Here is a 115,343-nt window from a genome sequence, read left to right as displayed (position 1 = left end):
CAAGCTTGAGCCGTAGATCGAAACGGCTAGAAGAGACGTTACAGGAGAATGTGAGCACGCAGATGACACCACCCTCGTGGGAAATGACGGTATTTAGAGGCGTCCTACTAAAAGAAGCCCTTTATACACGTCAACTTTAATGCGCGAGCGAGAGGAGGTCGCACTATATGAAAGCGAAAAGCTTGGATAAGAAATTTGATTCAGGCGAAGACATTGTAAAATATGTGGACCTGCAAAAGGCCACACGTCCAGGCCAGGAAGCTCGTCGAGTGAATGTAGATTTTCCAGATTGGATGGTTGATTCCTTGGATAAGGAAGCTCGTCGTCTGGGCGTGACTCGGCAGGCCGTCATTAAAGTATGGATTGCGGAGAAGCTGAAAGGGATTTTGCTCCGCAAGGAATAGCAGTATGCAGTGGAACATATTTGAATTCACTATAATCATGATCTTCTATTTTTACCATGAAATTCAAGCATATAACAGATGATTTTCATGGTATTCTCATCTCGAAAAACTTTCTCTGAACATGCTATTCATACGTTCGCTTTGCACTGTCAACGTCCTGTAATAATGCCAACTAATTACATTACCTTTACTTTTGCAACGAGGAAACTACACACAGACAAAACTTTATCTTTTCCCTCTCGCGTATCATACGTTGTGACATTCGATGTGGTGCCAGCGCCCATATCCAACAAAAACGATCCAAAAACATGTCTTGAACATATGCATGCATATCCAATGAACAATTGATCGACAACGTCTCTTGCGGTATGGTTCAGAAAAAGCGAATCTCGCCGCGCAGTGAACATGTCATCACCAATCAACCAGCTCTCATTCACACGTCACCATATCGATACGAACTTCTATGCATATTGAAAAAGGCACCTGCTTAGCGATATTTGCCTATGATATCGGAACCGCCATTGACTTAGATCAAGCCGACCAGCGTATCACGGCTACCAAAAAACGCGATCGACTCAAACGACAACGTTCTGCCCCGCAGTATTTTGATTATCGGCCTCCACCACTCCGCATCAGCGAAGAGGTGGAATCTTTACAAATTGGAGATGCCTTCACACGACCTTCTGTCGATGTCGTTTTATATGACTTTGGTGCCGTTTCTGTTATCTACTCTATTCCCCTTCAGGGCCCTTTTGATGCGCTGCTCCCACTCAGTGAAGCGCTCTACGAAAATGTGCGGCTGCTCGAGGAGTCCAGGCAACGAGTCGATCTTCTCGTCAAGACCATTGCAACCGCCGTTGAAAAACCAAATATTGCATCCTTTGTCGAAGATTACTTGATTTTTCACATCGAGGCGACCCAGCCGACCTTCACCGCAACCAATATCGTCACGACATTGAGTCCAGAGATCGCTCAAATTCTTCGCTGCGAACGCGAGCCATTATCTGACGAAGAAGTGCATGACTCAACCTCATACCACATTGCGTTTGGGAAGAATGACGTTTCTTTCATTGATTGGAATGGCGCCTTGATCTATGGAGAAGAGATGGAGGATGTCTGTGCCGTTCTTGAATTCGCTAACGTCGAACTTCTTGAACGACGATATCTTGACGACCAATTGGATACGGCATTAGATCAAGCCTATGAATCGCTTACAAAATATCAATGGCAACATTTTCGCTGGCCAGGCTCCTTTCATACCGATCTACGTGGAATCGGACAGCTGCAAGTTGATAGTGCCATCCTGTTTGAACGTGTCACCAATGCGTTAAAATTACTTGGTGATCAATATCTAGCTCGCGTCTATCGTCTCACCTCTCAACGGTTCCATTTACAGGGATGGGATGCCGGCATTCATCGAAAACTCGAAACCATTGCCAGTGTGTATGAAAAACTGGCGGATCAGACTGGAAACCGCCGCATGGAGGTCTTGGAATGGATCATTATCATTCTCATCACGGTCTCAATCATCCTCCCGTTTATTCCAGGCTTTCCAGGATATTAGTGTTCGTCGCTCGTGAATCGTCGTTCGTATTTCGTCTTATGAGAAAAGGGAGGAGTGCGAAAGTAAACGCATTTCTCATTCAGATAGTTGGAATGAAACAACACTCTCATAAATTCTAGCCATGCGTGATTGGATTGCTCTTTTCATTAGCTTTGTATCTGGAGGTTGTCTTGCGTGGCTCATTGCGAGTACACGAACGAAAGCCTCGATGACATCTGCCCTCAGCCACGAAGAGCAGCAACGGGCAGCCGCGGAATCACGAATCGAAGAACTGCGTCAACAGCTCACGGCCCTTCACACCGAATGTCATCAGACTCGTGAACGCCTTATGGACAGTGAGGCTACGAAAATTTCGGCCGAGACCAAGTATGAAGAAGCGACTCGTCATCTTGCGCAACAACATTCGCTCCTGGAAGAAACCCAGTCCACACTCTCAAATACCTTTCGATCACTGGCCGCAGAAGCCCTGGCAGGAAATAACACCGGGTTTTTGACATTGGCGGAAGAAAAATTCAAGGCCTTACGAGAGGAGAGTTCCAATGATCTTGAACAGAAAAAAACGTCGATCGATGCCCTGGTTCAACCTCTCACACAACTCCTCGCCACGTATCAACAGGAAACCAAGGAACTTGAGAGTAAGCGGCTTCGGGAACTGAGCACCGTTGGAGAACAATTACGACAGGTTGCCCTCTCACAATCAACGTTACAAGCCGAAACGGCCAAGCTCGTCAACGCCCTCCGCTCTCCACAGATCCGTGGGCGATGGGGCGAGATTGCCCTTCGCAAAACAGCAGAACTGGCCGGCATGTCTGCACACTGCGATTTCGTTGAACAAAAAAACGTCGCAACCGCTACCGGGCATCTTCGCCCTGATATGATTGTCAAACTGCCAGCGCAACGTGAGGTGGTGATCGATTCCAAGGTGCCATGTAGCGCATTTCTTGAATCACTAGAAGCCACGAACGACGACGAGCGCAACCGTGCGCTTTCGCGCCATGCGGCGCACGTGAAACATCATGTCAATCAACTATCTTCGAAAGAATACTGGGACCAGTTTCAGGCCTCTCCAGAATTCGTCGTGCTGTTCATCCCCAACGATTCATTTCTTGCGGCGGCGGCCGAACGGGACCCCTCACTCATTGAATCCGCCATCAGTAAAAATATTGTCATCGCGACGCCAACGACGTTTATCGCGTTACTCAAAGCCATCGCCTATGGGTGGAAGCAGGAACAAATCACGGAAGATGCCGAACGCATTAGTACCCTAGGGCAGGAGCTTTCAGAACGCCTGGGCATCTTAGTGGATCATTTCATGAGAGTTGGCGGGTCTCTAGGAAAGGCGGTCGAAGCCTACAATGCGTCCGTGGCATCCCTAGAAAGCCGCGTGCTGCCTTCGGCACGAAAGTTTCAACAGCTAGGAGCCGGTAGCAAAAAAGACATCGATGATCTCCGCCCCATCGATCATAGTCCTCGCACCTTGGCCTCGACACAACACGAGACAGAGGTTCCAGACCGATACACACCGTAACTGTTTCACTTCTATGAAGGGAGGGTCATGAAGCGTTCTTCGTGTCTCGCAAGAATCCCTCTTGTATTGATACGGAATACGAGATACCCTTCACGAGATACGAACCTCCATGAAAGCCATGCTCCTGACACAAGAAGGTGATGTTTCCAAAGCACCTCTTCGTCTCACGGAACTTCCTGCCCCTCACCCCGGCCCAGGGCAGGTTCGAGTCAAAGTCCAGGTATGTGGAGTGTGCAGGACCGATCTTCATATTGTTGAAGGCGAGTTACCACGTTCTACCCGCCCCATCATTCCCGGTCATGAGACAATTGGCATTGTCGATCAAATTGGCCCACAGGTTCACCACTTGAAAGAGGGAGACAGAGTCGGCATTGCCTGGCTTCAACACACCTGCGGACACTGTGAGTTTTGCCTGAACAACCGGGAAAATCTTTGCGCGCAGACTCTATTCACAGGCTACCACGTCCATGGCGGCTACGCGGAATATGCGTTAGTACCAGAACACTTTGCGTATCCAATTCCGTCTATTTTTAGTGATGAAGAAGCGGCGCCATTACTCTGCGCTGGCATTATTGGCTACCGCGCATTGCGCCGTAGCCACATCAAGCCGGGTCAACGTCTTGGACTCTATGGATTTGGAGCATCCGCCCATATCACCATTCAAATTGCCAGGAACTGGGGATGTTCAGTCTATGTCTGTTCGCTTCGAGAGGAACATCGTGCCCTTGCTCGTCAGCTGGGAGCGGTTTGGGTTGGCGACGCCACAGAAGGCCCTCCAGACACCCTACACGGAGCAATTCTTTTTGCTCCTGCAGGAGAACTCGTGCCTCCGGCCCTTCAAGCGCTCGAAAAAGGTGGAACGCTTGCGTTAGCCGGCATTCATATGAGTGCCATTCCACCACTCGATTACGCACAAGAGCTGTTTCACGAACGCACGCTTCAAAGCGTCACGGCTAACACAAAGCAAGACGGGCTAGACCTGTTTCAGGAAGCTTCCGACATTCCTATTCGTACTCATACTCAATCATTTACATTGGAGGCTGCAAACATAGCCCTTCAAGAGCTTAAGATGGGCACGATTCAAGGAGCGGGAGTCTTGACGCTGGCCTGAGGCAGCGTTATCTTTTCAGCAACTGACGATCAATGGTACAACGTAGAGATATGGTTCAATAGCGAGACACAATGGTAACATCAAGAAGGATGGAGGGGAATCAAATGGGTCATCCACAGTATCAACGTTTCTCAACACCGTTAATCCGTAATCGATCCAACCGCACGGTCAGGCAACTTGACATGCCCTGGATATTGACGGTCAGTTTTGTGAGTTTCATGATACTGTGTTCTTACACCAACGCGCTTGCCGATAACTCCACAATGGCGGTGAAGGAATCGACATTACGCGTGCCATACACAGGTGTCACACCCAACGGTTCGCTCTCATTCCCACTCTATAACGGCGAAGGATTTGCTTATTTCAGCGCTGGCGTTGGCTTGGAAGAACGCAAACTCACCTACCCTTCGTATTCCCTCAAATTGATTCTCGTGCAGGACGGAGGTGCATTTTTATCCAACGTTGCACTCACCGTTCATCAGCTGGATGGACCGGTGTCCTTTGACATCCCAGCGGCTCACGTCGAAGGCCCCTGGGTCTTCATCAATATTCCCGCCGGTACATATTTACTGAAAGCCATGAATTCCAAACAGCAACTTCTTGAAAAACAGGTCGACGTTGTTGATGCTCAACAAAAGGTTCTCTACCTACGCTGGTAAGCCTTACGCATACGAACCAATGCTTTCCTAGTGTGCGGCTGCTCACCGTCGCCCTCAAGCCCTTCCCTTAGCATTATTGAAGCTTTCGAGACAGAGGGGCATGCAGATGCCCCTCGTCTTCACCATCTTGTCTGCATAGGCCAATCTGCTCCCCTTGGTAGATCCCCCTCTTTATTACGTGAAGACAACGCCTACCTAGTCTGCTCATTCATTAGAATTTTTTAATGTGACTCTAATCAGAGACTTAGGTCTCATTGATACGATGCACCCATAAGTTAAGGAGGGAATCATCATTATGATCAATGACACCAACAGAACCAACGTTAACCAGTATTCTTGTTCCCGATGTCAAGGACTTATGGCTCCAGAATCCTGCTTCAATTTGCACTACGATGCAGGAGAGATGGAAATTTTGACCTGGCGTTGCCTGCAATGTGGAGAATTAATCGACCCCGTCATTCTCCAAAATCGCATGAACCCTCTCCCCAATATGGGGAGAAGAAAGCCACGTCCAGCACTGCCGAACGTCCAACGGACATCCAGAGCCACAACGCTGACAAGCTCAGGCAGGTGAGAAATAGCGGTTGAGGAAATGACTGTCGGTAGTCATAACAACCCTGGTGATACAATGCCACATCGCATTCTTATTATTGATGATAACGCCGACATACGATGGATATTATCTGATCTACTGACATCGCACGGGTTTTATTGCGAGCAAGCCCACGATGCCATGACTGCACTCTCGATACTTGACCATTCTCACTTTGACGTTATCTTGACGGACTATCAAATGCCGAATATGAACGGTCTGGAGTTGCTGCAGAAACTTGCAGTATTGCCACATACCTCATCAATACCGGTCATTATGATTACCGCCTTTGGAAAGGAGACACTCGAAGCCGAAGCACGACAGGCCGGAGCCTGCGCCGTGCTTCAAAAACCAATTGATTCACTTGAACTGCTGACGGTTGTTACACGGACAATCGAAAAAACACGACCTCCTCACTCCGACCCTTGTCAGTGTTGCTAGCAAGAAAAAGGAGAGCCGGAACGGCTTCCCTGAGTCGCATCGGGATACCATCCCACCACATTGGTTACCCACGACCATAGACTTAGGCAAACGTTTCCGCCTCTCCCGTTTTAGGACACGGATCATAACATCTCGACTGACGTCCCATCACATATAGCAACAGCTCAAAGGCCGAACAATGGTCAATATGAGAACCAAACTATTCAGACAGAGACGCATCGACAATAATTTCGTACGTACAGTCTTGATCGTACTCTTCCTACTCTTTCCCTTAACAGTTGAAAGCGTATTCTCTGAGTCGATGCTCACATCGACACCGATGAGTGAAGATGAAGCAATTCAGCTAGGCGAAGAGTTTGGACTAATCATTGGAGAAGTTGATGAAGAACTTCGAGCGTACCTCGGACTTGAACGAGCCGAAGGCGTCGTAGTGTTTGAAGTCATCGGAGGAAAACCGGCAGATCTGGCAGGAATCAAAGCACAATCCATCATCAAAGAAATCGACTCCCATGATATTCATACCTTGAAAGAATTTGGCATTGCCCTCAAAACAGCGATGACAACAGAAAATTTCAGCTTAGCCACATATGAGCCGGCTGATCCAACAAACCAAGGCCTCACGGGTGGTGTCCACTTTCACTTTGTCCGCATCAAAAAAACCTAACTCCTGATCATTATACATCTCGCGTTGCCCAGCGAGATGACCTCCCCATCTACGCTCTTTTCTACAGCGAAGTCTTCTCAGATCATCGACAGACTATCCGTTAACCTCTTGTAGAAAAAGAATAATTGCCTAGAGCTCTGCAACACACTACACTATAGCGAATACCAATAAGTATCAGCTGAGGGATATCAACGAACTCCGCGCGATTACTCATTTCAAACGTTCGAAAGTTATTTCAAACGGCTATAGCGTGAAGGGACATTCTTTTTAGAATGAATCTAGTTTCCCATACGACTCTTGGAGGACTGTCATGATCAGAACTCGATTCATCTTCACCCTTTTGTTGTGTCTCATTCCAAATATTTCGTTCGCACAATTTGGTCTATTGGACGGTCTGAAAGAAAAGGCGACCGAACAGTTCGGATCGTTAAGTGACAATACCCTAGACAATGACAAAATAGTATCAGGCCTCAAAGAAGCCTTATCCGTCGGCACGGACAACACCATCAATCTCACAGGAAACCTTGATGGGTATCTCAAGAATGACGCCATTAAAATATTATTACCGAAACAATTACAGTCCATGGATAAAGGGCTGCGCGTCGTCGGCATGGGACCTCAAGTCGATGAATTCGTCGTTGGGATGAATCGTGCTGCCGAAGAAGCCGCGCCACTAGCCAAGCCCATCTTTCAGGATGCCGTCAAAGAAATGTCGGTGAAAGACGGAAAGGCCATCTTAAATGGCGGAGACACTGCAGCAACTGATTACTTCAAAAGCAAGACGAAGGACAAACTCACCGAAGCGTTTACACCAAAAGTTCAAGAAGCCATGGGCAACGTAGGAGTCGCCGCGCAGTACAAAGCGCTTGTCGGGCGCTACACCTCATTGCCATTCGTGAAGGCTGAACAGTTCGACTTAGATCACTACGTGGTAGGAAAAAGCTTGGATGGCTTGTTCTATACACTTGCGCAAGAAGAGCAGAAGATTCGAACTGATCCTGCCGCCCGCGTGACAAGTTTATTAAAAGACGTATTCGGAAAACAGGGAAACTAGACGAGAAAGACCGGCTTTTCTCACATGTACGTGGTTCATGATTCGTACGGGAAGGAGAGTCATAGACTTCATATTCTCCTAGCGCAACACCTTTTACGCCATTCTCAGTATCGTCAAAAGACGATCAGGAAATGCTCAGACACAGTAAGAGTCTACACACCCCATGAAAGACTCTACGAGAATAAACAGATTCAATTGTGTTCAGGGTCAGAAGAATTGGGGTCAACCGGATTAAAGCGTTGCAACCGGTCAACAAGTGGTTGAGCTTCTGGAGTTGACGTTCTGGTTGGTTCGCTGGGAGGGTGGTCCCAGGCAATGTGCGTGATATGATGTTCTTCAAACGTTCGACGAATCACGATGACCATGGCATCAAGCGTCACCTCATCGCTTTCACGAAGATCAAGACGACGATCTTCATTCTTCTCTGGAGGAGGCGTTTCATGAAGCAACGCCCAACACCGGTTAAACAAGGCTTCTCGAACCGGAACCGGAATCGTCAGCGTCTCTAAGTCTGACGTCGACAACGCCAACACCATGAGCACGAACTGTAAGTCGGGCAAGCCGGGGTTTTGAACATCGAGGGTCTGCATTGGAGTATGTTATCGTTGTCCATGAAGTGTTGACAAGAGTGTTCACGATAAAAATTCTTTATGGAACCTCAAGATCTTTCCCATATATTCGAGCGTATCGGGACACATCACGCCAGTAGGCGCCTCGAACTTCAAACTATTCACTCAGCGATTCGGTCCGGGCCGACCGGACTCCATATCAGCTTTGAAAACCTCGATCGTGTCGGCCCTCTACTCAAAGCGCTGCTCAAGATCAGCGGACTCTGGAATAGGGCCGTACGAAATTCACTGCATTACGAAATCATTGAACACCCTGTTCGTCTCCAAAATCTCCCGCCGTCATTTCAAGGCTTCCGCATCCTCCATCTTTCGGATCTTCATCTGGAAGGCATTGCAGACGGAGGTGCGGCACTCCACCGGGCAATCAGCCAGATTGACTATGATCTGTGCGTCATCACCGGAGACTTTCGATTGCTCACCTATGGGGACTATCAACAGACACTCATTTGTCTGGCTCCGCTTGTGAAGCACATTCAATGCACCCATGGCATCATCGGGATTCTTGGAAATCATGACTTTCTCGAAATGGTACCAGGTATAGAATCTCTCGGAGTTCGCATGTTGCTCAACGAAGCCATGCCCATTCAACGCGGCACCGAAACCATTTGGATTGCCGGGGTGGATGATGCCCATTGGTATGAAGTCGCCGATCTTACCAAAGCCCTGCAAGCAGTCCCGAAGCAAGGCCCGATCGTTCGAATTCTCTTGGCGCATTCGCCGGAAATTATTGAGGAGGCGGCCTTAGCCGACATTGACTTGTATCTCTGCGGACATTCACATGGAGGACAAATCTGCATCCCAGGAGGAACGCCCATCATCGTCAATAGTCGATGTGGGCGAGAATATGCGGCTGGATCGTGGAGACACCATCACATGCAAGGGTATACCACTCGAGGAGTCGGAACCTCATTGCTCCCCGTTCGCTTATCTTGCCGGCCGGAGATTGTCGTTCATCGTCTGTTTGCCACGACATGAACGAGTCAGCAGAATGCCGGCAATCCTTAGAATGGTAATTTCAACCCTCGTGGCAGTATAGACTTGGACTTACCTGACGTTAATAAATCTTGCAACAACGTGTTGTTTTGAGTAAGTCGATCGGTTAAGTCCCCACCAACCGCGCCCAAACTTCCAAGCCGTTTTTGTACATTCCGGATAGGTTCCTTTGTTTTCGCCTGAATGGCCACTTGAAGGTCTTGCTGGAAGCGGACGGCCACCTCATTCACCATTTTCCCTGCCGCACGTTGAACAATTTCATCCAAATCAGATTCAAGCGCCACATCATAGTGCTCTATCGTACCAGTCACATTCGCCTTGACCGATAACTGTGAAACATCTGCAATAGCTTTTCGTAACGACTGCGTCAATGGACGAGTGTCCTGCTGAGAACCTGCTGAAATATTCAACCCTGTCAACTGTCCTGATCCTTTAGCATTCAACGCCTGTCCGTTCAGCGAAGCCGTGATTGCGATATCAGCGGCCCCGTCATTCAGCGAAACAGGTAACTGCGCATCCTTCGATAGGACAATATCTTGAAGGTGAAAGTTCTTTGCGACAAATTGCATCTGATCCAAGGCTTGTGCAGGCTGACGGTGATCGAGCGTACCTTCCAGCATGAGAGACCGTACGCCTTTCAATTTTTCCCCGCTGAACGCAAACGTCAGAGGCTGACCAAATGTCGCCTGTTCAGGCGTGATGTTGCGAACCGTACCCGAAAGATCTCCAACATCGAGATTCAATGATACGTTTGCCAGACGAATCAAAAAGGCCACACCCGGTCCATCGGAAGATGCCGGGACCTCAGATTTTTCTGCTCCTTCACCTTGTTCAAGATACGGTTTCAATCGTTCATACCATGCCACTGCCTGCTGCACCCACGATCCAATATGGCTCCCGAGCAATGACTGGCTGAGATTAGCAAGTCCTTGAGGAGAGAGATTATATTTTTTCTGAAGATGCTGAATGTCACGTTGCGGTGCCGCTTTGATCTGCGCCAACCGTGTTTTCAAGAGTGCGATTTTCTCCTCGAATTCTTGTTTGGCATCTTTCACTTGCCGAACATCCGTTTCAATCTCTTTCTTCAGAGATTGGACTTCTTCGACACCGCTAAGAACCCCACCTATTCCACCTTTCGCCGATTTCTTTACCTGCTTGACCCGTTGTTTGTATTTCTTCACCTGTTCTTTGCCTGGCAACTGTTTTAAGCGCTCTTCCCAAATGTCCCGTTCGTGCTGAATATCGCTTTTTAGCGTTTCGATCAGTCTCACCGTTTCTAAATCTTCCTTTTCCAAAATCTCTTTGACGTTGGGAATTTCTAAAGCTGGGAGCGAAAGCGCGAACGCGCTTTCCGCAGGCTCAGAAACTGGAGCATTCCGGATAGCACCCGATGCCGAACGTTCGGTTCCGAACTGCACTCCCTCAACGGCCATTTCTTCGATAATCACCTGACTCCAGAGCAATGGCAAGACATCCAACCCCATGGCCATCCGAGCAATATCCACGGCATTCGACATCGGCTTATCAGGATTCGTGACTTGCAAACGGGTCAGCGTCAATCCAGATGGGAATAGGCTCAAATCGGCTGCGTCAAGTTCGACCTTGGCTCCAACTATCTCTGTTCCCTTGGTTTCAATGATATTCTCAACAAGCGTATCAACAATAAATATCCAAAAGACCGCAAGCACAAGGATAAGCATGCTTACTAGGCCAAAACTCCATTTCACGAGTGTCTTCATCCGTGTATACTCCCAGAGTAAATCAATCCGTAACGGTTGACGCAACGACCATGACTCATCTCAGTATTCGACACAGCACCACATGACATTGATGGGTGCCAAAGAAGAGGAAAAGACTCGTGTACGCAACCGACACAAAGCGTTTCTTTCACGACGTCGTTCCAGACCCACTCCATCAGGATACCTCTCAATTGCGTACCTGTCCAATGTCATGTATGTAGAGAGCAAGCATATAATGGGCAACACGTCCATGCAGCAGGTTTGCACGAAGAGCGACCTGACAGTACAATATGAGAATGCAAGAAGTGCTCAATACTCGATTACGAATTTGTTCGCTTTCTTGTGCCATGCTCATCATGCTGTGCGGGAGTCTTGGGTTCCTCTGTCCCATGATGCTACCAATGGCCGATGCCTCTTCTCTCCCGCATCACGAAATGGATGGAACGGAAGCGTGCATAGACTCCCTGCTCCTGACCTTGGCACAGAACCAACATGAACCGATTCATTCTATTGCACTCGAAACACCCACACCCTGGGGAAGCCTCGCTCTCCACAGAAATATCATCGACACGACTATCACCCAACACCCTCCTCGAAGCGGCCCGCTTCGCTATATCTTTCTCTCAACTCTGCTGATTTGATTCCGTTCGCTCACCCTCAATAACCCATAGCGCCATCTGCGCACTCAAGAAAAACCTGAAGCAGACTGGAGCCTGACGTCGATATCCACATGCGCCCTGGACCATGTGATGAGCCACGAACCATTGCTATGGAGTTACCCTATGCGAATGTACCCGTTCTCTCTCGTGAAATGTGCATGCACCATATTACTCATGTGCGGACATACGGCGTTCGCATACGACGACACGCACGATCACACCGTGACGACGGCTCAGGTCGAGCCATCACCACAACATGCCGTTGCTCAGCATTCAGAGAAGCATTCCTCAGAAAATCCACCAACTTCCATCTTTTCGGACCCCATGAGGAACAGAGACAACCCACTTGGCACCATTCAATCTCCCCGCATTGAGCAAGAGAAAGCGTATTCGCCTCCTCCACCAACGATGGGTTCTCAAATGGGTATAGTGAATACCCTGAACGTGCCGTCACTCGGATACGAGCTGGATGGAGATATCAAAGTCTTTACCCTGATCGCCCAACCCATCCACCATGAGTTTACCGACGGACACCCCATGGACCAATCGATGATTCCGCTCATGAATCAGTTTGTCGGGAACATGCACAACGAGAGACCCCATACCGCACAACATGGCCTCGTATGGGGGTATAACGGATCGATGCCCGGCCCGACGATTGAAGTGACGGAAGGCGATCGAATCCGCGTCATCCTCATCAATGAACTTCCGGAACCCACATCAATTCATTGGCACGGCTTAGAGATACCCAACCATCAAGACGGCGCAGGCGGGGTGACCGAAGCTCCCACTCCGCCTGGAGGCCAACACGTCTACGAATTTACGGTGCATCAGAATGGAACATTCATGTATCACACCGGGTTTAACGTCATGAAACAGGATGCACTTGGACTCGGCGGCCTGTTCGTCGTCCACCCTAAAGACCACACCTCACGACCGGACAAAGAGTTTGCAATCCTCCTACAGGAATGGACATTTGCTCCGGGAAATCCCAATCCCAATATCAGCTCAATGAATTTCAATTGGTTTACATTTAATGGCAAAGCCGCTCCAAGCATTGATTCCCTGAACATTCAGCAAGGAGACCGTATCCGCATTCGCTTCGGTAATCTGAGCATGCAAAGCCATCCCATCCACATTCACGGCTACTCCTGGAAGGTTGTTGGAACAGAAGGCGGCCCGATCCCGCCATCGGCTCAATGGCCTGGGTCGACGATCAACGTGCCACCAGGTACCACCCGTGATGTGGAATTCATCGCGTGGAACCCTGGATCGTGGCGTATGCATTGCCATCGCCTTCATCATGTGATGAATGCCATGGCCGATGCGCCCATGGGCATCATGCCGCATGGAGGCATGTTTACACTCGTTCATGTCACGCCCACAGACCCCGAAGCCGTCTGGCAACATCCAAGTCAACAGAAAAGGGAGAGACCATGAAGTATCCGGCTATCTGCGTGCTCATGAGTGTACTGTTCACCCAGGGCTGCGCCACGGTCGACGTCACACAGGATCAAGAGCGCATCATCAAGGAAAGTCTGTCGCGTACAGGAAGTCCGGTAGCCTGGCAACAAACAGCCGAGGATCATGCCCAGACCAAACACATGATTGATGATTTTCTCAAAAATGGTGTCACGCGCGAAGAAGCCATTCGGATCAGCTTGCTGAATAATCCAAGACTGCAAGCCACTCTGGAATCTTTAGGTATTGCCCGCGCAGATGTGGTGCAAGCCGGTCTCTACACCAACCCGGAACTGGGCACGCTCCTTCGCTTTCCGATAAGCGGCGCGACAGGGACAAACACCGAACTGGACCTGTTTTTTCGAATATCCGATCTCTGGAACGTTCCACTGCGACGCCACATCGCCGAAGTCGATGCACTCCGCATGACACAACTCGTCGTCCAAGAAGTGCTACAGACGGCCGCCGCAGCCCGCGATGCCTTTGACGACATGCTCCTACAAGAAGCCCTCTATCAATTCATGACCCGCAATGTTGAACTCTTTCACACAACAGTCCAAGAATTACAAGTCCGATTTCATGCGGGACTCGTCAATGATCTGGATATTTACCTCGCGGAAAACGTGTTATTCGATGGACAAGTTGAACTCGCAAGCATTCACGCCAAACGAGTGACAGCACGGACTCGACTGATTGAAACACTGGGCTTCGACCCGCTGGCGAATGCACAAATCAAGATACATGGCAACCTGGAACAACTTCCTCTTCGTGCGCTTTCCCCTGAACAGGGATGGGATATTGCCAAACGCCATCGTGTGGATTTACAACTCAATCACCTTCAAATTGAGCAAACCCGTCGGATTCTTGCCCTGCAAAAAGCCAGATTTTTTGGCGACGTTGGCTTTGGAGGTAACTATACGAGAGAGTTGGATCAGGTGCGCAGTGCGGGACCGCTCCTGGTTCTCCAAATCCCCATTTTCAATCAAAATCAAGGGGGAATCGCCCGAGCCGAGTTTCAATTGCGGCAAGCTGAACAACAACTCCAAGCCGCTGAGTTGGCGACCAAACAAGAAATTCAACACCTCTTGGCCGAACTCACATTTCACGAAACCCATGCTCAGCTATTTCGTGATAAAATGCTCGTCGCACAACAGAACGCACTCACTTACGTTGAACGATTTTATAACACCATGCAACTCAACAGCATCTTTCTTATCGAAGCCCGTCGCCGCATATTGGATACCCAGCGGGGATACTTTCAAGCTCTCCGGGCTTACCGACAGACAGAATCCAAACTCCAAGTCGCCTTAGGCGGGCAATTTCCGATGAACACCGATGTTCCATGACGTTCACGAAATTCACCCCCTCACATTGAGACGCCTGGAGATGGCATGCGCGTCACCGTATAATAGACATTGCTCACATGTGTTTGTTCTCCAGCGCAGCGAACGTCCACAACATTCGAAAGGGCAAAACCTCGATACAGAGCTGAATCGGCTCAGAAGAGCAATCTGAATACACCATGAAATTTGAAAAGTATCCCATTTCGGCAACAATCAAACACAACCTTGCTCAGCTCGGGTTTGTGCGAACCACAGACATTCAGTTTAAAGCCATCCCTTCAATCATGGCAGGCGAAGACGTCTTGGCGATTGCCCAGACCGGAACGGGGAAAACGGCAGCCTTCGCCATTCCGATCATCCACCACATCGATCACAGGAAAAGCAATCAACGTTCTCATGGCATTCAATGCCTCGTTATGGTTCCGACGCATGAACTCGCCATGCAGATTGGAGAGGTCTTTACCTCGCTGTCCAAACACACAAAAGTCAAAGCATACGCCATGTATGGCGGTGTGGAACAAGATCCGCAAATTCAAAAACTTCAACACGGCATCGATGTCCTCATCTCCACACCGGGCCGCTTGTTTGATCTGATCCATCAAGGTTACGTTGACCTCAGACGGGTCAACACCCTCGTCCTCGACGAAGCCGATCATATGCTCGATCTCGGCTTCATCGACGATATTCATGCGATCAAACGGAAGCTCACTCAACAACACCAAACCTTATTTTTCTCCGCCACCATCGATAAAGACATTAAAAAACTCGCGTATTCTCAAATCAGACATTCGGCTATCCGTATACAAATTTCACCAGAAAATCGTGTCTCAAAAAATGTCTCACACTATGTCATGTTTGTGGAAATGGATGACAAGCGGTTTTTCTTGGAACGATTTATGGCTGATAACCCTGACAGCCGGATGATTGTATTTGTGAGGACCCGTGTCCGCGCCGAACGGGTCGCCAAAGCCATGGGACGCGTGGGAATCGAAACAGTGACGATCCATGGCGACAAAGATCAACACGATCGTGCCGAGGTCATGAAAGCTTTCAAGGCCGGGGGCAGTCGTGCGTTAATTGCCACCGATGTCAGCGCGCGCGGGATTGACATCCCAGATGTTCATTACGTAATCAACTATGACTTACCGGACAAAGCCGAAAATTATGTCCACCGCGTAGGACGAACTGGTCGCGGTGTGAACAAGGGCACCGCCCTTTCGTTCTGTAGCAAAGAAGAAAAAGAACGGCTTGAAGAAATTCAAGGTTTTCTAGATAAACAGATCGATGTCATCAAAATCGCGAAAGAAGACTATGCCTTCACCATTCAACATCCCAGTGGAGAGGACACGTTAGAAGAGTTACTGGAAACCATGAACGAATGGGAGAAGCATAAAAAGAAGAAGAAAAGAAAATCTAAAAAATGATGATAGATAGGAGTGCAAACCCAGAAGCACCACACTCGCGCACCCGCGTGCTGTCAACAACAGAATGCTAACGACGCAACGTCAAGCCCTTGCTTGTCGCTCGCATCATGAGATAACAAATCGCCTTCATCCTCATCGACATCGTTCTATACACTTGTTTTCTGAAGACTCAGTTTCGATAACCACTTTGTCATCATCTTTGCTAATTCTTGAAAGTTAATAGGTTTCGTTACGTAATCATCCATGCCAGCCGCAAGACATTTTTCCCGATCGCCTTGCATCGCATTGGCGGTCATCGCAATAATTGGAACGTGCTCTCGCGTATCTTGTCGTTCGTGAATCATGTCTCGTGTTTCGTCCTCATACACTTCACGTTTCACGCGTAACGCTTCACATCTTCTAATTACTTTCGTAGCTTCATAGCCATCCATTTCAGGCATCTGACAATCCATCAACACGAGCGTATAGGGCACACGTGATACCGCTTCGACGGCTTCCTGCCCATTCCCGACAACATCTGCCCGATACCCCAAACGCTCCAACATCATGACCGCAAGTTGCTGATTGACTCCATGATCATCTGCCACCAGTATCCGCACCGAACTTCGAAGAACCTCATCATCCGTCACACTTGGCTCTACGATAGGTGCAGACTCGCGCTCCTCTTGTTGATAGCCCATGACCGTTGCGAAACAGTCATACAAAGATTGCATCCGAATGGGTTTCGTCACATAGCCTTCGAAGCCAGCCTCACGAGCTATTACAGAATCAATGCCTTGCCCCAATGCCGTCAACAAAATTAAACGCACAGCACTAAACGATGCATTCGCCTTTATGGTACGCGCCAGTGCTACGCCATCCATCTCTGACATCTTCATTCCGACAATAGCAAGGTCGAATGGCTCCTTCTCCTGTTCAGCCGCATGGAAACATGTCAGAGCCTCCGTGGATGTTGCAGCCGTCACACACGTCATTCCCCATTCTTCGGCATAGCGCGCAAGAAGATCACGATTCGCTCGATGGGCATCCACAATACAGAGACGAAGCCCGCGAAGCTGGTCACACTGCGGCAATACAACCTGTTCAGACTGCTTCTCAAGTTGAATGGTCATCCAAAACGTGCTCCCTTCGTTCGGAACACTCTCAACGCCAATCTTTCCATGCATCTGCTCGACAAGCTGCTTACAAATAGCAAGGCCAAGACCGGTCCCTCCATATTTTCGTGTTGTGGAGCTATCCGCCTGACTGAATGAGGCAAAGAGCTTCGCCGTGGCCTCGGGAGATATACCGATTCCTGTATCCGCCACTTCTACACGCAGAACAACGTATTCAGCTTCCTCTTGAAGAAGCTGAACCTGTACAGAAACTTCTCCATGCTCGGTAAATTTAATCGCATTGCCGATTAAATTCAGTAAAATTTGCCGAAGACGCCCTGGATCGCCTCGAAGGTTCACAGGGACATTCGCAGAAACAAGACCGATGAGTTCCAGATCTTTTTCTGCCGCCTTACTTGCGACTAACTCCAACGTTTCTTCGAGGGACGTGCGTAAGTTGAAATCAATCGTTTCCAGCTCCAGTTTTCCGGCTTCAATCTTTGAAAAATCAAGGATATCATTGATGATCGTTAATAAGGCTTCACCTGACCCCCGAACCGTATCGGCAAGATGATGCTGTTGAGGCGTGAGTGCGGTTTCGAGTAACAATCCGGTCATGCCGATCACGCCGTTCATCGGTGTTCTGATCTCATGACTCATCATCGCAAGGAATTCACTCTTTGCCTTTACCGCAGCTTCCGCACGCTCCTTCGCTTCAAGAAGTTCAAGTTCTGCGCACTTCCGTGTTGTAATATCAATGGAATACACGCGAATCGCATTAAAATCTGGAAGCAAGGTAATTTCTTGCTCATAGATGACATGGTCCATGTAGATCTCTCGACCATATGACGGCTGTCCACTAGTCTTCAATTTTTCAATAATCGCCGGCAAATCATGAATAAGCGGGTGAATCTCTGAGGCATGGCGATGCTCATCATAGATGGTTTGTGCGGCGGGATTCAGGTACCGCACCTGCCCGTCACCATTGACTTCGATGATCGGGTTGGGATTGCTTTCGGGAAATGAAGCCAAACGCCGCAACTCGGTCTCCCCTTCTAATTTCGCCTTCACAGCTTTTTGCGCTTCTTCCCGTACCCTTCTGAGCTCAAGCATTTGGGAATAGATTTTCTGTGACAACACAATCGCAACACAGAGAAAAATGAAGATCCCCGTCCCTCCAAGGATCAGCACTTCATCCCATCTGTTAGCCAAAGACTCTTCAACATGATTAAAAAGACGGTTCACCTCTTTCTGAATAAGGGCATGAATCTCTGCTTGCCGTTGATAGATATCTTCAAATACCAATTCAATTTCGCCTTTGAGCGTCGCACGTTCTTGGAGCAGACGTAGCATATTCACACGGTTATCTGTCTCTACGGCATTCTGATATTTGGTCTCCCATTGATCAGCCACAAGCACATAGGCTTTCAGATCTGCAGACACGGCCTCCAACCCAAGTAATGTGTTTCGAAGCTCGTGATCCTGACTTGCCTGGGATTGGACTCGGAGAAATCCCTGAAGTTTATCGATGGCACCGACTTTCCCATTTTTCAAGTCCTGAATGTCAAAAAGCGAAATCATTTGCCTCCGCACATCCGTCAAATGTTTCTCAATATTCGCTCGAGACACATTCAGCGCGTTCTCCTGGGCTTTTAAGTCCATCCGTGCTTCTTTCACTTGCCCCAGGGCAAAGTGAATCAAGCTGACAGCGTAGAGCCCAAACGCTAAGGCAAGGCTCACCAGGACCCACACCATCAACTGAATACGATATTCATCTTTCAAAAATTTCATAACGTACCGTTTTCTACATGCACACCATGCAACAGTCTATGTCCTATATAGCGCCCGGTCAGCAGAACTGTCGCTACGGCTTGCGGCGCCAATTCACATAGGTTTGTCGATAGCTCAATCATTCATCGTACGTCAGGTGTCAAAGTGTGGCGTCTGGAGGTTGCCAAAAACCAGATAATCCAGAGATGACAGCCACACGACTCCGTCTTGCTTATAGACAACAGCGCACGCTGTCGCTCTGACTGAGGTGATGGCCTATAGAGTCATTCAATAATCATTATCGAACAAAGAGTGTCAAAAATTAAATCTAACTTTTTGAAAGGCAATGGTATTTTCTCTGGCTTTCACCCTATATCGAATACCGCGATTGGTCGCTTCTTGACGATCTGTAACATACCCCTCCATTGGTCCTTATCCAGAAACACAAAAAAGGAAAACGACACACAACAACGAAAAACGAGAAACTTCGGCACCTAATGTTCGGCAATCTCTCGTCAATAGACAAAGACGTCTGACAAGCACACGAAACAATGACAACCGTCTCAATATACTGCCGTCGGTACAACCTGTGTTGTTGCGCTGTGCACATGATGTACATTTGGCTGAAAGTTATTTGGTTTCGCTACAATCGGAAGAAACATTTACAACTCGTGAATTTCACACAAACTTCTTACGATGAGACAGGCCATGGAATGTCTACATGCGACTTCGCACGTGTGATTCATGCCCGCTGTGCAAACGGAAATACGATTACGGGAGTGGAAGTCTTTCGAGCTATGTGGGAAGCCATAGGGTTACGGTGGCATGCACGATTGAGCCGACAAGCAACCATCACTCAATGGCTTCTTCGAGCCTATGCCTGGTTTGCCAAAAATAGATTACGACTGACACGAAGAGCAGAATGAAATATTTTCTCACGAACTCAACATGACGAACGAGAAAAAGAACCCGCCATTACCCCTTCACTTTTTGATAATGACACTTGCTGACTCCGCCTTATCAGGTCGTGCTTTTTCTCTCTCATTCAGTAGCCAATCACGATATTGTCAATGACAACAAACGAATTTCTACCTCTTTGAGAGACCGAAACACCGTAATTTTTTCTTTTTCGAAGACCGACTCATAGTCAATAACTCCCTGCCCACCAATTCCTACTGGACAGATAGGCAGTAGTTGAGCTTCGAGGTCACTCGCTAAGTTTTCCGCATCCTCATTTGATGGACGTATCGTGAGAGAAAATAAAATGAGTGCTGGACGAATAGCTCTGCAATACTCGACTAACTCATTAATCGGCATACGAAGTCCAAGGTAATGCGTTCGACAACCGCGTGACGTACAGAGATACGCGACGGTCAAGGCACCGACTTCGTGCGACTCATTCTGAGGACAGGCCACAACAACTGCAGGGCCATGCTCGTTCACACGCACATGATTCATCGCCGAAAATATTTTCTGTTTCACAAGATTGGACACGTAATGTTCTTGAGCAACACTCATTATTCCTTCGTGCCACAGATCACCAACCCGTTCAAGTAGTGGAAACAAAAATCGATGTAACGCCTCTTCGAACGGGATCACAGCCAATGCCCCATTGAGCTTTCGTTCAAAGACATCAAAGGCATGTTGTTGAACCGCATGGATCAACTCTGAGACGAGCTGCTCAGCTGGCGTTTCCACCTGAATAACTTCTACAGACGCCAATTGGGCACGCTTCAGAAGTTCCTCACGTCCAAGTTCTGCGAGTGAACCTATCGAATCTCCATGATCCACCCGTGACTTCAAATAGCGGAAAAACCTGACATCTTCGTCCGTATACTGACGATATCGATTTTTCCCACGGGTTGGAGTGACCAAGCCGTATCGTTTTTCCCATGCTCGGATGACATGAGGAGTGAGGCCTGTGAGCTTAGAAAATCTGTGAATTCTGTATGCAGGCATTGGTTATTTGTAACACCATGTCTAATGTACGTCAAAAATATGTCACGAAAACTATTGACAAACTATAACTACAATAAATAAGATTTGACATACATTAGACAAACATTAAATACAGAAAGGTCGAACAATGGTTAAACATTCTACATTCACACAGTCTTCCCAAGATTCAGTGAGCGTAGTGGAGACTAACCAACTTTCAACCCATTTTGATCATTGTCATCGATGCGGCAATTTGATGATCCCGCACTATTGCTTCGATGTAGCAAGTGACTCAGGAGAAGTCGTCGTGAACGCACTCAAGTGCTTCGCCTGCGGAGAAGTCATTGACCCAACCATATTACGAAATCGGAGTAAGACCACTTTTGCGAGACAGACCACCCCCGCAAGGCTTCGTCGACCAAGCAAGTCACCACAATTCACTCTTCACCGGAGCGCTTCTCGTGAAATTCTCGGTACATGGTCTGCCAGCGAATAGGCAAATTGAATGTAAGACAGTAAAGCAGGGTTTTCATACTCACCATCACCCAACAAAGGAGTCAGCACCATGACTAAGGTACCTACCTCATTTACCACGACCCTTTTAGCTAGCACCCTATTTCTTGCACCAGTGGGTTCGACATTCGCAGCAGAGCATGAAAACATGGCGAACATTCCACGCAGTGAATTCACGATGGGCAGTCAAGAGCACGGCGATGAGATACCTCACCAAGTCGTTCTCGATTCGTATTATATCGATAAATTTGAAGTCTCCAACAAGGATTACCGGGAATTTCTAAAGTCCAGTGGGCACACGGCGCCAGCCTATTGGGATGACCCTCGGCTCAACAAACCGGAACAGCCAGTCGTGGGAGTGAACTGGTATGACGCCAGCAAATTCTGTGAATGGAAAGGCAAACGTCTGCCGACAGAAGCTGAATGGGAACTTGGAGCGAAAGGCCCACGTGGCAGTCACTATCCGTGGGGACACAAACTCACAAAGGCTAAAGCTAATTATGGGCAGAATGTGGGTAAAACCTCTCCGGTGAATTCTTACCCTGAGGGAGCAAGCGACTACGGGCTTTACAACATGGCAGGAAATGTCTTCGAGTGGGTGTCCGATTGGTACGACCCAAACTACTATGAAGTTAGTCCAGCTATGAACCCCCAGGGGCCTGCAACAGGAATTGACTTCGCTAACCAAGGCGCCGTCAAAGTGTTGAAAGGTGGGTCATGGTTAGCGCCAGCCAGTTCACTCCATACAAGTCACAGATTTTGGAATCAACCAGAAAATAACTCCTACGGTGTGGGATTAGGATTCCGATGCGCCAAGTCCGCCTCCACTGACAGCATGAATGATGTGCAGTATGACTTCATGCATGCGCTCATCAGTATGGGTAAAGAAGAGTGGAAAGACGCCTTACAATCAATCGATAAAGCCCTCGAAGGTGACTCCGAAAACACGGAATATCAACAGACTCGTGAATTGATCATGAAGCAATTAAATAAGTAAGAAGGTGATGCTTGCGTGAGTCCCTCATAACTCACGGCTCTCAACCTGACGCGCTATCGACACACTGAAGGAGTACACATGACACATCTCACTAGACAAAAAAGCCGATTAGGCAAGACAAAAACGTCGTTGATCGTCGCAACAGTTTTTCTCATAAGCTCTGGAACGGCAGCCCTAGCAGACCAACCTCAGACAGACAAAGACATGGCATATATCCCGTTCTCGGCGGTCGTCATGGGCATCGATCAAGATGAATCCAAAAGAGACGCGCAGAAGGGAGAAACGCAAACAATGTACCAAAAACGCGCGAGTATGCCGTGGTCTCGTGAAGCCTTTCACGACGAAGGGCCGGCACATTGGGTCGTCCTGGATTCGTATATGATTGACAAATATGAAGTCTCCAATAAAAAGTTCGAACAATTCATGAAAGATACAGGACACACATCTCCCGCCTATTGGGATGATCCTCGATTGAATAAGCCCGAACAACCAGTCGTGGGAGTGAACTGGTCGGATGCCAACTCTTACTGCAAATGGGAAGGCAAACGACTCCCGACTGAAGCCGAATGGGAGCATGCCGCACGTGGATCAGATGGTAGGATCTACCCCTGGGGCAACAAGTTTGATGAGGCAAAGGCTAATTTTGGGAAAAACCTTAAGGCCACTCTTCCGGTAGATTCGCTCCCTGAAGGCGCGAGTCCTTTTGGACTTCATCACATGGCAGGCAATGTCTTCGAATGGGTCGAGGATTGGTATGATCCTAACTTTTACAAAAAGCTTCCTCACCCTGTGAACACAAAGGGACCATTGAAACCTATTTGGCTTGGAGGAACTGGTACATATGTCGATCGCCTGACGACCGGAGAAAAACGGGTGATTCGCGGCGGATCATGGATTGCAGCCAAATCCAGCATTACCAGCACTCATCGATTCTGGAATAACCCCATGAACAATAGCTATGGGGTCGGGCTCGGATTTCGGTGCGCCAAAGCCGCACCTCAATCCATTGTCAACGACGTTCGTACTCTGACGATTGAAGCTATGAAGAACATCGGCATCGAAAAACATGAAGTGGCGAAAAAAAATCTCGATCAGGCGTTACAGCTAGACCCGACAAATGAGGAGCTCAAACAGATGCGAAGTCTTCTGAATTAATCGTACACCCTCGTTATGGTACACCCAGTGTACGGATGATCCATAGAAGAACAGCAGGAGGCCAGAGCGATGAACATTATGAATAACTCACAACACACATTGCGACACGCATATCGTGGATTTTTCGGTCTTATGGCACTCACAATTGTTTGCTGGACTCCCTATGATTTACGTGCCTCAGAAGGAGGCTATTCTTCGAAAGCAAGCACTGGTGATCCCATCTATGCAGCTGCACAAGCCGTCGACGTTGCGTGGGAGGAGTTTCATCGATCCGCCATCGAGGGGACTCTGGCCTCCCCCACCATCCAGGCCCATATTGAACAACAATTACATGAAGCACGTGGCCTCGTCATGAGGGCCAGACAAGCAGGGAGAAAAGGAGATCTCCTGTCGGTTCAACAAATCACGAATCGAGTCATCGATTTATCGAAGACAATTGTCGCGTCGAGTCGGGAGAGAAAACAATGAAGATATGGTTGAATATGTTTTTCATACTCGGATTCTTCGTTTCCAACGTAAGTCTTCTACCAGCGAAAGAAGCATTCATTGAGAAAGACCCTGTAGAGATGGTCACCATACCGGCTGGGCCATTCATTCATGGAAGCACAGACTCGGAAGGCCGACCCGATGAACGACCACGCAGAAAAATATTTCTCCATGCGTACACACTCGATAAATACGAAGTCACGAACCGTCAGTATCAGAAATTCATTGAAGAAACGCTTCATAAGCCACCATTAAACGTCTACAACGATGAAAAAGATTTTGACATCTCCGGCGTAGAAGAGCTGCCAGTCGTACAAGTCACATGGCATGACGCCGTCGATTATTGTTTCTGGGCGGGGAAACGGCTGCCCACCGAAGCCGAATGGGAAAAGGCGGCCAGAGGGACCGACGGACGGATCTATCCATGGGGAGACTCTACGCATGACACCGTCCCTGCCAATTTTGATGGAGAATGGAGAGGAGTCGAGACTCTTATGAACGCCACATCGCTTCCAGAAGGAGCATCACCATATGGCATCCATCATATGGCAGGGAATGTGAGGGAATGGGTCGAAGATTGGTACACCCCTGACTACTATAAGAACTCGCCGGAGCGAAACCCCAGGGGGCCAGATTCGGGAATATTAAAAGTCATTCGAGGAGGATCCTGGCGTAGCTTCCTTCCTGATCTACGAGTCATGTCGAGAGGGAAAGGCGGATTCGCATTAAAAACTCACGGGATTGGATTCCGGTGCGCCCGAGATGCCAGTCTGAGCAAACACGCAAAAGATCCCGCGGCCAACGTACGAGGCAAGACAGATTAATTCATGAGCTGAGGAGCTGGATATGGGAAAGAAACTTGTGACTCACATTATCACGCTGACCGCTTGTGTATTCTTCATCATGATCCACAGAGCTCTTCCGAATGATACGTCTCACATGTCACGTGACATCAATCCAGAATTAGTTGCCGGATTTATTTACTCGGTTATTGAGGCAGATCGAACACTCTACACTCAACACGTGGTAGAGCGAATGCAAGATACAGGCACGGTCATGGCCACAGAAGGCTGGAAACATAAAAATGCGATACCTCTGCCAGCACAGATGCTCCTCATGTCTGGAAAGCGTACGGAAGATGCCGGTTATGGTCTGAAATACCGACTCGCCAGCTTATGGCCAATCTACGAAAAAAATGGTCCTACATCAGACTTTGAGCGACGGGGACTAGAGGCCATTCAAAAGGCCCCTGATCAACCAGTTACCGGCATCGTGCTTCACGACAAAAAACGTTATTTCAAGGCGATCTATGCAGACAAAGGAGTTTCCAAGGCTTGTATCAATTGTCATAACACCCACATTCTGAGCCCCAAACGTGATCATCGACTTGGTGATGTGATGGGAGGGATCATTATCTCGTTTCCACTAGAGTGACAGAAGTTTCCTGTCACATCGAAGGACGTGGTTCATGCCTGAGGTGCCCGAGAAGGAGGTCCATCACGATGCGTACGGCAATCCTTCAGACTGTTCATTCATCAAACGTGATTGGATTTTTTATCGCCATGATGGTTTTCACTGAGTTCACGCCCACCTTGGCTCAAGCAGAATCAGAGGAGGTCGGACATGTGTCAGGCACTATCACAATGGACGGCTCACCACCTCCCTCGAAGAAATTCAATCTCGCAACATACCCAGACCCGTATTACTGCGGTCGAGTATCAGATGGAAAAGGATGGAGACTTGGACCGAAGGTCCAACTCGGAAATGAACACCGTATGGCAAATGCGATTATCTACATCAAGGACATCGAAACTCCTGCCCCAAGAGAGTCTCGCACCACTACGGTCAAGGCACGAGATTGCCGTTTCACCCCCTACATCGAACGGCTTCGCACTGGCGATCATCTAACATTTCAGAATTGGGATCCCGTTCTTCACAAACTCGAAGTCTTTCAGGCTACAGCACAGGGCGGACGTTTACTCGTTCGTCAAGACCTCAAGCCGCATGGCCATTCTCGCAAAAGTGATTTCCTCCAGACAGGGACGACAGGCCTTCATCAATCGGGTCCAGCCATACAGCACACAGTGAACACACCAGGCGTTCTCTTCATCCGTTGTGAATATCACAGCTACATGCAAGGATGGGCTATAGCCCTATCTCACCCCTACTCCGCCACGTCCAATGCCGAAGGGAAGTTCACCATACCCAACGTACCCCCAGGATCCTACACATTGATCATCTGGCATCCAGTGGGCCAAACAGAGCGACTCGTTCAGATCAGAAAACACGAGACGCGGCATCTCAAACTTGAACTTCAGCCAACACCTTCACCAGTTGAGACCAAACCCGAAGCGAAGCCCAACCCTTTTGGAATAGAGTTGCTTGGGGACTCTCATATTGTTCCTTCTGTCGAACTGCAGCAAGAGGGAGAGTAAGGGATAACATGTATACGCTATCTTGCTTACTTAGTCGGTCGTGTCAGCAGGGAGATACGGGGAAGTTGTATAATAACTTGACCATATCAATAATTCGTTCACCGTTCTTCACTTCGATGAGGAAAAACCCATGAACGTCATCGTGACAGGGGGAACAGGGTTTATCGGTCGCCAAGTCTGCCAGGCATTGATTGAGAAACACCATGCCGTGACGGTGATATCCAGACAGCCTACGCCATCACAAAGACACACAGTCACTCATACAAAGACAGTAAATTGGGATATGCTAGAACAGGCCGTGAATGGCGCTGATGCCATCATCAATCTCGCCGGTGCCCCAATTGCCGACGCACGATGGACGCCTTCACGAAAAGACATACTTCTCAAGAGTCGAATTGAGACGACTCGTCGACTTGTGACAGCCATAGGTCACGCTTCATCAAAACCCAGCCTGTTGATCAATGCGTCAGGAATCGGATTCTATGGTTCTGATGACACTGCGATCATGACCGAAGCGTCACCCAAAGGTGAAGGATTTTTGGCCAATCTCTCTGAGGAATGGGAACTCGAGGCCAATCGTGCTGCACAACATGGAGTACGAGTGATCTGCCTTCGCATGGGCATGGTGCTCGGAACAGAGGGAGGGGCCCTGCGTAAAATGACAACACCTTTCAAATTCTATGTGGGTGGCCCTATTGCTCCAGGCACTCAAAAAATCTCATGGATCGACATTCGTGACCTGACACGGCTATTCATCTGGCTTCTCAAGGAAGAAAAGGTATCCGGACCTATCAATGTGGTCGCTCCAGAATCTGTCTCTATGAATGAATTTTGCAAAACGTTGGGCACGGCCTTACACCGTCCATCGTGGATACCCGTTCCAGCATTTGTCCTTCAATTGTTGCTCGGAGAGCTTTCTGAAATGTTAACCACTGGACAACGGGTTATTCCCCAAAAACTTACACACGAAGGCTTCGACTTCATGTACCCAACTCTGGATCAGTCATTTGCGTCATTATTGGGAGATTCAATGCCAGCACCTGCGGCCAAGTAGGTGAAGGTGAGTCTGGTCATGGGACAACACACGCACACAAGAGGCGACACCGGTTATCCTTTCTTCGAACCGTTTGCACGATATCGTTATTCTTGCGCATTGTTTTTCTGGAAAATCGAACCACTTGAGGAGACGCGATAATGTTGCAACACACGTTAGCCTATCTTCATCTCTTAGCGCTCGCCGTCTTAGTCGGCAAAGTCGTGTTCCTTTCATTTGTCACCGCACCGGTTCTTGCCCGTAATCTTGAACCTGAATCATTTGCTCGTGTTGTCCGGCAATTATTCCCACGATACTACGCACTCGGAATGATCAGCGCTGCAGTAGGATGGGCCACGATCACCGCGTTAGCCGTCCTACGAGGGTTTGGCCCATTCGATGTCGTATCTTCAGGCCTGTGGCTCGGCATTTTAGCCATTGAAAATTATTGCCGCACACCATTGACGCATCAGATCAATGAACTCAGCGATACACTCAAAGTCAATGCCGCACGAGGACTCAACACACCGTTGATGGCCAAACGACGAGACGCACTCCATCGTCTTTCCGTACAATTGAATAGTGCGGTATTGGTCATGGGGCTCTGCCTCATGGGATTTATCTAACCACATTTACGAAAGGGGCACATCATGTTTTTGAAATTTTTCATTATCACGTTTTTCTCACTTTCGTTGTATGGACTGCCGGTTACATCCGCTGACATGGGACATGCACCTGACTCATCCGCCAATCTACCCAACGGCATTATCGGCGTGGCCTTGCATATTTCCGCTCATCGAGTCGGAGATCCAGCCAGCTTATACATTCGGGCTATTCATCCTGAAGGCCCTGCCGCAAGAGCCGGACTGGCACATGGAGACGAAGTTCTTCAAGTTGACGGAACAGTCCTCAGTGGAAAAACCTACCAAGAAGTTGTGGCGATGATTCGCGGGGAAGTGGGAAAATCCGTCACACTCCAAGTCAAAGGTGAGCAAGGCCTTCGAGACGTTTCCATTTCTCGAATTTCAGAGAATACACTCATGGATCACCCCAAAACCTGACGCATGGATTGATGACCACCAGGAATCATCAAACAAGTTGCGAACATGTAAGAATGATGAAAACAACACCTGTCACAATTATGTGGTTTCGGCAAGATTTACGGCTGCAAGACAATCCAGCGTTGCAGGCAGCCCTGCAGAGCAAATTACCGATCGTGTTCGTCTACATCTGGTCAGTGAACAACCACGACAAGTGGACGATGGGAGGAGCAAGTCGATGGTGGCTTCATCAATCCCTGGATGCCTTACAGACACAACTCAACAAGAAAAATCATAACCTGGTGATTCGCCAAGGAGACTGCCTGCCCACCCTGCAGTCGCTCATTCAAGAAACTCATGCGACGAGTGTGTACTGGAATCGCTGCTATGAACCATCCAGAAGAGCGGAAGACCTTCAGATTCGAGAGGCATTGCAGGCGATGCATGTGGCAACACACGAATGTCAAGGATCTCTCTTAATCGACCCAGAACACGTCACCAATAATTCGGGTCGACCCTATCAAGTCTTTACATCATTCTGGAAGCGCTACCTATCAGAAAATATTACACCCACAAAACCCATGTCGATTCCTACAGGCCTCTCAACTAATCCTATACGCCCAAAGTCTATTGCCCTCACACAATTAGGCCTCGAGCCCACCATTGACTGGGCCGACGGTATTCGCTCAACGTGGACGCCTGGAGAAACTGGGGCACACAAACAATTGAAACAATTCATCTCCACACGATGTGTCTCTTATGCACAAGATCATGACCGACCAGATCGAGAGCACACATCGGAACTATCCCCACACTTGCACTTCGGAGAGATCAGCCCGCAGACCGTGTGGACTCGACTCACGAGCAGACTTGTCACTGACCAGAGGAAATCGTTTCACATTGGAACCACAGCCGTGCTTCGACAACTCGTCTGGAGAGACTTTTCATATCATCTCCTCTATCACTATCCGCACACGCCAACGAAACCATTGCGGGAAAAATTTTCAAGGTTCACATGGGATACCAATCCTACCGCATTGCGAAAATGGCAAAAGGGCTTGACCGGCTATCCATTTGTTGATGCCGGCATGCGACAACTTTGGGAAACTGGATGGATGCATAATCGTGTTCGCATGGTCGTCGCCTCATTCCTCACGAAACATCTGCTTCTGCCCTGGCAACGTGGAGCCGAATGGTTTTGGGATACCCTGGTTGATGCCGACCTGGCCAATAATACGATGGGATGGCAATGGGTTGCCGGGTGTGGTGCCGATGCCGCTCCGTACTTCAGAATCTTCAATCCCGTGACACAGGGGCTAAAATTTGATCCGATCGGCGAGTATGTTGGTCGTTGGGTCCCCGAGCTTGCAAAACTCCCGACGCCGTGGATTCACAAACCCTGGGAGGCGCCTCCACTCCTATTAGCAGAGCATGGCATCACACTTGGGAAAACGTATCCCTACCCTATCGTTGACCATCAGAAAGCTCGACAACGTGCCTTGGCCGCTTTTGCCGTACTCAAACATGAGTCGGAGAAGTCAGAGCCAGAACACGCATCACCGATGAGGCAATAGCAGCACTACAGACTCGCAGACGAAAGCCACAATGTTCATGACCACACACATTTAACACGAACAACATGAAATGAACTCTAGCGAAAAAAACGAACGCCATACGTTACCTCGACTTGGAATCAGTCAATGTTTACTGGGCGAACAGGTTCGTTACGATGGAGGACATAAACGCGATCGATTTCTGACGACAACCTTAGCGCCATGCGTCGAATGGATCCCAGTATGTCCCGAGGTTGAAGCGGGCCTTGGAATTCCAAGAGAAGCCATGCGCTTAGTAGGTCCTTCTGATGAGCCAAGACTTGTGACCATCAAGACGAAGAAAGATCACACAATGCTCATGCAGCGCTTTTCGCAAAAAAAGATTCGCGAACTCAGCTCGTTACATCTTGATGGATTCATTTTTAAGAAAAACTCTCCCAGTTGTGGCATTCAACGCGTTCGTTTGTACAACCAGAATGGCATCCCCCATTCGAATGGCGTTGGCCTATTTGCCCAGGCCTTTCACCATGCACTCCCTACCATTCCGATTGAAGATGAAGGACGGTTGCAGGACACCGCAATAAAAGAAAACTTCATCGAACGAGTCTTTTGTTCCCATCGCTGGAACACGCTCATCCAACAAGGTCTCACCAGAGGAGCCATCGTACAGTTTCATACACATCACAAATATTTATTACTTGCCCACAGTCGTCCACATTATCAAGAGCTTGGACATCTCGTGGCTTCGGCCAAATCGTACACGCCCAAAGAATTAGCCCTCGCCTATCGCGCCATTTTTATGGAAGCATTAAAGGTAAAAGCGACAGTCCGGAAGCACGTGAACGTCCTCCAACATCTATTAGGCCATCTCAAAAAACAATTACGTCTTATCGAAAAACAGGAATTACAAGAGGTCATAGATGACTATCACCGACAGTTGACACCACTGACCGTCCCGCTGACGTTGATGAGTCACTACGTTCGCATTTTCGATATCTCGTACTTAGCCGACCAAGTCTATCTTCATCCACACCCGAAGGAGTTGATGCTGAGAAATCATGTCTAGCACAATTCAACATTCACCAGGTTATCGAATTAAAACCGTCGCCGATCTCACAGGACTCAGTACGCATGTGATTCGAAAGTGGGAAGAACGGTACCTCCTCCTGACTCCCCTTCGAGAACCAAACGGATACCGCAGGTACGATGAAGCTGACATTCAATTGCTGTTGTACCTTCAATGGCAAATCAGTAAAGGACAGACAATCGGAGAGTTGGCGCATATAGGTAGAGCACAACTTCGACAGACTATGAATGAAGATCCCATAGACTGTTCGACTCTATCTCCAGAATTTCAGCCCAGTGCCCTCACTATTATTCTGGCCGCTCGTCGCGTCGATCGGTCGACAATCGAGTCAGCTGTTCACACGGTAGTGAATCAACTTGGCCTGCTCGATGCCCTCTATCACATACTGTTTCCGACATTACGAGCAATCGAGGAGTTATGGCATCACGGCCAGCTCTGCATGACGAGTGAACACCTCGTCACACAAACGATTCGCTATCACCTGGCCAATGCACTGCGAAAAACCAGCCATACACACAATCCAACTGCAATCATTGCCTGTGCCCCCCATAATTTCCACGAAATTGGGGCAATGACTGCGGCTCTGCTTCTTCAGAACAACGGCTGGAACTCTGTCTATCTTGGCGTCAATTCAGATATCGATCTCGTACGCTTGGCCTGCGAACGCCGGCAAGGTAAACTAGTCATCCTGTCGACACGACTCGAACAATCAGAAAAAGACATGAGACAACTCATTCAACACATCAAGAAGAAATTATTACCCCTCTGTCCAGCCATTATAGGCGGGCAAGGAGCCATGCAGTTTTGCTCTCTCCTGGAAGAGCATGGCATCATGTATATCGAACACATTCATCAATTACAATCATTGCAACCATTTCATTCTCCACGTCCTCTCACTCAATGACAACGCATGATTACAAAGGAGTCATGACAATGCATACAAAGGAATATGGTGTAATTTTAGTCGGTCATGGGGGAATCCCCAAAGACTACCCAGCTGACCTTGTCTCAAAGTTGAAGCGTTTAGAAGCCCAACGGCGAGCAGCAGGGCAACCCATGTCCCAGGAAGAATATGAGCTTGACACCAAAATTCGCACCTGGCCTCGTACGTCGGAGACTGATCCCTACCAAGCAGGCCTTGAGTCACTTGCCAGCCATATGAAACCCATGCTCAACGGCAGCCAATTTTCAGTGGCCTACAATGAATTCTGTGGGCCAACTCTCTCGGAAGCCGTAGAAGACCTGATTACCAAGGGCGCCACACATATTACGGTTGTCTCGACCATGTTTACTCCAGGTGGCTCACATTCTGAATTTGAAATTCCAGAAGAAATGGAAGAACTCAGAGCCAAACACCCAGGCATCACGTTACGCTATGCCTGGCCGTTTCAACTCAATCACGTGGCTCAAATGCTAACCGACCATATCAGTCAATTCACTTAAAACATGCCAGTCGTCTTCGCGACACTACGCTATGACCATTCACAAATCAACCAACACGAATCCTGCTCAGGCAGACTCCCCCCTCTTGCGATTAGACACGATTCACCACATTGCTGTCGTCGTGCCAAAGATTGACGAGGGAGTGGCGTGGTATACCAAACAGTTTCACTGTACGATTGAATACGTTGACGACACGTGGGCCTTATTGAATTTTGCGAATACCAAACTGGCGTTAGTCCTTCCCGATCAGCATCCCGGGCACTTTGCTGTCACACGTCAGGACGCTGAAATATTTGGAACCCTGACCGAACACCGAGATGGTCTCAAATCGATCTACATACAAGATCTAGCGGGAAACCCACTTGAGATACTGAAAGCTCAAACGGACAAGCCTGTAGATCCTCCAAATACTGACTAGACGACATGACGTTGCCCCACACGAGAAAACCCCTATGCACCAAAATCGGATGTCTGTGCCATTTGCCTAATGGACGAGCAACAGATTACACTAAAGAAAGCCAACTGCTTGCCCAATGAAGTCTGCCAAGCCCCTGGAGGAGCTATCATGACGATCCCGACCAAAATTATCACATCCCTCGCATTTCTCTTCCTTATCGCCTGCGTGGTCATCATGGCGAGTAACCAAAAGCAAGTCGCGCCCCATCTGAGTGAAGCATTCGCGCAACCGTCTCCAGGGCACTCATCAGAGAAAACCCAGTCATTATCCCACTCCCTCAGCTCGGATGCTCACGAATCGCACATCTATGACTTCACAATGACCGATATTGACGGAAAACCGCTCGCGTTGAATACGTTCAAAGGCCAGGTCATCATGATCGTCAATACCGCAAGTTTTTGTGGAAACACGCCTCAATACAAAGGCCTGCAAACCTTGTATGAACGTTATCGCGACCAGGGCTTCACCATACTGGCATTTCCTGCCAATGACTTCGGCAAACAAGAACCTGGCAACAACAAAGAGATCGCCGAGTTTTGTTACACCAAATATTCCCTTGAGTTTCCGTTATTCAGTAAAATCACAGTACTCGGCGATACGAAACATCCTCTCTACCGTTACCTTACAGAACAGACACCATTTACAGGTGAAATATCCTGGAATTTTCAAAAATTTCTCATAAACCGAAAAGGCGACGTCATTGCCAGATACTTACCGAAAACCAAACCGCTTACCTCAAAAATCGTGACGGATATTGAAAATGCCTTGAACCAGAACCATCTGTAACGAAACTTTGAGTAGAAGAGATTTGCACACTTTGACCAGATGATTCTGTCCTTAACGGGGTTTCTCATATTCTAAGAATAAAAGACTAAGTATAAATACAACACACACTTTCCCACGACACGAATAAAACACCGCTTCGCCCAGTCAATACAATCTTCTCCCTCACTCCATTCACTGTGTACCTCCAGTCGATTAGCTACGTTAATCTCCCTATCAGATTCATCGTTAATAATTCTCCACAATAAACCGACAAGTCACAAGATAGCGATAATAGAGGGATATTTCTGCTTATCCCCCGACCGCATCACGTCATACGTATAAATTGAAGAACCGTTGTACTCCGATACGACGTTCAGACGAGAACGCATCCAATCCTTACCCCCTAAAGGAGAAATTATCATGAAAGGCATTGTCTTTACAGAATTTTCAGAAATGGTGGAGGAACAGTTTGGCGAAGAAATGCTGGACAACATTATTGAAAATTCTGAGTTGGCTTCCGGAGGAAGCTATACCGCAATCGGCACCTATGATCATACCGAAATCTTACAGTTGGTCACTTCGCTCAGCGCAGCCTCCAATATCGAGGTGTCGAAACTGGTCTTTACCTTTGGAGAACATCTCTATAAGTTTTTCTATTCGCACTATCCCATGTTTTTTCAGTCTGCCACCAATTCGTTTGATTTCCTCGAAAGTGTGGAAAATCACATCCACGTCGAAGTCCGAAAGATCTACCCTGACGCGGAATTACCAAGCTTCGATTGTCGAAGGATTGAACCAACGCAATTCGAAATGATTTATCGATCATCTCGCCCGTTCGCGGATGTTGCCGAAGGATTGATCACCGCCTGCTGCCGACATTACAACGAGGCCATCACGATTCAAAGGAAAGACGTAGATGATGAAAAAGGACAAGGAGTACGTTTTCTTTTAATCAAACAGTAAAGATGTCATTGCATGAGTGATGTTGAAAGACTACAACGTCGAGCCGCTCGAGAAAAAGCCGCTCGCCAACAAGCTGAAGCGCTGCTTGAAGCCAAAAGCCTCGAGCTCTATCAAGCCAATGTGGACCTGCGAAAGGCCACGGAAGATCTTGAACAACGCGTACAAGAACGAACAGCTGAATTAGCGAAAACCAATACCCTCCTGGAAACCCACATACAGGAACGCATTCGGACGGCAAGTAGACTCTCTGGCCTCTACCAAACCTCACAAATTCTCACTGAGTCCCTCGACCTGACGGATGCCGCGCCCAAAATCCTCGAGGCCGTCTGCGTCAGTCTTGACATGGAATTTGGCGTCCTTTGGGTACTCGACCACATCTCTCAAAAAATGCAATTGATGGAAATCTGGCATCAAGAAGGACAGACATTCAACACCTTTAATAACGCCACTCAGAACACTGGGTTTTCACTTGGCGTCGGCCTTCCGGGCTTAGTCTGGGCCAGTAAAGAACCCATTTGGCTCCCAGACATCACGAAAAACATGAATTTCATTCGTGCGAATGCGGCATCCGAGGTCGGGTTGCATACGGCCTTTGCGTTTCCCATTCAACTCAATAATGACGTGCTCGGGGTCATGGAATTCTTTTGTGCCGACATTCGAGAATCCGACAAGGAAATCCTCGAGATGCTCCGTTCCATTGGTGGGCAAATCGGACAATTTTTAGAACGCAAATCCGCCGAACAAGATCTCTTGCAAGCCCGCGACGAAGCCCTCGATGCGGCTCGCGCCAAAAGTGAATTTCTCGCCACCATGAGTCATGAAATCCGTACCCCGATGAATGGAGTAATTGGCATGACTGGCCTCTTACTCGAAACCGAACTCACGCCAGCACAGCGGCAATACGCCGAAACCGTACGATCGTCCGGCGATGCGCTACTGACAATCATTAATGACATTCTCGATTTTTCAAAAATCGAATCAGGGAAACTGGACCTTGAAACCATTGATTTCGACCTTCGTGTGGCAATTGAAGAAACGCTTGAACTCTTAGCTGGAAAGGCTGCTGAAAAACACCTTGAACTTATCGGACTCGTTTCAGCACATGTCCCCTCTGCTCTAAAAGGCGACCCAGGACGCATCCGTCAGATTCTCATCAATCTCATTGGAAACGGTATTAAATTTACGCAAAAAGGTGAGGTGACAATACACATTCATCGAGTAGAAGAATCACACGATTCCGTCACGATAAAAGTGGAAGTCACGGATACGGGAGTCGGCATTCCTCCCGATGTCCAGCGTCGGCTCTTTACACCATTCACCCAAGCAGATAGTTCCACCACTCGTCGATACGGCGGAACTGGACTAGGTCTCGCCATCTGCAAACAATTGGTCGAACTGATGCATGGAGAGATTGGCATTGACAGTACACCAGGACAAGGCAGCACATTCTGGTTCACACTCAATCTAGAAAAACAGCAGAGACCTCAGGAGTCGACCTCTCCACAACTCGCCGCGCTCCACAATCACCGAATATGTTGCGTCGATGACCATGCCACAAACCTACAGCTGCTTGAACAATATGTCACCGATTGGGGAATGCACGGTGCATTTCACTTAACCCCCAAAGACGCCCTTCGAACGCTCGAGCAAGCAGCACAACAACGTGCACCATTTGACTTCGCCATCCTCGATATGGAGATGCCGGAAATGGACGGAATGGAACTGGCTCACACAATTAAAGCCAATCCGAATTATTCGGGAATTCGCCTCGTGTTATTAACGTCACTCGGTCGGCGTGGCGATGCAACACTCGCTCGCGACGCAGGGTTTGATGCCTATCTCACGAAACCCATTCGAAAATCTCAACTAGAAACATGCTTAATGACTCTCACAGGACAAGCCCCGGCAGATTCACCGACATCGAAAATGGATCTCATCACGCGCTATAGTTTGAAGGAAACGGAACCCAGGCGTGGCGGGAGAATTTTGGTAGCGGATGATCATCGCGTCAATCAACAGCTCGCGGTGCTCATGCTCGAACGGTTGGGCCATCGGCCGGACGTCGTCGCGAATGGACTCGAAGCCATTGAAGCACTCAGTCGAAAATCCTACGACCTCATTTTAATGGACGGGCAAATGCCGGAGATGGACGGGTACGAAGCCAGTAGACAAATTCGAGAACGCGAACATGCTGGCCAGTTACCGTTAGCTGGACACAAGGCCCAGCACATTCCAATCATTGCGCTCACGGCTAATGCCATGCAAGGTGATCGAGAAAAATGTCTCGCAGCAGGTATGGATGACTATCTAGCAAAACCAATGAAATCTGATCAGCTCGCACACGTTCTGGATAAATGGTTGCCTTCACTTGAAAATGACCATGGAACAGACGGACAGACGGCAACGTCTCAGGCACCAGGAGCTGAATCACCTGAATCTGTCGTATCGCACATAGCGCATGAACGATCTCACGATACAGCTCCACCTCACACAACATCTCCGATTGATCTGTCAGTATTACACGACCTTCGCACGATGGGTGGTTCAACCTTGGTTTCAAAAATGGTCGCACAATTCGTGAACGATTCACTGATATGCGTTCAACAAGTCGAAGCGGCGGTTGAAGCAACCGACCAGGGCTCACTCGCAGAAGCCACACACGGACTGAAAGGAATCTGCGGAAATATGGGAGTGACGGCTATGAGAAACCTGGTCCATCAATTGGAAGATCACGGGAAAGAATGTTCATGGCAACAGGCACAAAACACTCTCCAGGCAGTGAAGGCCGAGCTCGATCAGGTTCTTGCCATACTGCAAGAAAACATAAAGGCCTAAGTATCGCTCTCTTCCAGATCCTAGACTCCCAATCATCGACGTCTCGGCATACTGCTACCTGTTCGGGACTCTATCCTACCACGATTATGAATTTGGTCATTGAGGACAACCAACGTCGTCGGATGATTCGGCGTGAAGAAATTTCTCGCAGAAAAGTCAGTTGAGAGGAATATGGAACGAGGAAAATAGACAGATTCCCAAACAATAGCTAGAGGGGCATCGACTAAAACGGCTTTGTATACACAAAGTTTTCACGAACGGCCACATCTTCTTTTACCTGAGTTGAAGCTTTTTCTTGTTGAGAGGGAGAAAACTTTCCATGAGCTTTCTTTGGCCAAGCGTCTGTACTTTTGGGATTGGCTTCGTGTTTGCGTGGAGACGTCTCTTGCTTCGCATCAATCGGCTTCCCGATAGAATCTTGACTTGGCTTGGTTTTTCCAACGAGCGGCCCTGGTTGACAGACGACATGAACGTTTGCGGCCGGTACGGAATTGTCAATTCGCCAGAGTTCTAATTCCGCACAATAAAAGCTCCCTTTGTGAGAAAGCGTATTAAGCCAATCGACGGCTTTTCTGCATTCAGCTGGAAACGTTGAGGCAATCCAGATGATCGAGGAGACATTCATCTCCGCAGCAGAGACGATCAATTGCCCAAGGTCATGATACGCAACATCGTGCAATTGTCCTTGAATGAGTACGACATCGGCATTGTGAGCGGTTTTGGCGATCACACCACCTTTAAGGATACCGGCAACATTGTCTTGCGGAGTGGGAAGGAGTTTTAAACTAAGGCTCCCTCCAATCATTTCTAAGACTTCTTCCTGGATAAGCCAGGATGAAAACTTATCAAACTCTTCGCCCCAATACTCTTGAAGGTTATACCGCTGCAACGTACCAAGAGACTTTGCCATAATACCCCTCTATGATGATGTGAGACTTCCACAAGAACACAACCCAAGTCCAAGCCTTGGCTAGGCGAAACACAGCCCCTTCCTTATCGACCATTTCCTCTTAAGAATTGAGAGGAAAAGAATACGGCGAAGCAGCAAAACGCTTTGACTTCTCAGAACATCTCTATGATTCACATGTTTATATACCTCCATCAACGCGACGAGAAGTTCAAGAGATGGTCCTTGTTCTACACATTATACGTTTCGTATATTTTTTTGATCATGCGACTAAAGATTGGAAATCATGCGGTCTTGACCAAATACACGCAATGGACAAGAAAATAACAACGCTTCATACTAATAGTCTGACTGTCAGAAATGCTTCCTTCTCATTGAGAATTGTTATGAGGAGATTTTTCTTACTTTCATAGCAATACTGAAGATATCAGGGGTTTCCTAACTTGTGCTCGTCAACATTTCTATCGTTTTTTGAGCTCGACAACAAAATTTGCTCTCGCATCGACCCCAAGCTCCTCGTTCATATGAAACGATTCATGGCCGTACTGTGAGATCATGTTGAATTAGTGCACGAACGACTCTTTGGCAACGCTCTTGCTCTATCAGCGAACATGGCTGTTCGAAATCAATGACTGACATGATTCACCTTCTTACGTGGAGAGTAATGATGAACAACACCGTAACCCTCAATGCACTCGTGACAAACACCCAAACGCACACCTCACCCCAGGACGACACAAGTGAGGGAGGGGTCCATACGAAATATTTAGACAAGGATTACATCATTCGAGCCAGGGAGGCAGAAGTGAAGCAGCATCTTCATTCAATTGGTCAATTACAAAAGAAAATGGAAAAACTGGCGAATGAACTGGCGTGGGAACTCGAACAACATCATTCGAAAATTCATGAACTGTATCAATTGGAATTACCACTACAAACACACCAGAAACCCGAGTCGCTGAAAATGCATCACGGCAAAAAATCTACAACTCAAGCACATGGTCATCAAACATTTGATCTACCGCTTCTTGGCGAATCTCTTTGCGAAACATTTGCCTAGACCTCTTTCTCTCCCTTCAGGGCACGGCCTATAGCCGTGCCTATTTTCTTACCGGCTGACCGAAATACGACCTTTAAAGACTCAAGCATCGACACGTTGAACCGCTGCCCCTCTTCAGTATTAAGAAATTTGACGTACGGCTTGATCTCGTGCCCCTGCAACCGATGAGACAAATACAAGAAGCTTGCAATTTGCTTCTTTTGTCACACGGGCTTCATATCGTTTCTTTGACTTTGAAGTTCATGCAGTATGTAGTCAGGGTCAATGCGTTCTTCTTTCGGTAATCTGGCATTCATAGCTTCGGTTAGTGCTAAGGCTGTCGTTATTTCTAATTCTTCGTCAATACGGGAAAGGTACGTCGCTTCAGTAATGAGTTCGATCTGATCCAGACGCGTTTGGTCCGGCGGATTTTGAACAAATCCCTGCAGAAACGATTGCCTCTTCTTCCAAGCATGATTGGCATAGGTTGTCCGTTCAAAGTTCGTAATGCGCATTCCGAGAGGAGATTGAAAGCATCGTAAAACAAGAGTCGTGGTGCGATCATCCATACGCTTAGACATTTGCACAATGAGTTCACGCTCCATCTCTTTGACATTCAATGTCTTGGAAAATGCATCATCTGAACTGAAACTCTCTGACTGCGATGAATCTTCCCCACGTCCCATCCCCTTGTACACCTGACGAGGAAACTCCTGAAGCCTGTCGAATATGCCACTATGATTGAACAATAGTCGCATGTCCTCAGCATGGTCCATTGCTTCTGCACTGACAGGACCAATCGGAATCATGCATAACAAAAAAGTCAAAACCATTTTTGACTTGGCCATAATGGGCTCCTTTTTTCTTGAGCGGTAAAAGTATATGTCCGCCCCTTCCAGCAAGTCCTGAATCGACGATACGGCCTTTCCGATTTAGGCCGGTCGTATCTTTCTTTTTCGCAAGAATAGTGAAGCAACTAAAGATGACACACATGAAGAACAGAAAACGGGTGGGGATCCACGATGTCACTGAAGGATAAAGCGAATCCAAATAAGTTCCAATCAGGAGAATACCACTATAGCGAATCCTCATACATTTCAGTTGAGCCACCCTGAGTTTCCCTGCGGAATTATAGCGAAACCAAATAAGTTCCAACCGAATGTACATCATGTACACAGCGCAAACATAGAGGAAAGTTATGCCCGCCTGGATGCCCTGTATGCGATTGACGGTTCAATAACGAAGGGTCAAGCAGAATTCAGTGGATCGACATGTAACTGATTCGGCATAACTGGAACGGCTATAAGGGCTTCGAGCTATTGAAGTGCATAGAATCGGCTATAGCTCCGCGCGGTACCATGTTGCAACGAATGGAAGGTTATCCCCGCTTGAATGTCCTGACAATGCGTGACGTGTTCTCTCACGTATTGGATATCACACGGTGACAAGATGGCGTGTTATCGTTTCGGTATAACTGAAACGGCTATAGAGAATGGTTGGGTTCTCATGAAATATTCATTGACCTTTCACATGAATGCCCTACAATAGAAAGAGAGTTCACGCAGAAATACATATCGCACTCACACTCGCCACAACAGTATGACTGGGCTACCCCTCCCCTTAAAAACTCACTGTGAATTGGCAAGACGCCGTGTATGAAAATCTATTCGACTTTTCACAACAATCAACAGGAGGTCTAGCATGAAACATCAGTACACAACCCTATGTGGCATCTTCGTCCTTGGATTCATCATGGGCTGCAGCGAGGGACCAGAAGGCCCAGGCGAAAAAGCTGGGAAAGCCGTTGATAATGCCGTCAGCAGTGCTGGCGAATCGCTGAATAAAGCCGCCGAAGATACGGGCGAAATGCTCAGCGATGCCACAGAAAGCGCCGGTGACACGATGAACGAGATGGCAGAGGGTGCCAAAGATATGGCAAATGAAGCCGGAGAAGCCGTAGCAGAAAGCTCAGAAGAAATGGCTGAAGGAGCCAAAGATATGGTGAACGAAGCTACGGGACACTAGCACTAACTACCAAAAGACCTCTCTACTTCAAGAACACTGATGCAGTTCTCACGTAGGACACTTTGCGTCTAATACGCACGTGAATGCTCAGCCCTAGGATACGCAAATTCTGAGAAAAGTCAGGCATGTGCGGCTCTTACACTTAAAGAGCGATAAGTGAAGGCAAAAAGGATCATGTTCTTACGGAACATGATCCTTTTGTTGCTTCATCCATTCCACAAATGTTCCAAGTAATAGTGAGAGGCTCTATCGCGAAATCAAATCACTTCCAACCGGATGAACATCACTCATTATCGTACAGAAGAAACGACTTCACGACTCCCGTTCAAGGAGACGGCGCATGTTTTTCAATTCTGCCTGTTCGGCTTGATTGAGCTTGGGGTACTGTAGGCCAAGACGCTCAAAGGTCTTCACCATAATATCCGCTACGGCTAACCGCATAAACGGTTTATGATCTGCAGGTATGGCATACCACGGCGCCCACGGGCGCGATGTGGCATTCACCGCTTCTTCGTACGCCTTCATATAGTCGTCCCAATACCCACGCTCCTTGATATCACCAGATGAGAACTTCCAGTTTTTTTCTGGTACCTCAATGCGAGACAGAAATCGCCGCTTCTGTTCTTTTTTAGAAACATGAAGCCAAAACTTTAAAATGATGGTTCCATTGCGAGCCAGGTGCTGCTCAAGGTCTCGAATGGACTCAAAACGTTCCTTCCATAATGTTTTGGGATCGGAGGCGTCTGGAAGATTTTGGTACTGTAAATATTCAGGATGGACGCGAACGATAAGCACTTCTTCATAATAACTGCGATTAAAGATCCCAATTCGTCCCCGCTCAGGAAGACACCTGGTCGTGCGCCAAAGAAAATCATGTTCTAGCTCATGACTTGATGGCTGCTTAAATGAAAACACTTGACAGCCGGCTGGATTAATGCCACTCGTCACAGCTCGAATCGTTGAATCTTTCCCTGCTGCATCCATTGCCTGAAAGATAAGGAGGATCGCATGGTGGTCATGCGCATACAGAATCCGTTGATAGTCTCTCATCTTGTCGATAAGCTTCGTCAGTTTTTTCTTATATTGTTTTTGAGAAGGGACTTTCCCTTTAGGCTTCGTTAGGGCATTCTTGACGGAAAACGTTCCATCAAACGGCACCAGAAATGAACTCTCTACAGATTCGAACATAGGGCTGTAGCGCCTGCAATTAATCGGACACGTATTTAGGAAGCCATCTTGGCCTTCCGGTTCCATTCCTGTCGCACTTGTTGGGGCGTACGGTATGCATGGCGTTGTAGAATCCAGTTCGCATTGTAGCGTTCTCTGAATTCGTACAGCGCCCCTCTCAAGTGCTCTTCATCGTCGTAATCCTGAAGCCACAACAATTGTTCCTTGAGCGTACGAAAGAATCGTTCGCTCACCCCATTACCTTCTGGACTTCGCACAAAGCTCGGAGATGCCTCCAGGCCAAGGAAGGCTAGCTCGGCCTGAAAGTCGTGACTGATATATTGACTGCCATGATCATGGCGCACGAGCACCCCCTTGGCGACTTTGGCCTCGTAGGTCCCAAACACATGGTTGACCGCTTGGCGAATGGGCTCTAAGGCTTCATGGCGTGTACCGTACTTGGCTGCATGAAGGCCGAGACACTCGCCGGTAAAGTGCTCAAGGACGGCAAAGACGGTCACCTGGCCCTGCTTGAGTGTCCACGTGGCTGTGGCATCTGTGCCCCACATCAGATTGGGAGCCATCGGAATAATTGACCCATCATGCACTCGGGGGCCGTTAGGCGACCCTCCTCGGACAGGCGCCAAGAGCTGATGTTGCCCCATAAGCCGCCGCACCCGTTCCTTGTCTGCTCGCAAGCCGCGATGCCGCAGTCGCGCCCACACCTTGCGATACCCTTCGCCAGGGAAGCTCACCTGTGACGACCCAGCGAGCACTTGCCTGATCGCGACCATCAAATCCTCATTACTCACCAGCGGACGTCGGCCACGCTGCTTGACCGCGTTCCCGGCAACTCGTCGACGTTGCAGCCAGTCATATACGGTTGAACGTGGGATGCCCCACACATCGCATATACGAGACCATCCATACCGGCGCTTTGTGGAAATCGAACAGGTCTCGCTCAACACTTCGATTTCCTCAAGTGCAAAGGGACGCCATCCTCCAGACGATCGATCTTTGCATACAGCAAGTCGTTATCCATAACCAGGGACCCCACCTTGGCTTTCAGCGACCGGTTCTCCGCTTCCAGAGCCTTCTCCTTAGCTGACTCGCCAGTATGAAAGGTGGCCTCGCCACCCTGCATGAAGCTCTCCTGCCATTTCTTGAGCACATACGCCGGCTGACCCGTCAGCCGACTCACTTCTTCCAGTGACGCCCCCTTAAGTAGAACAAGCACCACCTCGGCTTTCCGGCTAGCATTCCAACGCTTGTGTTTGCTGAGTTTCATCGACACCTCCAATTGCCATAAAATACGCAATTTAAAGTGTCCAATCAATTACCGAGGCAATCCAGGGCCTCCTTGACTACAGGGAAATGTGACGCGAGCCCTCGCAGAACAGAATGGCCGGATAGATGAGAATTCACGCTATGCAGCCCTTTGTCGAGAGGCAGAATGGCTATCATGTTTGACGTGGAGTATTGAAAAGAGGAAACCAACAACTGACACAAGGTTATAGCCGTTCCAGTTATGCCGAATCAGTTACATGTCGATCCACTGAATTCTGCTTGACCCTTCGTTATTGAACCGTCAATCGCATACAGGGCATCCAGGCGGGCATAACTTTCCTCTATGTTTGCGCTGTGTACATGATATTCGGTTGGATGTTATTTGGTTTCGCTATAATGCGGCTCACTCAAGAATGAAGAACTCTTGAACAACGAATACACTCGAGAAATTCGTAGAGGGGGGAAGATCTGATTAAAGTTCTCTTGAGGAAATTTGAATTGGCGCTATGCCACAAACACGACCCTGGCACCCCTTATTTACCAAGCGGGACATTGACCTTTTTCTTTACAACTTCAACGGCTTGAAACGCTCGGTCTTTCGTGCCAAGATTGGATTCGTCCTCGACCGCTTGTACAAACTCCTCGGGACCGTGAATGGGGGCATAGGTCAACGTCACAATGACATCCATAGATGGAGCATTGGACGGGGTTGGAAAGATAAAGGTTTCTATTCGTTTTTCTTCTGGCTTGAGCAAGGTATCGTTCAACACTTTCACGGCTTCGAAGTCTAAAACCGTCTTCTTTCCATTCTTATCTCCATACACCCGTTCATAATAACGTTGATCACTATGAACTTTTCGTAAATTTTTACCAAGCACTGTTAAATCAACAACCACTCGGTACCACCCAGGATGCGGCATCGGAAGATTATGCGGAACAAGACTTTGAATCGTGACATCGACCGTTGAGGTTTCCCCTTGCACATTCGTCGTAAAATCTAGCTCGATGGCTTTAGCTCGAACTTTCCCAAACCTTCCGGGAAAACTATGATTGGCAATTTTTCGATTTCGCTCGCCATTCGCCGATTCACCAAACGCTCCTGGCATATGACATGACTGGCAGGTTTTTCCACTCTTTTCGGCTTTTGATTCTTTCCAGTTCCCCATCCAATCTGGCAATGATCCCATCGTGGCCCCCTTGGGCAATGAGTCATGACATGTAACGCAAAATGCTGAACTCTGGTAGAGCTCGGAGTGCTCCGATTCATGGGCTAGATTCTCGGCTGGATTTTTATACCCACCGAAAACTGTTTTTTCTAACTGATACGTCGGAAGCGGGGGATGCACTTCTGAATCAATATCTTTAATGAGATGACATTGCGCACATCCCACCCCATCGATTTGCGGATCTTTTGTCTTCACTTCATCAATAAACATGTTTGACTGATGTTTGTATTCTAATATATGCGGCGCATGACAGCGCAGACACATTGACGCCTCTTTTTTAGGTCCTGACGATAAGAAACGATCTAAGGTCACACGAAAGGCTGAGCTGACAATTGAACGAGATTGTGCAGATGCCTCCCATTCTTCAAACACTCGTATATGGCAGCGCTTGCACTTTTGAGAATGCGGAAAGGCTTTTTCCAAGGGTTTGGCAGCCTTATCAGTATCAGCTGCCCTAACGAGCGCAGGTGACCCATCCATCCACAACACACACGCACTTAGAACACACAGAAAGAATCCTAGCTGTATAATGTTCCTCGTCATAAATATCCCCTGGATAAATTTTCCGTCAGGCAAGCAAGAAGAGCATTTATAAAGTCATCGTGCGAAACGTGAGTAATCGAGTTGAAGAGTAATCGGTAATAACCTTTTCTGCGGCTTGTCGTTCCTTGTCATTTGGCAGTGACTGCAGGTAACGATCCTTGAGTGATGAAGAGGGCTCGGGTATGAGGGCATAACTCAAGCTGGCTTCAAGCAATATAGATTTCTGCCCTTCTGGCAGCTTCAGCGAAAACGGTACCCGCCTGGTGATCCCACCATTCACCAGCGGTTGTGGAATCGGCCCTCGAAGTAATTCCTCAAACGTTCGGCCATATTGCTCTTGCTTTTCAGCAAGAATATTTCCCTTCTCATCTTTAGCCGTCACCTTCACAAAAAATTGCTTTAGAACAGGGTCCCCCCCAGGAAACATGTGCGGCAGGCTTCCGTTTCTGACTAACACTGTCCCTTCCACCATGCCGTCATTTTTGTCAGCTTCAATGTCTACTCGCGGAAACCATTCGGCTTGAAGGTTTCGATTGCTCAGCATAATGCCAGGGATGACAATACCTTGAAACCAATGACGACCAATCGGCCTTGTTAACGATCCACGTTTGGAGGTTGAACTTCCCGTCGATCGTTCCATATGACAATCTTGGCAGATGGTTCCTTTGAGAATTTCCCCTGGAAGATCGGCGCGTGTGACATCTTTCACTTTACTAAAATGACAAGCGGCGCAAAATTTCGCTTCTTTGTAAATGTCCGCTTGCTGTGACGAGTGAACAAGATTTTCCTCAGGTTTTTCATATGGACCAAAAAATGATTCCCCAGGCTTGATCTTAAACGTCGGATACGCGTTTTTATTTTCTTGAATATCATGAATCAAGTGACACGACGAACAGCTAATCCCTTCGACTGTCACCGCTTTTCCTCCAGCCATGACCTGATCAATAATTCGATCGGCATGCTGTGGAAACACCGTCACAGATGGAGCATGACAGGCTAAACACTGGGTGCGTTCCTCTTGCGTAGGTTCCGTTTGTAACCACAGGCCAAGAACCGTTTTAAATACATGAGACTTCAGCGCCGTGCCATGCAGTAACGCACCATCAACCCGTCCAAACGTCTTGAGGTCAGGAGTCTGCTCACGCATTCCCTTCCATTCTTCATAGTGACGATCATGACATTGCTTGCACTGTTCAGAAGGAACAAATACTTTCGATATTTCTTTAACCCATGAAGTGTCGTCTGTTTCACCCGGCGCGTCTTTCGCTGAAGCCACATGCCCGACACCATCATTCCAGAGAAGGCACAGTCCCAATAGAAGACTAACTCCAATTATCAGGCTTCGCCTTTTCGTTCTCAGTGATCGCATAGGATACATACCAACAATCAATCCTGTTTAATACGAACAAAATGAAAGTTCAGACCGCCAGTCACGCCCTGGTCAGCTGGGTCGGATGGCTCGTACGTTGCCACGGTAAAATTTTGAATGGGAAGCGTGGCTTCAAGCGCAACCCCTAAATCGATGAGCGTTTTGATTTCAAATCGATCAACCTCTTTTATAATGGCCTTCACCTTTACGCCAGCTAAATCCGCCGGGGTCCCACCAATGACGGCAAAAACGACAACGCCTTCCGCACGCGTTAAACCAAGAAATTCTTGAATTTCTTCGTCAACTTCCCCAACATCCACACCAAATTGTTCAGCCAGCTCTAAGGCCCGTTCTTCCGTCATTTCCCCATTCGAGGATTGCGCGTAGACGTGAGAAGATTTCTGAAAACCACCGACAAGAGAACAGATGAAAATCAAACAAATGATATGTTTCATAGTGTTAATTCGTCATGCATCGAATAGCGTCAATATTGACGCAAAGGGGTAAGGTCGTTACTCACCGTATCCCATCGCACAACAGTGCCTGGGATGTCTCAAGATTGCTCAATGGGGTCAAGTAGAAGTTGCATCCATGATGCCACGGCTTTTTGGCCATTGCGTTCTTTATTTTCCCCGTTCCATACAGCAAAAGCGACAGCTTGTAACCGTCCCGCTTGCAATAATGCCTCATTTTCCAAATCATCCCCAGTAGCTGTAAGTGGCCGCTTCATAACCACACGCCAGAATCCACGCTTCCATTCGGCCTGTCCCTTGATCCGTCCTTGCTGCTTTTTGCTGGTTAAGGTGCTGAACCCTCCACCAATCAAGTCTTCAACTGACGAAGGTCGACGAGGAATGACTTCAAATCGACGAATGCCACCACGTTTTCTCCCCTTTTTCTTTGTCCGCGCAGCCCGTCGGTCGACATCACTCTGCCAGTCAGCCTTCCAATGCCAAATATTCAGGTAGTGATCGAGTTGTCCCATACAAAAAAAGGCTGGAGCATTACCCAAGGGGAGCGCAATGGCCGCGCCATCTCGAAAGACTCCAGGAGTCAGCCGTTCGTTCTTTGTGGCATCTTGCCACTCCAACAGAAAAGCCACTTCTTTCCCGTTATGCATTGAGCGAATAGATAAGGCCGTCGCGCTTGGCTCTGGCCATACAGGGCGGGTAATGACTTGTCCACTTAAAGGAACTGGAAGGGCCGCAATGGTTTCCCAAGCCGGGTCACTGGGATGAGAGGGAGTTTCGCCTGACGTAAAGTGCGACCGGATGACGATTCCATGAGAACTGACCGTCGTGACTTGAAACCATGTTAATACTATAGCCGCTGTAACAACCAACGCTCCGACAAACACAAGCCGTCGAGAGACACGCCTTAGCCCAGGTTTATTGAAATGCGCGAGATCTTGCTCACCCGATAGTGTAGCCATTTCCACCCTTACCGTAAGTTCAGTACGCAATGACTATCGACGACGCCGACCGATATACGATCAAGCAATCTTCAGACGACGAATCTTATTTTCATTCCGCTCACAGATGTAGAGTAGACCTTGAGAGTCTAACGCGAGACCAGCCGGTGCATTGACGACCGCTTCGACGGCTAATCGGCCATCTCCATGTTTGAGCATCGTGGCGTCTTCTTTGGCGACAAATCGAGCAGCCCCACACCCTCCCATATTTTTGTCATCATATCCGCTATCACCATTTCCCGCGATTGTGGTGATGATCCCGGTCGTGGCATCAACCTTTCTCACCCGATGATTCATCGAGTCAGCAATATACACATTCCCATCGTCGTCAGCCACAGCCCCTTCCGGGACATTGAGCATAGACTTCGTACCAAGCTTATCATCACCATCGTATCCAAATCGGCAGACCCCGGCTATCGTGGAAACGATGCCTGTGGCTCGATCCATTCTCCGAATGCGATTAGTTCCCTTATCAGTAATTAAGAGATCACCATTTTTAAATACGTCCAAACTCACCAGATCATAAAACCGACATTCCGTTGCCGGCTTTCCATCATCCAAGTAGGGAGACATATCCAGCCCATCCGAACATTGAGGACGGAGCCAACCCTGGTCATCGCTAAAGTCGATACCAATGGCATCACCGGAAAGCACAATAAGGTTTTGCGCCGTTAAAGGGCTCACCCGCTCATCATCTTCATTGGTCCAAGATCCAGCAATCGTCGTGAGAAGGCCTGTTCGCGGATCATATTTGCGAATACGATGCGCTTGCGTATCAGCAATGTATAAGTTGTCATCCTGATCAAATGCGATTGAGGCTGGATAGGTTAAGTTGACCTCCAACGCAGGCCCATCTCCATTAAAGCCCCATTGCCCTGTGCCGACCACAGTCGTAATAATCCCGGTCTCCCGGTCAACCTTGCGAATGCGACTACTTCCCGAATCACAGATATAAATATTATTTTCAGAATCACATGCGACATCCAACGGTAAGTAGAGGCCGGCTTCTCCGCAAGGTCCGTAATCCCCGCTGTAACAGGTTTCTCCATTGCCAGAAAAATTATGAAGGCGTCCAGATTCCAGATCCACCCGTCGGACACGATCAGACCCACATTCTGCAACATACAAATATCGTTCTTCTCGATCCAGCGTGACATGATTCGGAAGAGGAATGCCGGCCTTCAGAGCACGCTTGCCATCCCCTGTACTTCGAGACTTCCCATTACCAGCAAATGTCTCAATGACGCCCACTTCAACTAGCGTTTCAGTACTCATCGTCTACACCTCATACTCACACGACTATCAAGTAAAATATTCAAGATCTTTACAATAACCTATTCACAATCACCATTGTGCGTCTCCACCTACTAGGCCTTCGATGCCGAAACAGTTTCGGTGTTCGGAGCATTATCCATGGCAGCAACTGTTGATGGTGCCGGAGGAGCAGAAGGGGCAGCTGTTGCAACAGGTTCTTGCTGCGGGATCTGGGCAGGTGCCGGGGCTTCTGTTGCTGCGTGCTGGGAGGCCTCTTGCGCTTCTGCATCCATCGCCTCAACCTCATGAATGGACTTTTTAAAGCCTTTTATTGCTTTCCCGACCCCTTCTCCTAATTGTGGCAACTTTCCTGCACCAAAAATTATTAAGACGATGGTCAATATTAAAATTAACTCTGTAAACCCAATGCTTCCAAACATAATGACGCTCCTCTCTGCAGCAATGAATTTTTATTCGGATGATGGAGCCTTTCCCTGTTCACGGGTGCGTTTGGAAAAACGCTCCTTTAATCGTTTTCTGGTCTCTTCGGCTTGTTCGAACATTTGACACTTTTCATAGGTATTGATCAGATTGTAGTAGGCTAACGGTTCATCTGGATTATTCTGGACCGCTTCCTCCATGACATGCATTGCCATATCGGGTTTCTTTAAATTGAGGGCCATTTCCATGAGCTTATAACTACATTCCAGATGCTGCGGATCAAATTCTAGGACTTTCATATAAGCCTGCAACGCCATATCAAGTGTATTAAGATCAGAAACCTGAGGGTTATCTAACTGTTCATAGACACTTGCCAAATTATACCATGCGATAGGATCTTCCGGCGTCAATTCAATGAGCCGTTCAAAGTAGTCCTTGGCCTCTCGATATTTCCCCTTTTCACTATTCAACCGTCCCAGATTAAACAAGGCCAAGACATCGTATTTATTCAGTTCAAGTGCTCGCTCAAATTGACTGGATGCATCATCAGCCATCCCCTTGGTCCCATAGATTGTACCAAGATTTGAATAATACATAGCTAAAGAGCGGTCCATCTCTATCTTAAGTCCCTCAGCCATTTCGATGGATTTTTTGACTTCAGTTAAGGCCTCATCCAAGCGCCCTTTATTAAAGTACAGTTCGCCAAGCCGACACCGTGCTTGAAAATCATCAGGCTCCTCTGTGAGGAGTTTTTCGATTTCAAGAATTTCTTCGTCCGGATTTAGCGGTTGATCGTCTAAGCTATCCTCAGGCGCCAGCTCTTCTGTTTGGGTGAGCGTATTCTGTTCTTCCATAGTTTCTGCTCTCTCTTATGGTGTCTGCCCATAGACGGGCGTCACAGGTTGATAAACCATTTTTTCGTGAATTTTCCCTCGAAGTTTCCCTAAGGTCCCGCGCTTATCTATCGTTAACAATAGTAACCCCAGCATCACCATCAGGGTCAAATGCGACAGTTGCAAGGCATACCCTGCCATAAACATGAGCCCTAACCCATAACCGGCCAATCGCCCAATCATCACTAATTTGATGACCGTATACGACCAACAAATAAAGCCAGCCATGTAAAAAGCAAAGGGAAGGTAGAACGTGTAGCCCATCCCCATCTGAAAGATCCACCCAACGCCTTCTCCAGCTTTTCGTACATCTTCAGCCGCTTCAAGGCTATAGAGCGAAATAAAATAATCCATAAAGAGTAGGAGGAAAAAGATAATCCCTCCGCTTACCAGTAGCGTCAAACCCCATTTTCGTTGTTGCTTGTTCTTTGTCAGAAACGAAGTACTGCCATAGGCCCAGAACACCAGAATACTGGATACCACCATCAGGGCCTCGCCTAATCGATTGATTTCATGGACGAGCGGTGGAGCAGTGACGAGACCAAGCAACCCATAACTTGTTGTGAGGGTTTGATAGTAAATCCACCCACAGATGCCAAAGAAAAAACACCCGATCGCGATACGCTGCATGAGCAACTTATTCGTTGCGAGATATTCCAGCATAAGAAACACGAGCAGTAACAATGAAATGACGTTATAGACAACCGAGCCCAGCATCGCTGGAGGGAAAAGCAGATATGCAATTGTCACGATGACAAGAAGGCAGAATAATGGAATCACGACCTTGTCATAGGTCCCTTTCCAGAGGGTAGACTTCATCTTGTGATAGACCAAAATGAAGATGAGGAGGAATGCCAATATTGAAGTGACATTCAACAGCATAAACCCTAATGACGACAGTCCGGTAAAGGCAATTCGAACGGCTTCATATTTTTCAGCAATTTTACTGATGTGCATTCCCAGACGGGAGACCAGTCGATAGAGCACCAATTCCATGAAAGCGGCGATGAGAAGACATTTCAAAGAGTACTCAAAGAGAACCCCTTGCTCATTCGCCTTTTCAGATAGAGTTGAGGAGGCGTCCATAACCAATCCATTCATCGTCGTGTGACAGGTTCGTGAAAAGTACAGCCTTCATTTCGTTATGACCAACTCTATGCTTCATCCCACAACGCAAAACTCAGGCCTCACGATACACCTGTATGTTCAAGAACCTTTTGTTTGTTTCGCCTAGCGATGTAGAGCAAACCGTCTCCCATGGAGTAATTGAAAGGGAGCTCGCACACAACTTCACTAATTTTTTCATAGACATGCTGATAGATTTTCTCGCACTGCTCAGGCGTCATGCCTTCTTTGACTTCATAAAAGAATCCTAAGCTCAAATCTTCCGCGGCAGGACGCATGATACGTTGAATGCCATATCCTCCAGGATCATTCATGATCGGCGCTTCTTTTTCCAAGTCGAATAAACACGGCTGACAGGAGAAGCCGTATGAGGAATTCAGGGCATGATTGTTCACGATAAAGTTCATCGTTTCGAGAGCTTCTTCTTCGGTTTCCGTCGGGAATCCCACAATGACATAACAATGCACCGCAATACCCAAGTCGACACAGTCTGCGCAAATACGATCGACACTCGCTTGTGTGATGCCCTTCACCATAAAGTCCATCATTCTCGCATTGTAGGTCTCCAGCCCGAAGACAATCTTTTGACAACCCGCGTCTTTCATCAACGCAAGTAATTCCCGAGAAAGGTTTTTCTCAAAACGAAGCTCTGCCGTCCACTGTAAATCGAGGCCGCGATTGATCATTTCCTTACAGAGACGCCGCGTTGGTGATAACGCTAAACATTCATCGGTAAAGAAAAAGTATGGCGTTTCATAGGTCTTGGCGAGCGATTCAAGCTCATCAACAACTTTGATGGGATCTTTTTGACGAAAGTTTTGATGATCAAGCGTTAATGCACAAAATGCACAATCTTTATAGTAACAACCACGAGAGAATTGCACCGGCAGCACAGTATGAGGAGCAAGATATTTATCTAAAGGGAATCCATCGTAATTAGGAGCACTATGTTGGGCTAAATTCTCTGAATAAAACGGTTGATTCACCGTAATCTTCCCATCTTGACGATAAATAAGGTTGGGAACTTTACGAAAATCTTTTTGGCCTTCAAGCTGGTTGATTAATTCCAAAAAGGCTGTTTCACCTTCAAAGACAATAAAGTCATCCGTGACTTCAAACAAACGTTCACAGCGACGTAAATTATCAACCAACCGCGTAAAAATACTTCCGCCAACCGTGACATGGATATCTGGATTGGCTTCCTTAATAAGGCGGCAAAGGGTCAAGCCAGGAATGATTTGCGAAGTCGCGGTAATGGAGACACCAATCAGTCCAGGTGCCTCTTCTATAATCGAAGACAAAAAATAGTTTCGGTATAAATCAATATATGGGTTTTGCGTTTCATCACAAATCGCTTTCATGATATCTCGTGATGAATAAATCGAGTACGACAATTGGTTATCAACAACCGTAATGCGAGTTGGAAAGTATAAGGATGAAACAACTTCCAACCATCGATCAATTAAGAAGAGACATTCACGGTAACGATCTAAATCAAAAAACTCGTCACTTCGAAGCGAATCTTTTGCTGGTTCAATTTGATCAATGAGATACGGGAAACGATCCAACGCCTCAAGGACTCTTGCGTAATGCTCTTTACTGCCATACCCTTCATCCCCAGACATTGAATGTTCTAATTGTTTTCCCAAATCTATAAGTTTTTGATACACCTCTAACCCATAGGTCTTCGTCAGAATAGTATCGAGAATTTCGATATTCAAATCCCGTTGGGACTTATCTGAAATCCCTGCTTGATCTAAAAATGCACTTAAACAAGGAAGACTTAAGTACGGTTGAGACGGATGCCAGCTCGGTGGGAAGAGTAGTGAAATTTTCACAATACTTTCTCCAAATCTAAACGCATACGTTGAAAATTCTTTTCTATAGATAAAGACTTACGCCCAATTTTCTTATACATGTCACACATAGGCCAATGCAACTCATCGCCTCACACTTCCACAAAATTTCAAGCCCTACATTACCATAGAGTGCAACCGGAAAGGTAATTGAAAAGACATAGAATAGGGCATCCCGAAACTGTTCATTCCGCATACAGTCTCATTGCGTCTAAGGTCTACAAAATTTCCCAATAAGTCCTAAGAAGTATTTGCTGAATCCGATCTCTAGCCAATTACCTAACGTCACAGAAGTCCTAGACCACGAATGCTCAGGCCTCTAATACCTAGAGACCCAGGCCTACCAGCTATTCAAATCATCATTAGCCACTTCAAAAAACCATAGGTATCTGTAATGTGACGATAATTCTTAAAGAACGTCGAAGTACAGAATGAAGGAGGATGCTTGCACCATCTTATCCTACTAAACTATCAACGTGCACTCTATCACCCTCTGAATTCACCTATACGAATGAAAAAACCTCAGGCAACTTACACAAGTGTGCAAGTCACCTGAGGTCTATTTTCAAAAGCCAGCGGAGTATTCATAAGCCATAAAGACTCATGAGTATCCAATTAGGCTCTTATGGCATCTTCGCCGTAAACCAGGTGGAAATACCCTTCATGCCGTTACGTTCGACATTCGAGCCATCCCACACTGCGAAGGCGATTGGTAAACTCGACCCGGCTTTGAACTGTACATCGTTCGGGTCATTCGTCGTCAGGCTCCGCTTCATGACTACCCGCCAGGTCGGCCCGGAACAGCAACCCCCCTTTAAGGCACCATACGGTTCCCACAGCCCATTACCGACCACATCCTGAGAGGCTTGCGTCGTCAATGTGCTAAACCCATTCGCATTCAAGTCTTCCACGGAACTCTTCCGCAGATTGGGGTCCGACATGATGTTGCCCGACCAGATACCCGGATTGAATGGCCCTAAGCTCCGACCAATGCGGTCAGGATAGGTGACACCGCCAGCCGGCTCTTCATAGTAGAAATCCCAGGCAATGGAGGGATACTGTTGATCCACATCCCACATTCCGGCGACTCCTGCTCCCATGTCTCGTTGCCACTCGGCATTCCACCGCCAAATGTTCACCGTGCCGCCCGATTGTCCCATACATTGGAACGGAGGCGCCCCGGAGGTTTGAACGGGGAATTGTACGGCCACTTGATCCCGAAAATCTTGAGGGCCAATGGTCGTATTGTTCAAGGTTTGATCGCCCCAGTTTGCCCAAATACCGATCTCTTTGCCGTTGCTGGCCATCTTGACCATCACGGTTTTGACCGAAATGTTGGGGTGCATGGGGGTGGTAATGGTTTGCCCACTCAATGGGACCACAATCCCGGGAACTGATTCCCAGACCGGGTTGGCGGCATCCATTGGAATGGGGCCTTTGATCGCCCCGACCGGAATCGTCACGGGTTGGGATACTGCTAAGGGAATTTGCCCTAGCGTCAATAATCCACCCACCACGACGGCCGAGAGAAGAACGCCAAACACGAACCGTTTGTTACGCGTCTGCACCACTCTCATAATGACGCATCCTCCTTTGATAAAAGATTAAAATCGAAAGGACTGCTCACTAACAAAATCCTAAAAACCATAGAACTGTACACTACTCCTTTTCTGAATCGCCCACACCTTTTGTTTCTTTATCAAGATAGGATTGAGCCCCAACCTCATTCATTAAGAGATCAAGCTCATTACCCTGATCCTGAGCCCCACATTCAAATGATTGTCCTTCAGGACTTGTGTAATTTGCCGGACGATAGTCCGTTTCAGAATACGGCTGAGGACTCACAGCTAAATACTTCACCTCAAAATCTACCCAATCAGAAGTAAAGTCAGCTAATGATTTATAAAACCCAAAATCGGCTTTTCTTTTTAACATTCCAGAAAATAAAGGCACCCAGCGACCAACATGCTCTTTCACAAATCGCTTCTCTGCCTCTACAACAGTCCTTAGCTTTTCTGGACCGTCATGAATCAGCGCATAAGACTCTTTATATGCAAGGTAGTGAAGAAATTCAAGTTCCACACTTAAATGATCGATTCGTTCATGAATGTCACTGGAAAGCTGAAGACCAAAGGCACTGTAGAAACCAGCGATGTCTCCCATCGTATAGGACTGACCAAAAACATGGTCATTTCCAAAGAGTGTCTCGTATGGAGGACAGTCCAATGAAATTACGTTGCTAAATACACGACGGTGATCATCCCTAAGGTCCTGTAAGTTCCAATTTGAACCTTCAGAGTTCACCCATTCCTCAATAGCATCAAGGTGACGAGATATTGCCAGAAGGCTTTCTCTCGACTCAGGATCATCTTTCTCTAAGGATGTATTCAGATTCTCTAATGCAGCTCTGCCATCTTCAACAAACTCTCCGCTCTGTAGATACTCCAAGAACTCGTCATCTTCAGGGAAGAGATAGCTCCATGACAAGAGAAGATAGAGTTTACTTCGGGCGAGAGCTCGCTCTACAGATGGGGCATCTTTGGGGGAAATTTTCACAGCAGAAGCAACAGCCGTTCCATTTGCGCCATTACTATGTTCTTTTGTAAGTCCCATATTAATTCACCATTACCATTTCATTTGCCCAACGTGGCCAAATAGACATTGACTTGTTCTTGTATAGCATTTGACCGATAAAAGGCAAAGCATAGGCTATAATTTTCCCATGTAGAGGGACATGATGATAGGATAACTGGCAATCGAAGTCAAGCGGAAATTCGCCTTCTTGACAGCTCAGTACTCCCAACATTCAAACCCCCATCGTTACACGTGATAATCATTTTCAACAATCATATGACACGTAAACACCTACCGACTCCGACCCATAAAAGAGACACTCTCTTCCTCCTTTCGCGATAAGCCCAGTTAACACAAAAGCATTCGAGTTGGTACGACTCGTATAGCCACTCGATCGTTGACCGCCTTGCAAACCTGCTGACAGAGACCGCAACCAACACAGCGATCATCGAGAACAGAAATTTGAAATAAAGAAAAGTTCATATCAATAGCCTGCTGAGGGCACTTAGACACACAGGCATTACAACCATGGGCTGCCGTACATTCTTGATGCGACAACTTTGCGAGTCCCATCTCCACGTCCTCTACCTGTAAAACAGGTAACAAGGCCTCGGTCTCACATACCTCAATACAGGGGAAATCTTCACATAGCTGACACGGATGCTCTTCGGGAAGAATCACAGGAGTCTGGTCTATTCGATGATTTCGAATCGCATCAAACGGACACGCCTCCACACAATCACCACATTTCGTACACCGTTCAAGAAAATCATCCTCGGCAACAGCACCTGGCGGACGCAACCAGTCCGTCCGCTCCGTAACGGTTGGAACTTTTGGGGCCTCAACTGGCGCATCACTATGCTTGATATATTCCTGAACGGTCACGCCAAGCGACACAACCGATTGCCGGATAAAGTTCCGACGTCCTAAAGACACGCCATCGGACGACGGTTGCTCTTGAGAAGATTCAGACATTGCACTCAACACCCTGCCTCACACCGCACAACATATTAACAGAACACCAACTCGGTAACGAATTTCAACCCCTGAGCCGGAAGTATTTATGAGACACCGGCAGCACGCAGCTTATAGACTTCAAAGCACCGATCGCAGGCTCCATAGTCCATTTCCCAACCTGGGTGATTATCCTGAATATACTCAAGCACAAATGGTTCCATTTTATCTTCGAGATCTTCAACCCAGGAATAGGTAGGAAAGCGGCACAGGGGGCATGGAAACCCTGGCATTAACAGTGGCTTGGTTGGAAGATCGAGGACTTCTCCCTCCTCCACGTCAACAGCCCGATCCATGACTCGAATGGTATCAGAGGCCATTTCAAGCAATTCGGCATGCGAAAGATGTTCCGTTTGCCATAATCCTTCAAACACTGCCTCAACCTGCCCAGGCAATATTTTCCGATACCATGTCCGAAATTCTCGAAACCGATATTCCTTGGAAAACATCGGTTCTCGACCCGAGCGGGTAATACGACTATCAACGTGCAAACTCCAAAGCACTCGGTATCGATTGAGAATGAGATGTTCTTCACCCGGATTGAACCCTACCTTGGTATCGGCATCATACCCAAAGGCCTCGTCCAACATATCTGAGATATGGGTTAACTCATGCCGGAGATACCGGTTAATGGCAGGATCATAGAACCGGCGGGGAATTAACTTGATTCCAACTCCCCTGAGCCCTTTCTCTTCAAATTGCTTTGCCAGTTTCTCTTCAACGGTTCCCCATTTTCGAAGAATATCGACCCCTTCTTGATCCTCTTTTAAGACGCCTCGAACCAGCACGATACCAATCTTAGCCTTGAGAGAAGGAAACTCGTTAAACGATTCCTCGAGAATATCGGCAAAGCCCCACTTTCCAAAGAGATGCTGATAAAGTTTCTTAAATTCTGGCTCCCGTTCGTCTAAGGAGAACTTCTCATAAATGGGATCCGCCATCTCATGAAACTCGTTATAATAGGTCGGGTCACCTTCACGTTCAGTTTTCTCCGAAAACGAGTCGATGACTTCCTGAAGAAGTGCTGGCTGAAAACGAGTTTCCATAATTCCTCCGTGGCCGAACGTAGATCGTAAATCGACAACCAATACATTAGTTGTCTCGTTCTATATGTAGTGACACATCGAACACCCCACCTTGACTCCCGAACAAAGTGGTGTTTAGTATCAAAAACGTCTAAGCAAGAGAGTACGTGTAAGATTATAGAAAGCGCTTCGCTGCAATGGCAAGGGAGACTCCCAAGTTAGCCATTTTAGCTTTATTCAATTTTGTTACCGACGAAGGAGTGAAATATGAGCAATCCCTCTAGTCCCGTAGCCCCCCTCAGCGCACCAGGTGGGGAGCCCGGCCTCGAAGCTGGCCAATTGGAGGAACTAAATTCACTTGAATATTGGCAAGGGGGAGTGAAAGAGCTCAAAACATTTCGAGGGCATACGCAAGGCGTATGGAGTGTGTCTTTTTCACCGGACGGACTCACGCTGGCCAGTGGTGGAAGCGATCGGTACGTGAGAATTTGGGACATTGAAACGGGCCGCCTGCTTCGATCACTCAGAGGTCACACGCACGATATTCGTCAAGTCGCCTATAGTCCCGATGGACTGACCCTGGCAACAGCAAGCGAAGACCGAACGATTCGACTGTGGAATCCCACGAGCGGGGAAACAACACGGTTGCTATTTACGCGTTACGATCACGGAGTCACCAGCATCTCTTTTTCTCCAGATGGTCTCATGCTAGCCAGAGCTGGTCAGAACAAAGACATTAAAATATGGGAAGTGACGACTGGCACAGAACTCATGACGTTACTTGGGAAAGATCAATACGACCATAACTGGTCAGTCTGTACGGCCTTTTCCCCTGACGGCGTACACTTAGTCGCCGGCACCGATATTGGCAAGCTTCGACTCTATGAGGTTCTTCCGAGTGGTGAAGAGAAATGCATCCACAATGGACACTGGAAAGACGACGAAGACCTAGATGAAACAGAAGTTCGAGGATACTTCGTTGAAGATATCGGTGGCTTTCAAAAGCCGATGGAATATTGGATTGGAGCCCTCACCTTTACTCCAGATGCGAAAACCTTGCTCTCAGGAAGTCGAGACCAGACGATTAAACTTTATGAAATGCCCACCATGCGAGAATTTCGAACATTACGTGGACACACGGGATGGGTACGATGCCTCATTGTGACGAAAGACGGAAAAGTCCTCATTAGCGCCAGTGATGACGGAACCGTAAAAATGTGGGACCTTCAAAGTGGGCGTGTGATTCGAACCCTCAAACCACACAAAGGTGCGATTCGAGGCATTGCCCTTTCGGCAGATGAACGATTTCTTGCCACAGCATCAACCGACCGAACCATTATGCTCTGGGAGGGAGGGGCGTAGCAGATCAATTGAAATTGTAAAGTGAAAAATTGAGGATAGAGGAATTAGACTTCACCGTTCTTCATTCTAAATTTCTATATTTACATTTTAACTTTTGCATTTTGATTTGAGCTTACGGCTTCGCTTCTTCTTGCGGTTCATCGGCATCTGAAATGTCGTACCGTTTACATTTTTCCCACAAGGCCTTTCGTGAAAGACCAAGTACCTTTGACGCCATGGTCTTACTCCAACCGGTCTGATTCAATATACCTACAATATGTGAACGTTCAAATCGCTCTCTAGCCGCAGCCAACGTCTCCCCTCCTCCATTCTGAGCCTTTCCAGTAGGATGAAGTTCTTGACAAAATCCACATCCAGCCTGCGGCTCACCAGAAATATAGGAACAGCGACTTTGCCCACAAAGATCCCAGGCTTGGATTTCATCGGAATGTTGTGCAAGGGCCACCGCTCGCTCAATCGTATTCTCTAGCTCCCGAACATTCCCCGGAAACGAATACCGCATCAAGACCTCTTGCGCCTGCCGAGAAAACCCTTTCGGTGACTGCTGTGTCCGCGCCGCTAATGATTGCAAGAGGTGCTCGGCAATCACAAAGACATCTTCTTTTCGTTCTCGCAAGGACGGAATCTGCACGGGAACCACATTCAAACGATAGTAGAGATCATCTCGAAACCGGCCCTGCTCGACCTCTCGCTTGAGATCCTTTTGCGTAGCACAGACTAAACGCACATCTACCTCAATAGTCTCATTCCCACCCACCCGCTCGAACTGACGCTCCTGCAATACCCGAAGCAATTTCACTTGAACAAGTGGGGAAATTTCTCCAATTTCATCAAGAAACAACGTGCCATGATGCGCCAGCTCAAATCGACCTCTCCGTTGCTTCAGGGCCCCGGTAAAGGCGCCTTTTTCATGTCCGAATAATTCGGCCTCAAGAAGCGTCTCAGGCAATGCCGCGCAACTCACCTTAATTAATGCATGCTTGGAACGAGGACTATTGCGATGAATGGCATTGGCAATCAACTCCTTCCCCGTTCCACTCTCACCAAACACCAAAACCGTCGCATCGGTTGCGGAGACGAGCTTCACTTTTTCTAAGACTTCCTGCATCCGTCGGTTTTTTCCGATAATACCTTCAAAACTAAACTTACTGTCCAACTCATTTCGAAGTTCACGGTTTTCTCTTTGCAGCACAACAACTTTACTCACCCGCTCCACCACAAGAAGCAGCTCATCCATCGAAAACGGCTTGGTAATGTAATCGTACGCCCCATGCTTCATCGCTTGCACAGCCGTATCCACCGACCCATGCGCCGTTATCAGGATCACTTCCGTACTCGAATGCTGATCCTTACATGCCTGCACAATCTCCAGGCCATCCGCGCCAGGAAGTCGAAGGTCGGTAATCACGACATCAAATCGAGCCGTTCGAACTTTCTCCAAGCCTTCAGTTCCTGTGGAGGCCTCTTGCACCTCATACCCAATCGCATGCAAGGCATCAACCATGGAGAGTCGCATCAACGGCTCATCATCAATAACCAAAATGGATCCGAGACTCATAAACCCACCGTGACTGGAGTGGTCGTACGAACAAGCGGCAGCCGCACCGTAAACGTAGTCCCTTTTCCGACTTCACTGTCCAACAACACTTCTCCTCCATGCCGTTCAACAATACCCAGGCTCACCGACAACCCTAAGCCCGTTCCTTCTCCGGTTCGTTTCGTTGTAAAAAATGGATCAAAAATCTTTGAACGAACGTCTGGCGCTATACCGCACCCCGTATCTTCTACATCAATTTCACACACACGATCGATCTGTCGAGTTCTCACCGTCACGGCCCCTCCTTCCTGCGTGGCTTGGCCAGCGTTTAAAATCAAATTGGTTAACACTTGTTCGATCATATGCGGATCCACCATAATCGAAGGCAACTCATAATCATACTGTTTCTTTAACACGATTCTCTTGGCAATCAACGTATGTTTCGTCAATGCCAAGACTCGATCCATAAGTGCATTGATTTCAGTCTCGACAAGTTCAGGTTGATATTGCTGAGAAAAGTCCAACAATTGCCGAACAATCTTTTGCACACGTTGAAGCCCATCTTCCATAAAATGCATGTATTCCTGCGCACGTGCCTCACTCAAGGTTCCCTTCCGAATGTTATACAGGCAATTCAAGATACCCCCGAGCGGGTTATTGATTTCGTGCGCCACCCCGGCCGCAAGTTTTCCAACCGACGCGAGCCGTTCGGCATTTTGGACTTGTTGTTCCAACGTTTTCCGTTCGGTGATATCTCGCGCAATCCCTAACATCCCTAACGATGCACCTTGTTGATCATAGAGTGGCGAGACGCTGACTAGAACCGAGCGATGCTCACCAGTCCGGCTCGCCATCTCCACTTCATACACCTGTTTCACCCCCACATCCAAGGTTTCTTTTAAATGACGCCCACGATAGCGCTTTGAAAGCACGGTCAAAAATGGACGACCAATCAACTCATCTTTTGTATAGCCCCATGATTCAATCATGCTGTTTACATAGGTAAAGCATTGATCTCGATCCAGGGTGTAGATCACATCGTTCGCATTTTCCAATAAACTTTCAATGTATTGTTTCGCCTGTTCAATTTCCCGTGTTCGTTCTTGTACCTTTTCCTCAAGCGCTTCACTATACCGATGGAGTTGGTCCTGTAGCCGCTTCCGTTCTGCAATATCTCGCAATTGCACCATCACCGATGAATGGGGACCCATATCGACACGAATGACATCAATTTCCACATAGCGATGCTGCTGCTTCGCATCATAGACCTCAATCTCTTGAGTCGGCACCTTGTGGGCGCCGCCTCTCATGCGCTGTAATAATTCAGCAATATCCTCGCGTTGCGCAGGCACGACACAATCCAAGAAAGAACGCCCCAGAAGCGCCTCATGGGCATGTCCTAACATATCACGCTCCCGTTCATTCACAGCTTCTATCAGTCCGTCTTTATTCACGACAAAAATCGAATCGGCAGCTAAATTAAAAATCGCTTTATAGCGGCCCTCGGACGCTGAGAGTTGCTGCGTGCGATCACTGACTTCTTGCTCCAATCCGATCGTGTATCGTTCAATTTCCCGCTGAAGCACTTTCCGCTCAGTAATATCGCGAACAAATCCCCGTGAGTACACGAGCGTACCCGTCTGCGCGTCCATCAGAGCCGTCGAATGAATCTCGACATCGATCGACTCCCGGGTTTTCGTCACAAAGACCGTTTCAATCATTTGATGATCTTGTTTACCCAACTCTTCAACATAGCGCTTCATCATCACTTGCTGATCTGCAGGAACGATGTCCCACAATGACATCCCGAGCATATCCTCAAGGGTATAGCCTAACTTGCGTAACTCGGTTTGATTCACATGAACGAACCGGCCTGACCCCTCAAGTTGATGAATCATTTCCGGCGAATTTTCAATAAGATCGCGATATTTCTCCTCTAGGCTGCCAATTTCTGCGACTTTTTGATTTAACTCCGTAAACGAATGTTGCAGATTACTGGCCATCCCATTAAAAGCATTGGCGAGCTGTTCAATCTCATCACCAGTCTTGATATTCAATTGATGCTCAAGGCTGCCGCTGCCAAGGCGTTGAACGCCTTCATGAAGCGACTGAATCGGTTTCACGATCCGACCAGCAACCAAAACACCCGTGATCCAAAGAATGACAAACACCGCGAGCCCATAGGAGGCAACTTTGATCACCAATTGCTCCAACGGCGCATACGTCTCTTCAGGATCTTGACGAACCAGCATATGCCATTGATGTCCACCAAAACTTTCAGGAACCAGAGGAATCCCCAGTCGGAGTGGCGCAAAACCCACAATGGAATTCTCCGACCCATGCGAATCTGGATTAGCCATGATCCAACCAGGTTCCTTAGTATTCATCGCCTGAACTAGTTGAGGCGGCGACCCATGCTCCTCTAACGATAACACTGGACACAACAGCGGCATGCCGTCCGCGGTCACCAACATGGCATGACCCGTCGCCCCTGCCGTCACTTCAGAAATTGACCGAAATAATGAATTCCGCCGAAGAAGGATACTGATGGCTCCCACTCGCTGCTGGCGCTGATCGTCCCAAATCGGGACCGCCACATTCAGCACATGTGTCCCGAATGAAGGATCAAAAAACAAATCACTCACAAACACTTGCCCCTGCTCTTGGTGAAACATGGCCTTCCACCAAGAACTTTTCCCATAAAAAAACTTGACCGGCGGAAAAGAACTCAACACTAACGCCCCACGATTATCCGTTACCAGAATAGCCAGATAGTCTGACTTCCGTATATCGTGCCATTGGATTAAATAATTGGTTGCATATTGATTGATAAAGAGCGGAAATTGATCTTGATGAGCCCGTTGACGCCACCGCTCCTGCCATTGCTGAATAAGCGCAGAGACCTCTTCAGGGTTTTTATCTTCATAACTCCGGTTCGAATCAGTCACCGCACTCGTGATGAACGGGAGCGTCGCCAGCTGTTGAGCCTCATTAATTCCTCGAGTAATCTGAGTTTCGACCTTCCGGGCTACCTCCACGGCCATACCTTTAAAATTAATGCCGGCCGCTTCACGCAAAGCGCGTTGCTCCTCGAAGTACGTAAGCAAAAGAGACAGGACAAGCGGAAGCAGACCCACCAGCACCATGGCCAGAATCGTCTTCCCTTTGAGACTGAGATGTGGGAGCAAGCGTTTCATTTACGTAACAGTCATACTAAGTCGGCGAACTCCTCTAAACACCTAAGATCATAGAATATTTTCTGTCTTCCATTCCATCGATGTCAAGGAACGGTAACATTCAAGATTGAGGTATTTTGGTAAAGCTTCGAAAGAACGATGGGATGGGATGGCATCGCAAGAATGAAACACATCTACAGTGGCGAATGACACAGAGAAACTGCCTTGAGGCGAGAAGCCACATGTAAATGCTTCACAGTGAATCCGACCGTCAGAGTCGAGGGGACCTACGAACCCAAGTCCTTATAAATGTGAAAATGTCCCAAACCATAGATGAAGATCAGAATATGGTTCAAAGCCCTGGCCTAGTGATGGAAAGACCAGACCCATTACGTGCTCCACTTCCGCCTGAATAAGGATATGGTGGTGCACTTCGTTTTAAATATGGAGATGATGCGAAGTGACGTTCCATCTCACGAATTCTTCTCAGTTCATCCATCATCTTGATTGCTCCCCAGCCTTCCTCATCCCCGACAGCCGTCATCGGGCATCCACCTTCATTTCATGGTTTCGATCGTGTCTGCCGAAGATTTTAATCGTCCGACCTTGAGACTGAGTCGAGACATTTCTCCAGCATGGTTCGTCTTGAAGATCAGGAGCCCTGGTAAAGAGGAAACTCGACGGGACATTGTCCCAATGCCTGAGATCGGGACGGAGAGCATACCGAAGCACATGGGGAGATTCCTGCATCACGGCCACGCCCCCTAATATGGATAACTGACACAATGCGCCATTGCCCTCTGCGGCCATATCGACAAAACAGCCCCCAACCATAATGCCCGCCCCCGCGGAAAAGGTGATGAGGCTATAAGCCACCCCGAAGGGCAATCTGAGCCAGCTCTGGGCATGTAACAAGGGATGATAGCCCTGATCATGGCGCAACGCGATTTTCTGAAACCAACTGTGGGTCGAAATGCGCACCCCGCTCTCGGAGAAACAGGCGGGAAGAAAGCTGTGTTGGGGAGTCACCGAAAAGTACCCTGTGGAGGAGTCCTGAAAGTCAATATTCCAATCAATGTCAGGAAAGCGCCCTATGGCATACACACTCCAATCTACAGAGTGGCCTTCCTTCCCATTCAACTGGCCCAGACGATGCGACGCAAAGGTCCGAACCGCCTCATCCTGGTCTTCTTGTCCTTGCAGACGGCTCCAATCGACCCACGCTTCAGACGGTTCATTAAGCATTTCCCAGAGGACGGCGCTAAAGAGCAGATTGATCGGATCGGCCCCGTAGTTATACAGCGGGGTGAAAATTTCATGGTCCAGCTTTCGCAATTCCACTTGAGAGGCTTCGAAATTGTGCTGGCGATAGTAGCTGATGGCCAGGAGCACACTCAGAAACCCACGTTCGTAACTTTCCAGGACGTAATCGATCAACGTCCCATCAGGCAAAAAGATGTTACTGGCTTCCTTAAGCACCCGAAACGTCTTGTATTTGTACGTATCTTGGGCCTGTGTGCCATACGTAATGACCGTGTCGTCACATCCGGCAGAGAAGGCCTGATAAATATCGCGGAGGGTAGTGATCCGATCTGGAAAACTGATATGCGTGGCGATTGCCTCACAGGACAAAGAGGGATCCAGGTGGGCATCCGGTGGACGAGGCAGTGCCGTGGCTTGGCAGCCAACCCACAGAAAGCCCCCGAGCAGAATAAGAAACACGACCATTCTCGACGTGGCATAGCTCTGGGAAAAGGACGCGCGCAAGCCAGGCCAAGCGGCCCACGACTTCCACCCCGCGCGTCGACACATCTTCACACACGCCTCATGCGGACGGTCACCAGTGCGAGTCGGCGCACCATGGAACACACGATCTGAGGTCCTATGGTCAAAACACGCATACAGTCTTATCGTGGGAGTCGTTCAACGGACCATCCGGTCTGTCCCGAATACGAAGCAAGTCAAGCCCCCATGCCTTCGTGGGACGTCCACTACACCAGCACTCTATCGCCTGTTCCCTCATGATCCAGTCCCCCATGATATGGATAGAGTATGGGTGATCAGTGCGAGAGAAGACAAGAGGACGGAGCGGGCTGAGGCTTAGGGGACAATTCCGAAAACCGATCGTTCGTGCGGCAATCGGCCGCCCTCTCTGCGGTCATCCCCGACAACGGTTCTCGAAAAACATTCTTGCCCTCTCGTCATTCCTACGTTCTGTACCAGGCATCCGTCTTTTGAGCCCTCGCACCAGCAGTGGTAATCGGAAATCCTGCACCCGTCAATCACAACATTGTTAGTCGGGAGTTTATCTATCCTACCTCCGCACCAAATCTACGGAATGCCCTCCTTCTCACCGACACAATGTCGTCAACAAAAATTCTGTACATTATTCGAAGGGTTGGGTAGCATGGTAAGAGAGAAACTACTGAGGCCGTTGGCTGAAAAAATAGAGAAGGATTCTTTTATAAGGAACATAACCCGCCTCACTTTCATGCACTCTATGGTGAACATGAAGCGTTGATCGATGTGCGAGAGCTTCGCGTGTTGCGAGGCTCGCTACCTCGCCGGGCCATGGCCTTAGTGCTAGAGTGGGCAACAGATCATCGCGAGGAACTGATGGAGAACTGGAATCTATGCAACCAACTCAAACATCCGAATCCCATCGAATCCCTGAAGTAGAACCAGCCATCCGGCATGTCGTTCCCTGGCATGTCACTTCTGTGAGCGCCAATGCTAACCTGTGTTTACACGTCACCTTTGTAGACGGAACAACGGGTGAAGTCGACCTGCGGAACTTTCTGAATAGTCCTAAAATCGCTGGAACAATATTTGAGCCCTTACGGGATGAAGAGGCTTTTTCGAAAGTAGAGGTCGTGATAGGGGCTATACAGTGGGCGAATGGAGCCGACCTCGCTCCCGATGTCATGTATGACGCGATCAAGTCTCAGGGGCAGTGGATAGTCGAATAAGGGTGGTTTGTGGACATATGAGCATTGACGCAATACATCTTATCGCGACACTCGCTGCTACACACGGACATCCAAAACCATATATTTATTCGAGTCTGACCCCTACATTTCGGGAAGTGTCAATCAGATAGAGTTCTTGGTTTGAACATGCCATAAAACTTCATTCTACTTTGCTTATGGGAAATGGCCTAGAAATGGCCTATCTATAATTTAATCTCAAGACAATCACTGCTAGTCATATCCATAAAAAGTTGCTAAAAATATTTGAGTAAAGAACAATAGTCCGATTTTTATTGATATAAATTGAAGACCGTCGGTCATAGATAGACCGGTTCCCAAAAACGGAAGTTCGCAAATCGATTGAATGGCTCAAAACATGGGGAGTCTTAAGAAATGAATACGGGAAAACCGCAAAACCTTGAAGATTTGGAACTAGAAGAATCCATAGATGAAGAAGAAGTTTCTATTGCCTACGACATTGTTTCCTATCCTTCGGATCTCACTTTAAGTGTTCTGAGCGAAATGTGGAAAAATGGCGATATCCTAATACCAGAATTTCAAAGAAATTTTGTGTGGAGTATCAAGCAGGCATCCCTCCTTATAGAATCATTTCTTCTTGGTCTACCTGTTCCTCAAATTTTTTTCTATATCGATGAAGATAATAAAAACTTAGTAATTGATGGTCAACAAAGAATATTAAGTATTGTGTATTACTTGGAGGGGTATTTTGGAAACGAGTCTATTCAAGGAAAGAGGCATGTATTTCGTCTAACAGGATTGGATGAACAAAATCCGTTCCATAAAAAAAGGTTTAAGGATTTAGAAGAATCCCACCAGCGGAAATTAAAAGGGGCGGTGCTCCGGGCAATAAACATCAAGCAACTATCACCTAGAGGGGAAAATACCAGTATTTACCATATTTTTGAAAGACTTAATACTGGAGGAACGCCTCTTAAACCTCAGGAGATAAGAAATTGTGTTTTTCGAGGTGGCTTAGTAAGTATCTTGAGGGAATTAAATGAGGATAAAAATTGGAGAAAAATTCTTGGGAAAAAAACTTTTGACAAACATCAAAAAGATGTTGAGCTTATTCTTCGTATTTTTGCACTTGCGGAATATTGGCATTGTTACAAGAAACCCTTGAAAGAGTTTTTAAACAAAGCAATGGTGGAAAATCAAAAAGGAACTTCTAAACGTGTAAAGAAATTTAAGGAGCGTTTCCCCCGCGTCGCCAAAACGATTATAGAGGAGCTTGGTGAAAAGCCATTTCACCTACGGGGCCCGTTAAATACCTCAGCGCTAGACTCAGTTTTTTGTATGATCTTCGAGAAGATTGAAAAGCTTCCATCTAACCTTTCAAGAAAATATAAGAACCTCTTGGATGATAAACAATTTCAAGAAGTTTCCCAGGTGGGAACAAGCGATGAGGCAATTTTAGATCGGCGATTTAATTTGGCAAAAAAGCATTTATTTGGAAGTTAAATGGGATATTCCAGCCATTTTAATTACGCAGATGATTTCATAAACCATCTGGATAAAGCTTTCCCTGTGACAACAGACCCTTTTATTAAATCCCGTTATATAGGGTTTTTAGCAGTAACAGCTGTGACCGTTTACGAGCTTGGGTTAAAGGAAATATTCATTGATTTTGCAGATAGAAAACATAAAGTTCTAGGAAATTTCACTAGATCATATTTTGATCGAACAAATGGGCAGATAACCCGCGAAAGAATAGTGAAACATTATCTTCCCATGTTTGGAGAAAAATATGTTAATCGATTCAAAAAAAGGTTAGAGGTTAAGGAAGCACAAATATTAAGAGAGGAAGGAAAAAGTATAAAATCCAGCTATGCAAATATTATCGTATGGCGAAACAAATTTACTCATGAAGGTCTGATTTCTCAAACTGTAACATATGACGAAGTCAAAAATTCATACCATTGCGGCAAGTACATTTTACATTGCCTGTCTCAAACCATGAATAGATAGTTAGACATTTGTCTTCTCCAAGGGTCCGTTTTATCACATTATTAATCTAAGGAAGTTTGCTCCATGAGGTCCCCTGCTATCGTTCAAAAACTCTGAAACTACTGCAACGTCCTCCCTGCCTGCATCAAGAATCGCACGGCAGGAAGGCGGAATACACTACAGGCTCAAACCCGTGACCGTATTTGCTATTCCTGCAGTTAGGCGTGGAACAAAGCCAATTATTGATTCGGTGATGATATGAAACTGCCATATTCCAACCGCTTAGAAATTTCTCAAACCAAGATGACCGAGTACCTCCTATCCTCTACCCATCGGGCTGGCAGAGGGAAGGCGAAGTTCTTTTCTGCCGTTGGCTTTCAGGTTTCTTCATGGAATACGCTGGCACAAGCCCTTCAGCAACATGCGAAAGATAACGAGGTTTTCCACACTGCAGAGACCCCATTTGGCACCCGCTATGTACTCGAGGGCCCTCTTCTTTCCCCAAATAGCCGGGAATTGCAAATTCGAGCCGTCTGGTTTATAGATACAGGTAGCGTAACACCTCGCTTTGTAACAGCCTATCCCTTGAAACGGAGGACACCATGATTCAAGAGTTAGAAGACGTGATTCTGGAATCCGACCTACCCCAGAAGGGGCTTCAGCGAGGAGACATTGGAACCGTCGTCCTGGTTCATCAGGAGGGCAAAGGATACGAGGTCGAATTTACCACCTTGGATGGCGAGACGGTTGCCGTTATCACCCTGTCGGCTTCTCAAGTTCGCCCAGCCCACAAGCATGAGATCGCCCATGCGCGCCATCTGGCAGGCTCGACATCCTAGCAGGGGTGTATTCACGCTTGCCTTTCTCGAAAGCCGTGAGAACTCCCTATTCTTCCTCCTTCTCACTTGGCCTACCTACCAATTCATCATCATTAGTAATACGAGTTTTTTGATCACGCAGTTGCTCACTTTTTCAATGAATGTCTTCTCTCATTTTACACCACCCCTAGAGAATCAGGTTTTATTTCCCATGAATACATCTGGAGCCATCTTTCTATGAATCCATCGGCTATTGTCCAAAAACTCCTGCTTGCGTGCCATCCTTCGGTGCACGCGCAGGTAAACTGGAACACTGCCTGCCTCGTTCCACGCAGCCCGACTGCGCGGGGGCACGCAGACAGGCGCAAACGGGTATTGCAACTCCTCCCTGCCTGCGCTCAACCTGGCGCGACAGGAAGGCGTAACGTCATGACTGCGCTCCACCTCGCTCAGGGAGGCACGCAAGCACATGTCGACGATCCTCAGGCGTTTGAGATTCGGCCTGGACGATTCGTCCTTCAATCAAGGGTGCCTTGGGGACAACCGCCAAAGCCATTTCTTCTGCGGGTTTTCGTCGACGTCGATCGATCGCCAGCAGAGATCGTGACGGCCTATGCCACGAGCAAGATCGCCAAGTACTGGAAGGAGAAGATATGAAAGTCTCTTACGATGAAAAGACCGACACACTCAGCGTGATTCTGAAAGAAAACACCCCGATTGTCGAAAGTGACGAGGACAAACCGGGGGTCATCCTGGACTATGATGCTATGGGCAATCTTGTTTCTTTGGAGATTCTCGATGCCTCAAACCGAGTTACTGAAACTCGGAAGGTGGATTTTCAAATGACGGGTTAGCATTACCTGACTTGGGTGTCCGAACCCAGCTCTCACACTTTCACCACCAACATTTCTGCAATCCAACAGCAGCTTCTATCAATGAGCCCCTCAGCCATCGTTCAAAAACTTTGGAATTACTGCAATGCTCTTCGAGATGATGGCATATCGTATGGGGACTAAGTCGAGCAGTTGACCTATTGACTCGTTCTCAAAATGGCCAATTGGATGTAGTGAGCCAAAAGTCATCTCGCTCCACAATGTCGCGTTCCTTAGAGTTGTGCCAGGAATGGGCCGTCTGATCGACCGAGGAGAACAGTTTCGGAAAAGCATACATTAGGGGTAAGACTCGTATTTCAAGAAAGAAGTTGGAAGATTCCTCTCTCTTTTTACTGTGAAAATTTTTCGACATTCACCCATGCCTTCCCCATTTCTGCTAACTGTGCCTGAACCTCCTGCTCGTTAGCGTTTCTCTCTTACGAATACGTTCAAAATCTGACGATTCATGTGTTCGCTCCGTTCTGTGAACATTCGATTTGAAAACTCCAAGCACAAAAACTGTCGAAGAAGGCAACACGGCTATCCAACGCCTGATTCACAACACAACAGAACAGAGTAGATCCGGATAGAACACGCGCATATCTTCCTAACCCGCTTTCTGGCAGATTTGTTGCTCCAATGCTTCTAAACTTCAATGGATGCACATTCAGCTCATACCATATTCCGCCGATTTATGAACATCCACTGAATAGCACGTTGACCGTTCTTGATACTTTTTTCATTTCGTGTTCAGCAATTCATAGGAGGGTTGTATTATGTCATTATCTACTAAATTATTGACGACCACATTGGTGCTGCTGTCGGGACTGTTCTTCAGCACACAGGCCAGTGCCGTTTCCGTGACCTTTGATTTTACTCAGAATGCTGGATGGACGTCTGGAGACTTAGTCTTTCACTCTGGAACGCATTCCGTGAATGTGGGCGCCTTTAATGGCGGGAATTATTCTTCAGTTGCGTCGAATCGAATCGCCATTGGATCGAATGCTTATGGCTTGGTGGCCTGCTCAGGCAACACGTATAGCGGATACTCCGGCTGTTATGGCGATGGACATGTGATCGACAGTTCTGGCCCTGATGAAGACATAAAATTCACGTTTAACCAAGACGTCACCTTAGAATCGATGACGGTCACGTACTGGGATAATAGCGATGATTTCAGTTTATTCGTGGGCACGGACGTTCGCGTGACGGATCAATCGATTTTTGGGCAGGGGCACGGACGAACCTATACCTTTTCTGGATTGGGTGGAGATTTAACCGATTCCATGTTCTATATCGGCGCTCGCGGAAATGGAGATGACTTTAAACTCAGAAGCCTTACGGTCAATATTCCCGATGCGCCTCCTGGCGGCGAAGTCCCAGAACCCTCGACGGTGGTGCTCTTAGGATCAGGATTAGCAGGGTTAGCGTACTGGAGAAAAAAGAAAGGATCGCAACCCTCGGCGATTGATCGATAGACTTGAAATACATACGGTAAAAGACCGGCTGGCTCGTCGAGCCAGCCGGTCTTTTACTTTGGCATCCCAACAAAAAGTCAATTACTTGATTTATAGCCGTTTCAGCTATCCCGAAACGATAATACGCCATCTTGTACACGAGTGATCTCCAATACGCGAGAGAGCACGTCACTCATTGCCAGGACATTCAAACGGGGATAACCTTCCATTCATTCATACGTTGTACCGCGCTGAGTTCGTTGTATTTTCCTGTTTGGAACGTATTGGGATTCGCTATAACCCTTCGTTAGTGAACCGTCAATTGTCTGCAGGTCATCCAGGCGGGCATAACCTTCCTCATGTTCACGTTGTACCGCGCTGCGGTAGCACGTCGCCGCAATCATGTGCACATTACATTGGAATTACCAATGTGGAGGCCCGTGAAGCTGACTACAGCTAAGAACGCAATGCCATCAGATCCAACATAGGCCCACTGAGTATCAGAAGAAAGGTCTATAGCCGTTTCAGTTATACCGAAACGATAACGCGCCACCTTGTCACCGTGTGATATCCAATACGTGAGAGAACACGTCACTCATTGTCAGTACATTCAAGCGGGGATAACCTTCCATTCGTTGAAACATGGTACCGCGCGGAGCTATAGCCGATTCTATGCACTTCAATACCTTGAAGCCCTTCATTCCGCAGGGAAACTCAGGGTGGCTCAGCTGGAACGTATTTGGATTCGCTATAGTCGGCATCGGGTAGAAGAACACCCAAACTGTCATTCTACTCTAGTTTTGAAGTGCTGTTCTTTTCGGAGAGACGTCAGTCTCATTTTCAAGGGGAGCACGAAAACGTGGTGCTTAAAGATCAAACACAAGCCCAAGTGCAGCTTTGATCGGGACCAGATACCGTCTTTCTAGTGTACCTTGTTTGTTGGTGATCCGTGAGACATCAACCGCCCGAAGCTGTTTGACATTGACATGACGGTCTTTATCCAATCCGTTGCTTTTGCTGGGTTTCAGATTCACGACAAACGGCCAGTCCTTATGGCCCGGCAGGATCGGCGCGACAAGCACTGTACGCGAGCCTTGATTGACGACATCATCCTGAAGGATCAAACACGGGCGTTTTTTCTTGGTTTCGGCCCCGCGTGTGGGGTCGAGATTAACCCACCGGATTTCAAATTGGTGAAAGGCCGATCCGCTCACGGTTCCAGCCCATCATCAAGCGTATCATTCCATTCTGCGAGTTCTTCCTGATAGGCGGTATCATCAGCTTCTTCCTGATTGGCTTGAAGGATGGCTTTTTTGAGCGACCGTTTTTTTTCTTGCAACAACAGGTGGTTCACATAGGCACTCTTATTCTCGCCTGCGACCTGTTGTAAGTAGGCCAACGCATCATCTTCCAATGTAAATGTTGCACGATTGGTCATTCATCATACTCCTTTATCATACTATGATATCATACTATCTAGTATGATAATAGAATTTTCTTTCCAAATCATCCGCATTATCAGTTTATAACCGTTCCACTATACGTCCGTCTGTACGATATGCGTTGTTGCGTTGCGAATATAATGTACATTCGACTGAAAGTTTTTTGGTTTCACTATAATTGTATCGGCTATAGGCTTGAAATACATACGGTGAACTAACGCGTTCGAGCTTGCAGTTGAATGTTGAGGACAATGAATTCTGCAGGTTTGAGCGGAGCGAATCCAAGAATAATATTAAGTGTGCCTGCGGCTTGATCTGCCGCAGTCGTCGTCGCTCTTCCACATTTCACAAAGTACGCATCTTTGGCTCGCGTTCCTTGAAATGCTCCTCGCCGAAAAAGGTCTTGTAAAAACTGGTTGACGACCTGACGGATTGCGGCCCATAGGGCGACGTCATTATGTTCAAAGGTGGTCCAGGTCAACCCCTTTCGAAGACTCTGCTCCAGGAATAACGCTGTTCGCCGAACGGCAATATACTTCCATTCGGAACGAGATGACAGGGTCCGTGCTCCCCAGGCGGCAAAAGCAGAAGACGAAAGCATTTTGAAGGCATTCATGTTGGCTCTCGTGAGTACTGAAATGTCTTTCGAGGTCAGGATGCGTTCAAGTTCCTCCACCCCAAGCAAACTTGCCTCGGCCCCAGCTGGCGTGCTCCAGACCCCACGTGTGCGATCGATTCGTGCGTAGACACCTGCCATGGTTCCGCTGGCAGAAATCGCGACTAACTTTGACGTGGTGGTCGTCAAACGAACGCGTATGCGTGGGACATAGACCACCACATTTGGATGGTGAAGATCTTGTTGCGCTCGAACCCAAACGGTCAAGCCTTTGCCGCGATGAATCAAGGGAATTGACTGAGGTGGATCCAGCAGATAGAGGGCTTGGCGTTTCTCAGCCAACGGGATGGCAGCGGAAAAAACCTTCGTCGCCTCGTGCTCCGGAAGTTGAGATGTTTCTGGAATCAAAATCGTATTCACGGATTGTATTCTTGATAGGACAGAAAGGCCCTTCAAGAAAGATGCAGCATTGCGTGAAAGTCTGGTTCCTGTGGAAATAATCCAGAGCTTTTTTCCGCCGTTCTTGAAAAATTGACTGACAACGAGAGAGGGAAGCGTAGGCTTTCTTGATCCGCCGAACACGAGATCACATGCGTGAAAGGATTGAATGGGCTTTGGTGTGAAGAGAGGGCCTTGGGGGAACGAGCCAAGAAGAACGGCAGTTGATGTCGAGACTCCTACAATCGCTCTGGATGCAGCATTCGTCCTCTGAGCAACAATCTTCGGGACGAGGCTACCTGTAATCCCCACAACTCAAGCCTTACGACCACATAAAAGAATGCACACGGACAAACGCAGGCCCCAGGAACTATCGTAGCCGAGGGCTACCTGTAATCCCCACAACTCAAGCCTTACGACCACATAAAAAAATGCATACGAACAAACTGCAGGCCCTCACAACTATCGTAGCCGAGGGCTACCTGTAATCCTCACGACTCAAGCCTTACGACCACATAAAAAAATGCATACGAACAAACTGCAGGCCCTCACAACTATCGTAGCCGAGGGCTACCTGTAATCCCCACAACTCAAGCCTGACGACCACATAAAAGAATGCACACGGACAAACTGCAGGCCCTCACAACTATCGTAGCCGAGGGCTACCTGTAATCCTCACGACTCAAGCCTGACGACCACATAAAAGAATGCACACGAACAAACTGCAGGCCCTCACAACTATCGTAGCCGAGGGCTACCTGTAATCCTCACGACCAAGCCTTACGACCACATAAAAGAATGCACACGAACAAACTGCAGGCCCTCACAACTATCGTAGCCGAGGGCTACCTGTAATCAACACTCCAAAGGCAATGCAACCACAACGGAAGAATATTTCCCTACCACTTCTCTGGCTTATTTCCCGCGACTCAAGAGTTTGCCGTCAGCTCCAGGCCAAATGAGAAGAAGTGGGCTAGCAACAAACACGGACGAATAGGTTCCAATCATGACCCCTAAAAGCAAGGCCAATGAAAAGTCATGAAGCACTTCACCGCCAAACACGGTCAATGGCACGAGTACCAATACGACCGTGAGGGTTGTAACCAACGTCCGGCTCAAGACCTGATTGATCCCGCTATTAATGATGTCTTCAATAGTCTGACGACGACGTTGTCGAAGGTTTTCTCGTATCCGGTCAAACACAATGACGGTATCGGTCAATGAATATCCTGCCAGCGTCAAAAGAGCGGTGACGACCAAGAGGGTAATTTCCATGTTTAACACATAAAAAATTCCTAGCACCGCAAGGACATCATGAAATGTCGCAATGGCTGCCGCCACACCAAATCGAAATTCAAATCGTGCCGCAATATAGATAATGATGCCGATCAATGACAAGACAATGGCCACCAATGCATCTTTTTGGAGTTTTTGTCCGATAGTGGGTCCGATGGACGTACTGGAATCAATTTCAAATTGATGGCCTTTAAACTCATCACGAAAGACCTGGATAATCTTGTCGCTAATGGCTTCTTCGATGGTGGTTTCGGTTTTCACTCGAATGAGTAACTTATTGTCTCGCGTAAACTCTTGCAGCTCTGCCTCGCCAAGACCATGTTTTGCTAAAACGGTTCGTGCCGACTCAATCGGTAGCGCCTTGTCAAACTTGAGTTGAACGGCGGTGCCGCCGGCAAAGTCGATTCCCAAATTCGCTGAGCCTAAGGAGATTTGGATGACGGCGATAAGCCCTAGCAAGCCCAAGACTCCAGAGATGACCAGCGCAATCTTGCGCCGTCCCATAAAGTCAATATTCGTTTTTCCAACAATTTCTAACATAATCGCGATCCATTGGGTGAAAGAGTGAAATCTAAAATCATCCGTCCGATCAAATACTCAGTCGTTGCAGTTTTTTCCGATTAAAGACGTCGAACACGACTTTGGTCCCTACCAGCGCCGTAAACAAATTAATGGCAATACCTAAACATAACGTCACGGCAAACCCTTTAATCGGACCGGTCCCAAAGAGAAACAAGGCCAACCCTGTAATCAGGGTCGTCACATGGGAATCGACAATGGTGAGAAAGGCTTTATCGTACCCTCCGTCAACGGCAAGCCTTACCGGACGCCCAAGCCGGAGTTCTTCTCGAATTCGTTCAAAGATGAGAATATTGGAGTCCACACCCATCCCGATTGTCAGAATGATTCCAGCAATTCCAGGAAGCGTGAGCGTGGCATTCAATCCCGACAGCGCGCCAAGTAACCCAATCAAATTGAGCGCAAGGGCCACGTTCGCCACGACTCCGGAAAGCCGATAGTAGACGATCATAAAAATCAACACGAGACAGCCGGCGATCGAGAGTGTCCGAATACCTTTCTCGATAGAGTCTTTGCCTAGAGATGGCCCGACCGTCAGGTCTTGCAACGTCTTCATGGGAGCCGGCAAGGCTCCAGCGCGTAAGACCACAGCCAAATCGTTGGCTTCGCTGGTGGTAAACGTGCCTTCGATAATCGCCCGCCCACCACTAATTTTCGTATTGATACGCGGAGCGGAATAGACCGTTCCATCCAAGACGACCGCCATACGTTTCCCGACATTTTCTGATGTCAGACGCTCAAACTCCTGTCCGCCTCGGCTATCAAAGGTCAGCGAGACAATAGGCTCATTAAATTCTCCAATTGTGACACGGGCATCTTGCAACACGTCACCCGTTAACGCCGTATCCTTTTTAATGAGATACGGGAGACTAAAACTCGTCTCCCCATCTACCGCTATGACATTCTCAAACAAAATTTCAGACCCTTCAGGCAACCGTCCTTCAAATTCTTTTCGAATCTGTTCCTCTTGTCCTTTTTCAACTTGCGGGGGAAGCTCTAACGCCACCTTCGACTCATCAAGCAGCTTAAACTCCAGCAACGCCGTTTTTTTGATCAAGTCTTTCGCCCGCTCGGGATCTTTGACTCCTGGTAACTGAACCGCAAGTTGATTTCGACCTAAACGTTGAATCAACGGTTCGGCGACACCAAACTCGTCAACACGATTTCGAATGGTTTCTAAGGCTTGATTAATAGCCGAGTCCTTGATTCGAGCCATTTCCTCAGAGTCAAGTTCATAGGTAACGGTTGTTCCTGAAGACTCTTTCAGCACAAATCCAGGAAATCCATCTTCCATTTCCTGGGTGACCGTCGTCTTGGCCTCATCGCCATCGGCCAAGGTCAGGACCAGACTATCCGTCCCTTCTCGAACGATCGATTCAATAGGAAGTTCCTCATCGGTCTTGAGGTCTTCAAGCGCCTTTCTGGAGCGATCGACCGCAATTTCTACGGCTCGATCTTCTTCAACTTCCAGCACAAGATGCACGCCTCCTTGAAGATCGAGGCCTAAGGCAAGACCACGATCGCTCAACACTTGCTTCATCCAATCGGGAAGCGGTGTGTAGAGTGAAGGAAAGCTAGGTAATGAAATAATGAGCGAGATCACCGCGAGGGCAATCAACAGTATCAATCTGCCACGAATTTTCTTCATCGAACTTGCCTTTTCTGTCTCATGAGCCGTCCTCTGTTTCTCGGATCCTTCCGACATAATCCCGTTGCACTCGAATTTTGGTATTATCCGCAACCTGCAAGGTGACCGTCTCTTTATCAAGGTTGGTAATCGTACCCCAAATGCCAGCGGTGGTGATGACTTTATCGCCTTTCTTCAAAGCGGCCAGCAATTCTCGCTGTTTTTTCGCCCGACGTTGCTGCGGTAAAATTAACAGAAAATAAAAGACGATAAATATCAGCAGAAATGGCACAAAGGACAACAGTCCACCGGTGGGATCATTTGCTCCGCCAGCTTGTGCCCATGCAAGAGAAGTCATGTCTACCCCTTTCTCTTCGTAGCTCTACGTTCTATCAACAGAGACATGATGGAGACCACTTGTAATGTTGACGTCTCACGCATCAAATCTCACACCAATCGTCACCAGCAACATGGACATCGCAGTACCATGATGACTGTTCAAACAACGGTTCAGGCACACACCGTATCGGGGCTCAAGTCTTGCCCATGGGGTTCCCGTGCCTGATAAAACTGCGTTCTGAATTCTTGTAACTGTCCACGTCGAATAGCGTCGCGAATCTTGGACATCAACGACCCATAATACCAGAGATTATGAAGCGTATTGAGCCGTACACCTAACATTTCATTCGACACGAATAAATGCCGTAAATAGGCTCGTGAATATCGCTGACATACAGGGCACACACATTCAGAATCAATTGGTCCCTCATCTCGTGCATATTGGGCTTTTTTAATCAGCACTCGCCCCGACGATGTAAAGAGCCACCCCGTCCGGCCATGCCTGGTCGGAATCACGCAATCAAACATATCCACGCCACGACAGACTCCCTCCACAAGATCTTCTGGCAACCCAACGCCCATGAGATAACGAGGTCGATCGAGCGGCAGTTTCGCCGTGACATCCTGAATGATCTGAAACATCGTCGTCTTCTCTTCACCTAACGAGAGCCCTCCAAGCGCATAGCCATCAAATTCCAGTTCCAATAACTGCGAGGCTGCTTCTTGGCGTAAATGCGGAAACACGCCGCCCTGAATGATACCGAACAAAAATTGATGATCTTGCCGAGGGACGGCCAAACAACGACGGGCCCATCGTGTCGTACGCTCCAGGGCTTCACGGGCTTGGCTTTCCGTAGAAGGATAGGGAGGACAATGATCTAACATCATCATTATATCCGACCCTAACGCTACCTGAATCTCCATACACAATTCAGGCGTCAATTGATGCCAGGAGCCATCAAGATGCGACTTGAAGCCCACCCCATCCTCAGTAATCCGACATAAATCGGCAAGGCTCACCATTTGAAACCCGCCGCTGTCCGTCAAAATGGCACCGGGCCATTGCATGAATGTATGCAAGCCGCCTTGTTCGGCAATTAAGGTATGACCAGGTCGCAGATATAAATGATAGGCATTGCTTAAAATGAGACCATATCCGCACGATTGCAACTCATTTGGATCGATACCTTTTACGGTACCTAACGATCCCACCGGCATAAAGGCTGGCGTTTCAATCGTGCCATGAACGGTCTTGAGGATTCCCGTTCTGGCGGGCATCGTGGCATCGTGCTGTTGAACCGTAAACATGCGTAGGCTCTTTCAGTTACTCGCGCAACCTTGTTTGTGGAAATACGTCTTCAATACACCAACCCATCACATCTGTTCAGGCGCAGAAACTCCAAGCACCATCAGCCCATTACGAATCACCGTCTGAACTTGACGCATCAAAGCAAGACGCGCCGCCGTCAACTCTGGCGTGACAGTTTCACGATGCTCCTGAGCAGACTGTCCATCTATTGAGACAGAGGAATCCGAGCCACCTTCCTCTTGAGAATCAGTTACCAACCCGGTCTCATGGGATGGGAGTATCCGATGTTTATTGTAGTACGTATGCAGTTGCGCCGCTAACTCCTGCAAATAAAACGTGACACGATGCGGCTCAAGACTGGCAGCGCTAGCTTCAATGATTCCAGGATAACAGGATAACTGTTTGATCAGCCGTAATTCATCTTGAGTGGTGACGAAGGCATGATCCACGTCGTGAATAGACGGCACGTGAATGCCACGAGATTCAGCCACGCGAAAGAGACTGGCAATACGAGCATGTGCATATTGCACATAGTACACGGGATTATCGGCAGACTGTCGCTTGGCTAGTTCAAGATCAAAGTCTAAGTGACTGTCGGATCGCCGCATCAGGAAAAAGAATTTCGCGGCATCGGCCCCCACTTCATCAATCACCTCACGCAAGGTCACAAACTCTCCGGCACGCTTAGACATCTCAACTTTTTTTCCCGCACGAAGAAGATTGACCATTTGAACAAGAACGACACGGAATTGTTCTTGGCGATATCCAAAGGCTTGAACGGCGGCTTGCATGCGGGGAATATAGCCATGATGATCGGCACCCCAGATATTAATCAACGAGTCAAAACCACGGTGAAGTTTATCGCGATGGTAGGCAATATCCGAGGCAAGATAGGTATAGGTCCCATCTTGTTTGGCGACCACGCGATCTTTTTCATCTTGAAACTGAGAAGACCGAAACCACCAGGCACCTTCATCTTGAAACACTAAGTTTTTTTCTTTGAGATCCTCTAAAGCTTTGGTCAGATGCCCAGCACCGATCAACTCCGCCTCACTGTACCATTCATCAAATTCAACACCAAACACACGAAGATCCTGTCTGATCCGTTCCAGCAGTTGCGCACAGGCAAATGTTGACGACCGTTGTTCGGCTTCTTCAGGATTCAGGTCTAGAAGCGTCGAACCAAGTTCTTGCGCCATGGCTTCCGCCACGGCATGAATATAGGTTCCATGATATCCGTCATCAGGAAAGCTAGAGGGACGGCCATGATATTCCTGATACCGTGCGAAAACAGAGGCTCCAAGCAGTTTCAGCTGGCGACCGGCATCATTAATGTAATATTCACGTTGAACACTATACCCGGTTGCTTGCAAAAGATTTGAGGCCGCATGACCAAGCGCTGCACCGCGCCCATGTCCGACATGCAGCGGGCCTGTCGGATTGGCGCTTACATATTCAACAAGAACCCGTTGGCCCTTCCCAATCTGACTTGAGCCAAAAGCCGAACCACGTTCTTCAATGATGGTAAGCGTATCAATCCAACGACTTGGGGTAATCGTAAAGTTCAAAAACCCTGGAGGTGCAACATCGACGCGATCAAATAAATCCTGACCCTCGCCCTTCAGTATCGATGCGAGTAACTTGGCCACTTCCAATGGAGGACGACGAGCTTTTGGTGCAACCAGCATGGCTACGTTTGAAGACAGGTCACCCCATTCTTCTCGTTTTGGTAACTCGACCGTCAGGGCAGGAAGAGCAGAAAGATCAAGGTCTCCACTATCCTTCGCACGGCTCAGGGCAGCTGACAAAGCAGCCACCACCAGATCATGAATGAGGTCTGATTTCAAAAATATCTCTATCTTCTCAAAAAATAAGGGGAATTACGGCGGATGGGGCCGAATGTACCATAGCTATCATAGTGAGGCAAGTTGTTGATATCAAGCAAGATTATTAGTGAGGCAACTACGTAATGCTACTATAGAGGGACGGTTCAATAATCGCGCGGCATGCTCAAGGACTCTCTCCACAGAAATCTTGAGACATGACCGATGAGCACAGCATTGAACATCCGACCATTCTTTACATTGGCATGGCTCTCCTTGTACAACCGCGACGTGCTGCCCCCTCGCCGCCCACCGTTCCGGATCCGTCGGTCCGAATAGGATAATAGTCGGTACACCGCAGGCAACGGCCAGATGAGTCAAGCCGGAATCATGTCCAATGAAAAGATCGTAGTCTGCTAAAAACTGTGCGATCGTTGTAAGTGATTGCTCCCGCTCCACTTCGTATATTCCAGGCGATAGAAGTGAACATAGTTGATCGACAGGTTTTGCATCAACAGGACCTTCAAGAATGGTTAGCGCTGTACGTTCTTCTTGCGATAATTGCGAAATAAGAGCAGCCAAAATCGAGGGGCTCGTACATTTATGAGGGCTTCCGCTACCAGGATGAACCGCTATTCGCTGAATATTCTCTGCCGACAAGCACTTACTCTTCCCTAGTGTTACCTTCTCATTACTCGGCAGACAGACTCGCAATCCACTGCACGGCTGAGTAGGAGGCTCGATGTTCCATTCATGCAATGTCTCAAGGTATCGATCTTCAAAATGTCTACAGACCAACTGTTTAGCAAATGGAGACTGAATAATAACGGAATCAATCCCAAAAACCGTAAGACGCTGGCTTATTGCATCACCAGGATCATCGAACCAACACACAATGTGAGAACAGGACTTGAGCACTTCACCCGTCCCCAGGCTCCATTGGTCGGTATCACCATATAAATCTGCTAGAAAGCGTCCTTCGATAGAAAGTGTGCGATCAACCTCTCCAGCATTCAACAGCAGATCGCCAATTTCACTATTTCCAACCCAGATAAGGATGTTTTGCGGAAATGCTCGTCGCAGTCCACACATGGTGACACGACTCAAGAGAACATCCCCTAATGCCCCTGGATGAATAATCAGCGTATGCACGCACTCCTCTAATTCCTAAATATAAGAGAGCAAATCAATTTGCGGTGGTAAAAGCAAATACATGCTATAGCCGTTTCAGTTATGGAATCAGTTACATGTCGACCTACGGAATACTGGTTATAGCCGTTTCAATTATAGCGTAACCGTATAACTCTAAACCGAATTGATATCATGTACAAAGCGCAACCACACATGTCGTAGGAGCAAAAGGTGAAAGGTACGGCTATAACTTCCGCTGGTGGAAACGTTGTACCGCGCTGAGTTCGTTGTATTTTCCTGTTTGGAACGTATTTGGATTCGCTATAACCCTTCGTTATTGAACCGTCAATCGTATACAGGGCATCCAGGCGGGCATAACTTTCCTCTATGTTAACGTTGTGCTGTGCGGAGCTATAGCCGATTTCCTGAACTTCGATACCTTGAAGTCCTTCATTCCGCAGGGAAAATCAGGATGGCTCAACTGATATGTATGAGGATTCGCTATAGTTGTATTTTCTTCTTTGAAACTAATTTGGATTTGCTATAGATGAATTCATATCACGAACACAACGTAACAACCCACCTCGCAACAGGTGGGTTCTAAAATGCCAATTCTCTTATAAACAAAATAAAACCAAACCGATGAAAGTCTCGAATGAGGAATTCGTGAGGAACGATGGATTCTGAGAATTTACCTAATGGATATAAATATTTGAGATTAAAGTCAGGATTACGCCCGACAAAGCTTATTGGCCATTTCAAGATCAGATGGAGTATTCACATTCATGAAAGACACACAGTGAGGATCTAAATCAAGAATTTGCTCTTGATCGACAATATGGTGTACCAACTCAGGGCGCGACAAGATACTCCGCATCTCTAATTGATTTTCATCAATCAGAGATTGTAAAGCGGCTACGCATTTTTTGGAATAGATACTTTGCATAGGCTGCATTCCAATATCCAAACGAACCATCGTCACATCTGAATTCATAGAAAACTCACATAATCGACGAACTAGTGGAACGGACAAAAATGGCATATCACAGGCCGCGGTAAACACACGTGATTCTGTCGCATGCGACAGACCAGTATATAGTCCACCCATGGGTCCCTTTTGAGGAATGAGATCAGTCACAACAGCATGACTCAGCCCATCAGTAATAGCCGATGGCTCAGCAACGACTACAATTATCTCTTTAAACAATTCTTCATACACATGTAAAACACGGTTGAAAAGTGTTTCGCCATCGACGGCCACCGCTCGTTTGTCTTTCCCCATACGTCGGCTCAGTCCACCAGCCAAAAGAACTCCTGAGACGTCAGTAATCATAAAAACCCATCAAATAAAAACAGGGGGTGGGATTGCATCCCCACCCCCTGTGTGTTGTCGTCTATAGCCGTTTCAAATAACTTCCGCTAGTGGAAACGTTGTACCGCGCTGAGTTAGTTGTAGTTTCCTGTTTGGAACTTATTTGGATTCGCTATAGTCCCTTGAGACCGGGACGGTTACGTCTTACGTCTCATCCAGTTTGCCTTCGCGGCGATTACGGCGGCGCGCGAGCACCCAGCCTTCAATCCCCACCAGGCCAATGCCCATTAACACCGGATAGATATAGGCTTCTTGCGGCACTGGCGGCTCCATCACCAAGTAATAGAATGCCGAGACTGCCATCTTTCGTCCTGCATCTCCATTATGACCGTCCCAGGCGAAGAACACCATCGGGACATATTTCCCTGCCTCTAAATACGCATCCTCTTCATAGTCTCGCTTGATCGGCCGTTCGATAATCACCGTCCACCGGCCATGCTTCCACTCCGCTTTGACCAGCTTCAGGTCCTCCTCCATCCCCTCGCGTTCCCCAAATTCCTGATCCCAGCCCGTGCCCTCATAGGCATGCAGGCTCCCATCGGCCATCCATTTCGTGATATCCATCGAGAACTTGTCATCCCCCCACAAGTAGCGGGGCTTCCTCGGGAACGGCAGCTCTTGCCATTTAATCGGGAATTCAAACGCAATCCCGTCGTTATACACGGCATATTGGTTTTGTCGAGCCGCGATCGACTCCGGATGATCCGGATCATCTTCGAACTTCGTCCCGCCCGGCGGCTGCTCTTCCACCCCGTAGTCTTCCAGGTTCACTTCTGTGTGGTACCACTCCGCTTCCTCTTCCGCCACACTATGTGTGCGATCATCCCATTGGAACAGGAACTGGATGTGGGTTTCATTGTACATCGACTGCACCCACGCATCGTCAATCCGGTTCACAAAGTTCCGGGGCTTATGCGTGATCTGGCCGCCTAACGCAATCCACCGGCGCGGGGCAACCTTCCATCGCTCATCTAATTCATCCGTCGGCAAGGCCCCTTCAAAGTACTTCGACGGCACCACGAAGTTTGCCTTCGGCTTATCCGTGAGTTTATCCACCGGCAACGCTTTGCTCGTCGACAGGGTCGTCGCAATCTCATCGGTCACCGCTCCGCCGTCGATATTGATTTCCGCTTCCCTCTCACACAGTGAATTCACATAGTTGGCAATATCCCACCGGTCTTCTATCGACGTGTTGTCTGCAAACGACGGCATCGGGGTCCCATTGATGCCGGTCGAGAATGTGCGGAAAATGTTCTTCACGTTATAGGGATCTTGACGGCTCCCCCGGAAGTTCCAGCACTTGTGCCAGTCGGCCGGTTGAATCGGAAAGCCCCAGTCATCTTTCAAATTAAACGCGTTCCCATCACCACGGCCTTCCACACCGTGACATTCTATACACTTCTTCTCCACAACGAGTTCAGAGCCTCGTTTAACCGACTCCGCACTATTGGCGGTGGGCGTCATTTTCGACATGTCTAACACCGTCAACGTTTCAAATTCATCATCCTGCCAGTCCCGATCTTTCACTAACTCTTCTGTGACAAACGCCAACACATTTCGTCGTTGCTTATTGGTTAAGATACCTTCCCAGGAAGGCATGGCCGAACCCGGTAACCCATGCGTTACGGTATCAAATAAATCCTTATCAATAAGCGGGAGTTCTCCACTGGCGGTGTGTCGGATCTTAAATGTTCCGGCATTAAAGTTCCGTGGGCGTGGCCATAAGCGGTCGGCCCCTGGGCCGTCTCCGGCACCATCCACCCCATGACACCACACACATTTGGTAAAGTACACCCGCTTGCCCGCTTCGATGTCTTCGGCTGAATGCTGCTCCGGTAAGCTTTGGGACGCAAACCCCTCGGGGATTGCATCTTGCGCGAGCGCGGCCCCGGAAATCCCCCACAGCAGCAGTCCTGCACTCATGGTCAGCAGCACGCCGTATGGTCTGCGTCTTTGTTCTGCCTGCGTTCCGTTGTTCATCGTCTCCCTCTTGATCTGTATCGGTTGCTTGGTCTGGTTCATGTTTGCCATTGCCACGGCCTCCCTTAATCCCACGTCCGTGGATAATAGCCCGTGTGCCAATATTCAAACATCACCACTTTCCAGATTTCATTCGTCGTGAGATGTTCTTTCCAGGGCGGCATCACCGACGCCCACGGGAAACCCTCTGGTGGGAGCCCAATGCCCCCCTGCGCGACACGCCAGAACACAAACGTTTCCTGAAGCTGCGCAATCGTTCCCGCATCTGTAAAGTTGGCAGGAATAGGATTGAACGCATACGCCCACAATCCACGACCGTTCAAGTTATCCCCATGACAGAAGTGGCAGTTTTGAAAGAAGATTTCACCACCTTCTCGCACGTACTTAATGTAGCCTTCCGCGTTCGGATCCCACGGATTGTCTTCCTTGCTGTTCACATCTTTCATCAATCGTCCCATGTCCTGGACGACAATGTGGGCGTCCGAATACTTTTGATCGTATTTCCCCTCTGGGTTCACCCGATAAGGATTGGACGCGGTTTGCAGCACAAACGTTTTGCCATGGACTTTGGTCGTGGCCGGAGGAGCAGGATGCACCGTCCGGAGCTCGATAGGCTCATCAAAGCTCGGCAGGAACGATTGATACGCATAACCGGCTAACAACAGCGGCAAAACGATTAACGCCGCCGTGCGAATCAGCTTATGAAACCCGGTCTTCCCGTCCAGCACATTCATAATCGGGCGCTTGAAGTCTTCCCATTCGCCTTGCGAGCCTGAGACCCACATAAAGATCCCGCACGCGGAGACGGTCCCATAGATGGCCCGGACGCTAAACGGAATCGGTGGGTAAATACGATACTTCAGGTAGAGTTGAATGAAGATGAAGACACCAATACCCGCCCAGAACTTCGGGATGCCGACTCCCGCCTTCTTCAACGTGAAGTTGATCCCTGCCATGATCAGAATGCAAATGGCCAGCTCGCTGATCATTTGCATCGGCATGTAGCCTTCCACCAGTTTTAGCCAGGTCATTCCTCTTACTCCTTACATTTAATATTGAGGGTATCCAATAGCACCAATTCAACTACTCAACTGGCGGTGGATCTTGCCCCTCTTTAAGTTGGGAAAGATAATTGACAACTTTATTAACAGCCCCAGCACTTAACTTTTTACCAAAGTCTTTTGGCATTTGACCGTCTGGGTAATCTGTTACGACATAGGCACTGGGATCAAGAATTGACTCCGTAATATATTCTTTTGTGGAGGTTGCATTACCTTTATAGCCTGCATCCTTTATCCTGTTTGGAGCATTTGTTCCTTCCATAAGAACTGGACCAACTTTACCTGTCGCGCCTTCAATTCCAGGAATGATATGACAGGCCACACACCCACCTTTCATGAAAATCTCATTGACTGGCTCTTCGCCCGTCGCCAATACACCTCCTGCAGCAGCACCTGCATCTTCTTCATCATCAGTGGCGGTAATTCTATCTCCTTCAGGGATAAACTTTTCATAGGAGGAAATAATTACGTCGTAAGGAGGAGCCTCTAAACCTTCCCTGATATACATCCAGGTATCAACAGCCGCTAATTCACCCATAGCTAGGGATATAGGAGCCTTATGGATAATAGGCATAGGACTCTCCGTATCATTTGAGCCTTTCACACCAAACCCTGGAACTACATAGCAATTCGGACATGCATGTGACTCAGCAATGTATTCCTGAGCATCGACAGCCGTTCCAGCTCCTTCAAAAGATTCTTTTTGAACGGATGGCCGTGAAGCTGGATCATTCATATGATAGTTAGGTTCTTCAAGTCGAGTCTTTGCTCTTGCAGGTATATCAAAGAGGTTTGGGGCTCGTTCGCTCAAAAATCCTTTTTGAAATCCATGGCAAAGAGGACACTGTCCCTTTCCAATTGCTCCCTGCACTTTACTTTGGCCCAATCCTCCGAAAATTATTTTCTCTCCCTCGTCTGCAAGTTGTTGAGAAGACATACTTTGGAAATCAAGCTTTACAACCGGTGGAGGAAACCCACCCTCTACCTGAGGAAGCCAATTCCCATAACCTGATAAGGCTGCGGCAACAAAAAACATGAATCCGCCAATTTTCATTAATGCGCCAATATTTGCAAAGTACAAACTCATTACAAATGTAACAGCCGTAATTAACACCAGCGACATCGGTAACACACCTGGGTCGGCATTAAAGTTCTTTGTGTAATTTGCAATGGCCATAAAGGCTAAAAGCGCACAGAAAATGCCGACAATAGTCTTAAATGTAGCATTCTTCTTCTGCACAGGATCTGAAATTGATGCTTGAAAGTAAATGATCAAGCATACGAGGAATGCCAAGATCGGCCATCCGAGAGAGAATCCAGCACCAATAAGTTCTAACACCTTAGTTACCCTCCATCAGGAAACCGCCCAGGATGTAGTCCTGGACGGCGAAATGGATTCATTGTAAGTAATTTCTTAGCTTCCTGCTGCTGGTTGTGGAGCAGGCGTTCCAGAGACCGGTTCCTTTACCGGAACAGGCGTAGCCTTCATACCAAGTGCCCCCAACCAAAAGACAAACATGATTGTGATCCAAAAGAACAACACGTTAAACGAAATCACGTTTGCAGCAAAACCAATCGTATGCGTGTACGCCCATGGAGAGTTATCACGCATAACTTCATTGACATGCCAGAACAGTCTCACAGAGGAACGAATGTATCCCATGAGACCCATCATCCATGTAAATGCTGTTGCTAACATAATCAATGCATACTGAGATCTAGGCTGAATTGTCCCCCATTTAATAGGCCCTAACTCCTTTGCTCCCTTCAACATCGCCAAATTCAATGGCGTCATCAAGAAGAGACAAGAAAGGGTCCCGGCCACCTGAGGTACAGAGAGACCAATTCGCACGTTTGCTGGAATAAAGTATCCATAGCAAGCAAGCCAGATATTATTTAACTGACCAATCAAGAAAAAACATCCCATGAATATATTCCCAAACTTCGACCAACTGACGGTGGGAATTTTATTTCCTCTTTGATACCAGATAAAGCTCAGAATCGTGGTCATGATAATTGCGTTAATACCACCATTCTTCGCAGACATCACACCGTAGTTTCCAAGCACAGGATGTTGTTGACCACCCATGGCTTTTAACTCTGCCGGCGTCATCACAATCGTATGCGGTGTGATAAAGACGAGCAGACCGACAACAAGGATAAACACCAAGTACTTAATGTAACGCTGGAAGCGTTCCCCTCCGGTCATTCGCCCTAGCGCTTGCCATAAGTAATAATTAGTCGTCAGGAAAAGAATTCCAATCATGGTAGCTTGAATGATAAACAGCCAAGCTAACAGACCTCCCATGAGCGTGATTCCCATCTGTTGCCGATACGCATACACTTCACGCATGAGCCAATAGCCAGCAAACGGTAGGGGAATAAGGAATGCGACCCCAAGGCTCATGGCTATATATCCCATCCAATCATAATGCGCGCGGTCTTCATCTGTTTTGGCTGAAAGGAATCTGTATGCCGCATAGGCGGCAACAACACCACCACCAAACGCCATGTTTCCGAGAATTCGGTGAACGTTGAGTGGATTCCACAATGCGGTATGAAGCACATGCCAGATGTTACCGAGATAACGGCCCTGTTCATCAACGCCAGCTGGAGACATCATAAATGCAATCCATGAATTGGCCAGGAACATAAGAACTGTCCCTATGACGTTAAGGATTACACTCATACTCAGATGAATCCACTTCATCACCCCTTCCTTCATCTGATTCCAGCCGTAGTAGTAGATGTACAACGTTGCGCTTTCAGCTACGAACAAGAGCGCATAGATGTGCATGACTGGACGGAAAATGCTGGAAAGATATCCAAAGAAAGCCGGATACAATGTCAGGAATGTAAAGATGAGAATACCACCGAGAATGGCGGTCAAAGAATAAGCGGTCAAGCTTATTTTGATAAAGTCATAGGCCAACTTATCATACTTCTGCGCCATGGCCTTGTCTTTACTCACCATTCCAGCAAACTCAATACACATACAAAAAATTGGAACGGCAAGCACAAAACTTCCGTAATACAGGTGCTGCTGATTTGCAACCCAAAGCAACACGCGACTTTCAAAGTTGTAACGAGGATAAAATGATTCATTATCCTCTGTTATCGGAGCAGGCATCCCAACGGCCGGACCTTCAATCTTATAGTAGACATCACGGCCCGTCTCAATTTTCTCTTCTTCTTCACCCTCTTCTCCCTCACCAGCTTCTTTTTGAGCAGCCACGACATCAGCAGGAGGCCCACCAGCTGCTCCACCGCCACCACCGCCAGCCAGTGCGGGAAGCGCCATGAAGATGGGAAGCAGCAAGAGCCCCACCATCGCAAACAAGGCCGTACCGGCCATCACCTTTTTACCATTACGGGTCATACGACCTGATAGGTGACCCATGACCAACCTCCTTTTAAAATTGAGCAAGTCCTTAATTCCATTTCATATCTTTCTGAAGTTTCAATTCGTAAAGAGCCACAGTAGAAGAACATCACGAACGCCGATCAACCATCTACCGAAACATGTAGAAGTAGTCGAGCCCCTGTGCGTCCATGAGGAACCAATCTAAAGCCTGGAAATACACGAAAGAAATTAGCAGCGAAACCACGATGTAGACTATTTGCATGTCACCCTCCCGTAAAAATCTTTTAGGACCAGGAAAAAGCTTCTCGGCTCATTGCTATTAGCAGGGACATTGAATTCCCGCAAACCAGTAAAAGAACCAAAAACTTACAGCGCATGTGATGTAAAAAATTGCTTTTCCGATTTTAGTTTGAACTGAATCACCTGTTGCCATTGTCCCACCTATTGCTAAATGATTTCACCTAGTTCTTTCCACTTGACAGCTTAAAGAATGCCATGCTATTCAATTGCCATTATTTCACTCTTTAAGGAAAATTTCATGCGTACCAATGCAAAAGTGTTCGATATTATAGTTTTGGCTGGAATGGTTGTCAATATTCTGCTTGCAGTCTTTCTCATTCTTTATTACTTCGATTTTCTTTGAAAATTGACTAAATTCCATCTGGTGATTTTTTTGGATTTCCAGCGTTCTCCTGAGAACTCACACAGCGAAATCCAATCGTTTCATCTCTAAAGTCCGGCACCATAAACATCCGACTGGTGATGCGAAGGTCTACCCCTCGATTGGTGTACCCACCGCCACGCAACGTCTTATATGTTCGAGAAACCGTCGAACTATCTGACTCTACCAATGTTGAATACAGTTGCTCCACATACCAATTATCTGTCCACTCCATCAGATTTCCTGCGCCGTCAAACACACCAAATACACTTCGATCTTGAGGAAACGACCCAACTGGCGCGGTAAACTCAAAGCCATCCTGCACTCCGCCTAAATTGGCAAAATCCTTACCGAGGTTATTTCCCCATGGCCATGTCCTGCCATCAGTCCCCCGCATGGCTTTTTCCCACTCCGCTTCAGTTGGCAACCGCTTTCCCTTCCATTCACAATAGGCGTTAGCATCAGCCCAAGACACATAGGTCACTGGCTGATTCAAACCTCTCAGGTTGGTCATATTCTTTGCATAGCGGGACGGCGGACCAGGCTTACGATGTCCTGTACTCTCCACAAACTCAAGGTACTGATGATTAGTGACTTCAAACTCATCGATCCAGAATGTATCGACATGAAAAGAATTTTCCGGACGTTCATTGAATCCGCCAGTATTCGTTCCTCGGATAAATTCACCAGCAGGCACCTTCACCATGAGCTCCTCAACCGGCCTAACGTCTTCCACATTTTCTTGCTGTGGCACTTCGTCAGCATGACGTGACGCCAGGATTGCATCACCCGGGTCAGGTGGTGGTGGGTTCGTACCCTTTAAAATCCCCAGTAATGGCAGACCAGTCAGAAACAACACCGCAATGAGAAACACAAACTTAAATCGGCCATCCATGCGTGTTATGCCATTCTAACGTAAGACATTCTGTGATGAGATCATGAAGACACTACATATTCTGACATCAGAATTGATGTCACCTGACAGGACACCTACAACTGCTTCACTGGTTTCTCCGGATCTTTCGCACAACGAAAACCTACGGTGGCATCCGTCCTCCACATCTTCGCAGAGAATCGCTTAGTTAACCGTGCCCCGACTCGAGACTCTCGCCACGATCCACCGCGAATGACTTTATAGACATCATCATTATCTGGTCCAGTCGGATTACGATATGGCGTTAACTGATAATAGTCTGCAGCATAGTTATCTATTACCCACTCCGCAACATTTCCCGTCATGTCATACAGCCCAAAAGGACTCCGACCCACTTCGTACGAACCTACCGGCGCCAAATACTGATACCCATCATCCTTGCCATCCACATTAGCATAGTTTTGGTCAAACTTAGCTCCCCATGGATACTGGCGCTTCCCTTCACCTCTCGCAGCTTTTTCCCACTCAGCCTCGGTTGGCAATCGTTTTCCAGCCCATCGACAATAGGCAACCGCATCATTCCAGGTGACGGCCATAACTGGGTAATCCGGATTTTGAAGCTTGGACACTTCATCTTCAAATACAGGGACAATTGGCTTTTGATACTTGGTCATTTTCAAAAACCGGTCATATTCTTTTTGGGTCACTTCTTTCAAATCGATATAATAGGTATGCAGGTACACTGGGTGTGCTGGCCCCTCGTCGGGATCGTCTTTCCGACTTCCCATCGTAAATGGCCCCTCAGGGATTTCAACCATTTTTCGCCCTTCGTCCCCGACTACAATTTTATACATTGAGTAGTCTTGTACTGGTGCGGCTTGCAAAACCTTGGCTTTCGCTGGAATCCTAGAGGCCACCGCTTCCAATTCGGCCTTGCCTTTATACGTCTCATACAGCAACATGACGATCATCATGATAAATGATCCAAAGACAAAGATAATCGAACCTATGAGCACTTTATTATTTTCCGGCATGCAATACCCTCAATCTATGTATGGCTTTTAGACCGCAGAAACTTTCGCACACGGTCGCACTCATCAGACTTCGTGTTTGGTCGGCTCGTCTGCTGATACAGACGACGACGCCAGCCTTCGCTTCCGTTCGGCGAGTGAATCGAGAATCATTGAAACCTGTACCCCTAAAAATCCTCCCATCGCCGCGCCAGAGGCCGATCCAACGGTCACCGCATCAATGCCACCAAGCACCCAAGCTAGCAACCCACCAAGGATTGACCCGACGAAAATGCTCAAGAAGAAACGACGCCCACCAAACATTCCAACTCCAGCTCCCAGCGTGATACCGATCACAACAGCAACCGGTAAATACCCGCCTCCCATGAGTAAGCCAATCAATGTCCCAACCGTTCCCATTACAAGGGTACCAATCAAGACGTCAATAATTTTTGACTGTGACATACTCATCATCTGACTCATTTACAGAGAGAACTGAACACTCGCTGGATTATTCTGGATGAACTGCAAGCGAACCAAAGTCAACTTCGACCCCAGGGCCACCAAGAAGCGAAATTCCCCATGCTTTCGGAGCGGGTTCATGCTGGTGAATGTCCTTAAAATCTTCATACACATTAATTCGTTCTTCTACCCATTCGCCAACCTGCTCGGCTCCGCTCCGAATCACCACTTCAGTCGATCCGAACATGCCCCCTTCTTTCGTGGTGCCAACGGGTTGATTCACACTCCACACGTATTTCGTATTCACTGGAATAAACATCAAATCCGTGTCTAATGAAGGGTATACGGCGGCAATAAGCTCTGTACCCTCTTCTACCGATCGAACCCGCCACCGCCAGGTTAAGATCGGATGGGTCCTTGGGTCCCAGGACATGTTTTTGGTATACACACGCTGGCTCGCATTGTGAGACTTCAAAAACGACACACCATCCTCTTGACCGATCACATATGTTTCCTGTGCCGTCACCTTACTCCGCTGCGCATCCCATTGTTGAGGAAATCCATTTTCATCAGGTTGACTGAAGTCTTCAATGAGTATCGATTCAGTTTCTGATTGCGCAAACACGCCCTGCGTAAAATCTACAGAAAAGACCAACGCAACCAATATGACACTCCACATGACCGAAAATGTCCAGAACGTTCCAGTACGTGCCGTAGGTTCAAACCATATTCTCATACCGATGTTTCCTCTTGTGAAAGCGTTTGCACGAGCGGAGAAGAAGGAACAGGACTCCCTATTCGCTCATCAGTCGTTTGATAATCACGCCGACTGAGCCAGAACATAAAAAATACCGATGTCCAGAACAACAGCATGTTCATCGTGACCATTTTAGCCGCAAACCCAATTTCGGGCATATAGGCCCATGGAGACGAGTCTGGAAGTAACTCATTGACATGCCAGCCTAGACGGCCAGCCGAACGGATGTACCCCATCAATCCCATAACCCAGGTAAACGCCGCAGCCACCCCAAACAACGTGACCATTCCCCGAAGAGAAATATTCCCCCAGGCAATCGGCCCGATGACCTTTGATCCTCGCAGCATCATGTAATTCAGAGCAATCCCCCCCACCACCACCATTCCGGTAGTGACACCCTGCGGCATAGACAAGCCTACACGAACGTTTGCCGGAATATAAAATCCATAAATGGCAAGCCAGAGAATGTTCGCGATTCCCAATACAAACAACATGCCTAAGGCGACATTGCCTTTCCAGGCCCAAGATACCGTAATCACCCGATTGGCACGTCGATACAATAAATAACTGAGGGCGGTGAGACAAATCATAATATTGATGGCACCATTCTTGGCCGACATCACACCAAATTGACCAATGACGGGGTGCTGCGCCGAACCCATCGCCTTCATTTCACTCGGGGTCATCGCAATCGTATGGGGGGTAAACCACACAATAAAACAACCCAACAAAGCAAAAATAATAATCTTGAAATATGGGTGATACCGCTCTCCCCCTTGAATACGACCTAAGGATTGCCAAATATAATAGTTGATACCTAAAAATAAGACACCGACCGTGACAGCTTGAATGACAAACATCCATGACAGCAACCCGCCCATCATTGTGCCACCCATTTGCGAGCTGAATTGAAAAACCGCCTTCATCAACCAATACCCGGCAATCGGCATCGGCAACAATGCACACACGACCACCAACATAAACACATATCCAACCCAGTCATAATACGCACGTTCGTCTTTTGATTTTGTTGTGAGAAAACGATAGGCCGCATATGCGACTACGACCGCACCAGCTGACATAATATCCGCCAAAAAACGATGGGTATTTAAAGGATTCCATAATGGCGAATGCAATAAATGCCACACATTGCCCAAGAACCGACCATCACTATCGACACCTGCCGGTCCCATCATAAAAGAAGCCCACGCGTTCGCAATGATCAAGAGGAGTGCCCCCATGGCGTTCACGAGAACGCCAATTGACATATGCACCCATTTTTTCCCGCGAGAGGCCATATAATCCCAGCTATAGTAATACAGCAGGAGAAGGGATGAGACGCCAAAGAAGACCCCCGCATACACCGGCATCATGCTCTTGAAGGTTGCCCCCATGTACCCCATAAACCCTGGGTACAACGTGATAAAGACCCCCAACATGAGTGCACCCAACAGCGCAGTAAACGATAATGAGACGACAGCCACTCGCACAATGTCATGCGCAAGCCCATCATAGCGACGAGCAGATTCCGGATCTCGGCGTGCCAGTCCAAAAAACTCCAAGAGTACGGCAAAAAGCGGCAGCGCAAGAACAAACCCACCAAAATACGTATGTTGTTGAGCCACAACCCAGACCAAGACACGATTGTTGACATATTGAATGTCAGGATACGAAGATTGAAAATCCTTGGCTGCGGGACCAACAGGAGTCCCCTCCGTTTGAAAATAGATATCTTTTGAATCAACCGCTGAGTAAGAAGATTCGGCATAAGCATGCTGCGTGTCAGACATTTCATGCCAACCCCAAACCGCCAAGAACACGATCAGCATAATTTTCAATCGTTGCGCAATCATGATACCCCTCATCCCACCTTTTCTGGTTGTGTGGCTGCACCAACAACTGAGGTCGACGTCGTACCGCTAGGCACGACACCGGCCTTACTTAAAATGCCCATCACAAATGGACAGCTTTGAATATTTGCGGGAATACCATGATGAGTTTCAGCTTCAAGCAGCTGACAGCGCCCCAAGTAAAAACTATATCCCGTCATGATGGCCGCGGTTGTCGCGGCGATGAAAAGTTGAGCGGCGCTTCTCAGTTCTTCATGTTGTACTAAGAATGTGAAAAACCCGGCTTGAACGAGGTAGTAGGTAAGTGCAAACGTCACACAGGGCCACAGCCAAAACCTCCCTAACGGTAGCCACCCGAGTTCCTGTATGCCTGATCGCCAATCTCCCGTCCTAGATTTCCCAGCATAGAAGGCCACGAAGCCTAAACATGCAGAAAGAATCGACAACATGATCGACTGTGTCAGATCATGGCTGCCCCAATAGCCAAGCGTCATGAGAAGCAGTGCCATCCCCATTGAGAGAATTGCCGCCCCTCCTGTCCAGCGACCCATAGTCCCAAACTCTAACTGCACCCAACGCCGAAATGGCCCACCATCAGGAAACGTGACGACCTTCTGACCTTGCCGCTCTTTCCATCGAACATACCCCAACTCAAAGGCATCTCGTGTCACAGAAGAGCTTGAGATAATAATGGCCATCATCGCTGGGCCTTCCGGGTGCAGCAGGAAGTCATAGGCCACAAATACCTTTAAGAGCATAAGCACAAGAAGCGATAGTTGGATTCCGTAGGCCATACCAATCCAGCCGACAACCCAGGCGATCCGCTTCACTCCGTCCTCCCGAAGAAAGGTAGCCACGGATTCATTGCGTCCCATTCGATACGACCACAATGCCGTCAAAGATGCCAGAAACCCACTGAAAAGAAGAAGAACGAATGGATTACCCAAGGGGAGAGAAGATTTCAGCAGATGATAGATACCAAAGGCAACCAGCCCTGGAGCTAACATGACTAACCGCTTCCGCTTACGAACGGCAGGTTCCGTCACGAGCGCATTGAGTTGAGGAACGACTCTGAGTGCTAATCGATGAAGCATGTGGCTCTCGTATTTCTTACGTCGGGACGCACCGACCGACCCATGACTTGTTGCTCCGTACTACGATACAGTTTGCGTGCTCCCCATCCCAAAGTACCTAGCTTTAATTTCTTCCATGAGCACGACCGTGACCTCGGTCATCCCACGCTCCAAAGCCGTTCGTTCTAGTTCGATGCGAGCCATGGCCCTAATGCCAGGCGGGACTCGCTCTAACCGACGCAGTGTTTCTGCACTCCATGCGACAGTGCCTTGATTTTTCGCTTCTCCTAAAAAATCAAATGTGACGAGTTTCGTTCCCGTGGTCTGCGCATAACGCTCTACATCATCTCGATAGAGTGGGACCACATACGGAGGCATCCGGTTGAGGACATGCTGGGCCTCATCAGACCAACAGACATGGGGTAACAATGGAGCGATTTCCGCTTGTTCGCCTTCGATACCCACATACTCCCCGCATGGCTCACAGGAAAACCTCGCCATACAGGTCGTGGCATCCACTTCATCAACGCCACACAGGTTGAGCGTTTGTCCGCAATCACATTCCATACAAGACTCAAAGTAAAGTGTACAGTGAAAAATGCTAGAAAAATTTTATTCCCTTAATATAATGCACTTTTCATTTTGAATTTTGCCTTGACTGCCTTATCCTATTTTTCCTGGATAGAGAATGTACAACATCGCATACGTCACGCTGCCGGTTACAAATAAGACGCAATATACGACCATCGTAAACTGCCCAAGCACACGGTGCCGTCGAGCCCCGTTCGGCCACATTCGCTGAATACTCATTTCAAGAATCATCACAATGCCGATGATCACAAGAAGACTCACCCACACCACCAATTTCCCCATTCCAAATCGATCGAGCGCCAACAATGTCAGCAAATAGGCTCCAACCAATCCCGCACACACGCCCAAAATCCCAAGCATTTTCGTCCAGGCCGTCAGCAGGACTTGCTCTCGAAGCAGTCGCCTGGCCCCTGAGAAAAATTGGGTACGAAAGCCCAGAACAATCATGTAGATCGCCATAATCAACCCAATGACGACCAGAATAATATGAAAGGTGAGAATGGGAACAAAGACCGTGTCGTACAGCCACTGTGATCCGCCGAACCCTTCCTTCCCTTCAAACGCCAGAACCCCAAGGTTTCGAAATAAGTAATAACTGACGAAGAACGACAGCATCGCAATCATTCCGCCAAACATCAGCCAATGATGCTTGGTCCCTTCGCCTCGTCGGGCCTGAACCCATCCAACGATGAAGAGCGTCGTAAAGACCGCTGCCATCAGCTGACTCACATCAGCGCCCATCGTCGCATGTGTTCCGGCAAATCCAGGTTGCCTCAGCCATTCGGCCATGAGCTATACACCTCCATCTTTTCTCTTTGTTCCGTGAACGACCGCACACGGTTCAAGTTCTTGAACATGCTGAAACCCTGCATCCTTCATCCATTGCAAAGCCGTATGCGTCGTGAAACATTGACCATGTTCAGTATTGACCATGATATGAACAGCAAAGGCCGTCGTCCAGGCAGGACTTGTCCCTGTCGGATCTAAAAACCGATCTTTGATGACTAATTGCCCCCCATCTGCCAAAGCATCATAAATTTTGGCGACAAGCTTGGCATTGACTGCACCATCTTGATAGTGAAGGATATCAGACATCAGGGCAACATCATATGTTCCGTCAAAGGAATCGACATGAAAATTCCCCGCTCGCGTTCGAATCCGATCCTCTAGACCAACCTTTTTAATCACCTGCTCGGTCAAGACGAGGGTTTGCGGTAAATCAAACACCGTCGCCGTGAGATCGGGATATTCCTGGCAACAGGCTATGGCATTGGTCCCCGCCCCGCCTCCAACATCAAGGAGCGTTTTCGCGCCATTGAGATTCATGCGTTTGGCCAAACTCGGCCCGCTTTCCTTGCCAATTCGATGCAATACCGACAGCACGTTCGCTCCCATATCTGGATTTGTCTCAAACACATGTTGTGAGACAGGTGATGTGCCTGTACGGATCGTCTCTTCGAGCTTTCCCCAGTTTTCCCACTCCGCATCATGTAACAACAAGAGATGCCCGACATATTCATCTTGCGTTTTCACAAGATACCGTTGAGCCACGTCTGTATTCATAAATGCCTCAGCCTCTTTTTTCAGCACTCGCATGGCTACAAGCGCATTCAGCAGTAAAGCCAACGGTCGATCCGCAAGATTTAAAGCCTGAGCAAGTTGAGAGGAGGAACGAGGATTCCCATGCAATGCAGAAAAGAGGTCAAGTTTTACTGCCGTGAGAAGAATTTTCGTCTCCCAGTAGTATCCCAACTGGAAGATTTCGGCGAGAGAAAGTTCACGTGACACACAGAGCCTCAACGAACAAAAGATTCTCTTGAATAGTCATAATTCACTGATCTTAACGGCCACTGACTGACAAACGCAAGTTTGAAAATCTATCTATTTTATTGAGGAAAAATGCCTTCGGCTCTTGAGGTTCAGGCTTCAAGAACATGAGCAGCCCAGCACGTAAATTTCCAATAACTATCAGCCTGAAATTCGACGAAGAGTCGTGGAGGCTACAGGTACAGACACCAGACCACAGACAGGTACACGCATCTCTCGATCACGCTACGCTTCTTAGGGAACATGTGGGAAATGGGAAAGGAGAGGACGGGTCAGAAAACCAGGGAATGAAGATGGAATCTTCACACATAACGAGGGCAACCCGGAAGAACCCGAATTGCCCTCGTGAGACGAATCAGAAAGAGAAACCTTATTTTACATCAAAGTTTGCTTCAACGGTCGCGCCGTCTTTGACTTCAACTTCAATTTCAACGGCCTTCTTGCCCATCGCATTTTTGGCGGCAACTGGATGCCAAACCAAGAGCTTGTGCTTTCCAGCAGGAACATCCTTAATTTCGAATGTTCCATCAGCACCACTCGTCGCGTAAAAGGGATTGGTGACGGGAAGATACCATGACTGCATGAATTCATGTTGATCACATTGCAACCGAACAACCCCACCCTTTCTGGCCATACGAAGCTTGAGGGTCTTCTGCAATGAATCGCCCTTTTTGGCTAATCCGATGTTAAACAGCGTGGCTGACTTTGCACCCAACACATCGAAGCTATGAGGATTATGCAACACACCTTCTTTGGACTTTGGATCATCCGGGTCAGCATCGTTATTCACGACTTTAAACTGCCCCTTGCTCACCGCAACGCCGGTGAAGGGAAGGAATTCACATAACTCCGCAGTCACTTCTTGCGCTGGAGCCTTTTTAAACTTTCCCATCCAGCCTTTATCTTTGATGTCCCGAACGGCAACAACGGCGTCTTTTAATCCCTTGCTTCCATCAACTTGAACTTCTTTTAATAAGCGAGTTTCCCCATCATCACTTTTACTTGTATTCTTTTTGCAAAATCCCTCATTCGGGAATTTTGAGAAGGCAAATTCTTTCGGAGCAGGAACTTTTCCGCTAAAGGTCACTTTGCCTTTAATGGTTCCACCGGCTTGCGCAATCATTGGAGCGGCCAACAGGGCGGCTCCTGCAAGGAGACACACAGTAAGTGACTGACGATTCCTCATAATACTTCCTCCTAGTTGAGAATAATTAGTGTGCTAACGAGGGTGGGATGAAAACTTGGGGCGTTGAATGAATCTCCCACGCACAGATATACGGGACTGTTCAGTGAGCAGGGAAACTGTTGAAACCTCGTTAATTCGTTCACCTTCTTATATACCAAGAAGGAAAAAAACGTGTCAAGATAACTGACTGCAACACACGGCAGTTCAATTTCGAAATAATTTGACTTTCATCTCTTTATTGGCTCAAGAGTTGTACGCTGCTGTTACATGACAACTACGCAAGCCTCGCTCAGAGCTACAGATACAGCTATTTCTGAAGTTTCACGACATCTTTGTATCGCATGAGAAATTCTGTTGCCCGATGAAATGGCTGAGAACATATCGTCTCAGTGCAGATGTAGGCTGTCGATTCTGTGGTTTGGGGGAATGTAATCTCTCCGATTCTTAGTGAATCGACGGCTGGATCAAGCCATCGAACGATCTTTCCCGGCGCATAGAGCTTAAGACCTTCCTGGAAAAGCTGGACGGTTTTCTCATCATCCCTTGATCCGACGACCACAATATTGACTGGATATCGAACGAAACGATCAATAGCCATGCCAGACAATCCAAGGGGAAGCTGATCGGATGCATGTAAGACATACTGAAGTGTTCGCTTGGCAGCATTTTGATAGAAAGGATTTTCAGTCACATAATAGAGAGCAGAGAACAGCATGACAGCCCGGAGATTCTCCTTCAAAGACTTATGAGGAAACTTTAACAGTCCTTCTGCAGAAGCATCCTGAGGTCGATCATACAACCCGCCACCCTGCGTATCTTCTAAAATATTGACAACATCCCCGACCAGTTGTTCGGCCTTTTCAATATAGTGCGACTCACCAGTCGTGAAAAACGCTTCAAGAAGCGCTCGAGCAAACCAGACTTGATCACGAAGAAGTCCAAAGTCCTGAAGTTGCCCATTGACGGTTCGATGAGCCATTCCCTTCCCCGCCTTATAACGTTCATGATATAAGTGATTGAGCATCTTTAATGTCATTGATAGGCGATCATGACTCGGAACAACATGGTGCACTTTCAAGAAACTTTGCAGCATCAATCCATTCCAGTCGGTATAGATAGCCTGATCAACGTATGGCGTCCCTATGTGTTGACGTTCATCTAATGCAAGGTCAAAGTATTCCTCCCCAGTCATAATGAGGCGACCAGAGCCGGAAATGTCTTTAATGTCTGCATCTTGACTCGCGAAAAACCCTCTCTCCTGCGTGTCCATTAAAAACCGTGTGACATAGCGAATTGTCCTTTCAACAATTTCGCGATAGAAGGAATCACCTGTGACTTGATAGGCCTCGAGATAGTTTTGGAGATTCATGGCTTGGACATGCAGCATTTTTTCGAAATGCGGTTGAGTCCAATCGGCATTTTCTGCATATCGATAAAAGCCCCCCCAGACCGGATCAAATACTTTTTGCTGTTGCCGTAGGGTCAACAACGCCATATGCTTCAAGCCCTCCCTCTGGGATTGATGGTAGCGCCCAAACAGAAAGGAAATGGCATCAGGTTCAAAAAACTTTGGAGCGTCTTGAAAGCCACCATTCACGGGATCAAAGTGTTGCTCAATCATCACGGCCATCTGATCCACCAGCCCTGGATCAATCGCCGTTTGAGGACGGGATCTGGCCTTCCTTGCGGCGATGACTGTCTCCCAAATAGTCGCGGCTTGACTCAGCAAGGCTTCCTTGTCCTCTCTATAGAGCTTGTCGGACTCTTCCAGCGCCTGGAGCAAATCCTCCGACTCCAAATAATTCCCCTGGAATACAATCTCACCGGTCGGCAATAAAATACTGGTCGTTGGCCACCCGCCATGGCGATAGCGCGCTTCGATATCCGGGCGTTGGTCGGTATCAACACGAATTGCAATAAAGCGAGAGTTCAATAACGCAATGATCGATGGGTCGACATAGGTTGTTTCGTCCATGACATGACAGGCATGACACCAGACAGCCGTTAAGTCGAGGAGAATGAGCCGATCTTGCTCTTGCGCAGCTCGAAACGTTTCTTCCTGCCATGGCGCCCACTGAATACGAGATGGGGATTCCGAAGCGGAATGGACGTCTTCAGTATGACTGACAGATCGATAGGGCTGGCATGACGCACAACTCAATACGAGAAGTATGGAAAACGGTATATGTAAAAAAAATCGAATAGGCATTGCACGAACACGACCTTATGCCTACGAAAGATACATTCAATAGGGCAGCAATGGTTGAAGAAAGTAATAGCAGAACGTCGGGAACCTGAACATAAGCCTCACACTATAAATTGTTGGGATGGGCAAGAATACGCACGATGGCAGCCGCAACCGTTGCACGAACCGCTTCATCTTGATCACGAAGCACAGGCTTCAGACGAGGCAGAATATCCCGCCCACCAATGCGACCCAATGACCGAGCCGCCATAATTCTTGGCTTTGGCACAGGATCATTCAGCAAGAAAAACAATGTTGTGATCACATCGCGACCATACCCATTGCCTAAGGCCCTCGCGATGCCAGACCGTATACCTGGATTTCGATCCTGCATTAATGCACTGACGGTTGGAGACACAACACTAAACGGACTATTGAGTTTGAGCAATGCCGCTACCGAAGCAACCCGTACCCCAGGATTCGCATCGTCTAACATCTTAGTAATAGTGGGAATGGCCTTCTCAGCCTTTAAATTTCCTAGACTCACAGCCGCCGCACTCCGAACCGCTGGACTTTTCTCTTTCAGAACAGCAAGTAAAGGTGGCACAGCCTCTGGGGCTTGGAGCCTCCCAAGGGAGGAAACGGCTGCAGCTCGAATGGATGGCTGTTGATCCGTCAACCCCTGTTCAAGAAGCTTGACAGCTTGGACATCGCCTAATTCTCCCAATACTTTGTACGCCGCTCCCCGCTCATACCCCTTATCCTCACGCACACTTCTCTTGACTCGTCCCAAATACTCTGGGTATCCGAGTTTGACCATAGCCCCGGCGGCCGCCACCTGAACGACGCGCTGTTCGTCCTTCAAGAGTGGACGGATAAGTGTATGCACGTCACGATCACCAGAACGCCCTAATCCTTTTAAGACGGTGGCTCGCACCAATCCGGCTTTATCCTCAAGTGCCTGTCGAAATTTCTTCGATTGTCGCCCAGATTCCAACCCTGCTAAACTTTCTGCAGCTAAGACTCGGATCATCCCAGATTGATCATTCAGTCCCTCTTCTATAAACGGGATAATATCGTCTGAACCGATTTCTTTAAGAGACGTATAGGCGACACCGCGAATTTGCTCACGCATATCGCTACGAAGTGGTAAAATTATCGCAATGGCCAGCTCTCGGAATAATGGCTCACTTTCTCGGCCACTCTGCTTGACGTCCTGTTCATAGGCATCCAAACTTTCTGCCGTCTTCCCAAGAAGGGCTAAGCTCAGCACGTTAAGTCGTAGAACATCGGGAACCTTCAGCTCTTCCTCGCTGAAGGTCGCAAGAAGATCTAGAACTTCCTGAAACTGAAATTTTTTGAAAGCCTCTTGTGCCTGAAGCCATTCTGGCGTTGATAACGATTCAGCAGCCATCAGGCCCTGCCCATATATCGGACTCCACGCAAGAACCACCACAACAAGGAGCCAGCGCATGACCAGAAATCGAGTGAGCATTGCAAGTACACCACGTCCTAACAACGACCCTTGCTTATATCGTATTGGAACACGATAGCCATCACCAATTCGAAAAATGTCATTGCAATTCATCTATGATGTCCTTATCAACTATTCGATTTCCGATCGCTTCTTTGCGCTTCAATTTTTTGATATCCAAGCGGCGGTTCAAAAAAGTAATCAGGTTGCGTGGAAAGCACAATATGGTCATATTCTATCCGCCAGTCTCGATCTTGACTCAATAGCTTGAGCAGTACCTGCCGTTCAGGGTCCACCCATTCATAATATCTCTCATGTTGGCCATTTTTCGACACAACTTCAACTTCATATAACTGTGCGGGATGCGTTCCCACCTGTGCATCGCCAATAAATGTTCGGCTCACTTCTCCATCGAGTACAACTGAGAATGGCAACACATCACGCTCTTCCGCAGGGACACTCAACACAAGACGTCGTTGCGAGTAAATATACCATACCCTCTGTAGATCTAAACGAACGATTGTGACCCCGGCTAATCCAAGATCCGTTTGAAGTCCACCCCAATATTCGAGACGATATCGATCGCCTTTCACAAACACTTGAGCTTTAGACGTTTTCCCGTCTTTACGCCACACAAACCTTGCTGAAAACTCAGTTGGGGGCTGAAACCATTCCTGAGTAATTTTGTCATCGAAAGAGTCTGAACCGACAGACACGGCTGCATGACCTATCAGGACAAACACCGTACAAGAAAAGATACAAGACACCCATCGCACGGAGTCCCGACGAGTTGGCCCGTTCATGGGTGCTGCTGTTCAAGCAACGGCTGGATATCGATAGGTCGGCCTAGCGCCGCAGGGGTATATCGAGGCGGGGAAAGAATCTTGTGCGCCGTATGTCTTTCAGTTGGAGCTGGAAGTTCGAAGGTGATCGATGAACGTTGCTCAGGATGAATCACAACGGTCTGAACCACCACCTGCCTGACGCTGGGATGCCATGCTTGTACCCGATACGTTCCAGGAGGAATATGATCGATTTCAAATTTACCCTCGGCATCCGTAAATGCATAATACGGATTCTCGACAGCAATGGCCCAACTCTCCATGTATGCATGAAATCCACATTGCATGACAAACGTTTTACGTTCCTTACTTAAACGAAATTGCCGAACAAGGGATTCACTAGGCTTGTGACTATGCTCTGCATGCATATCACCCCGTTTATGAAGACGGTTAAAGGGTAGAGGCGAATTAAACAGCACTCGGTTCCCTTGTTTCTTTGACGTTTCGTACGCCTGAATATCATGCATAACAGGATCCATATTAATCACTTCGATCCCATGCCCACTTCGCACAATTGTGGTAAATGGATGAAACTGACAATCGCGAGCTTCTACACGAGGAATAGACATCGAAAATGGCTTTCCAGCTTGAACCTTCTCAAAAAATACCACGACATTCTTGATTTGCCGTTGATCATTTACAAGAAAATCTTGCAACAATCGCCATCCATTTCCGGTTGAAATTCTACCGCAATACTCAGGGTCAGGAAACGTGATTAAATTATAGGCTTTTGGCTCAGGTGGAGGGCCTAAGAGCGTCACGACCCCAGATAACGACCCTCCGTTTGTCACCTCTTTCACATCATAGGCAAAACACGGAGCAACAACGCTACTCACAAACAGCATACCACTCACGAGAAACGAACCCGTGAGACTGTTGAATCTTCTCCGATGCATCATATCTCGTTCCTAAGGTGTCTGATGTCGAAGTGAAGGAATAATCTCTACCCCCTCACCCAACATTTCTAATCCAAAATGTGGGTTTTCATGCATTTCATGAACGCTTCTCCGACCCTTGACCGCTGTATATTCAAAGTTCGTCTCCACTGTCTCATTGGGCGAAACCGTAATTTTTTTCTCTAGGTATTGCTTCATTCCCGCATGCCACACCGTTAACGTATAATCTCCTGGTGGGACTTGAGTTATTTCAAATTCTCCAGGCTCTTTCGTGATGGCATAATATGGATTTTCGACAATCACACCCCATGAAAACATATAAGGATGAAAGCCACATTGCATCACAAAGATATTCCTCCCCTTTCGGAGATGAACATTTTCGATCATGGGTTTACCCGGCATATGCTTGTGGCTATTCATCATTCCCAGAACTCTATGAAAAGGATTCATTGGAAGAGGACGATTGAAGAGCACTCGGGCACCACGTTCCCGAGCCGTTTCATATCCTTGAATATCATGCTCAATTGGATCCATATTCACAACCGTCAACTCGTCTTGTTTCTTGAGTACATTCATGAATGGGGAAAAGTCACAATCAATCGCCTCAACTCTGACCTTCTTCGTTTTAAATGGTTTCCCCTTCTGAATACCCTTTAAGAGCACGACCACATCCTTTAATCCCCCATCAGGAGCAACGATGAAGTCCTCGACAATTCGCCAACCGGTTCCAGTAGAAATTCGACCACAATAGACAGGGTCAGGAATCGTCACTAAATTAAACGCCATTGGCCGAGGCAAATTTCCGACTAAGGACACTTTTCCACGAATCGTTCCTCCATCTTTGACTTCAACTTCTTCGTAGGACCAGGCAAGAGGTGTCCAGAAACCAATAACAAGAAGTCCAACCAAAATCTTCAGCAACCCCATCTCAACCTCCCTCCCGAAGTCTATAGCGAAACAATATACATTCCAGCCAAATCCACATCACTCACGCAGCACAAAAACACATGTCGTATAGGCAGAAGTTAAGTGGAACGGCTATAGCGATCACCTAACATGAAAAATAAGAATAGAAAATACATAGCCTATCATTACACTATACACGACATATAAAAAAGCGGGGAAGCCGAGTATCGACTTCCCCGCCATAGAACCGACATAACCAACCTGTTCTATTTACTTAAATGCAACAGGCTTAATGGTTTTGCCTTCTGTTGTTTTGGCTTCTTGCATACTACCTTTTTTACCACTTAAAGGCAGAATACGTTGATCACCCTCAGGTAACACCCTGAGAAAGCCCCATTGCCCAGATTGGGAATAAGGAAGTCTGGCATTGCCGTAAAGGTAATCTCCAGGAAGAGCATACACCCCTCCGGCAGAAGGCACAAATGCATCGAGGCTTTCGGAGCCAGCAAATTCAACGGTGCTGATCATATCAGCCCCTTCCATGAACGGTTCAATCGGCCATTCATGTTTTTCTAACGTGAACATACCATTCTGTTCACTACTTGCACCGAATACATGTATCCGGACCGGATCACCAGCATGTGACATAATGACCGGAGTTGCAGGGTCCTTAGGATCGTCAACCTCGCACGGTTGGAACATTCGTCCTAACGAGCAACCCTCTTCTTCGCGATACAAGTACGGTTCGTTTCTATAGTTAATACCTACAAGCCCTGCCACGTTCTGCACATACGGCATAAAGCTCGTTCCAATGATGTTATCTTCATCTTGGAAAAACAACGCAACATCACGATAATTCGCACGCTTTTCATTGCCTTCAATTGAATGATCAATCAAGACATCCGCCTGCCAGGCGTTCTTCAATGAGACATCAGCCCCGGTCTTTGGATCACGATACTGTGAACCTTTCGGGCCAACAATGATCGCACCAAACAAGCCATTGCGTGGATTCATCGCGACATTCCCAAAATCCCACACCAATGATTGGGTTTCGCCAATAAATGGATCAGCATAGAAAGTATAGGTACGCTGTTCACCAGGAGCCACTGTTTGCTCTCCTGGGTTGTTCCCCAAATTCATACCTTGTGAATCCTTGGGATCAAACGCCAAGCCAAAGGCTGAGAACGACGCCCGACTTTCTTTCATCTTGTTTGTCAGATTCACTTTAATGCAATCACCAACGTTTGCCCTCAAGGTCAGCGGCATTGGATGATAGTCGTCAGAGACCTTGCTCACTTCTTCTTCAAGGACATAGATTTTTGCATCAGGATTTTGAACTTCTATCTTTCGTTCAAAATCTACTTCAATGGCTTCTTCAATGTTCGGATTAAAGCTCATCGATGGAAAATCAATGGCCGCAACATTAAAGACTTTTTCTGGGGCATCTTTTGGACACACTGGAAGCTGCTCTGGCATCCCTTCCTTCCCATACGCTTTATTTGGAAGGGGCTGTAAGTCATCCACGGGTTCATCAAGGACGCGAATGATACCCCATGAGCCTTCAGAAAACTTAGAACTTCTACCGTTGAAGTACATATAATCACCAGGTTGATGGCGTGGACCGCCGGCCTCAGCCACTACCAGGTCATAGCGTTCAGCTATGGTGATATGAATCGAATTTTTTCTATTTGAATCTGCTGCATACCGCTCCGTCCAGAAGGTATGACCAGACACCGAAAACACATTACTTTCGTTTTGCGTAACATCTACTAAACGAAAGACAATCGCATCGCCTAAATACGCACGAATCATTGGCGTACTGGGCTCACCGTGAACTCGGCTGCTAAAGACTTGCGATGTATCAGGATTATTGGCCAATCGTTGAGCAAATGGCTCGGCACGGAAGTTAAATGCGCCACCAGTGGTGTGAGTTCCACCATTCAAAAATGGCATTGGCGTCATTTTAATCTTTTCATTCGGCGGCATAATAAATGATACGGTCCGCCCTGCTTCTAATGCGACCTCAATAGGCTGACCAGGAGGATTCCCAGCCGTAACCACGTTGACTGTATGAGGCACCGTGTCCATGAGATGAACTGTTAGCTCACGGAAGCTTCCAGCCACATCATGTCCAACACGTTCAATAGTATGAATATCGGCCACTGGTCCTGTACGGATTGGCTTCCCGGTCTTCGGATCATGCCAGGTCGAGCCAAAGGGCTCGATTAAGAACGTACACACCGCTCCATGAGGCCATGTTGTTCCACCAAATGCATGATCATGACAGAAAACCGAACCCACATCTGAGTCTGCCCAGAAACGTTGACGCACAAACTCAACAGTCACAATATCGTCGACCGGATGGTCATGGGCTAAAGGTTTATCAAATGTGAGCGTTTCACCTCCCGCGGCAGCAGGAGCAGACGAACTCTCTCCTGAGCCTGGAACTTTTAATTTTTGTCCAACCTTTATGACGTTCGCATCGCCAAGATTGTTCAAAGACTTCAATTCACTTACCGATGTTCCAAGTGAACTTGCAATGGCCCCAAGTGAATCTCCAGGGCTCACCGTGTAGCTATCAGAATCCGAAGATGCTCCAGAAGCCGATGCTCCAGAACCACCGATTGCGACAATCCGCTTAATCTCATCATGCCCAACGTTATCGGCTCCAACCAAGACTAAGGTCCCAACGTGATATTGCTTGGCATTTGTGAGGTGAATGGTTTTGTCACCCTTCTTTGCGGCTTTCGTAAACTTCGCATTCATCGGAACAGGCAACCCTTTTTTTGTTTTCTTTTCAAACATCGTAAAGGGCCGCATCGACTGTTCATACGAAAATCCTGAAATCACACCATCGGAAGATTGATTATCAAATTGCACAAAATGGAAATGGGTGTTGATCTTTGACGATTGGAAATTCGTAATATCGTCATCTTCCCATTCACTCGTTAACGTCCAATCCATACAATCATACATATTGGCACGAATCACGAGAGGAAGTTTCAAATCGTTATTCGCACGAATGGCTTCTTCTTCATCATGCGCAACATACAACAACCCATGAGGATCGACGATTGGTTCTTCATTACCCTGCGCCGCTGATAATTCAATTGGCAATTTAATGAAGTGAATGTTGTACTTTTGCGATCCTGCTCGTTCTGGACACAAGCTCCAGCGTCCATTCTCGCCTGGTTTGGCAGGATTTACGGTCCGCTTACCCTCATCATCAACATGGATCATTTCCAACCATGGTGCGGGGTTATGATCAGGAGAAAATGGCGGTCTCTTCCCGAAATGCGGCGTCAACCATGGCCATGCCACTTTTCCTGTTTTCGGCTCAAACCAAATTGGTCGTCGTTCTCCAGCTTTATATCCCTGCCATTCTGGCTTGTATTTTGGATTCTCACCAATTGTAGGTTCTATCTCACTCATAGCCTTCTTCCCATCCCAGACCCAGTCTATGACGGTGGCATCGTAGGATTGAAGTTGACCTTTTTCATCATCCTTATGACCAGGCTTTCCTTGGGTCACAAGCTGCATCTCTACCCAATCTTTAATATTGACCACGCGCGGACTCGACTTCCAATCGCTTTTTCCACTCTCAACGATTTTAAACTTTGTGCCAAACCAGTTGACCGTTGTTCCAACAAGCTTGTCTGACGTGACCGGTTTATGAATACGGTCTAAACGATCCGGCAACTCACGAAGCGGAGGCATGACGTCGTTATGGAATCCAGGAACTTGAAGCGTGTTGTAGACACGCCAGTATCCCCACATTCCTGCAACATAATGATGTGCGACATGGCAGTGAAACAAGAAGTCTCCCGCAAGCCACTGACAAAGCCCTGATCCACACTCCGTCTCAAGATCAAGCGCTTCAGAAGGTCCAATACCTTCAACGTCTACCCTATCAGACTTCGTTCGGATGACCGGATACTTCACAGGTCCGTTTTGTCCTGTGTTCCACACAGGCATTTGCGTTGCCCGCGGGCTACGTTGCCAACGAATCGACCCACCATGCGGGTGATGAGAATGGAACACTTCTGACCCACCATGAACAATCCGAAACTTTGCCGGGTCGCCAAGGTAACTTCGAGGAATCGTTGGTGAAGGATCTCCATAGGTATAACTACTATACCCCTCGGATTCGTCTTCAAATCCAAAGTATTCATGCTGAACATGCATATTATTAATGCCGAATGGTTCGCTTCTGAAATTTAAGGCACGTGCTCCTGGTCGATACACATCCGTCAATGGATCACGTTGTGGCAAGAAATCTCCGTGCTTATTAACCGGACGAAACGCTTCATCACCAATTTCATGATAAATGAGGATGAACTCTCTGAAGTCCGGACCTTTTGGCGTATCAATCATCACCTGCCAACCACTTTTGGCTTCCGTTGCTGGACCGGTACCCAATGGTTCCCAATATTTCGAGCCAGCTGGCTCTACAACAAATGTACCCATCATTCCGAGGACGGTTAATTCACGATCATTGCTGTAGCTGTGGAACTGCTTCGCACCCTCTTGAGCATCTGGGCTGATATACCATTCCATCTCGATGACGGAGGAACCCTTCGGTCCTTCACTTTCTTCATCTTCATCTTCAAATTCATCTTCCATTTCGCCAACAGCAATGGCATCAGGATTCGTCGTGGTGGCTGGCTGACCAGTCTTGCTCATCACCATATCCGACCCATTGATGTGCAGACTCACATCTTCGCCAAACTCCAATGCATTCCTTAGAGTAAATTTCACGCAATCACCTTGATTGCCTCGTATCACCAAGGGTTGAATCCATTGATCTTGGATTCCGTTCTTCACTCCACCTGGATCACTATGCCCTTCAGATTCTCGAGCTTCGGCATTTTTTGCTTCTTCTTCTCTGACATTTTCAATATTTTCCGTCAAGACATACATGTACCCTGGGTAGTAGTCTAACCACTGGTTCAGCGTCACTTCAGCATTAATAGCGGAAATATCATAATGCTTCACCGGCGCCGTCTTCGGGCACAGCCCACCAGCCCCCGAAACAGGCTCTGTCCCTGGGGAACTCATGAGAAGGCCGTTCTCTCTCCCTGCACCATACTGATGCATCATCGACATGGAGTTGAACGCTCCGCTGTTTGAAGAATGAGACATCTCTTTCTCCATTTGCTCCATCATACGTTGATGTTGGAGCTCGACTAAGGCAGCACGCTCAGCTCTTCCTTCAACCGAATTTTCGACAATAGTCTGGCCTTTAAGTTTCTCTGCCCAGCCGGGAGAATTTTGATGAGTCATCCCAGCCTTATGAATCATAGTCTTGGTGTCCGATGTTTCAGCACCGACGAATGTGAGTGGCATCGAAACCAAGGCAGCGGCAAGTACACCAAACCACCTGCGAGATGGATTTAATGAAAACTTCTGATAAAACATTGACCGGCCTCCTTAACAGCGAAAGAAAGATCTACAACCAACTTTGTACAAGTACTCATGTTTCGGATTATGAGAAAACCTCTGTATTCTTGATACACATAGACATACATCAATGGCGAGAAGGAAAAAGGTACTTAAAAAGTCGCATGAGAGTCAAGCCCATCAGAAAAACAAATGGAACAACATTCGACAGTACTTTTGGACTGCTCAAAATCTATCACCTGCGAGCCTGAAACCGTGAAATTTCAAGGACACTATTCGGTATGTTTCGAAAATAGCGCAGCCAAGGAATTCGTCACTGGCCCTGGCAACCCATTCCCAACAAGACAACGATTCAACCGAGTGACAGGCAGGACTTCAATCGTCGTTCCCACAAGAAACATCTCATCAATATCGTCAAGCTCCTGAAGTCGTATCACTCGCTCTTGAACCTCATACCCATGCTTTCGAGCAAGGCCAATGACGCACAGTAACGTCACTCCGGCAAGAATCTGATGATTGAGTTCTGAGGTACTAATCACACCATCCTTCACAATCATCAGGTTACTCGTTGCGCCTTCCGTGACAATGCCATCCCGAACAAAAATCGCTTCAAACGCTCCGACATCAGCTGCCTGTTGCTTCGCTAGCACATTCGGAAGGAGATTGAGACTTTTAATATCGCATCGTCCCCATCGAATGTCAGGACACGTGATTACCTGTACGCCCTGAGTTCGCTGTTGCACATCTGACTCAGGCATTTCCCGAAATGTCATCAGAATAGTCGGAGGAAGAGAAGATGAGAATTTGTGTTCTCGAGGCGCAGCTCCCCTTGTGACCTGAATATACACTTTGCAATTTGTATAACCACTTTGCTCGACTCCACGGAGAAGAGCGGTTTCCCACTCTTGTGTACTGAGGGGGATCGGAATGTGAATTTCACGAGCGCTCCGACCCAAACGCGCTATGTGTTCTTCGAGATTAAAGGGACGGCCCCGATACGTCCGAATGACTTCATAGACCCCATCTCCAAACTGATACCCTCGATCTTCCGCCGAGACACACACCTGCTCCAAAGGCATAAACCGACCATTTAAGTAACCAATATTGGGCATGGCGCTTAAACGTGCCTGTCGCTTACACGTCCTCTACATTGACGGAAAATATCCGACGGTCTTCAGCGGTAAATTTCCATGCCATCCGCTTACTAAATTCAAGCGAATGACGACCCGCCTCTCTAGCTTGAAACTCGAATGTTCGACTCCCGGAATCGACTGCATTATTACTCGTGGTGCGGAAAAAATCATCGTCAAGCAACGTCAAGGCCTTCGGGTCGTATGTCGGCACCCACTGTTCGCCACGAGTCCGGTCTTCCCACAACTTCAGAGAAAACGTTTCGCCTTTTTTAACCTGAAGAGACTTCACTGTATTCATGCTTGCTGATTCCGTTACCCCACGACCTGATTGCTGATCCATGTTGTATTCCTCAATCGTCATAACAAAAGACATGTCGATACCGTTACCACTGTATGCGGCTACTCTAACGACCAGACATCACGCGTTCGAAGACACACAGAGACTTGATCGCCTTCCACTCGGACTTCGTAGCTGGCCACACAGTTGCCACCACCATCGCCACCAAACCCACTTCGAATGTCAAACTGCAAATCATGCCAAGGGCAGGTCACCAAATACTTCTTGACCTTTCCTTTTCCCAGCGGTCCCCCTTGATGCGGACAAATATTATTAATCGCATAAAACCGACCGCCTA

Annotated in this window: 98 protein-coding genes and 3 pseudogenes (1 of these 101 cut by a window edge); 44 read left to right on the top strand and 57 right to left on the bottom strand. The window is 47.8% G+C overall.

Going from position 1 to position 115,343, the window contains the following annotated elements:
- The first annotated feature begins 167 nt into the window (after window positions 1–167).
- The 8 genes from brnA (at window position 168) to ACWHX8_RS05300 (ending at window position 8,017) form a co-directional block, all read left to right on the top strand.
- Window positions 168–404, top strand: coding sequence for a type II toxin-antitoxin system BrnA family antitoxin (gene brnA / locus ACWHX8_RS05335; RefSeq protein WP_447970927.1), 237 nt, complete (start codon window positions 168–170; stop codon window positions 402–404).
- Window positions 405–867: 463 nt separating this feature from the next.
- Window positions 868–1,968: a hypothetical protein gene (locus ACWHX8_RS05330; protein ID WP_447970926.1), complete on the top strand. Its 1,101-nt coding sequence runs from the start codon at window positions 868–870 to the stop codon at window positions 1,966–1,968.
- Window positions 1,969–2,176: 208 nt separating this feature from the next.
- Entirely contained in the window at window positions 2,177–3,496 is a 1,320-nt protein-coding gene (rmuC, locus tag ACWHX8_RS05325) for a DNA recombination protein RmuC (RefSeq protein WP_447970925.1), read from the top strand.
- A 109-nt stretch (window positions 3,497–3,605) separates the two neighbouring features.
- A complete protein-coding gene (locus ACWHX8_RS05320; protein ID WP_447970924.1) occupies window positions 3,606–4,607 on the top strand; it encodes a zinc-dependent alcohol dehydrogenase family protein in 1,002 nt (333 codons plus the stop codon).
- Between the two features lie 104 nt (window positions 4,608–4,711).
- The gene (locus ACWHX8_RS05315) at window positions 4,712–5,266 is read left to right on the top strand and encodes a hypothetical protein (RefSeq protein ID WP_447970923.1); all 555 of its coding nucleotides are present in this window, start codon (window positions 4,712–4,714) and stop codon (window positions 5,264–5,266) included.
- A 628-nt stretch (window positions 5,267–5,894) separates the two neighbouring features.
- Window positions 5,895–6,299: a response regulator gene (locus ACWHX8_RS05310; protein ID WP_447970922.1), complete on the top strand. Its 405-nt coding sequence runs from the start codon at window positions 5,895–5,897 to the stop codon at window positions 6,297–6,299.
- 301 nt (window positions 6,300–6,600) lie between these two features.
- A complete protein-coding gene (locus tag ACWHX8_RS05305; protein WP_447970921.1) occupies window positions 6,601–6,963 on the top strand; it encodes a hypothetical protein in 363 nt (120 codons plus the stop codon).
- Window positions 6,964–7,273: 310 nt separating this feature from the next.
- Window positions 7,274–8,017 (top strand): DUF4197 domain-containing protein, encoded by a 744-nt coding sequence (locus ACWHX8_RS05300; RefSeq protein WP_447970920.1) that lies wholly within the window; start codon window positions 7,274–7,276, stop codon window positions 8,015–8,017.
- A 191-nt stretch (window positions 8,018–8,208) separates the two neighbouring features.
- On the opposite strand, the gene ACWHX8_RS05295 is transcribed toward ACWHX8_RS05300, so the two are convergent.
- The gene (locus ACWHX8_RS05295) at window positions 8,209–8,607 is read right to left on the bottom strand and encodes a hypothetical protein (protein ID WP_447970919.1); all 399 of its coding nucleotides are present in this window, start codon (window positions 8,605–8,607) and stop codon (window positions 8,209–8,211) included.
- A gap of 60 nt (window positions 8,608–8,667) precedes the next feature.
- Here ACWHX8_RS05295 and ACWHX8_RS05290 point away from each other — a divergent pair, with 60 nt between their 5' ends.
- Window positions 8,668–9,621, top strand: a complete 954-nt coding sequence (locus ACWHX8_RS05290; RefSeq protein ID WP_447970918.1) for a metallophosphoesterase — start codon at window positions 8,668–8,670, stop codon at window positions 9,619–9,621.
- A 26-nt stretch (window positions 9,622–9,647) separates the two neighbouring features.
- Here ACWHX8_RS05290 and ACWHX8_RS05285 read toward each other — a convergent pair whose 3' ends face one another.
- Window positions 9,648–11,378 carry a TIGR03545 family protein gene (locus ACWHX8_RS05285; RefSeq protein ID WP_447970917.1) on the bottom strand — a complete coding sequence of 577 codons (1,731 nt, stop codon included), beginning with the start codon at window positions 11,376–11,378 and terminating at the stop codon, window positions 9,648–9,650.
- A 290-nt stretch (window positions 11,379–11,668) separates the two neighbouring features.
- On the opposite strand from ACWHX8_RS05285, the gene ACWHX8_RS05280 reads away from it, so the two are divergent.
- The 4 genes from ACWHX8_RS05280 to ACWHX8_RS05265 all read left to right on the top strand — a co-directional run bounded on the left by ACWHX8_RS05280 (window position 11,669) and on the right by ACWHX8_RS05265 (window position 16,265).
- Complete coding sequence (locus tag ACWHX8_RS05280; RefSeq protein ID WP_447970916.1) at window positions 11,669–12,019, top strand: hypothetical protein; 351 nt, start codon at window positions 11,669–11,671, stop codon at window positions 12,017–12,019.
- Window positions 12,020–12,160: 141 nt separating this feature from the next.
- Window positions 12,161–13,477 carry a multicopper oxidase domain-containing protein gene (locus tag ACWHX8_RS05275; protein ID WP_447970915.1) on the top strand — a complete coding sequence of 439 codons (1,317 nt, stop codon included), beginning with the start codon at window positions 12,161–12,163 and terminating at the stop codon, window positions 13,475–13,477.
- Window positions 13,474–14,844 carry a TolC family protein gene (locus ACWHX8_RS05270; RefSeq protein ID WP_447970914.1) on the top strand — a complete coding sequence of 457 codons (1,371 nt, stop codon included), beginning with the start codon at window positions 13,474–13,476 and terminating at the stop codon, window positions 14,842–14,844. Before ACWHX8_RS05275 ends, ACWHX8_RS05270 begins: the two co-directional genes overlap by 4 nt.
- A 176-nt stretch (window positions 14,845–15,020) precedes the next feature.
- Complete coding sequence (locus tag ACWHX8_RS05265) at window positions 15,021–16,265, top strand: DEAD/DEAH box helicase (RefSeq protein ID WP_447970913.1); 1,245 nt, start codon at window positions 15,021–15,023, stop codon at window positions 16,263–16,265.
- Between the two features lie 146 nt (window positions 16,266–16,411).
- Here the strand turns inward: ACWHX8_RS05265 and ACWHX8_RS05260 are convergent, their stop codons facing one another.
- Window positions 16,412–19,150, bottom strand: a complete 2,739-nt coding sequence (locus ACWHX8_RS05260; protein WP_447970912.1) for a response regulator — start codon at window positions 19,148–19,150, stop codon at window positions 16,412–16,414.
- Between the two features lie 587 nt (window positions 19,151–19,737).
- On the opposite strand from ACWHX8_RS05260, the gene ACWHX8_RS05255 reads away from it, so the two are divergent.
- Entirely contained in the window at window positions 19,738–20,055 is a 318-nt protein-coding gene (locus ACWHX8_RS05255; protein ID WP_447970911.1) for a DCC1-like thiol-disulfide oxidoreductase family protein, read from the top strand.
- A gap of 130 nt (window positions 20,056–20,185) precedes the next feature.
- On the opposite strand, the gene ACWHX8_RS05250 is transcribed toward ACWHX8_RS05255, so the two are convergent.
- On the bottom strand, window positions 20,186–21,088 hold the full coding sequence (locus ACWHX8_RS05250) for a MerR family transcriptional regulator (protein ID WP_447970910.1): 903 nt from the start codon (window positions 21,086–21,088) through the stop codon (window positions 20,186–20,188).
- 544 nt (window positions 21,089–21,632) lie between these two features.
- On the opposite strand from ACWHX8_RS05250, the gene ACWHX8_RS05245 reads away from it, so the two are divergent.
- The 17 genes from ACWHX8_RS05245 (at window position 21,633) to ACWHX8_RS05165 (ending at window position 37,829) form a co-directional block, all read left to right on the top strand.
- The gene (locus ACWHX8_RS05245) at window positions 21,633–22,577 is read left to right on the top strand and encodes a formylglycine-generating enzyme family protein (RefSeq protein WP_447970909.1); all 945 of its coding nucleotides are present in this window, start codon (window positions 21,633–21,635) and stop codon (window positions 22,575–22,577) included.
- Between the two features lie 78 nt (window positions 22,578–22,655).
- Complete coding sequence (locus ACWHX8_RS05240; RefSeq protein WP_447970908.1) at window positions 22,656–23,732, top strand: formylglycine-generating enzyme family protein; 1,077 nt, start codon at window positions 22,656–22,658, stop codon at window positions 23,730–23,732.
- A 69-nt stretch (window positions 23,733–23,801) separates the two neighbouring features.
- Window positions 23,802–24,200 (top strand): hypothetical protein, encoded by a 399-nt coding sequence (locus ACWHX8_RS05235; protein WP_447970907.1) that lies wholly within the window; start codon window positions 23,802–23,804, stop codon window positions 24,198–24,200.
- Entirely contained in the window at window positions 24,197–25,042 is an 846-nt protein-coding gene (locus ACWHX8_RS05230) for a formylglycine-generating enzyme family protein (protein WP_447970906.1), read from the top strand. Before ACWHX8_RS05235 ends, ACWHX8_RS05230 begins: the two co-directional genes overlap by 4 nt.
- Window positions 25,043–25,064: 22 nt before the next feature.
- A complete protein-coding gene (locus tag ACWHX8_RS05225) occupies window positions 25,065–25,652 on the top strand; it encodes a Tll0287-like domain-containing protein (RefSeq protein WP_447970905.1) in 588 nt (195 codons plus the stop codon).
- 68 nt (window positions 25,653–25,720) lie between these two features.
- On the top strand, window positions 25,721–26,653 hold the full coding sequence (locus tag ACWHX8_RS05220) for a carboxypeptidase-like regulatory domain-containing protein (RefSeq protein WP_447970904.1): 933 nt from the start codon (window positions 25,721–25,723) through the stop codon (window positions 26,651–26,653).
- Between the two features lie 130 nt (window positions 26,654–26,783).
- The gene (locus ACWHX8_RS05215; protein ID WP_447970903.1) at window positions 26,784–27,707 is read left to right on the top strand and encodes a TIGR01777 family oxidoreductase; all 924 of its coding nucleotides are present in this window, start codon (window positions 26,784–26,786) and stop codon (window positions 27,705–27,707) included.
- A 140-nt stretch (window positions 27,708–27,847) separates the two neighbouring features.
- The gene (locus ACWHX8_RS05210) at window positions 27,848–28,312 is read left to right on the top strand and encodes a DUF4149 domain-containing protein (RefSeq protein WP_447970902.1); all 465 of its coding nucleotides are present in this window, start codon (window positions 27,848–27,850) and stop codon (window positions 28,310–28,312) included.
- Window positions 28,313–28,336: 24 nt separating this feature from the next.
- Window positions 28,337–28,747 (top strand): PDZ domain-containing protein, encoded by a 411-nt coding sequence (locus tag ACWHX8_RS05205; RefSeq protein WP_447970901.1) that lies wholly within the window; start codon window positions 28,337–28,339, stop codon window positions 28,745–28,747.
- Between the two features lie 53 nt (window positions 28,748–28,800).
- On the top strand, window positions 28,801–30,300 hold the full coding sequence (locus ACWHX8_RS05200; protein ID WP_447970900.1) for a cryptochrome/photolyase family protein: 1,500 nt from the start codon (window positions 28,801–28,803) through the stop codon (window positions 30,298–30,300).
- Between the two features lie 70 nt (window positions 30,301–30,370).
- Window positions 30,371–31,345, top strand: coding sequence for a YbgA family protein (locus tag ACWHX8_RS05195; protein ID WP_447970899.1), 975 nt, complete (start codon window positions 30,371–30,373; stop codon window positions 31,343–31,345).
- Window positions 31,338–32,270 (top strand): MerR family transcriptional regulator, encoded by a 933-nt coding sequence (locus tag ACWHX8_RS05190; protein WP_447970898.1) that lies wholly within the window; start codon window positions 31,338–31,340, stop codon window positions 32,268–32,270. The genes ACWHX8_RS05195 and ACWHX8_RS05190 overlap by 8 nt, the downstream gene beginning before the upstream one ends.
- A gap of 29 nt (window positions 32,271–32,299) precedes the next feature.
- Window positions 32,300–32,809: a sirohydrochlorin chelatase gene (locus tag ACWHX8_RS05185; protein WP_447970897.1), complete on the top strand. Its 510-nt coding sequence runs from the start codon at window positions 32,300–32,302 to the stop codon at window positions 32,807–32,809.
- A 31-nt stretch (window positions 32,810–32,840) separates the two neighbouring features.
- Complete coding sequence (locus ACWHX8_RS05180; protein WP_447970896.1) at window positions 32,841–33,227, top strand: VOC family protein; 387 nt, start codon at window positions 32,841–32,843, stop codon at window positions 33,225–33,227.
- Window positions 33,228–33,374: 147 nt separating this feature from the next.
- Window positions 33,375–34,052, top strand: a complete 678-nt coding sequence (locus tag ACWHX8_RS05175) for a glutathione peroxidase (protein ID WP_447970895.1) — start codon at window positions 33,375–33,377, stop codon at window positions 34,050–34,052.
- A gap of 399 nt (window positions 34,053–34,451) precedes the next feature.
- Window positions 34,452–34,994: a heme NO-binding domain-containing protein gene (locus ACWHX8_RS05170; protein WP_447970894.1), complete on the top strand. Its 543-nt coding sequence runs from the start codon at window positions 34,452–34,454 to the stop codon at window positions 34,992–34,994.
- Between the two features lie 12 nt (window positions 34,995–35,006).
- Window positions 35,007–37,829 (top strand): response regulator, encoded by a 2,823-nt coding sequence (locus tag ACWHX8_RS05165; RefSeq protein ID WP_447970893.1) that lies wholly within the window; start codon window positions 35,007–35,009, stop codon window positions 37,827–37,829.
- Between the two features lie 223 nt (window positions 37,830–38,052).
- On the opposite strand, the gene ACWHX8_RS05160 is transcribed toward ACWHX8_RS05165, so the two are convergent.
- Window positions 38,053–38,739 carry a hypothetical protein gene (locus ACWHX8_RS05160; RefSeq protein WP_447970892.1) on the bottom strand — a complete coding sequence of 229 codons (687 nt, stop codon included), beginning with the start codon at window positions 38,737–38,739 and terminating at the stop codon, window positions 38,053–38,055.
- 661 nt (window positions 38,740–39,400) lie between these two features.
- Between ACWHX8_RS05160 and ACWHX8_RS05155 the strand changes: the two genes are divergently transcribed.
- Window positions 39,401–39,796 carry a hypothetical protein gene (locus ACWHX8_RS05155; RefSeq protein WP_447970891.1) on the top strand — a complete coding sequence of 132 codons (396 nt, stop codon included), beginning with the start codon at window positions 39,401–39,403 and terminating at the stop codon, window positions 39,794–39,796.
- A gap of 203 nt (window positions 39,797–39,999) precedes the next feature.
- On the opposite strand, the gene ACWHX8_RS05150 is transcribed toward ACWHX8_RS05155, so the two are convergent.
- Window positions 40,000–40,623 (bottom strand): hypothetical protein, encoded by a 624-nt coding sequence (locus ACWHX8_RS05150; protein WP_447970890.1) that lies wholly within the window; start codon window positions 40,621–40,623, stop codon window positions 40,000–40,002.
- Between the two features lie 853 nt (window positions 40,624–41,476).
- Here ACWHX8_RS05150 and ACWHX8_RS05145 point away from each other — a divergent pair.
- Window positions 41,477–41,800, top strand: a complete 324-nt coding sequence (locus tag ACWHX8_RS05145; RefSeq protein ID WP_447970889.1) for a hypothetical protein — start codon at window positions 41,477–41,479, stop codon at window positions 41,798–41,800.
- 312 nt (window positions 41,801–42,112) lie between these two features.
- On the opposite strand, the gene ACWHX8_RS05140 is transcribed toward ACWHX8_RS05145, so the two are convergent.
- The 15 genes and pseudogenes from ACWHX8_RS05140 to ACWHX8_RS05070 all read right to left on the bottom strand — a co-directional run bounded on the left by ACWHX8_RS05140 (window position 42,113) and on the right by ACWHX8_RS05070 (window position 59,066).
- Window positions 42,113–42,988 carry a polyphosphate kinase 2 family protein gene (locus ACWHX8_RS05140; RefSeq protein ID WP_447970888.1) on the bottom strand — a complete coding sequence of 292 codons (876 nt, stop codon included), beginning with the start codon at window positions 42,986–42,988 and terminating at the stop codon, window positions 42,113–42,115.
- A 35-nt stretch (window positions 42,989–43,023) separates the two neighbouring features.
- Window positions 43,024–44,255: pseudogene (locus ACWHX8_RS05135) on the bottom strand (IS3 family transposase).
- A gap of 532 nt (window positions 44,256–44,787) precedes the next feature.
- Window positions 44,788–46,023, bottom strand: coding sequence for a multiheme c-type cytochrome (locus tag ACWHX8_RS05130; RefSeq protein ID WP_447970887.1), 1,236 nt, complete (start codon window positions 46,021–46,023; stop codon window positions 44,788–44,790).
- Between the two features lie 46 nt (window positions 46,024–46,069).
- Complete coding sequence (locus tag ACWHX8_RS05125; RefSeq protein ID WP_447970886.1) at window positions 46,070–47,299, bottom strand: hypothetical protein; 1,230 nt, start codon at window positions 47,297–47,299, stop codon at window positions 46,070–46,072.
- 110 nt (window positions 47,300–47,409) lie between these two features.
- Complete coding sequence (locus tag ACWHX8_RS05120) at window positions 47,410–47,847, bottom strand: hypothetical protein (RefSeq protein WP_447970885.1); 438 nt, start codon at window positions 47,845–47,847, stop codon at window positions 47,410–47,412.
- 98 nt (window positions 47,848–47,945) lie between these two features.
- Window positions 47,946–48,824, bottom strand: a complete 879-nt coding sequence (locus tag ACWHX8_RS05115) for an ethylbenzene dehydrogenase-related protein (protein WP_447970884.1) — start codon at window positions 48,822–48,824, stop codon at window positions 47,946–47,948.
- Between the two features lie 60 nt (window positions 48,825–48,884).
- On the bottom strand, window positions 48,885–50,138 hold the full coding sequence (locus ACWHX8_RS05110; protein WP_447970883.1) for an NHL domain-containing protein: 1,254 nt from the start codon (window positions 50,136–50,138) through the stop codon (window positions 48,885–48,887).
- Window positions 50,139–50,230: 92 nt separating this feature from the next.
- Entirely contained in the window at window positions 50,231–50,557 is a 327-nt protein-coding gene (tatA, locus tag ACWHX8_RS05105; RefSeq protein ID WP_447970882.1) for a twin-arginine translocase TatA/TatE family subunit, read from the bottom strand.
- 30 nt (window positions 50,558–50,587) lie between these two features.
- Entirely contained in the window at window positions 50,588–51,412 is an 825-nt protein-coding gene (locus ACWHX8_RS05100; protein WP_447970881.1) for a tetratricopeptide repeat protein, read from the bottom strand.
- Between the two features lie 15 nt (window positions 51,413–51,427).
- The gene (locus ACWHX8_RS05095; protein WP_447970880.1) at window positions 51,428–52,537 is read right to left on the bottom strand and encodes a hypothetical protein; all 1,110 of its coding nucleotides are present in this window, start codon (window positions 52,535–52,537) and stop codon (window positions 51,428–51,430) included.
- Between the two features lie 101 nt (window positions 52,538–52,638).
- Window positions 52,639–54,414: a B12-binding domain-containing radical SAM protein gene (locus tag ACWHX8_RS05090; protein ID WP_447970879.1), complete on the bottom strand. Its 1,776-nt coding sequence runs from the start codon at window positions 54,412–54,414 to the stop codon at window positions 52,639–52,641.
- A 641-nt stretch (window positions 54,415–55,055) separates the two neighbouring features.
- On the bottom strand, window positions 55,056–56,009 hold the full coding sequence (locus tag ACWHX8_RS05085; protein ID WP_447970878.1) for an ethylbenzene dehydrogenase-related protein: 954 nt from the start codon (window positions 56,007–56,009) through the stop codon (window positions 55,056–55,058).
- Between the two features lie 82 nt (window positions 56,010–56,091).
- On the bottom strand, window positions 56,092–57,045 hold the full coding sequence (locus ACWHX8_RS05080; RefSeq protein ID WP_447970877.1) for a TorD/DmsD family molecular chaperone: 954 nt from the start codon (window positions 57,043–57,045) through the stop codon (window positions 56,092–56,094).
- A 309-nt stretch (window positions 57,046–57,354) separates the two neighbouring features.
- Window positions 57,355–57,981, bottom strand: a complete 627-nt coding sequence (locus tag ACWHX8_RS05075) for a 4Fe-4S dicluster domain-containing protein (protein ID WP_447970876.1) — start codon at window positions 57,979–57,981, stop codon at window positions 57,355–57,357.
- 86 nt (window positions 57,982–58,067) lie between these two features.
- A complete protein-coding gene (locus tag ACWHX8_RS05070) occupies window positions 58,068–59,066 on the bottom strand; it encodes a hypothetical protein (RefSeq protein WP_447970875.1) in 999 nt (332 codons plus the stop codon).
- A gap of 246 nt (window positions 59,067–59,312) precedes the next feature.
- Here ACWHX8_RS05070 and ACWHX8_RS05065 point away from each other — a divergent pair, with 246 nt between their 5' ends.
- Window positions 59,313–60,407, top strand: a complete 1,095-nt coding sequence (locus ACWHX8_RS05065; protein ID WP_447970874.1) for a WD40 repeat domain-containing protein — start codon at window positions 59,313–59,315, stop codon at window positions 60,405–60,407.
- Between the two features lie 112 nt (window positions 60,408–60,519).
- On the opposite strand, the gene ACWHX8_RS05060 is transcribed toward ACWHX8_RS05065, so the two are convergent.
- From ACWHX8_RS05060 to ACWHX8_RS05050, 3 genes are all read right to left on the bottom strand, one after another.
- The gene (locus ACWHX8_RS05060; protein ID WP_447970873.1) at window positions 60,520–61,965 is read right to left on the bottom strand and encodes a sigma-54-dependent transcriptional regulator; all 1,446 of its coding nucleotides are present in this window, start codon (window positions 61,963–61,965) and stop codon (window positions 60,520–60,522) included.
- Entirely contained in the window at window positions 61,962–65,141 is a 3,180-nt protein-coding gene (locus tag ACWHX8_RS05055; RefSeq protein WP_447970872.1) for a PAS domain S-box protein, read from the bottom strand. The genes ACWHX8_RS05060 and ACWHX8_RS05055 overlap by 4 nt, the downstream gene beginning before the upstream one ends.
- A gap of 519 nt (window positions 65,142–65,660) precedes the next feature.
- Window positions 65,661–66,938 (bottom strand): hypothetical protein, encoded by a 1,278-nt coding sequence (locus ACWHX8_RS05050; protein ID WP_447970871.1) that lies wholly within the window; start codon window positions 66,936–66,938, stop codon window positions 65,661–65,663.
- 651 nt (window positions 66,939–67,589) lie between these two features.
- On the opposite strand from ACWHX8_RS05050, the pseudogene ACWHX8_RS05045 reads away from it, so the two are divergent.
- The 10 genes and pseudogenes from ACWHX8_RS05045 to ACWHX8_RS05000 form a co-directional block, all read left to right on the top strand.
- A pseudogene (locus ACWHX8_RS05045) lies at window positions 67,590–67,799 on the top strand (DUF4160 domain-containing protein); the annotation flags it as partial.
- Window positions 67,754–68,089 carry a DUF2442 domain-containing protein gene (locus tag ACWHX8_RS05040; protein WP_447970870.1) on the top strand — a complete coding sequence of 112 codons (336 nt, stop codon included), beginning with the start codon at window positions 67,754–67,756 and terminating at the stop codon, window positions 68,087–68,089. The pseudogene ACWHX8_RS05045 and the gene ACWHX8_RS05040, both read left to right, overlap by 46 nt.
- Window positions 68,090–68,482: 393 nt before the next feature.
- Entirely contained in the window at window positions 68,483–69,571 is a 1,089-nt protein-coding gene (locus tag ACWHX8_RS05035) for a DUF262 domain-containing protein (protein ID WP_447970869.1), read from the top strand.
- A complete protein-coding gene (locus ACWHX8_RS05030) occupies window positions 69,572–70,078 on the top strand; it encodes a HEPN domain-containing protein (RefSeq protein WP_447970868.1) in 507 nt (168 codons plus the stop codon). It begins immediately after the preceding gene.
- 237 nt (window positions 70,079–70,315) lie between these two features.
- Window positions 70,316–70,663, top strand: coding sequence for a DUF6883 domain-containing protein (locus tag ACWHX8_RS05025; RefSeq protein WP_447970867.1), 348 nt, complete (start codon window positions 70,316–70,318; stop codon window positions 70,661–70,663).
- Window positions 70,660–70,896, top strand: coding sequence for a DUF4926 domain-containing protein (locus ACWHX8_RS05020; RefSeq protein ID WP_447970866.1), 237 nt, complete (start codon window positions 70,660–70,662; stop codon window positions 70,894–70,896). The genes ACWHX8_RS05025 and ACWHX8_RS05020 overlap by 4 nt, the downstream gene beginning before the upstream one ends.
- 216 nt (window positions 70,897–71,112) lie before the next feature.
- A complete protein-coding gene (locus tag ACWHX8_RS05015; RefSeq protein ID WP_447970865.1) occupies window positions 71,113–71,532 on the top strand; it encodes a hypothetical protein in 420 nt (139 codons plus the stop codon).
- Window positions 71,529–71,729: a DUF2283 domain-containing protein gene (locus tag ACWHX8_RS05010; RefSeq protein ID WP_447970864.1), complete on the top strand. Its 201-nt coding sequence runs from the start codon at window positions 71,529–71,531 to the stop codon at window positions 71,727–71,729. Before ACWHX8_RS05015 ends, ACWHX8_RS05010 begins: the two co-directional genes overlap by 4 nt.
- A gap of 81 nt (window positions 71,730–71,810) precedes the next feature.
- A pseudogene (locus tag ACWHX8_RS05005) lies at window positions 71,811–71,888 on the top strand (type I restriction-modification system subunit M N-terminal domain-containing protein); the annotation flags it as partial.
- Window positions 71,889–72,523: 635 nt separating this feature from the next.
- Entirely contained in the window at window positions 72,524–73,225 is a 702-nt protein-coding gene (locus tag ACWHX8_RS05000) for a PEP-CTERM sorting domain-containing protein (RefSeq protein WP_447970863.1), read from the top strand.
- 845 nt (window positions 73,226–74,070) lie between these two features.
- On the opposite strand, the gene ACWHX8_RS04995 is transcribed toward ACWHX8_RS05000, so the two are convergent.
- From ACWHX8_RS04995 to ACWHX8_RS04835, 33 genes are all read right to left on the bottom strand, one after another.
- A complete protein-coding gene (locus ACWHX8_RS04995) occupies window positions 74,071–74,418 on the bottom strand; it encodes a type II toxin-antitoxin system PemK/MazF family toxin (protein WP_447970862.1) in 348 nt (115 codons plus the stop codon).
- The gene (gene mazE / locus ACWHX8_RS04990) at window positions 74,415–74,642 is read right to left on the bottom strand and encodes a type II toxin-antitoxin system MazE family antitoxin (RefSeq protein ID WP_447970861.1); all 228 of its coding nucleotides are present in this window, start codon (window positions 74,640–74,642) and stop codon (window positions 74,415–74,417) included. Before mazE ends, ACWHX8_RS04995 begins: the two co-directional genes overlap by 4 nt.
- 218 nt (window positions 74,643–74,860) lie before the next feature.
- Window positions 74,861–76,012, bottom strand: a complete 1,152-nt coding sequence (locus tag ACWHX8_RS04985; RefSeq protein ID WP_447970860.1) for a phage tail sheath C-terminal domain-containing protein — start codon at window positions 76,010–76,012, stop codon at window positions 74,861–74,863.
- A gap of 603 nt (window positions 76,013–76,615) precedes the next feature.
- The gene (secF, locus tag ACWHX8_RS04980; protein ID WP_447970859.1) at window positions 76,616–77,536 is read right to left on the bottom strand and encodes a protein translocase subunit SecF; all 921 of its coding nucleotides are present in this window, start codon (window positions 77,534–77,536) and stop codon (window positions 76,616–76,618) included.
- Window positions 77,537–77,585: 49 nt separating this feature from the next.
- Window positions 77,586–79,223 (bottom strand): protein translocase subunit SecD, encoded by a 1,638-nt coding sequence (secD, locus tag ACWHX8_RS04975; RefSeq protein ID WP_447970858.1) that lies wholly within the window; start codon window positions 79,221–79,223, stop codon window positions 77,586–77,588.
- 19 nt (window positions 79,224–79,242) lie between these two features.
- Entirely contained in the window at window positions 79,243–79,560 is a 318-nt protein-coding gene (gene yajC / locus ACWHX8_RS04970; protein WP_447970857.1) for a preprotein translocase subunit YajC, read from the bottom strand.
- Between the two features lie 152 nt (window positions 79,561–79,712).
- Complete coding sequence (gene tgt, locus ACWHX8_RS04965) at window positions 79,713–80,849, bottom strand: tRNA guanosine(34) transglycosylase Tgt (RefSeq protein ID WP_447970856.1); 1,137 nt, start codon at window positions 80,847–80,849, stop codon at window positions 79,713–79,715.
- A 66-nt stretch (window positions 80,850–80,915) separates the two neighbouring features.
- Window positions 80,916–82,697, bottom strand: a complete 1,782-nt coding sequence (argS, locus tag ACWHX8_RS04960) for an arginine--tRNA ligase (RefSeq protein WP_447970855.1) — start codon at window positions 82,695–82,697, stop codon at window positions 80,916–80,918.
- Window positions 82,698–82,787: 90 nt separating this feature from the next.
- Window positions 82,788–83,825 carry a glycosyltransferase family 9 protein gene (locus ACWHX8_RS04955; protein WP_447970854.1) on the bottom strand — a complete coding sequence of 346 codons (1,038 nt, stop codon included), beginning with the start codon at window positions 83,823–83,825 and terminating at the stop codon, window positions 82,788–82,790.
- 709 nt (window positions 83,826–84,534) lie between these two features.
- A complete protein-coding gene (gene mobA / locus ACWHX8_RS04950; RefSeq protein WP_447970853.1) occupies window positions 84,535–85,137 on the bottom strand; it encodes a molybdenum cofactor guanylyltransferase in 603 nt (200 codons plus the stop codon).
- Window positions 85,138–85,320: 183 nt separating this feature from the next.
- Window positions 85,321–87,207 carry a c-type cytochrome gene (locus ACWHX8_RS04945; protein WP_447970852.1) on the bottom strand — a complete coding sequence of 629 codons (1,887 nt, stop codon included), beginning with the start codon at window positions 87,205–87,207 and terminating at the stop codon, window positions 85,321–85,323.
- Window positions 87,208–87,221: 14 nt separating this feature from the next.
- Window positions 87,222–88,187 carry a c-type cytochrome gene (locus ACWHX8_RS04940; RefSeq protein WP_447970851.1) on the bottom strand — a complete coding sequence of 322 codons (966 nt, stop codon included), beginning with the start codon at window positions 88,185–88,187 and terminating at the stop codon, window positions 87,222–87,224.
- A 52-nt stretch (window positions 88,188–88,239) separates the two neighbouring features.
- A complete protein-coding gene (locus tag ACWHX8_RS04935; protein WP_447970850.1) occupies window positions 88,240–89,556 on the bottom strand; it encodes a nitric oxide reductase in 1,317 nt (438 codons plus the stop codon).
- Between the two features lie 75 nt (window positions 89,557–89,631).
- A complete protein-coding gene (locus ACWHX8_RS04930; protein ID WP_447970849.1) occupies window positions 89,632–91,617 on the bottom strand; it encodes a cytochrome ubiquinol oxidase subunit I in 1,986 nt (661 codons plus the stop codon).
- A 614-nt stretch (window positions 91,618–92,231) separates the two neighbouring features.
- Window positions 92,232–93,137: a formylglycine-generating enzyme family protein gene (locus ACWHX8_RS04925; RefSeq protein ID WP_447970848.1), complete on the bottom strand. Its 906-nt coding sequence runs from the start codon at window positions 93,135–93,137 to the stop codon at window positions 92,232–92,234.
- Window positions 93,138–93,232: 95 nt separating this feature from the next.
- Complete coding sequence (locus tag ACWHX8_RS04920) at window positions 93,233–94,150, bottom strand: formylglycine-generating enzyme family protein (RefSeq protein ID WP_447970847.1); 918 nt, start codon at window positions 94,148–94,150, stop codon at window positions 93,233–93,235.
- 63 nt (window positions 94,151–94,213) lie between these two features.
- Window positions 94,214–94,600, bottom strand: a complete 387-nt coding sequence (locus tag ACWHX8_RS04915; protein ID WP_447970846.1) for a hypothetical protein — start codon at window positions 94,598–94,600, stop codon at window positions 94,214–94,216.
- Between the two features lie 37 nt (window positions 94,601–94,637).
- Window positions 94,638–95,324 (bottom strand): DUF3047 domain-containing protein, encoded by a 687-nt coding sequence (locus tag ACWHX8_RS04910; protein ID WP_447970845.1) that lies wholly within the window; start codon window positions 95,322–95,324, stop codon window positions 94,638–94,640.
- Window positions 95,321–97,198: a cytochrome ubiquinol oxidase subunit I gene (locus ACWHX8_RS04905; protein WP_447970844.1), complete on the bottom strand. Its 1,878-nt coding sequence runs from the start codon at window positions 97,196–97,198 to the stop codon at window positions 95,321–95,323. Before ACWHX8_RS04905 ends, ACWHX8_RS04910 begins: the two co-directional genes overlap by 4 nt.
- Before the next feature lie 8 nt (window positions 97,199–97,206).
- On the bottom strand, window positions 97,207–98,289 hold the full coding sequence (locus ACWHX8_RS04900; protein ID WP_447970843.1) for a hypothetical protein: 1,083 nt from the start codon (window positions 98,287–98,289) through the stop codon (window positions 97,207–97,209).
- A 60-nt stretch (window positions 98,290–98,349) separates the two neighbouring features.
- A complete protein-coding gene (locus tag ACWHX8_RS04895; RefSeq protein ID WP_447970842.1) occupies window positions 98,350–98,835 on the bottom strand; it encodes a PCP reductase family protein in 486 nt (161 codons plus the stop codon).
- 96 nt (window positions 98,836–98,931) lie between these two features.
- Window positions 98,932–99,648, bottom strand: a complete 717-nt coding sequence (locus ACWHX8_RS04890) for a DUF420 domain-containing protein (RefSeq protein ID WP_447970841.1) — start codon at window positions 99,646–99,648, stop codon at window positions 98,932–98,934.
- A 3-nt stretch (window positions 99,649–99,651) separates the two neighbouring features.
- The gene (locus ACWHX8_RS04885) at window positions 99,652–100,647 is read right to left on the bottom strand and encodes a methyltransferase (RefSeq protein WP_447970840.1); all 996 of its coding nucleotides are present in this window, start codon (window positions 100,645–100,647) and stop codon (window positions 99,652–99,654) included.
- Window positions 100,648–101,056: 409 nt separating this feature from the next.
- Complete coding sequence (locus ACWHX8_RS04880) at window positions 101,057–101,872, bottom strand: hypothetical protein (RefSeq protein WP_447970839.1); 816 nt, start codon at window positions 101,870–101,872, stop codon at window positions 101,057–101,059.
- Window positions 101,873–102,179: 307 nt separating this feature from the next.
- On the bottom strand, window positions 102,180–104,081 hold the full coding sequence (locus tag ACWHX8_RS04875) for a thioredoxin domain-containing protein (protein WP_447970838.1): 1,902 nt from the start codon (window positions 104,079–104,081) through the stop codon (window positions 102,180–102,182).
- A gap of 103 nt (window positions 104,082–104,184) precedes the next feature.
- Window positions 104,185–105,645, bottom strand: coding sequence for a HEAT repeat domain-containing protein (locus ACWHX8_RS04870; protein WP_447970837.1), 1,461 nt, complete (start codon window positions 105,643–105,645; stop codon window positions 104,185–104,187).
- Between the two features lie 14 nt (window positions 105,646–105,659).
- The gene (locus ACWHX8_RS04865; protein WP_447970836.1) at window positions 105,660–106,334 is read right to left on the bottom strand and encodes a hypothetical protein; all 675 of its coding nucleotides are present in this window, start codon (window positions 106,332–106,334) and stop codon (window positions 105,660–105,662) included.
- The gene (locus tag ACWHX8_RS04860) at window positions 106,331–107,272 is read right to left on the bottom strand and encodes a carboxypeptidase-like regulatory domain-containing protein (RefSeq protein ID WP_447970835.1); all 942 of its coding nucleotides are present in this window, start codon (window positions 107,270–107,272) and stop codon (window positions 106,331–106,333) included. Before ACWHX8_RS04860 ends, ACWHX8_RS04865 begins: the two co-directional genes overlap by 4 nt.
- Window positions 107,273–107,281: 9 nt before the next feature.
- Window positions 107,282–108,196, bottom strand: coding sequence for a carboxypeptidase-like regulatory domain-containing protein (locus tag ACWHX8_RS04855; RefSeq protein ID WP_447970834.1), 915 nt, complete (start codon window positions 108,194–108,196; stop codon window positions 107,282–107,284).
- Window positions 108,197–108,445: 249 nt separating this feature from the next.
- A complete protein-coding gene (locus ACWHX8_RS04850; protein WP_447970833.1) occupies window positions 108,446–113,593 on the bottom strand; it encodes a LysM peptidoglycan-binding domain-containing protein in 5,148 nt (1,715 codons plus the stop codon).
- Between the two features lie 254 nt (window positions 113,594–113,847).
- A complete protein-coding gene (dat, locus tag ACWHX8_RS04845; RefSeq protein ID WP_447970832.1) occupies window positions 113,848–114,687 on the bottom strand; it encodes a D-amino-acid transaminase in 840 nt (279 codons plus the stop codon).
- 22 nt (window positions 114,688–114,709) lie between these two features.
- Window positions 114,710–115,048, bottom strand: a complete 339-nt coding sequence (locus ACWHX8_RS04840) for a protease inhibitor I42 family protein (RefSeq protein ID WP_447970831.1) — start codon at window positions 115,046–115,048, stop codon at window positions 114,710–114,712.
- A gap of 59 nt (window positions 115,049–115,107) precedes the next feature.
- Window positions 115,108–115,343, bottom strand: the 3' portion of a protein-coding gene (locus ACWHX8_RS04835) for a Rieske (2Fe-2S) protein (protein WP_447970830.1). It continues 124 nt past the right edge of the window; only the last 236 of its 360 coding nucleotides appear in the window; its start codon lies off the right edge, out of view — the gene reads right to left on this strand; the stop codon is at window positions 115,108–115,110.

Source organism: Nitrospira sp. M1 (assembly GCF_965152605.1).
Note: the sequence above shows the minus strand (reverse complement) of the source record. Positions and strands in the feature narration are given on the sequence as shown.

What these genes read in the sequence shown, in the direction of transcription:
- brnA (WP_447970927.1), top strand. Translation starts at nt 168, where the DNA reads ATGAAAGCGAAAAGCTTGGATAAGAAATTTGATTCAGGCGAAGACATT.
- ACWHX8_RS05330 (WP_447970926.1), top strand. Translation starts at nt 868, where the DNA reads ATGCATATTGAAAAAGGCACCTGCTTAGCGATATTTGCCTATGATATC.
- rmuC (WP_447970925.1), top strand. Translation starts at nt 2,177, where the DNA reads ATGACATCTGCCCTCAGCCACGAAGAGCAGCAACGGGCAGCCGCGGAA.
- ACWHX8_RS05320 (WP_447970924.1), top strand. Translation starts at nt 3,606, where the DNA reads ATGAAAGCCATGCTCCTGACACAAGAAGGTGATGTTTCCAAAGCACCT.
- ACWHX8_RS05315 (WP_447970923.1), top strand. Translation starts at nt 4,712, where the DNA reads ATGGGTCATCCACAGTATCAACGTTTCTCAACACCGTTAATCCGTAAT.
- ACWHX8_RS05310 (WP_447970922.1), top strand. Translation starts at nt 5,895, where the DNA reads ATGCCACATCGCATTCTTATTATTGATGATAACGCCGACATACGATGG.
- ACWHX8_RS05305 (WP_447970921.1), top strand. Translation starts at nt 6,601, where the DNA reads ATGCTCACATCGACACCGATGAGTGAAGATGAAGCAATTCAGCTAGGC.
- ACWHX8_RS05300 (WP_447970920.1), top strand. Translation starts at nt 7,274, where the DNA reads ATGATCAGAACTCGATTCATCTTCACCCTTTTGTTGTGTCTCATTCCA.
- ACWHX8_RS05295 (WP_447970919.1), bottom strand. Translation starts at nt 8,607, where the DNA reads ATGCAGACCCTCGATGTTCAAAACCCCGGCTTGCCCGACTTACAGTTC.
- ACWHX8_RS05290 (WP_447970918.1), top strand. Translation starts at nt 8,668, where the DNA reads ATGGAACCTCAAGATCTTTCCCATATATTCGAGCGTATCGGGACACAT.
- ACWHX8_RS05285 (WP_447970917.1), bottom strand. Translation starts at nt 11,378, where the DNA reads ATGAAGACACTCGTGAAATGGAGTTTTGGCCTAGTAAGCATGCTTATC.
- ACWHX8_RS05280 (WP_447970916.1), top strand. Translation starts at nt 11,669, where the DNA reads ATGAGAATGCAAGAAGTGCTCAATACTCGATTACGAATTTGTTCGCTT.
- ACWHX8_RS05275 (WP_447970915.1), top strand. Translation starts at nt 12,161, where the DNA reads ATGCGAATGTACCCGTTCTCTCTCGTGAAATGTGCATGCACCATATTA.
- ACWHX8_RS05270 (WP_447970914.1), top strand. Translation starts at nt 13,474, where the DNA reads ATGAAGTATCCGGCTATCTGCGTGCTCATGAGTGTACTGTTCACCCAG.
- ACWHX8_RS05265 (WP_447970913.1), top strand. Translation starts at nt 15,021, where the DNA reads ATGAAATTTGAAAAGTATCCCATTTCGGCAACAATCAAACACAACCTT.
- ACWHX8_RS05260 (WP_447970912.1), bottom strand. Translation starts at nt 19,150, where the DNA reads ATGAAATTTTTGAAAGATGAATATCGTATTCAGTTGATGGTGTGGGTC.
- ACWHX8_RS05255 (WP_447970911.1), top strand. Translation starts at nt 19,738, where the DNA reads ATGATGTACATTTGGCTGAAAGTTATTTGGTTTCGCTACAATCGGAAG.
- ACWHX8_RS05250 (WP_447970910.1), bottom strand. Translation starts at nt 21,088, where the DNA reads ATGCCTGCATACAGAATTCACAGATTTTCTAAGCTCACAGGCCTCACT.
- ACWHX8_RS05245 (WP_447970909.1), top strand. Translation starts at nt 21,633, where the DNA reads ATGACTAAGGTACCTACCTCATTTACCACGACCCTTTTAGCTAGCACC.
- ACWHX8_RS05240 (WP_447970908.1), top strand. Translation starts at nt 22,656, where the DNA reads ATGACACATCTCACTAGACAAAAAAGCCGATTAGGCAAGACAAAAACG.
- ACWHX8_RS05235 (WP_447970907.1), top strand. Translation starts at nt 23,802, where the DNA reads ATGAACATTATGAATAACTCACAACACACATTGCGACACGCATATCGT.
- ACWHX8_RS05230 (WP_447970906.1), top strand. Translation starts at nt 24,197, where the DNA reads ATGAAGATATGGTTGAATATGTTTTTCATACTCGGATTCTTCGTTTCC.
- ACWHX8_RS05225 (WP_447970905.1), top strand. Translation starts at nt 25,065, where the DNA reads ATGGGAAAGAAACTTGTGACTCACATTATCACGCTGACCGCTTGTGTA.
- ACWHX8_RS05220 (WP_447970904.1), top strand. Translation starts at nt 25,721, where the DNA reads ATGCGTACGGCAATCCTTCAGACTGTTCATTCATCAAACGTGATTGGA.
- ACWHX8_RS05215 (WP_447970903.1), top strand. Translation starts at nt 26,784, where the DNA reads ATGAACGTCATCGTGACAGGGGGAACAGGGTTTATCGGTCGCCAAGTC.
- ACWHX8_RS05210 (WP_447970902.1), top strand. Translation starts at nt 27,848, where the DNA reads ATGTTGCAACACACGTTAGCCTATCTTCATCTCTTAGCGCTCGCCGTC.
- ACWHX8_RS05205 (WP_447970901.1), top strand. Translation starts at nt 28,337, where the DNA reads ATGTTTTTGAAATTTTTCATTATCACGTTTTTCTCACTTTCGTTGTAT.
- ACWHX8_RS05200 (WP_447970900.1), top strand. Translation starts at nt 28,801, where the DNA reads ATGATGAAAACAACACCTGTCACAATTATGTGGTTTCGGCAAGATTTA.
- ACWHX8_RS05195 (WP_447970899.1), top strand. Translation starts at nt 30,371, where the DNA reads ATGAACTCTAGCGAAAAAAACGAACGCCATACGTTACCTCGACTTGGA.
- ACWHX8_RS05190 (WP_447970898.1), top strand. Translation starts at nt 31,338, where the DNA reads ATGTCTAGCACAATTCAACATTCACCAGGTTATCGAATTAAAACCGTC.
- ACWHX8_RS05185 (WP_447970897.1), top strand. Translation starts at nt 32,300, where the DNA reads ATGCATACAAAGGAATATGGTGTAATTTTAGTCGGTCATGGGGGAATC.
- ACWHX8_RS05180 (WP_447970896.1), top strand. Translation starts at nt 32,841, where the DNA reads ATGACCATTCACAAATCAACCAACACGAATCCTGCTCAGGCAGACTCC.
- ACWHX8_RS05175 (WP_447970895.1), top strand. Translation starts at nt 33,375, where the DNA reads ATGACGATCCCGACCAAAATTATCACATCCCTCGCATTTCTCTTCCTT.
- ACWHX8_RS05170 (WP_447970894.1), top strand. Translation starts at nt 34,452, where the DNA reads ATGAAAGGCATTGTCTTTACAGAATTTTCAGAAATGGTGGAGGAACAG.
- ACWHX8_RS05165 (WP_447970893.1), top strand. Translation starts at nt 35,007, where the DNA reads ATGAGTGATGTTGAAAGACTACAACGTCGAGCCGCTCGAGAAAAAGCC.
- ACWHX8_RS05160 (WP_447970892.1), bottom strand. Translation starts at nt 38,739, where the DNA reads ATGGCAAAGTCTCTTGGTACGTTGCAGCGGTATAACCTTCAAGAGTAT.
- ACWHX8_RS05155 (WP_447970891.1), top strand. Translation starts at nt 39,401, where the DNA reads ATGATGAACAACACCGTAACCCTCAATGCACTCGTGACAAACACCCAA.
- ACWHX8_RS05150 (WP_447970890.1), bottom strand. Translation starts at nt 40,623, where the DNA reads ATGGCCAAGTCAAAAATGGTTTTGACTTTTTTGTTATGCATGATTCCG.
- ACWHX8_RS05145 (WP_447970889.1), top strand. Translation starts at nt 41,477, where the DNA reads ATGAAACATCAGTACACAACCCTATGTGGCATCTTCGTCCTTGGATTC.
- ACWHX8_RS05140 (WP_447970888.1), bottom strand. Translation starts at nt 42,988, where the DNA reads ATGTTCGAATCTGTAGAGAGTTCATTTCTGGTGCCGTTTGATGGAACG.
- ACWHX8_RS05130 (WP_447970887.1), bottom strand. Translation starts at nt 46,023, where the DNA reads ATGACGAGGAACATTATACAGCTAGGATTCTTTCTGTGTGTTCTAAGT.
- ACWHX8_RS05120 (WP_447970885.1), bottom strand. Translation starts at nt 47,847, where the DNA reads ATGAAACATATCATTTGTTTGATTTTCATCTGTTCTCTTGTCGGTGGT.
- ACWHX8_RS05115 (WP_447970884.1), bottom strand. Translation starts at nt 48,824, where the DNA reads ATGGCTACACTATCGGGTGAGCAAGATCTCGCGCATTTCAATAAACCT.
- ACWHX8_RS05110 (WP_447970883.1), bottom strand. Translation starts at nt 50,138, where the DNA reads ATGAGTACTGAAACGCTAGTTGAAGTGGGCGTCATTGAGACATTTGCT.
- tatA (WP_447970882.1), bottom strand. Translation starts at nt 50,557, where the DNA reads ATGTTTGGAAGCATTGGGTTTACAGAGTTAATTTTAATATTGACCATC.
- ACWHX8_RS05100 (WP_447970881.1), bottom strand. Translation starts at nt 51,412, where the DNA reads ATGGAAGAACAGAATACGCTCACCCAAACAGAAGAGCTGGCGCCTGAG.
- ACWHX8_RS05095 (WP_447970880.1), bottom strand. Translation starts at nt 52,537, where the DNA reads ATGGACGCCTCCTCAACTCTATCTGAAAAGGCGAATGAGCAAGGGGTT.
- ACWHX8_RS05085 (WP_447970878.1), bottom strand. Translation starts at nt 56,009, where the DNA reads ATGAGAGTGGTGCAGACGCGTAACAAACGGTTCGTGTTTGGCGTTCTT.
- ACWHX8_RS05080 (WP_447970877.1), bottom strand. Translation starts at nt 57,045, where the DNA reads ATGGGACTTACAAAAGAACATAGTAATGGCGCAAATGGAACGGCTGTT.
- ACWHX8_RS05075 (WP_447970876.1), bottom strand. Translation starts at nt 57,981, where the DNA reads ATGTCTGAATCTTCTCAAGAGCAACCGTCGTCCGATGGCGTGTCTTTA.
- ACWHX8_RS05070 (WP_447970875.1), bottom strand. Translation starts at nt 59,066, where the DNA reads ATGGAAACTCGTTTTCAGCCAGCACTTCTTCAGGAAGTCATCGACTCG.
- ACWHX8_RS05065 (WP_447970874.1), top strand. Translation starts at nt 59,313, where the DNA reads ATGAGCAATCCCTCTAGTCCCGTAGCCCCCCTCAGCGCACCAGGTGGG.
- ACWHX8_RS05060 (WP_447970873.1), bottom strand. Translation starts at nt 61,965, where the DNA reads ATGAGTCTCGGATCCATTTTGGTTATTGATGATGAGCCGTTGATGCGA.
- ACWHX8_RS05055 (WP_447970872.1), bottom strand. Translation starts at nt 65,141, where the DNA reads ATGAAACGCTTGCTCCCACATCTCAGTCTCAAAGGGAAGACGATTCTG.
- ACWHX8_RS05040 (WP_447970870.1), top strand. Translation starts at nt 67,754, where the DNA reads ATGCAACCAACTCAAACATCCGAATCCCATCGAATCCCTGAAGTAGAA.
- ACWHX8_RS05035 (WP_447970869.1), top strand. Translation starts at nt 68,483, where the DNA reads ATGAATACGGGAAAACCGCAAAACCTTGAAGATTTGGAACTAGAAGAA.
- ACWHX8_RS05030 (WP_447970868.1), top strand. Translation starts at nt 69,572, where the DNA reads ATGGGATATTCCAGCCATTTTAATTACGCAGATGATTTCATAAACCAT.
- ACWHX8_RS05025 (WP_447970867.1), top strand. Translation starts at nt 70,316, where the DNA reads ATGAAACTGCCATATTCCAACCGCTTAGAAATTTCTCAAACCAAGATG.
- ACWHX8_RS05020 (WP_447970866.1), top strand. Translation starts at nt 70,660, where the DNA reads ATGATTCAAGAGTTAGAAGACGTGATTCTGGAATCCGACCTACCCCAG.
- ACWHX8_RS05015 (WP_447970865.1), top strand. Translation starts at nt 71,113, where the DNA reads ATGAATCCATCGGCTATTGTCCAAAAACTCCTGCTTGCGTGCCATCCT.
- ACWHX8_RS05010 (WP_447970864.1), top strand. Translation starts at nt 71,529, where the DNA reads ATGAAAGTCTCTTACGATGAAAAGACCGACACACTCAGCGTGATTCTG.
- ACWHX8_RS05000 (WP_447970863.1), top strand. Translation starts at nt 72,524, where the DNA reads ATGTCATTATCTACTAAATTATTGACGACCACATTGGTGCTGCTGTCG.
- mazE (WP_447970861.1), bottom strand. Translation starts at nt 74,642, where the DNA reads ATGACCAATCGTGCAACATTTACATTGGAAGATGATGCGTTGGCCTAC.
- secF (WP_447970859.1), bottom strand. Translation starts at nt 77,536, where the DNA reads ATGTTAGAAATTGTTGGAAAAACGAATATTGACTTTATGGGACGGCGC.
- secD (WP_447970858.1), bottom strand. Translation starts at nt 79,223, where the DNA reads ATGAAGAAAATTCGTGGCAGATTGATACTGTTGATTGCCCTCGCGGTG.
- yajC (WP_447970857.1), bottom strand. Translation starts at nt 79,560, where the DNA reads ATGACTTCTCTTGCATGGGCACAAGCTGGCGGAGCAAATGATCCCACC.
- tgt (WP_447970856.1), bottom strand. Translation starts at nt 80,849, where the DNA reads ATGTTTACGGTTCAACAGCACGATGCCACGATGCCCGCCAGAACGGGA.
- mobA (WP_447970853.1), bottom strand. Translation starts at nt 85,137, where the DNA reads ATGATTACTGACGTCTCAGGAGTTCTTTTGGCTGGTGGACTGAGCCGA.
- ACWHX8_RS04945 (WP_447970852.1), bottom strand. Translation starts at nt 87,207, where the DNA reads ATGGCAAACATGAACCAGACCAAGCAACCGATACAGATCAAGAGGGAG.
- ACWHX8_RS04940 (WP_447970851.1), bottom strand. Translation starts at nt 88,187, where the DNA reads ATGACCTGGCTAAAACTGGTGGAAGGCTACATGCCGATGCAAATGATC.
- ACWHX8_RS04930 (WP_447970849.1), bottom strand. Translation starts at nt 91,617, where the DNA reads ATGGGTCACCTATCAGGTCGTATGACCCGTAATGGTAAAAAGGTGATG.
- ACWHX8_RS04925 (WP_447970848.1), bottom strand. Translation starts at nt 93,137, where the DNA reads ATGGATGGCCGATTTAAGTTTGTGTTTCTCATTGCGGTGTTGTTTCTG.
- ACWHX8_RS04920 (WP_447970847.1), bottom strand. Translation starts at nt 94,150, where the DNA reads ATGCCGGAAAATAATAAAGTGCTCATAGGTTCGATTATCTTTGTCTTT.
- ACWHX8_RS04915 (WP_447970846.1), bottom strand. Translation starts at nt 94,600, where the DNA reads ATGATGAGTATGTCACAGTCAAAAATTATTGACGTCTTGATTGGTACC.
- ACWHX8_RS04910 (WP_447970845.1), bottom strand. Translation starts at nt 95,324, where the DNA reads ATGAGAATATGGTTTGAACCTACGGCACGTACTGGAACGTTCTGGACA.
- ACWHX8_RS04905 (WP_447970844.1), bottom strand. Translation starts at nt 97,198, where the DNA reads ATGATTGCGCAACGATTGAAAATTATGCTGATCGTGTTCTTGGCGGTT.
- ACWHX8_RS04900 (WP_447970843.1), bottom strand. Translation starts at nt 98,289, where the DNA reads ATGCTTCATCGATTAGCACTCAGAGTCGTTCCTCAACTCAATGCGCTC.
- ACWHX8_RS04895 (WP_447970842.1), bottom strand. Translation starts at nt 98,835, where the DNA reads ATGGAATGTGATTGCGGACAAACGCTCAACCTGTGTGGCGTTGATGAA.
- ACWHX8_RS04890 (WP_447970841.1), bottom strand. Translation starts at nt 99,648, where the DNA reads ATGGCCGAATGGCTGAGGCAACCTGGATTTGCCGGAACACATGCGACG.
- ACWHX8_RS04880 (WP_447970839.1), bottom strand. Translation starts at nt 101,872, where the DNA reads ATGAGGAATCGTCAGTCACTTACTGTGTGTCTCCTTGCAGGAGCCGCC.
- ACWHX8_RS04875 (WP_447970838.1), bottom strand. Translation starts at nt 104,081, where the DNA reads ATGCCTATTCGATTTTTTTTACATATACCGTTTTCCATACTTCTCGTA.
- ACWHX8_RS04870 (WP_447970837.1), bottom strand. Translation starts at nt 105,645, where the DNA reads ATGAATTGCAATGACATTTTTCGAATTGGTGATGGCTATCGTGTTCCA.
- ACWHX8_RS04865 (WP_447970836.1), bottom strand. Translation starts at nt 106,334, where the DNA reads ATGAACGGGCCAACTCGTCGGGACTCCGTGCGATGGGTGTCTTGTATC.
- ACWHX8_RS04860 (WP_447970835.1), bottom strand. Translation starts at nt 107,272, where the DNA reads ATGATGCATCGGAGAAGATTCAACAGTCTCACGGGTTCGTTTCTCGTG.
- ACWHX8_RS04855 (WP_447970834.1), bottom strand. Translation starts at nt 108,196, where the DNA reads ATGGGGTTGCTGAAGATTTTGGTTGGACTTCTTGTTATTGGTTTCTGG.
- ACWHX8_RS04850 (WP_447970833.1), bottom strand. Translation starts at nt 113,593, where the DNA reads ATGTTTTATCAGAAGTTTTCATTAAATCCATCTCGCAGGTGGTTTGGT.
- dat (WP_447970832.1), bottom strand. Translation starts at nt 114,687, where the DNA reads ATGCCCAATATTGGTTACTTAAATGGTCGGTTTATGCCTTTGGAGCAG.
- ACWHX8_RS04840 (WP_447970831.1), bottom strand. Translation starts at nt 115,048, where the DNA reads ATGGATCAGCAATCAGGTCGTGGGGTAACGGAATCAGCAAGCATGAAT.